The sequence below is a fragment of the Saccharicrinis aurantiacus genome (assembly GCF_001660705.2).
In the GTDB taxonomy this organism is placed as follows: Bacteria; Bacteroidota; Bacteroidia; order Bacteroidales; family Marinilabiliaceae; genus Saccharicrinis; species Saccharicrinis aurantiacus.
Map to the genome: position 1 here is coordinate 115,343 of NZ_LYBV02000020.1, position 115,343 is coordinate 230,685.

Sequence of the window (115,343 nt, forward strand, 5' to 3'; positions counted from 1 at the left end):
AGTTTAAGCTCTCATCATAAATAATACATAAGCCACATTAGTGTGTTGAATACCTAAATATCAGAATTATAGTTTGTATGAGGGGATAGGTTAATTATACTTTGTAGTTATTAATTAACCAATATTTTGTATGTAATCAATTAGGTTACATCCTTTGTTAATATTCATTTTTTTTCGAATTCGGTAACGGCTAGTATTAATTCCATCAACACCTAAACCCATAATTTGCGCCATTTCTTTACTTGAAAATCCGAGTTTTATAAAGGCGCAAATTTTTAATTCTGTTTTCGTTAGTGATGGATACATCTCTTTTAATAAGAGGAAAAATGAATGGTTCACGGCTGTAAAGTGTACGTCAAATTCGTTCCATTTTTGAGACCGATTTATTTTAAAAGATTGGATTACTTTGCTGATTGTGGCTTTGTTCTCGTCTTTAAAATCTAGCGTGTTAAGTGTATTCTTTATTTCGTCTAATTGATTGTCACGTTCCAGAAGTTGCATGGCAGAAGAAAGTAGTTCTTTGTTTCTTACTTCAAGAATTTCTTCTTTCTTATCCATTTCTATTTGTTGTTTTTCTTGTATAACCTGTCTCTTTAGCTTTTCAATTTTAACTTTACGTTTTAAATATAATAATATGAGTACTATAATTACAAAAAGTGAACCTGTGTAAACAATGGACCTAAGCTGCAGAATTCTTTGTTCCTTTTCTAATATCGATAACTTTTGCATTTTTAATTCAGAAGCATATTTATTTTTCATCTCAAATATTTCTCGGTTCTGCATGCTTTTGCTACCAAAAATAGATTCATTAATTTGCTTCGCTTCCTTTAGGTAGTTATACGCTTTAAGATAGTTTTCTTTTATAAAATACTGTTGCGATAAGCTAGTTAGAATGTTAACCTTTGTGTTTTTATGTTTCTGCGTTGCATTTAGTATAGTTAAACTTTTTTCGAAATAAATAATAGATGAATCTAATTCTTCTTTTTTGTTATAGTATTTGCCCATTACATTGAATAGTTGAGCATGAAAGGGTTTTTGGATTGAAACGGAATCTTCCATTAAGCTTGATAAAAGTTTCCCAGCGTCATTAATTCTATACATATTAACATACAGATCGGCTAACCTTAGTTTAACAAATTTAATTGTTCTTTTATCTGCCAATTGCATTGATAAATGGAAACTTTTTAGAAAGGCATCTTCAGCTTTTAAGTAATCCTTGTTTGCTTTAAACTCAACATAAGCTAATAAGCTGTATAGTTTATATTGTAAACGAATGCTATCATTACTTTGCAAAGATATTTGATGAAGATTATCAAAGTTTTCTACAACTAGCTCATTTGCTTTCTCATTTTGTTCGAATATAAGATAAAGAACAGTTAACTTTCTTAGTAATTCTATCTGAAAGGCTGTATTATTAATTTGTTCAAATCGGTTGTACATTTCTATTGCAATATTATATGCATGATGGTATTGTCCTATTGACACATAATATGTGACTAATTTAATCTTTGTTTCATCAATACCTTTGTTATCTTCTAATTCTTCATAAATTATAAGGCAATTTTGAAGCAAAGTGATGGTTGAGTCAATGTTAATATTTTGCATGAACATTGCTTCTTCAAACATTTTAGTAACCTGTGCTTGCTTAGATGTGTCGTTAATTTGAGCTGTAAGATTTGAAGAAAAGATAAAAACAAACAGAATGATAAATAATCGACTGGGTAATGTAGTGTAAAATGTATGATACATATTTTAATGTTTCCTTTCTAACGATGTGTTTGTAGTTTTTAAATACCTTAAACTATTTTCAAGTATAAGAAACTTAAGTGATAAATCATCATATGCACTGTTGTTTTGAATTTGTTAGTTGTATGTTTTCATTAAATGCACATTTATAACTATTTATGAATTTGTTTGTCATGATTTGCTTAGTTTAAAATATCTATAAAATTTCTGTTGCTTATATTTTTGTCATTGAGTTTGGTTTTTAGCTTAGTTTCTGCTGATGATATATGTATCGTATTATATTACTAATTCATTCATTTTTGCTAGCGAAATTTAAAATCGCTTTAAATAATTATCGAATGAAGAAGAATCTAATTAAAAGACTCGTTACAGCTATTATGTTAATTTATGGTGGTAGTATAACTGCTCAAATATCAACAGTATCTTTATTAGATCATGCAGGTATTAATATTGAAAATACAATTATTGATGCATCTACCTCACCTGATTTTAAATATGAGATAGATTATACTACACCAAGTACAGGAGGTCCTTATAAAATAACTATTGCACAATATGGACGAATAGAATCAGAAGGTACAGCGGTTTGGTTAAAAACAATTGTGTCGGTAAAAGATATCGAAGAAGGGTTTACTGGATCGATAAATGGAGATGGTATATTTGTTACAGAAAATGATGCTAAGGGTACCAGTCTTTATTCAGGGAACGGATATGTATATATTCAGATGCAAGATGCCGATAAAAATTATATTGGGGAGGCCGTAAAAGTGCCTGTAACCTGGGATTTTGCAACTTCTATATCATTAGGAGAAACATTGGAGACAGAGGTATATCCAAATCCAGCTAATCAATTACTTCATATTAATGTACCAGAAGGAAGTACTGTTTCAATTTATAGCCTAACCGGTACTAAGGTTAGCGATGTTGAAGAATCAACGATTTCAGTAGCTAGTTGGGATGCTGGTATTTATATTGTAAAGGTGGCGTATCAAGGCGAATCAATAATTAAGAAAATCCAGGTATTATAAATCGTCTATATTATTTCTCAAGTAGCAGAACTGATATATGATAGAAGCGCTCAGGTCAACGATAAAGCATCGCGAATATCTCAGTGTGATCGTTTCTTTAGCTAAAGTAAATCTACTTTAGAATATCATAAAGCCTTTGAGATCAAAGTATAGCACATAGATTATGCAGAACGTGAAGAAATGTAAAGCAACCATATTTATTGCATTATTAATATTAGGAATAAGTGTAGATGCACAGGAATTAAGGAAACCTAATATTTTATGGATAATAACGGACGACCATAGAGCAGATGCTATAGGAGCATATAATAAGGCTATTTCGGGTAAAAAAGATAGCCCTTTAGGACATGTAGAATCTCCTAATATTGATGAGTTTGCTAAGGAAGGTGTATTATTTACCAAGGCATATTGTAACTCACCTGGGTGTGCACCTTCTAGAGCTTCAATGCACACAGGTATGTATCCATGGCATTCAGGCGTATATGGGTTTGAGAAAACACATGTTGCTGCGTCGCATTATAAAGGAGATATTCCGAGTGTAATGAAAGAGCAGGGGTATAATACAACTTATTTTGGTAAGGGACATATTCATTTGTATCGGTGGGAAAATGGGAAAATATGTACGGATGATGTGAATCATCTTTATAATTATTATGCTGAAATGCAAGATATGCGGGCATATGGTTATACTGATTGGAAACAACGACCAGTTTGGAAAAAAGGACCAAAGGGCAAAAAGGAGTTTTGGTTTCATCCAGATGGTACAGTTACTAGTTTTTATATAGAAGCTAAGGGCAGTGTTCCATTGGCTGATTCTCTTACACGCGCAACTTACGAGAAAGAAAAAGGAATTATTCGTCACTATACAAATGGTTCTAGAGCTGTGCTGGCTGGGGAAAGTCCAATGCCTGGGCCATTGACTAGTGACGGACGAATAACTGGTGAGTTTCAGAAATATTTAAATAACCCTAATGCTACTTATACCGCTTATGATGGGAAAATAGTTGAAGGTGTTAAAACGTCAGAACCTCAGTTTATTAATTTAGGATTTCACTTTCCGCACACCCCTGTAGTTCCTCCTAAATCGTTTCGAGATAAATTTAGAAATATAGAATATAAGATTCCTAATTTTAGTAAGAAAGAGGCAAATGATCTCCAAGAAATTGGGCAATTAAAGTCATGGTTTAAACATGCATCTATTGATAAAATGACTTATGAGGAGAAGCAAAATATCATTCGTGATTATTATGCATTTTGTGCCTTTGGAGATTCTTTGGTTGGAGAAGCCATTCATACATTCAGAAACTATTGTGAAAAACAGAATCAAGAATACCTCATTATACTTGCATTAGGTGATCATGGTTGGCATTTAGGAGAACAGGGTGGAGCCAGTAAATTCGGACCTTTCGATACATCTAATCATACTACAGTAGTAGTGGTATCTTCTGATAATAAACGATTCCCGAAGCAAACTATTGTCGATGATTTTATAGAGTACGTTGACTTTGCCCCAACATTTTATACAACTGCAGGTGTTGATGTTGCGACTTCCAAATTTAAACACTTGGATGGATATGACTTGGGAGAAGTTGTAAATGGTAAAAGAGAACCACGGCCTTATGTGTTAGGTGGGATGAATCAAATATTTGGTGAGCGGTCTTATTTGAGAAGTGGGAATTTTTCTTTTTCAATGAGGACAAGACCAGGTCGGGGTAAACCCCAGGAATCTGACCTATTAAAACATATAAAGTGGCCACTAACAACTAGTAAAAATAATGTAGAGATGGCTTTATATGATCTACGAATAGACCCTAAGGAACAAAGGAATGTAGCTTATGATCCTAAATACGAAGCTTTGTCTGATTGGTTTAGGATGAAGTTGGGCAAGATTGTTTTGGGGGATAATAGGATAGAGTGCGATTGGAGTAAGAAAGAAGTTTGGGATATCAGCACATTTGCAGAAGGGGCTGACGATAAAGTATTAAATATTCCAGCAGAAATAATTCCTAAAATTAAAAAACAAAGTAGAAAAAAATGAAATATTTATCAATTATTATTATAGTCCTTCTAGGAGCATTAATTTGTAATGGTCAAAATAAAAGGCCTAATGTTATTGTTTTCATGGCAGATGATATGGGCTATGGAGATGCTGGTTTTACAGGATCAAAGGATATATTAACACCCAATCTCGATAAATTAGCATCGGCAGGTGTAGTCTTTGAGCAGGGGTATGTTAATCACTCTTTTTGCGGACCAAGTAGAGCTGCATTACTATCTGGTCGTTATCCATATCGTTTTGGTTTTGAAACCAATCCGGCATATGATACAAGTAACCCTTTTATGGGTATTAGTAAGGAAGAAAAGTTATTTCCTGAACGGCTTCAGGAGGTTGGGTATGTAACAGGTATTATTGGTAAATGGCATTTAGGAGCAGCTGAGCCATTTCACCCCAATAATAGAGGATTTGATTATTTCTATGGATTTCTAGGAGGGGGACATCATTATTTTAAAATTGATTTGACAAAGAGTGTTTGGGAAGGCCAACTTCAGGGGCTATTACGTAATAAACATACAGCCAACTTCGAAGGTTACCTTACTACAGCACTAAGTCGTGATGCGGTATCGTTCGTACAAAAAAATAAAGAAAACCCCTTTTTTCTATATGTTGCCTATAATGCACCGCACCAACCCTTACAAGCCCCTGAAGAAGATATTGCACGTTATATACATATTAAAGATAAAAAGCGTAGAGTATATGCCGCCATGGTAGATGTTATGGATAGGGGTATAGGTGAGGTTGTTAGTGCATTAAAACAAAATGATATATACGAAAACACTTTGATATTCTTTTTAAGTGATAATGGAGGACCTATGCCAACAAAAAAATATCCACAAAAAGGAAATGCCTCAAGTAATGGTCCATTCAGAGGGGGTAAAGGAAACTTCTATGACGGAGGAGTTCATGTTCCTTTTATTGCAAGTTGGCCTGTTAAGATTCCTTCTAATAGTAGGTATACTTACCCTGTACAGGCCATAGATATTGCTCGCACTGCAGTAGAGGTAGCAGGGGCTAATGCACATACAACTCCTGCAATGGAAGGGGTAAACTTAATTCCGTATACAATAGGAAAAGAGAAGGGCGCTCCACATGAAGCCATTTTTTGGCGTGGTGGAAAGAATTGGTCAGTATTGGCATCAGATGGAACAAAGCACCTTAAGGACATGGATAGCAAAATACCTCAAATGTTTTTTCTTCCTAAAGATAAATCTGAGTCTAACGATATTATAGATGAGCAACCCGAAAAGGCCAAACGCCTTAAGGAGCAATGGGAACATTGGAATAAGTTAAATGTGCCTTGTAATATGTTGGGATACAAAGATTATCATAATAGAAGGAATGATTTCTATAAAGAAGCAATCCCTGATGAAGCCAAGCGCTAAGTTATTCTGCATTATAGGTAGTATATCTATATCATAAAATCTACAAAGAAATATGAAAAAAGAAGCTTCTATTTTATTAAGTGTAATGCTGTTGTGTGTTTTAAACAGTACAGGGCAAACATCTGTTGATTTTCAAAAAATTGACAATACCCGTATAGAATCAGACCCTGCTGTTACGTGGCGTCAGTTTGGCCCTGGTGGTTCGGGCAATAATTATTATCTATTCTGGCATCCAACGGATCCAGATATTATTTTCCAAGGGCCCAATATGTATAATGCTTATCGATCGGTAAATCAGGGGGAAACCTATCATGGTATATTAGATGAAGATGGACCTGGTTATAAAACAGGAGAAAGAGGGCCAATTGAAATAAATACCCCAGATTTTTCGAGACAGGAACCTAATTTTGGATTCTGCACCATGGAATTGTATAGCCGCATCTACGAAACTAATGATACAGGTGCAACATGGACTATGAGAACCGATATTAATGATCAGTTTGAGGGACAAATGATAAATACCATTGTTGTTGACCCAACAGATGATAACATATGGTATGCTGGTTCAGGAACAGTTAGTGATGCAAATAGGTTTGTTTTTACTTACAACATGCCACATGGTTTCAATAGTTCGGTTACTAATCATCAGGCCAGAGTATGGAAGACCATTGACAGAGGTGATACTTGGGTTGATGTAAGTCCTTCAAACCTAAATGATGATGCCCAGATTGTTCGTATTATGGTACACCCAAGTAACCCTAATATTGTTTTTATGGCAACAACTTATGGGTTTTACAAGAGTGGTGATGGAGGTAGTACCTGGGAGGCAAAAAACTCAGGTTTCGATAATAGCATCATCAGGTCGTTAGATATGCATTATGATGTAGGTACAGGTAAGGTATTACTTTATGCTATCGATTTAGTCAAATATATTCCCGAAGGAACTTCCATTAGTTACAATGGTGGTGTATTTAAAAGTAGTGACGAAGGAGATAATTGGTTAAAGATAAATAGTAATATGCCTTTGCCTAATTCAATTTTAAATGACTATACAGTTAAAACCTCAATATATAAGATAGCGTTATCTGATTGGTTTGGTAAAACGCAAGATGAAGTAGAAGCCTTGTATCCAAATTTACCAACAACGCTTTTGCATTCAGTAAGCAAGGTTCGAGTAGACCCTACTAATGCCAATAAGGTTCTTGTACTAAACAACTATAAATCGCAATATACTTTTAAGGGAGGAATGATGTGGCGAACAGAAGATGGAGGTAATAGTTGGTTTGTTACATTCCGAAATGGCACCAATTGGGAGGGTGCCGATCAGTCAATTTGGGAATCAAGAGGAAATCCCACCTCTCATAATGTAGACTATAGAGCCCAAGATGAATGGGAATTAAGAGATACTTATGATCAAAAAGCTGGAGCTACAGTTGAGTTTAATAGTGATGGCTCGGTTATTATGTTTCAGGTAGCTAAGGTTGTATGTGTTTCAAGAGATGGAGGAGATACTTGGGTTGAGAATGATGAAATTGATGCATTGCCCGATCAGCAACATTGGGTTGGTGCAGGAAATAGTAATCTACCAGGAGCTGATATTATTCAAGATTCAAGGATTGAACATATTTATTTATGCTCAGGCGAAAATTCTATTTGGAGAACAACCGACGATGGTGAGAATGTAAGAGAGAATGCACAAGCCGTTTATAAAATGAATATACCAAATAAAGCTGATCCAAAAGAATGTTCTGTATCTTCAATGGTTATTCATCCTAACGATGTTAACACTCTCTTTTCAGTGCACTATAGGCAGGCTTTTAGTGGTATGTTAATGAAGTCTTCTGACGGAGGAGCTCATTGGGAAGAGCATGGTAAAGTACTTGACTTCCCAACCGATATAACATTATCAAATGCTACAATCCATCAATTAAGTTTAATAATAGATCCAGATAATGTTAATAAATTTTATGTTACAGTACCGCAAAAAACGGTTAATGATCTTACTTATATAAAATCCGGAAATCTGGATGAACCTTTTGGAGTCTATCGGTCAGTCGATGGAGGTATTACTTTTCAAAAAATAAACAACGGTTTTCCTTCTGTTAATCAAAACAAACTGCGAGTACAAAAGTTGATGCTCGATCCTGTTAATAAGGGTGTAGTCTATGCGGCTGCAACAGGCCAGGCAGGTGGACTTTATAAGCTTGCTAACAATAGCGATACTTGGCAAGAAGTAAATATCCCTGCTGGTATTGAAGATGTAAATGATGTGTTTTTAACAGATGACAAATTGTATATATCATGCGGTTCTTCATCAAATACAGATACCAGTATTGGAGGCGTTTGGGTTTCAAATAATCGAGGTGAAACATGGGAACAAGTTTTTAAAAGTTGGTTTGTTAATCTGGTTCGTGTAGCTACTTATGATCCTGATGTCATTATGGTTTCCATTCCTTCCACAGATATGGTTAACCCCGGCATATATCGTTCATTGGATGGAGGTGATTCATGGAGCAAAATAAACACAGGAAACCTTCAGTCAGATCGGCTAAACGATTTAGAAATTGATTTACATCAAGAAGGAGTTTATTGGTGCTCTACCTACGGTGCTGGTTTTTATAAGGGAACTGATCCTTCCTTACTTCAAAAGGCGACTGTTAATAATAAGAATTACAACTCTAAAAACAGTTTTATAATCTATCCTAATCCAGTTACTGATGGAATAGTTTATTTCACTAATTACGTTGGAGATGCCCAAGTAAGGTTCTTTGATATAAGTGGTGCATTGGTGCACGTTTCAGATGTAAACTATGGGAGTACAAGTATCTCAATTGATCATCTAAAAGGAGGGCTTTATAGTGTTCAGTTAATTTCAAGTAACAACATATCAGTATGTAAACTAATTGTAAATAAGTAACAACATAAGATTTATTTCTAAAGTAATTAACCAGCAAATTGTAGAACTAACGTGATCTACAAATCATTCACTGAATAGTGAAAATTGATCGACCCTAAATAATATTTCAAAATTAATCTACGTAAAATGAAAAACAAAATGAAACCAGTAAATGCTTTAATAAGGTGGCATATAGTAATATTAATACTATTATTTTCCACATTTGAAGTATTTGCTCAGAAATTAAATGTAAGCGGAACTATAACAGATGCTGAGGATGGAATGCCAATTCCTGGAGTTAGTGTTGTAATAAAAGGTACTAGCATGGGAACCATTACAGATATGGACGGCAAGTACTCTATTAAAGCAGAAAAAGGTAATATACTTATTCTACGTTTTATAGGTATGCATTCTACCGAATTTGAGGTAACAAGTATAGAGCATAATGTAATATTAGAGAAGGATCTTGTTAATCTAGAAGAAGTGGTAGCTATAGGTTATGGCATACAAAAGAAAAAGGAAACCACCGGAGCTGTAGTTCAAATTAAAAATGAAGAGTTAGCTAAAACTACTACCTCTGATATTGGTACGGCACTGCAAGGACAAATAGCGGGAGTTAGTGTTACTTCTAGTACTGGGCAGCCTGGAGCAGAAGCTAATATATTAATACGTGGTTTTTCATCTATTACGGATGGAAATAATCAACCCCTGTATGTTGTTGATGGAATTCCGTTTGACGGAGATCCAAAACTATCTATTAGTGAAATTGAAACTATGGATATACTTAAGGATGCAGCTTCAGCTTCTATTTATGGTACAAGAGGGGCAAATGGGGTTATTCTTATTACAACTAAACAGGGTAAAAAAGGTTTAATGACCATTTCTGTTAATAGTGAATACGGAGTACAACATATAACGTCACAAGATGCTATTAATGTAATGACTCCAGAGGAGGAAGTTTATGTGCAGTTAATTCAATCTGAACAAAATACACCTGATAAAGAATTGGTTCAGCTTACTAGTTTAATTTCAAATAATAAGTCGCAATTTACTAATAATTTTGATATTAGTGATGTTATCCAAAACGATTGGGCTGCCATTCAAAACCATAGTATTAATATATCTGGCGGTAAAGAAGATTTGACTTATAGCTATTCAGCCAATTATTTTGGGCAGGATGGAGTGTTAACAGGGTCAAAATATAATAGATTTAATACTCGTATAAATACAGTTTTCACAAAAGGAAATTGGAAAATAAATACAAATATTGGTTTTAGACGCGATGAGCAAGATTACTCGCCAAGTAATTTACTAACTTATATATACCGATATCATTCATACCAACCTGAAATCAATTTAAATTCAACTTCATTGGAAGATGCAGGAGGTGACGATGGAGATGTTGAACGTTTAGGAAGTATTGCTAAAAATATTATGAAAACTGATGAGCGTATTGGTAATAATCATTTCGGTAATATAAGCGCACAATTAAAAATATCAAAAGCATTAAGCCTTACCATACGTGGTGGTGCCAACTTTACTGACAATACAAGGGTTCAAATCACTCCCGACTTTACAACCTATAACACCAACGGGGATATAGTTCCTTCTACTCCCGTTTCTTCTAATAAAACTATTAGTGATACCTATCATAAGTATACAGGGGAAACTATCCTTAGTTATAGAAAGAAATTTAATAACAAGCATAATATAAACGTTGTACTAGCTGCATCGGCTGAAGAAACAGGTTTTTCTTACTTCTCTGCAAAAAAAGAAGAACAGTCTAGTGATAATATCTATGTGCTAGATAATTATACAGGGAATGCTATTGCCGAGTCTGGACAGAGAGACTATACACAAACCTTAATTGGTAGTTTAGGAAGAGCACAATATAACTATATGGGAAAATACATGCTAAGCGCAAGTATCCGTCGCGATGGCTCGTCTCAGTTTAGTAGTAATAATCGTTGGGGGTGGTTCCCTTCAGCTTCTTTAGGTTGGAATATCTCAGATGAGGCATTTTGGAAGCCCGTAAAAAAAGTAATTAACATGTTTAAAGTTAGAGCAAGTTATGGCGAAACTGGGAATGACCGTTTTACAAAATATACGAATACTGCCGTTGTTGAATCTATGCAGGACTATGTTTTTGGTTCAGGTGATAATCAAAACCTAGCATTAGGTAACGCACAATTACAGTATGCTAATGAGGATGTGAAATGGGAAACCTCAATAGAAAGGAATATAGGTATAGATCTAAATTTCTTTAGAAATAAGCTGCAACTAACAACGGATATTTATCAGAGCGATAAGAGAGATCTGTTATTCCCAGTAGTAATGCCTCCTACTACTGGCGTTAGTGGTAACTATCGTGATGTTACCATGAATGTAGGAAATATGCGAAATAAAGGTATTGAGGCTATGTTGAGCTATAGACACAAGAGCAAACGTAACTTTGGCTGGAACACTAGCGTCACCTACACCAAGAACATAAACGAAGTTACCCAAACAAGTGAAAATAATTCCTTTATTTATATGGATAATAGCTGGTATTCCAACAGGGTTAATACAAACCATTTGGTATCAGTAATTACTGAAGGTTATGAAGCCGGTGCTTTCTTTGTTTATGAAACAGATGGAGTTATACAGAATGAAGCTCAGTTAGAAGAGTATAAATCCCAGTTGGACCCATTAGAGAATCCTCAGCTAGGGGAAATGAGGTATATCGACCAAAACAAAGATGGTTTTATAGATGAACAGGATAAAACATATGTAGGAAGTGGATTACCTGATTTTGAGATAGGTTTTAATTTAGGAATGGATTTTAAAGGATTCGATTTCTCTATGCAGTGGTTTGGTTCATGGGGTGCAAAAATTATGAATGGGGGTAAAGCATATGCTTATCAATCATTAACCCATAAAGATTTGGTATATGCATGGAGTCCGCAAAATCAGAATACAACAGTACCAAGAAACTTAGGTGCTCAAACAGAAAGTTATATGCCAAATTCTGATTACTACATGGAAGATGGGGATTATATCAGATTAAGGAATGTTACTTTAGGTTACACCTTACCCAGAAGTGTTGTAGGTAATTTAAAGATTTCGAACCTTAGGGTTTATGTTGCTCTTCAGAATCCATTGACCATTACTGATTATACAGGATTTGATCCTGAAATTGGAGGAAATGGATTAAGTCAGCGAGGCTTAGATAGGGGTAATTACCCTGTCACATCTCAGATTAGAGGAGGAGTTCAATTGAAGTTTTAAGTATTAATTACACATTGACACAAAGTTAAGAAAATGAAAAAAATATTGAATATAAAAATATGGACATTGTTGGTGTTAGTTCTTTCGTTAAGTGCTTGTATTGATGACTTTTTAGAACAAGAAAATCCCAATGCGCCAACGGCAGAATCATACTGGGAAACAGTTGCCGATTTAGATAATGGGTTAAATGCAGTTTATAATTCATTCAAAAATATAGAGTGTTATATGTTGCTCGAAGAGCACAGTAGGAGTGATATGTCATATCCACAAAATGTACGTCCGTTAACAAAGGATTATCCTGAGTACTTTCAAACATTTAATAACTCTACCACATTTGTTACAAAAAAATGGGCTGCATTATATAATGGGGTATTTAGAGCAAATCAGGTTATTGATGCTTACGAAAAAATGGAGGCTGATTTAAGTGAACAAAATGCAGAAAGAGCTTTACAGATCATTGCTCAGGTGCGTGCTTTAAGGGGGTGGTTTTATTTCTCCTTGCACAATACCTACAATAATGGTTCTATTGTGCTGCACACTACAACTCCAAAAACAGAGGCAGATTATCAAAAATCGTTATCCACATCGGAAGAGGTTATTGATTTTTATCGTGCGGACTTATTATATGGCTTAGAGAACCTGCCTGAAGAACCTTGGGATGATACGAATAAAGGTCGTATTACCCAAGGAGCATGTGAAGCAATATTAGGGAAAAGTTATTTATATGCTGGCGATTTTACAAAAGCAGCAGAGTACTTCAAAAATGTATTTAGCAATTACACTTATGCACTTACCGAAGATATAGGTAGTAATTTTACTACTCGTAATGAGTTTAATGAGGAGTCTATATTAGAAGTTTCTTACACTGTTGATTATAAATATGAGTATACAGGTAGTGAGGGAATGTGGAATAACTACAATATGAGATATGGTGTTGGAGGTTACGGTTCTGGTTGGCCAGCTTCTTGGTTAAATATTCTTTACCGAAATGACCCTGTTGACCTAGCAGCACCTAAAAATACGGTAGATGATAATGGAGAGATTAGATATAGGAAGTTTAGTTTACGCACATCTTATTCTGTAGCATTACCAGAGGATAATGTGCCAGATATTGGCACTTATTATGGTGTTGAGAGAACTGCAGAAATAACTACAGGTGGTTTTGGAGAGGCTAGACCCTTATATCTTCGTAAACATACGAATTGGGAAATCACTAATGAAAGTGAAAGATTCTTAACCTCTGATGGTACAGTTTATGGCAGGTCTGGCACCAACTTTCGTTTAATCCGATTGGCCGATGTATACTTAATGTATGCAGAATGTATGATTGAAGAAGGTGACTTAGAGGAGGCTTTAAACTATATTAATAAAGTGAGGGAGCGATCTTATGTACAATTGTTAGGCTTATCAAGTAATGGTGAATTTAACGATAGTGAGCATACTTACGATGAAGTGGCAGAATGGCATACAGATGCTCATAAATTGAGAGAGCACCTAAGGCATGTAGAACGTCCACTTGAGCTTAGTTTCGAAGGAAATGCAATTAGAGTAATTGACCTTCGTAGATGGGGTGTAACCAAAGAGCGCTTCGTTGATCTAGCAGCAAGAAGGTATAATACTGCTAATTTGGAGGCAAATACTAATGGCACACACGGTAAAAAATATCAATGCATAATAACAGAGTATGTTGAAGGTTGTGAAGATCCAGATCATCCGAATTATCAAGAGAATATAAAAACATACAAGTCAGGGGCAATGAATGATTGTCAGGAAGCAGCTATAAATTATAATGAAACGTTACATGCTTATCTACCAATTCCGTTAACTGAACTTCAATCAAATTTACAATTATCTGATGTACAGTCTGAGTAATAGATCAAATGGTTAATTGATAGAATAAAAAAATAAAGGAACATGAAGAGTATATATTATATATTAGGATTATTATTTTCTATCGCGATTTTTGTGGGCTGCGATGATTATGAGTACGAGCCAATTAGTGAATTCTCAGATGCTGTATTTTATACTTCCTACGGGTCTACGCTCTCAAAGGCTGCTGGAGTAGGCGAATGGGAAAGTTTTATGGATGTATCGCAAGGAGCTATTTATCATACATGGTCTATCGATTCTGGGAATTATTTCTTGGAGGGTACTATTTCAAACAAAGAAACCGATTTAGAGCAATATATTGTTAATCCTGGAGGTACACAGTCAGACGAAAAAACGATAAATATTTATTTTCAGAAAGGCGATACTTTAACCAAAATTAGATTATTTAATGTTTATGAGGATTCGGTTGGGTTTAGAGATGTGCTTCGCGATGAAAATGGATTAGCTATTTGGGATGGTGATTATGTACCAGCAGTACATGCAGCAGAATACCAAGAAACAGGTCAATGGGCAGGAAAATGGGTTTTTGATTATAATATTGTGATAGATGTATATGATACCATTGTTACAGATATGGTTGTGCGACAAGATGGTGTTGTAATTGACCATACTGTTGCTGATACAATTGATATTATGGTAGGTGATGTATTGCAATTTCAGGATCTAAGCGCTGAAATTGAAAATACATCAAGACCCGACAGCCGTACTTGGCAAATTAGAACCATTCCTGAGAACCCGGAAGATGATTATGATGTTTCCACATCAAGTACGCAAGAAATAGCCGATATTACTTTTAAGATGTTGGGAGACTTTAATATGGCACTAATCTCAAAAAGAGCTTCATCAGACAAAATTCCGGGAGATTCTGAAGAGTATATTATGCCTTTAATAATAAGAGTTAATCAATCTGATCAACCATTTGTTCAACAAGGCACAATTCGTGAACAAGAGGATGGAACATTAATGGTACCATTTAATGCTGTATTTGCCGCTGACTTTAATTCCTCGGATAAAGATCATTTTACGATTTATGTAGAGGGCTATGATCCTATTTCTATAACGAGTATAAGTATCCCAGAAGATAAATTGGATTACCTACAATTGACTTTAGCTTCTAAGCTTTATCCAGAAGATGTGGCTACTTTGGAGTATACAGGAACTGAGGAAACATCGAGTTTAATCTCTCAAGATTTAAGACCGCTTCAACCATTTTTGACCAATATTAAATTATATGATCCTAATTTGTTGGATTACGATGCTGCTGGATTTGAGGATGCTTTAGGTGATGTTTGGATTGAAAAAGTTCAGGGAACAGGCACTTCTGTTGAGTATTCAACAAATCATCCTGCTTCAGGAAACTCTTGTTTAAAGATGCAATGTACCGATAGTGAAACAGATAAAGGACCACGTGTCAGAAGTAATGCAAATGTTTTATTTAACTTGGATAAAGATGTTACTTATACTGTGCGGTTAAAAAGATATGTAACTAATATAACAGAAGGTGGAACAATTGCTGCTAAGGAAAAAATCTGGTTCGGAAGTACACAGCTATCTTTTAGTAATTCATTTGCTGATTTTGCATATAATGAATGGGTTGAATTCGAATTTGAATTTGTTCCGGAAGAAGATATGGTGGGTGCCTACTGGGATATACAAATAAACCCAGGTCTATCTGAAGTGTATTACGATGATTTATATGTTGCAGTAAAAACCGAAAGATAGTTAGTTTTATAATCATCATATAGATTAAAAAAGGAGATATTAGGTGAACTTTAACTTGGGTGCTTGCAACTTACTTTAATGTGTTTTTCATAGAGACGCGTTAATTTTCTTTCAACATTATGTATTATTTAGTAAACAGCAAGTTGTTATTGTTTGCAACCGGAAAGTAGTTTTTACTTTCCGGCTAATATTTTCTTTTTCATGAGTTATAGTCTCTTTCTAATAAAAAAAGTGGCCTGAATTGTAGTCAAGAAATAACTAATGTTTATTTCTATCAACCTCAATTTTTTAGTAACTTAAATTGATTATAGAACATACGCCAATGAAGTATTTTATTGATGATATTGTTTAAGGTCTGTTATTTATATAACAGCAATACCTACTTTACAAACTAAAAAAAGGAGATATTAGGTGAACTTTAACTTGGGTGCTTGCCAATTTACTTTAATGTGTTTTTCATAGAGACGCGTTAATTTTCTTTCAACATTATGTATTATTTTAGTAAATAGCAAGTTGTTATTGTTTGCAACCGGAAAGTAGTTTTTTACTTTCCGGCTAATATTTTCTTTTTACACGAGTTATGAATTATAATCTTTTTCTAATAAAAAGAGTGGCCTGATTTGTAGTCAAGAAATAACTAATGTTTATTTCTATAAACCTTGATTTCTGCAACCTAAATTGATTATAGAACAAACGCCAATGAAGTATCTTATTGACGATATTGTTTTAAGGTCTATTATCTATATAATCAGCTTCAATTTGATTAATTTAGGAGTGATTCTTTCGCCATTAGTTAAAACTATTGATGCAATATACCACCATAGTTAAATTGGTTAAATCAATTTGATGGTGTTGTCTATTATTAGAGGTACTGGTCTCCTTAAAAATCAGTTTAGCGGCAATATAAGATATTTGTACCTACTCAATTTTATTAGTGAATGCTTTTATATTTTAACGGATTTTTACCTGGGTTAAGATAAATATTGATATCCTTACTTGTTGTCAAATAGCCATTCTTCTCCTTTGGAATTGTCGTGCACATAAAAAAAGAAGTATAGTTTATTGTAATAACTAGTATTTGAAAAAACATAGGTAAAAATATCAATGGTTGTTTCATCAAAGAGATCAGCCTTTTGGTTGTGCAAAGTAGGTGTGGATATCTTGTAAATTCTGTATCCAAATTAAATTATCAAGCCCAAGGGTATTCTGCATGTAATATTAAGTTAATTGCCATAATGTATTTATATTTTTTGCTCCGACTGAGTTCCTTCAAAACAGGTGTATTGGTTTTATTCATTTAATGTAATTGATAAAAGGACAAACTATTAACTAACGGTTTTCTTATTTAATAAGGTGTAATTTGTATTCTGTTTTTTGATACTACAACAATTATTAGAACACTTTGAGCACTTTCGGTTATAAAAATGTAAGCCAGCCAGTAAGCTAGCTGCTATATACAAAGGAAATTTAGCTACATCAAAAAATATTAGGTGTTCATTAATTATTAGTAAGCTTATCAAGCCCAATAACATATAAAGAGAGATGCTAATCCAATTTTTAGAAGAGCTCTTTGCTGAAAAATAGACCGCCATAAAAGATATAGCCAAAAAGATAAAATCAACCACCTTCCACCATGTTGGAGCAGTGGCACAGCAGCTCGAAGTGCATGCTTGGGCAATAAATATAAATGGTGTTGTTATGCAATGTATTAAACATAGAGTTGAACTTGCTATGCCAATAGAATCAGCCGATATGATTGTTTTAATGGATCTATTAATCATAGCTCAGCACTGCTTAATAATGAGTATAGGTTTTCTTTTATTTCCGTTTCATTTAAATTGGTTCCTATAAAAACAAGGATACTTTCTTTTACTTCATCGCTATTCCATAAACTGCCTTGTGTTATCTGATAATCATTGCCAACAGATTGAATAATTAGTTTATGTTTCATGTCATCAATACACAAAATGCCTTTTACTCTGAGGATTGATAGAGGATTGAGAAACATAAAATTATCAAACCACATGGATATCCTTTCCATGTTAAAATATCCAGGAATTTTATAGGATAGGGTTTGTACTGTGTGAGAATGGTTCTGTGTTTCTTTTATCAAGCTAAGTTTACTAAAATCAGAAATTGAATCTTCAAGCTTATTCACCTTAAACATTTCACAATTAAGAATTTTAGTTGCATCAACTTTGCCATGTGTTGTTTTTTCAATTTTTGCAAAAGGGTTTATTTCAGATACTTTTTGTACTATCTCACCTACTCCCTCTTCAGGTATTAAATCACACTTGTTTATGATGAGAAGATCAGATTGGGCAACTTGCTGATTTACTTCATGAAACTCGCCAACTCGGTTTAAAAACGATTTTGCATCAATCATGCAAAGTACACTATCAAGACTAAAATATTTTTGAGCACGCACTCCTGTAAACATGTTTACAATTTGTGCAGGATCTGCTACACCAGTAGCCTCAATTAAAATATAATCGTAGTTTGTTTTAGATATTATGATGCTATTAAGCAAAGTACCCAATTCCGTGTTTAAAGAGCAACAAATACATCCACTTGTTAGCTCATAAACCGAACTTTGGTCTTTGTTTTTTATTAAACTACTGTCAATGTTAATGTTACCAACTTCGTTTTCAATAATAAGAAAGTTTGTGTTTTCTGAAGTTTTCAGAATTTGGTTTAGTAGCGTTGTTTTTCCTGCCCCTAAAAAGCCTGTAATTATAGTAACAGGTATTGGTTTTTTATTCATGATAGTGACTTGTTAGTTCTTTTGAGCACAATGGTTGCACTTTCCTTTTACTATTAGTTCAATTTCGTTGGCTGTACAGCCCTTGGGTAATGTAGGTTGCGGTATTTCAATTGTATCAAGGCAAAGAACTATCTCGCAGGTATTACAAAAAAAATGGGCATGCTCTTTTTTTCTGGTAACAGAATTATCGAGCTCGTATTTTGCTAATTGATTATCAACTACAATTTTATGTAGTATTTTATGTTCCTCCAGTGTTTTAAAAGATCTGTAAAATGTGGTTCTATCGTAATTCTCTGTTAATCGTTCACGTATTTCTGTATCAGATAATGCCTCATTCGCATTAATAATTACATCAATAATCCCTTCTCGACAACTGGTTCTTTTTAGCTTATGTTTGTTTAAAATGACATTAGACTCCATAAAATACAATGTTGATTAAAGTGCAACAATGTTGCAAGTATAGTGTAAATGCAACATTGTTGCAAATTATATAGCAGCTATTTATCAATAAGAGTCGTTTTTGATTTTTTAACATTATGTCAATAACAGATCTGAAAGCGATGTAGATTCAGCGATTGATGTATGTGTTAAAATCATATTTTAGTACTTCACCATAAGTCACTTACTAATAATAGTTGAAATTATTATTATGTTGATGTAACTTGTTCGTAAAACTCAACATAATATCCATAGGTTTAATATTCTATTGATATTGTGATAAATAAGGGAGCGATACTCCTGTTGTATTTTTGCACCACATTGTAATTTAAACTACTAATTGATATACTAATGATGAAAAACTTAATTAGACATGGATTATCCTTTGTACTCTTGTTTTGCATGGGATCTTTATTTGCGCAAATTACAACCTCAGGACTTTCGGGTAGAGTGTACTCAGGGGCTGAACCTTTAACCGGAGCTACAGTTCTGGCTATTCATGAGCCATCGGGTACTCGTTATGCTACAATTTCAAACTCAGCCGGGCTTTTTGATATTCAGGGGATGCGTTCCGGTGGGCCTTACCGAGTTGAATTTTCTTTTATCGGATATAATAAAGAGGTGCATACTGAGGTAAATTTATCGCTTGGTGAAACCTATCAAATTAATGCCGATTTAAATGAAGGTGTTGATATGGAAGAGGTGGTTGTAACAGCTAGTGCATCGGCTTTTAATGCTGAAAAAACAGGTGCATCAACAAGCATTTCAGGTAGCCAAATGAAGAGTATGCCAACCATAAACCGAAGCGTTTCGGATATGGCTCGTATGTCTCCATATGCAACCGGAATGAGTATCGCTGGTGGCGATGGTAGATCAACGAACTTTACTTTAGATGGGGCAAACTTCAACAACAACTTTGGTCTCTCATCTTCTCTTCCTGGAGGAGGTAACCCAATTTCGCTTGATGCTATTGAAGAAATTCAGGTGGTTGTAACACCTTATGATGTGCGTCAAACTAATTTTATTGGAGGAGGTATAAACGCCATTACAAAATCAGGTACAAATACCTTTAAGGGAACAGCTTATGCCTATTATACAGATGAGAGCATGCGTGGGAATAAGTTTGGTGATTACGATTTTGGCGAGCGCCCAGATTATTCGCGTACAATCATTGGAGCAACCTTAGGCGGACCAATAGTTAAGGATAAACTTTTCTTTTTTGCGAGTGCAGAAACTGTGAAAGAACCGGGACAAGTGGTAAACTGGAGAGCCTCTGAGAATGGGATTAGTGATGGAGCTACAACTTCACGTGCTAGTGTGGGTGATATGCAAAAAGTAAGCGATCATCTTAAGACAAAGTATGGATATAACACAGGATCATTTACTGATTTTCCTGGAGATGAATCCAATATTAAATTATTGGCCCGAATAGATTGGAATATTAACGATAACCATAAGTTCAACTTCCGTTACAATTATACAAAAAATCAAGGATGGAACCCTACCAATGGTAATTCTAATAACGCAGGTACGCGTAACAGAGATATGGATCGTATTTCTCAGTACAGTATGGCTTTCTCAAATTCAATCTATTCCATAGATAATATTATCAATTCATTATCAACGGAGTTAAATAGTAAGTTTAGCGATAAATTGCACAATAAATTAATTGTTACTTATACTGATGTTGAGGATATGCGAGGGTCTAACTCTAGCCCATTTCCATTTATTGATATCATGCACGAAGACGCTTATAATGCAGGTAATGATGAACCATACATTTCAGCAGGATACGAACTCTTTACATGGAATAATGGTGTAAATAATGAAGTGTTCAATATTACCGATAACGTAACTTATTATGCCGATAAGCATAAATTTACAGCAGGTGCTAGTTACGAGTATCAGATGGCCAACAATGCCTATATGCGAAATGGTACTGGTTATTACCGCTACAAGAGTTTAGATGATTTCTTAAATGATGCTACTCCTGTTGATTTTGCCTTGACCTATGGTTATGGTGGCGAGAAAAATCCTGCTGCTGAGGTGGCATTTAATCAGATTGGCGCATATGTACAGGATGAATTTAATGTTAATGACAATTTAAAATTAACTGTTGGTGTTAGAGCTGATTACTTATGGTATAAAGATGACTTAATTCGAAATAATGCCATTTACGATTTAGACTTTGGTGGTCGTAAAATAGATACCGGTATGTGGCCCGATGGTAATGTACTTTGGTCGCCACGTGTTGGTTTTACTTGGGATGTTAGAGGTGATAAAACTTTTAAAGTACGTGGCGGAACTGGTATCTTTACAGGTCGTTTACCTTTGGTGTTTTTCACAAATATGCCTACAAGTAGTGGAATGGTTCAGGGTAGTTTTCAGGCAAATACCACTTATGATAATGGTGATACACGCTATCCTAATCAAGAGGGTAGTAACTGGGCTGCACTTTCTGAAGTGTTTGGCAATGGTATGATTACTAATGTTGATGATATGATCGATAAACTTGCCAACGCAGGATATATTAAAAAAGATATTACTCCTGAGGATGGTGCTTTACCAGGCGATATATCAGCTATAGACCCTAACTTTAAAATGCCTCAGGTTTGGAAATCATCACTTGCAGTGGATTACACTTTGCCAACTTCATTTCCTTTTACCGCTACAGTTGAAGGTATCTATACCAAAACTATCAATGGTGTAATGCTAAAGAATTGGGATTTAGAAGAAATCGATGATTCTTGGGAAAGATTTCAAGGCCCAGATAATAGATATATTTATCCGTCTGATATAAGCCATACCGGTACAGATGCTTTTGTACTTTCAAATACAAGTGAGGGGTGGGGTGCTATCGGTAATATTACTTTAAATGCAATGCCTGTAAAGAACCTAAACCTAATGGCGGCCTATACGCATACTATGAATAAAGAAGTTTCAGGTATGCCAGGCAGTAGTGCATTCTCTGCTTATAACGGAATTGTTAGTGTAAACGGTCCTCATGCTTCCGAACTTCAGCGCTCACAATATATGGTTCCTGATAAATTGATTGCCTCGGCTTCATACAGGTTGCAATATGCGGGTAATAAATTAGCGACTACCTTTAGTTTATTTTATTCTGGTTTTTCTCCAGAGGGCTTTAGTTATACCTATGCTAATGATATGAATGGTAATGGATTTAGCAACGACTTAATTTATATTCCAAGTCAAAAAGGCGAAATTAAATTTGTTTCGTCGGCAGATGAAGACGCATTCTTTAAATTTGTAGAGCAAGATAAGTATTTAAGCAAGCACAAAGGAGAATATGCCGAGGCTTATGCTGCACAAGCACCTTGGGTACATAATTTCGATTTACGAATTCTTCAGGATTTTAACCTTAATGTAGCTAACAGAACGCACACTTTACAATTATCAGTTGATGTATTGAATATTGGGAACTTATTAAACAGTGAGTGGGGAACCTATAAAAACCATACTTCGGCTAATAATGGTAATGTTTTAAGATACGAAGGTTTAGATCAGCAAAATAATCCAACCTTTTCAATGCCAATGATTGAAGATACTGATGGTAACGATGTTTATCCAACAGAATCGTTTGCCAATAACTACGATTTCACTCAGCTTTGGAGTTTACAAATAGGATTGAGATATATCTTTTAATTCCAGATTATGATATTAGAGCTATTGTCTATTTGGAGTAGCTAACAATTTTGGTAAAACAGAATAATTAAATGGGATGCAATAGGACTTTGAGTCACTATTGCATCCTTTTTTTTATTTAGTCTAACGAAGATTATTGTATGAATAATTAACTATTGCTTAACTACTTTCTGAGTTATTTTTTCGCCATTAGTTAAAGATATTGTTGCAATATATATCCCCACAGGTAAATTGGTTAAATCAATTTGATAGAATTCATTATTAGAGGTGCTGATCTCCTTAATAATAAGTTTTCCGCCAATATCAGATATTTGTACCGACTCAATTTTATGTGTGGACGCTATAATGTTTAACTGGTTTTTAAATGGGTTAGGATAAATATTGATACCCTCAATTGTTGTAAAAGAGGTATTTGTTGGGGTTGTGTTAACTTCAATTTCAGCATAAGCATTTCCTGTAGCATCAGGTAGAGATTGTATCTTTGCGATATAGTCTGTGCCAGATTCAATATTAATATCACCATAAGTTCCTTGATAAGTATATGAGCCTATCCCAGCATCAATGGTTTCAATAAACTGATCGTTAACCTCGGAATCTTTGGTATTGATAAATATGTTTGTGCCTCCTGTTGCATTGGTATCTTCATCCCATGTAATGGTAAAACTATTGCTATTTTGTGCTACTACTTTTACATTACTTGGAGCAATTACATTTGTTGATTTCTTAAACATAGTGATGTTGTCAAATAGCCATTCTTCGCCCCCTGAATTGTCGTGCACATTAAAAAATAAGGCTAGCTTATTATAATGAGCATTCGTAGCTTCTGGTTCTGTTAATTCAGAAAAGTGGAGTTCAATAATTTGCCAGTCGCTACTCATAGAAGGAGTTACCTGTGTTTGTATTGAGCTGTAATTACCTGAAGTATCCTCTAATTTGCATAGTATCTCAGTTGCAGATGGTGCTAAAACCATCATTTGAATATGATCGAGATCAGTATAATTAATAGATTCGTTAAAAGTTAGAGAGGCGCAATTGCTCCACGCTAAATTTGATGGAGTGATGTATTTTCCAACATTTTGTGAGGTGTTAATACCCTGTTGTCTTGGATTTGTAATTACGGATGCAGTTCCATTCCAAGCATCTAGTTGATAAGGAATATCTTCAAAGTTTACCAATACGAGTTCTTCGTTAGGCGATTGGTAAGAATCCCAACCGGGCATATCTTCAAGAGTAATTACCTCATCGTAGTTGTAAACGGTTTCTATATCGTTAATTGAGTTAGTTGGATTGCCATTTACATCGATATATAAACCGTAAGCCCAGGTCATAAAAAAGGACATTTTGGCTTGAGTACTGATCACGTTCTTTTTTGGTAAGTAAAAGCATTCTCCAAAGGCAACTGGTTTGTCATTTGCTTCCTGAACCAATGCGTTGTAATAACTGGTATTAGAAAAACCATCGGCATAAATATCAATGGTAGCCACATCAAAGAAATCAGCCCCTGGGTTGTGTTGTGCAAAGTTGGTATGGATATCTTGTACATTCCATATCCAAATTAAATTATCAAGCCCAAGGGTATTTTGCATGTAGTTGTAAGTTAATTGCCATAATGCATTTGTATTGGCTGCTCCGCCTGAGTTCCACCAAAATAAACTTTGGTTTTGTTCATGAAAGGGTCGCCAAAAAACTTCAACGCCCTTCTCTTTTAAATACTCAAGATGAGGAAGTGCAATGCTATTGATTCGTTGTTTCCAAATGGTATTTAATGTTCCTCCATCTGTTAACAGATCGGTCCATTCAGAAGTGGTAAGTGAACTCATTATGCCGCCATCCCATTGGCATGGTTCTGACTGGTTTGGAGGACATGCATGCCACATCATATTAATAATAGCCCCATTGTTCCACTGTTTTTCAGCTTCGTAGGTGACATCCCAACGCAAATTTGAATTGCCATGGAATAATAAGTCGCATCCGTATAATGCGGGATATTTACCCGTTATTGAATGTACTTCTTCAGTCCAGTAGCTGGCATCAGTACTACTACCCTGATAGTTTTTTTGATCGTTGTGCTGACCTGATACGATCTTCCCATCAGGCACGCTATATAGGTAGTTTAAGGATTTGAAATTGGTTTGGGCCTCTACAATAATAGGTGTAAAAAGGCATAAGGCCATTAAAATGGCACGGTGTAAATTTGTTTTCATAAGCTAAAAGGAAGTGAATAAAGGGTAATACCAAAAACATCATTCAATAATGCATTCGGTATAAGAGAAATTATGGTGCCTGATTGGAAAGAAGCAATAGCTATTCAGGCACCATAAAATATAATCAACTGTTACTTTGCAATAATCATTCTGCGCGAAGCACTTGTATTGCCACTTTTTAGAGTGTAAAAATATACACCTGCGGGTAAAGAGCTTGTGTTAAAATTAACAGAGTGCTTTCCTGCTTCTAATGTTTGATTTACTAGAGTAGCCATTTCAATGCCATGTACATTAAAAACTTTTAAAGTTGTGTTGGCTAGCTCACTTAAACTAAATGTAATATTTGTATGATTAGTTGCTGGGTTAGGGTAGTTCTGATTTAAAGTAAAACCGGCTTCAACTTGCTCTATTTTAGTAGGAGCATTGTTTAAAATATCAATCATAGTATCTGCATATCTTTTGCCCAATTCTCGTGCACCTGCCGAATCAAAATGGATATTGTCGTCTTGTATAGAGCAACCTTTTGAAGAAATCACATGAGCTGTTGAGATTGTTGAAGGTAATTGGTCAATAGTGGCATTCATATCTCCTAAATCACCACCGTCATCATTATGTCCTACCTGACCAGCTAGGAGCGGCACCATATCCGCATCTAAAGATAAGTCACTTAATATATTTTCATATACAGTTTTTACGTATCCTGGCCAATTTACTTCATCACCAGCCCAATAATTCGATTCTCCTTGATGTAATAAAATTCCTTTTATAACACCACTCTTTTTTGCTTCAGTAGCTAGGGCAATCAGCTTTTGATAAGGATTGCCGCCATAGTACATATCAACTTTATCCTGAAAATCGGCACTAATATGATCTTGATATAAATCTTTATCGAATAAACGAATATCAGAACCTCCAACTGCCACATGTACTAATCCCACGGAGATACTTTCATCAAGGCTTGCAATCATTGTTTTACCAAAGTTATCTGCTACGGATAATTGAGTGTAGCATTGGCAGAGTGGAGGAAGTGCATCGTACCACTTATTATTGGTTCGGTTTAGATTATTACAGTCCATTGCCTGGTAAATTTTAAACCTACTATCAGCCACTTTATCCGAACTTTCTATTGGTGCTGAGCCCTCCATGTTTGATTGGCCTATGCATAGGTAAATATGAAAATTAGGATCAAATGCAATATCCTGTCCTGATTGATCATCCATATTTATTGTTGCATTGGCATAGGCTGAGTTATCAGCATCGGGCAACGATTGAATAGTTACGCTGTAAACGCCACTTCCATCTACAGTAACTCCATTTTGGTCACCTTCATAAATATAACTTGTTTCGTCAACAGCTAATGTAGTAACATAAGTAAAGCCATTTCCATCACCAATCTTCTCAATAAATACATTGGTTCCTCCCGTTGCATTGGCATCATTTTCCCATTCTAAAGTAAATCCGTTGGCAGTAATATTTGAGAAGTTTAAATTAGCAGGTGCATTGGGTTCTGGATCTGGAATAACTTGGTTTTTAGATAAGTTATACCACATTTTTTTTGACATATGTGCCAACTCTTCATAGCTGTAATCCGTCTCATCCCAATTAAAATTCTCAGATAAATATTCTAGCGCTGTACTTAGTGCTATAAAATCAGCACTTTCTCCAGCTTCAATATCTAACGCAAAGTCAGTGTTGCCTGCAGTAATGGTAACTACATTTCCTACTTGTATCCATGTACCAGTTCCAGTGGGCACTCTTCTGTAACGGTAATTAAAGTCCCACGATTTGGTAGCATCTGCAAAATCAGCATAAGCCCCATCTATACCAGCATTATTCTCATAGGTTCCGTAAAGGTTACCATCGCCATTGGTACCCGTTGTGGTAAATGTTATAGTATTATCTAGTTCAGCGTTAGCATTGGCTAAGTAGTTTGTTAATAGTTCAGTTTTTTCCCAACCCCACGTTTCCCATGAAAAGAGGTCGCTGTAAATGCCCATATCTTTAATGTGCCAAGTTCCTTCAATGCTAATGTTTTCGGCCTTAATGAAGCAGCTCGAAATAGAGAGTATACCTAATAATGTTAAAAGAGTAAATTTTTTCATATAAATGTAATTTAGATTATACAGAGTTTATCTTTTTAGGTCTTTATTCCTGATGAAATAGAGAACTGAAAATAATGCTACAAACCTAATGATGAAAAAATGTATTTATTTGTTAATTACCATTGAAGTGTGATACTTTAATGAATTTTAGGTTTAATTATTAATCTATCTGTGCATAAATATCTCGTAATTATGCGTTTTGAGGATTTTAAATAATTGGTGTTATAATGAATTTTAATGTACTTATATCGGATTTGAGTAGAATATTACCAACTGTTTTAATTTCCTAATTATTACAATAACACCAATTTTATTAATAGAAGTTAATTACTAAGAGAGTGATATTTTTTGGCACAGGCTTTGCAATATTCCTATACGAAGAGCAAGAGAGTTTTTCATAGATTAGGTTAGGGTTTAGGTTATAAATTGGAATGTCTCTAAGGCATTCCAATTTTATAGAAATCCGCACAAAACAGACATAAGAAGTTTTTTTTCATAGATTAGGGTTTAGGTTAAAAGAAAGGGATTCAACAACGGTTGAAATCCCTTTTTTTATGTGCAAAAATTTAATTGTCTATTCTTTATGCTGTGAAGTTATTTTAAAGGATATCAACTGTATTTCCTTTGCAGTTTGTTCGATTAAGATTGAACGAACATCGAAGAAAATGTCTAGAAACTTTAATTGAACCTTAATGTTTTTGAGGAAGAAAATTCTCTAGAATTAGTTCCGTAAGGCTTAGTTGTAGGTATATAAATAAAAAACGCCCACGGTGGAAGCCCGCAGACGCTTAGTTTTCAACGTGGAGAATACCGGAGTCGAACCGGTGACCTTTTGACTGCCAGTCAAATCATATTGCTTTGTGGTATTTTGTGCTATTCTGCAATAGTACTTATTACTAATACTTTACGTATTTGGTTGTTTGCGCAGATTTGCGATATTTATCTATTTTTTGTAATCTTGTATGCAAATAGTATGCAAATTTTGATATGGCAAATGTAAATAGAGATTACCAAATATCCATTTATCTTGACACTCGTAGAGCAAAGAAAAATGGGAAATACCCTGTAAAGTTAAGGGTGTTTACTGCACATCCTCGTAAACAAAAACTGTATCCAACTAAATTTGAATTTACTGAAGATGAATTTGACCTTATTTGGAATGTGGATAAACCGAGAGGTGAAAAAAAAGATACAAAGTTGCTTTTAAAAGGATTAGAAACTACCACTTATAAATTGGCAGATTCAATGGATGAATTTACTTTTGAGGACTTCGAGTTATTAATATCCCCCAATAAGGTTCAGGAGAAACGCACTGTTAATGAATACTACAAGGCTGCAATTGATAATTATAAGCACAACAATAAACTAACCACTGCCACTGGCTATGAATATAGTTTAAAATCACTTATTCAATTCTCCAGTACAGACATTCTGCACTTCAAAACAATAACTGTGCAATGGTTAAAAGACTATCAATTCCATATGGAATCGTTAGGACGAAGCCGAACATCTATTGGCATGTATCTGCGCAACCTTAAGGCCATCTTTAATAGTGCCATTTCAGGTGGAGTTGTAAAACAGGAGATTTATCCGTTTGGAAAAGGGAAATATCAAATACCAACTTCAAAAAAGGTAAAGACAGCTCTTTCGGAAGGAGAACTGAAAGTATTAATGCAGGGAAAGTCAAAAACAGGAGAGCAAGAAAAAGCTAAAGCGTTTTGGTTTTTCTCCTATGCATGTAATGGCATGAATGTTAAGGATATTGCTAATATTAAATACAAAGATTTTATTGACGAAGAAACTTTCTATTATTACCGAAATAAAATTAAAGACACTGATGTAGAACACAAACCAATTATAATTTACCTTAATCCTTTCACTAAGGAGGTCATTAAAAAATATGGCAATAAGAAAATTAACAACGAAACATACTTATTCCCAATATTATCCCAAGGCTTCAGTCAAGCGGAGACGGACAGGGCGGTTAATAATTTCAACCGTTTTATTAGTCAACACATGAAAAAATATGCGCAAAGTCTTGAATTAGAAATTAAAATTAATAGTAAAATTGCCAGATACTCTTTTGCAACAAACCTCATTAGGAAAGGTGCTGGAATGGAGCTTGCGCAAGAATCACTTGGACATACCGATATTAAAACGACAAAGGCATATTTTGCTGGTTTTGCCGATGACCAGAAAAGAGATATAGCTAATAAAATGATGGATTTTAATGACTGATACAGAGACTAAAATAAAAAAGCTTGATGAAATAATTAATGAATTGAATGAAATATATCAGGGGTGGGTAGAAATCTTTCCTTTCGAACTAGATATGTTTAAACACTTAAAGGAAAAGTATAAAAACGACCTTCCTATCATAAAAAACAATGAAGTATTGTATTACAAAGATTTGAACGAGTTTCATATCAACTTTTATTCTCCCAAAACCTTTTTTAGGTATTTGTCACAGCTAACTATGTCAATTCTAGGAAGCATTAATACTTTATCATTATATGAGGATGGTAAAATCGATAACATTGAGAAATACAAGTTGGAGATTATACTTAACAATCGAAAAACTGAGATTAGAGCGCAGGTGAGCAGAACCAGATACCAAAAACATGAATACATCGATTATTTGTTAGAGTGGTTTGAGAAAGAAGAAATCTTTATTGATAAGATTGCTCCGTTTTTTAAACAAACCAAAGAAGCTCATGAAATAAAAAAAATACCTACAAAATGGTACGCCTTATTACACATATTTAAAATCAATGCAGGTTTTGAAATAGCTTTCCCTTTAAATGAGAATGACCAGTTTGATTATAAATTCATAAAGCAATTCGCAGAAGACAAATACCCAGTTAAAAATGGACAGGGTTTCTATAGAGCATTTAAGGAGTTTTATGGTGTAAGTGAAAAAGTTATTAATAATTCATTTGGTTCTGATTATAAAGAAAAACTAATTGAATTGACAGAAGACAAGGATCTAATAAGATACATTAAATCATAAAAGCTTAACTAGCTCATTATCTGCATGTAAAAAATCATGTATTTACACAGCACAATACACAGTGCAAACCAACCATAAGTTTGTTTCGAATTTTAAAAACAGACTTATGGATAATTCCACTTTACAACAAAAAGAAACAAACGAAACCGTTAATCAAGCTACCAATGTTTTTATCAATAACATTGCTCAAGCTATTGCCAATCAAGTAGCGAACCAGCTTGCCAACCAAGTAACTCCATTATTAAACACTGAAAAGTGCGAACCTCAAGACAAGCTTTTAAATATTGACGAAGCTTGCGAAGTACTCCATTTAGAAAAGCCAACTGTCTACTCAAAAGTCAGTCGGGGCGAATTGCCGCATACGAAGAAAGGTAAACGTCTTTATTTTTCACGAGAAGCACTTCTTGAATATATCCACTCAGGCAGGGTTAAGACAAATGATGAGTTGGCAGAAAGCGCACTGGACTATTTGAGTATCAGGAAGGGAGGTGCTTCGGATGGAAGATAACAACTCAATATCCTTTGATGCTATAAAGAAAGATGCATTAAAACAATCACAGCTAGTTGAGGATGCAGAAGCAGTTCAGGGGTTATTTATTGTAAAATCTGCCAATAAGTGGATTGATGAAGCCAAGAACAGGCCAATACCTAAAATGCTTTTTTCTGAATTTTGGCACGAAAGTGAATTGTGCATACTGTTTGCCGACACTAACTTAGGGAAAAGCATTTTAGCAGTTCAGATTGCCAATAGTATTTCAAAAGGCATACCTATTAGAGGTTTTAAACTGGAAGCTTTACAACAAAAAGTCTTATACTTTGATTTTGAGCTATCAGACAAGCAGTTTGAAGTAAGGTATTCGGATAATTATACAAACCATTATCGATTTAACGAACGCTTTCAGAGAGTGGAGATAAATACAGATGCGGAATTACCGGATAATATATCGTTTGAGAACTTTTTAAACGAATCACTGGAGAAAGCCATATTAAAAATAGAGGCACGTATTTTAATCATTGACAATATTACTTTTTTGGGCAATGACAATGAAAAAGCAAAGGATGCCTTACCGCTTATGAAGCACTTAAAAGCTCTTAAGAAAAAATACGACCTATCCATTTTAGTTTTAGCGCATACACCCAAAAGAGATTCTTCGAAACCAATTACCGTTAATGACATCCAAGGAAGTAAAATGCTATCAAATTTTACCGATAGTAGCTTTGCCATTGGCTTAAGCCATAAGGACAAAAGCTTGCGCTACATAAAACAGATAAAACAGCGCAATTCTGAGCAAGTTTACGATGCAGAAAATATAATTGTCTGCGAAATAGATAAGCAAACGAATTTCCTTGAGTTTCACTTTGTTGATTTTGGTTCTGAAATAGAACACCTTAAACAGGTTGATAAGTCAGAGAGAGCAGAGCTAGAACAAAACATATTTCAACTTAAAAAGGGAAACACAGGCTTAAGTAATCGGAAAATTGCGGAGCAACTTGGCACTAATGCTATGCAAGTTGGAAGAGTATTAAAAAGGCATAACCTGTAACAAGTGTAACAGATGTAACAATGTTAAACCCGTTACACTTGTTACACCACATCTTTCTATTATGAACTTCGAAATAGAGAAATATAACCAATATAACCTTCCTGAAGGTAGAAGATACAGCACTTGTCCTTTATGTTCTGAACATCGTAAGAAAAGTAAGGAAAAATGCATGATGCTAGACTGGAAAACAGGACTAGGAACATGCCAGCACTGCGACGAAGTAATTCAGCTTCATACATATAAAAATAAAAGAACAGACTCTGAAAGTAACCGTTTAAAGCACAAGCGCTCTACCAAGAAAATTGAGAAAGCAATCTCATTCATAAGTCCTAAAACAGTCAAAGATTCAATGCAGTGTTATGACATAAATAATTTCGTAACATTTCTCAATAGGCTTTTCAGTCATGAAACGACCTTAACATTAATTGAAAGGTATTGCATAGGTACTTCAAAGAAATGGCCGGGAGCAACAGTGTTTTGGCTAAAAGACCTCGAAAACCGAGCAAGAACTGGCAAGGTCATGCTATATAATCCAACAACTGGTAAACGAGTCAAAGAAGAAAGAAAAAGCTATTTCACTTGGGTACATTCTGCGCTTAACCTTACAAACTTCAACTACAAACAGTGTCTTTTCGGAGAACATTTGTTAAAATCTCATAAGAATAAACCAATTGCACTTGTTGAGAGTGAAAAGACTGCTATCATAGCAAGTGCCTACCTCCCTAAATTCACATGGTTAGCTACCAGTGGAATGCAAAACTTTAGCGCAGAAAAGTGTAAAGTACTCAAAGGTAAAACCATTGTTCTTTACCCAGATTTAAATGCAGTTGAAGATTGGACTATCAAAGCTGCCGAAATAGAGAAATCCATTAACGTAAAGTTTTTAGTATCTGACTTACTGCAAAAACATGCCAGTGAAGAAGAAATTACAAAAGGGTTAGACCTTGCTGATTTTCTCGTTCGCCACAAGTGGCAAGAAGAAACAGAGCCAATATCAGAAGAGCAAAAACGATTAAGTGCTTTAACTGCTAAAAATCCTAACCTTTCTCTTCTCATCAAAAAATTAGATTTAGTAATAATCGATTAAATATTTAAACATGAATAATAAAACATGCCTTAATTGCGGAGAATCATTCACTCCTAAACGTTCCGATGCAGTATGCTGTTCCGACAAGTGCCGTGCTGCATATAATTACAAGAAGAAACAGCGCAAAAACAACAAAATGGATTTGCACCAAATGGATAATATTGCGCAACAACTGGAAAATGATGTTGTTATTGAAGGAGTATTAGACACACAGTATCTTATTGCAAAATGCAATGAATGTGAAACTAAGCTGGAAGCTATTAATGCCCAAATAGAACAGTTGGAAGCCGATAAAAGTAAGCTTTCTGCGCAAATATTAGTTATTGAAGGAGAACTTTTATCAATTGAAAGTGGTGACAAAGCCAAATTGATGAAACTTATGAGCTTATCGGACTTAGTTCTTTATAACAATTATATTAATAGTGCATATTTGACAGAAAAGAAAAAAGGAAACGAATTTGCTTATAACCGTTTAAAATCAGAGCTTGACATAGCGAATAAGTTTAATCCAACGCTACGAGTAGAGATTGATGATTACCGGAATCGAATTAAGGATGTCATTCAAAAACACGACTTAGAAATTGCTAATAAACAACTTCTTATAACAACCTTTCAGAACCAAATTGAGGATATCTGCGCAAAAATTAAAGAGTTACAAAATCAATTGCGCTTTTACGAAGCACGAGTATTAAAATATGAAGCCTTGTTATTATCCGTTTATTTATAAACGGATAATTTCAACACTTATTTGTCGTTTACTCAATAGTCGAAAATGTGTATTATACTACTTAAATTATCCACAATGACACTATTGACATTCAGACTACCCTTTCAAAACATTAATGAAAAGCGCATTTTGTGTACTCAAAGGGAAATAAATGCGCAAGAACAGCATCTTCGAAAATCAAAATCATTTATCTGCAGGACTTTCTAATTTTACATCCCAAGCCACTCTTGCTAGTCATTGTTTAGTGCGGTTTAAAGTCGATAATACAAATTCATCCTTTGGCAATTCATCATATACCAAGGTCTTAAAATCTCCTTTATATAAAGGCTTTAGTTGTTTCCATGTTTCATCAAGTTTCTCAAATATCATAGAATCTTTTGGGTGATGCGTTAGCCATGCATTATTGTTTTTTTAAGGCTTGCTGCATCATCATTAGTAACTTTCAGAAGCATTTCATTAAACTCAGGAGTATCTAGAAACATAAAATATTTATTTTACTCTATTGCAATAAGAATCAATGTTATTATCAGTTAACTGATAGCGGATAATTTCAAGGTCAGTGTACATTTATAATATAAACAAAAAGCGCATTTTTATTAGAAATGTTAGTGGATTTATTAGTCTACTTGGACAGTATCTTTAAAATAAATTTGTAAATCTGTTCCTTTTTCTAACCCTAGTTTATTTCTAATTCTTCTTTTAGTTTTTCGTATACTATCAATATTTATATTTCGAATTTGTGCTATTACATCATCAGAAATCCCCATTGTAAACATAACGGAATAGCGTATGTCATTGTCTGTTAGTTGGGTAAAATTCATTTTAAATAGCTTTATAGTATCACAGTATGCTTCATCAAAATGTCTATTAGCATCTATCATTTTAATATCATTAATATTCTTATAAAGCAATTTTTTTTCTCCAAGTCCAATTAATAAATTTTGTAGAGCAGTTTTACTCTCTACTTCCTTTATTAGTTTCAATTTATTTTTTGTTTTTAACCAAAAAGAGACAGTGATTATTATAATTAACAAAAGTGATGAAATGATCAATGTTATGCAATTATTTCGTTTAAGTTCATTGTTTTCAGTAATAAATAGCGATATATCTGAGGATATTTCTAATAGTCTAGATTGATATTCTTGTTCTTTTTTGTGAAATTTTTTGTAGTAATGGTGAGTTAAGGATAGATTTTTAAATGCATTTTTATAATTATGGGTTAAAGAATCAATTTTATATAAAAAGTTATATGAATAGTATTTGCTGTTTATTTGGTTTACACTATCACTTATAACAATAGATTTATTGAGGTATTTTTTTGCATTATTATAATCTCTTTGTAAATAAAATATAGAGCCTTTAATTTGATATAAAGAAGGTATTAAAGATGTTCCTGAAAGTTGATTTGTGGATAGTAATATAGCTTTGTCTATATAGTATTGTGCAGTATCAAGTTTAGAACTGTTTTTATATTTAATGACTAAACTTTTATACACACTTGCAGCATTAGTATTTAAATTAACTGATTCGTATTTTTTAGCAATATCTACTAAACCAATATATTGATCATATTTCTCGGCACTAAAAATATGATCAATGTAATCTGCATAAAGTGAATATTCAATTAGATTCATTGACTTAAGTAAAGTAGTGCCTTTTATTAATTGATCTCCTATGGTTTGTTTTAAATACATTCTACAGCGTACAATTCCCAAATACGCAAGTCCTAATTCTCTTTTATTTCCAGGTAAATGTAGGTTTATAACTGTAATATAATTTGACTTGGCCTGTTCCCAATAACCAGTTTTTTCAGCTATCCAACCTAATATTAATTGCGTTTTAGCCTGATACAAAATATTATTCTCCTTTGTGAAGAATATTGATGCTTTTTCTAGATAGAGCAAGGCTCTATCTATATCAGATTTCTTATAATACAGAATGCTCTTAAGAAAATTAACTTTGGCAGTATTTGTTGGATCTTCAGTTTCCCTTTTTTGGTTAACGTATTCATTAAGCTTTATTTCTCCCTTTTCAGGATAGAAATAGAGGAGGTGCTCAATATGAGTTATTTCAGTGTCAAATTTCCCATTGCTATAGCCAGGGAAAGATATAAACGTTTGAATTATAAACAACATAAGTATTCTTAGGTCGAACCATCTCGTTTTGCCTGTAGTTTTTTGTCTAATTTGAGTAAATAAGAGTTTAAAAAGTAATATCAACATCCTGTTATGATCATAATAGTTTCAAAATAGTCTATTAGGTTATAAATAATACTTCAAAGATATAATTAAATTATCAACAAACTAAGTATTTGTAACTAATTGTTATTTAATCAAATAGATAGCAAAGTCTTATGATTGTCCCTTTTTGTTGTAATTAATTATATGTCAATCAAATAGCATTTTTCCCGTAATTGTCCTTCGAAAATATTTTTAAATCTTCTCTTATGTTTATTATTTCGCTGTAGACAAAAAATGAAACAATGAATAATTTCAAGACAGCTGCCATATTAGTTTCTATTAGTATAGGATTACTAAATATAAAATCAGCAAAAGGACTTTCACATACAAAAAATGAGTCCCAAGAAAATATAATAGTTGTGCCTATTATTATAGCAGATACAACAATATTGCCAACAGATATCGATGAAGATGATCCAATAATATTACCAACAGATATTGATGAAGATGATCCAATAATATTACCAACAGATATTGATGATTATTAATTATAACAGTTCAATATATTTTATAACGTATAAAATATCAGTCAATATTTATCAGATATAATTAGTATTAATTTTTTTAAAGTACTCGAAAGGAGGTGTGAAGATTATGGTACAGGTTTTAGAACTTCAAGCATTAGATGCTCAAGACGCAGATGCTCCAAAATTATCATCATTGATTAGTCTTGCATGTTGTTAATTATAACAACATAGATTAAGGATTAATGGAAGTTATTCTTTTTAGAAATAGCTTTCATTAATCCAATTAAATATTAGAACATATTCAAATAGATTTTTTTACATCATTGGTATATACTAGATTATGGCTGTCGGCATAGAAAGAAGGTTAAAAAGAGATATCTTTATTTATTGTGTTAGTAATGCTGAATATTTTGACACTCTTCATAATTATAAAGAAAGGTCGAAAGATTACTATACAATTATAAATAAATACTTACATAAGGAATGGAGTATTCAGAGGTCTGATATTTGGTATCATATTGTACCAGAAAATATTAAGATTCCTTTGCAAGGATTTAAAATTCATATCTCGGCTACGTCACCAAATGCGATAGATATATTACAATTGGTAGTTCCTGTATGTATTGAAGAAAATGTACCTTTTAAGGTTATAATAGATTATAATCTATTGAATTTTTCAAATTCAAAGAACTTTAATCGTGCTTCTTCTGGGAAATTCATAACGATTTATCCTCTTACTTTAGGCCAATTTAAGTTATTAGTAGATAAATTTAATGAATTAACTTCAAAATATGAGGGACCTTATATATTGTCAGATAAAAGTTACAAAGAGAGTAGAACTGTATTCTACAGATATGGTGGTTTTATTAATAATTGGCAACTAAATGTTTTTGGAGAGAAGGTCCCTTTAATTAAAAGTGAAGATGGTGAGTTAGTAAAAGATTCTCGAGTTCCCTATTTCCAACTACCCGAAGGTATCAAAGATCCTTTCCCTACAGAAAATAAAGCGAATGGCACTTTTTTAATTGGAGGTAAGTTTTCCATTAAGAGCTGCATCCAGTTTTCCAATTCAGGAGGTGTTTATATTGGTGAAAATATTGATACTGGTGAGAAAGTATTAATAAAGGAGGCTAGACCAAATGTGGGCATTACTGCTGATAAATACTTAGATGCAATTGGCGTATTAAAGAAAGAATATGATATTCTTAAAAAGTTAGAAAAAACTAACTTTTCTCCTAAAGCTATTATGATTAAGCAAGAGTGGGAACATTATTTTCTAATTGAAGAATTCATAGAAGGGCGATTACTATCTTCCTATAGAGCATTAGAAGATATAGGATTATTATTACAAGTCAATTTAACTAACTCTACACTTGAGGAGTTTTACTCAAAATTTACAATAATAGCAAAACAAATTATAGAGGCTGTAGATCTTTTTCATAAAGAAGGTATAATTGTTGGTGATTTAGCTCCTCAAAATATTATAGTAGAATTAGATACCTTAAAAATTAAATTTATAGATTTTGAAGGGGCATATATTGTAGGAGATTCTAAATGTAAATTTGATCCCACTTTTACATTAGGCTTTGGATCTCCTGAAAAAGTACAAAGCAAACGATTTGATTTTCAAGATGATTATTATGCTATAGGTGCAGTACTTTATAGTTTAATACTCCCTATACAAACCTTCTTCTCATTATCACCTACTGCTAAAGACACTTTTATTAATGATTTATATAATAATTGCAAGATCTCTATTGATCTAAAACAATATATAATGAATTTAATGAATGAGTATGCTACATTAGATATAAAAGAGTTTTTAATAAAAGATAAATCTTTTTTTACAACTCCTAAACTGAAAACAATAAAATTGGATTCAAGTCAAGTAGAAACTGAAATAAAAGATGTTCTCCCTAAGATTACTAATTATATTTTAGATACAATAGATTACCATAGAGAAGATCGGTTATCCCCTTCAGATTATCGTGTTTTTAACACAAACCCATTAAGTATTGCTTATGGTGCAACAGGTATAGCATTACATTTAAAAGAGAATATGGGACGTGTTCCTGATAATATAATTAAGTGGATTCTTAGTAAGGATATCGATAATAGATCTTATCCTCCAGGACTATTTATGGGGATGTCAGGTATTGCTATGTCTCTTGGGGAATTTGGGTATGATGAAGAATCAATAGAAATAATGCACCTCGCTCTCTCTTCAAATCTGTTATTTGAAAGTTCTGATATTTTTTATGGTGCTGGCGGATGGGGAATGGTCTGTTTATATTTTTGGAGAAATACACGAGATAATTATTTTATTTCCAAGGCTATTGAAGCTGGTGAATATATAATAAAAGACGCTACAGTTTCAGATCAAGGCTTTTATTGGGAAAATATAGACAATGAGACGTATTATGGTTATGGTAGTGGAGGTAGTGGTATATCATTATTCTTGTTATATCTATATATAGAAACAAAAGACCAAAAGTTTATGGATTATGCAATAGGAGGTATAAACCATGAAATATCTAAAGGTGTAGAAAAAGAAAATTATATTACCTGGGAGCGATCTAAAGATAGTGGGTTGTTTTCTCCTTATTGGAGGTATGGTACTGCAGGTATAGGTAGTACCCTTATTCGTTTTTATTACCATACAGGAATTAAAAAATACAAATATTTAGCAGAAAAAGCATCTATATATGTATCTACTAAATACTCAATATTACCAAGCCAGTTTGTTGGTTTGAGTGGAATAGGCGAATTCTTTTTAGACATGTATTTATTCACTAAAGATGACAAATATAGAGAGAAAGCCTTTGACATTGCAGATGGTATCTTGTCATATAAAATTATAAAACCAAACGGTGTTGCATTTCCTGGGGAAGAATTACTCAGGATAAGTAATGATTTTGGGACAGGATCTGCTGGTATTGGATTATTCTTTTCGAGATTATTAGATCCCAAACCAAGATTATTATATGACTTTAATTTTTTAGATATAAAGTCTTAAACAACTTCATAGAACCTTTTAATATACATGAGGAAAATTAAATATATTATATCGAAGCATTGGATTTTCTTTATATCTGTTTTAATAATAGGTATTATTGTTAATATTGCTTCAGTTATTGTAGATCCATTTATTCTAAAGAATCTAATAGATAAAGGGTTAATGCAAAAGAACTTTGATATCTTTTACACTTATTCTATTTACACAGTACTATTTGGGATAACAATAAGATTAGGTTTTTTAGCATATGATTTATTGACGCAAAAGCTTAAGAATAATATAGTAAAGTACTTATCTATTCGTTTATTTAATAAGTACTTTACTATCCCATATCAAAAAGTTATCCAGTTCGACAAAGGTTATTTTATTTCTAGGATCTATGATGAACCATCTAAAATTGCACATAGTATAATAGATGTTTTAATTAATGTGACCATTTACTTTATTACTTTTAGTACCTCACTTTCAATTGTTTTGTATCTCTCATGGAGGATCACTATTGCTCTTATACTAATTGTACCAATTTTATATTTTTTATCTAAAAAATTTAGTCCTAAAATAATTAATAAATCAAAACACGAGAATAAGGAAGAGGCTGCTATTCGTGAACTTTTAGGAAGAGGTATTGCTGCATATAGGGAATTAAAGATTTTTAAACTACTCGATTTTATTAATGATAAGATCGATTCACAATTAGATATATATCTATCGACCTTTTATTCTAGAGTAAAAATTTCCAAGAAATATCAAGCAGTCAGTCAGATATTTTTATCAATAGCAGAAGCTATTGTGTTAATTGGTGCTGCCTATGAAGTTATTGGAGGGAGACTTACTATTGGGGAACTGTTTGCTTTTTTGAGCATATTTTGGAAGCTCATTAGTGCTTCAACATCATTAATATCCAAGGTTCCAGAACTTTCTAAACTCATAGGGTATATTGACAGGTTATTAGAATTTGAATTAATGGCAAAAGACGTCACCAAAATTCATAGTGACATTATATCTGTTGATAGAGTTGATTTTGATTATAATGGGAAGGTAATATTTAACAACCTAGATCTATTAATACCTAAAGAAGGTAAAGTATTAATAACAGGTGATAACGGTAGTGGAAAATCAACATTGCTTCACCTTATTACAGGATTCCTAGAACCTAAGAAGGGGAATGTATATACTCCAAATTTAGATAAGACTAGTGCATTACTAACCCCATTTAACTTTCCTCCGGGCACACTTAAAGAACTTGTTGGCTTTGAACAATTATCTAATACAAGAAGAAAATTATTTGAAGTTCTAATAGAACGTTTCAATTTAAAAGACAAAATATCTAGTGATACCTATCATGATTTGTCAGAAGGAGAAAAGAGAAAAGTTCAAATTGTACTTACATTATTAAAGGACGCAGACCTTTATATTTTAGATGAACCTTTATCAAATGTAGATAATATCAGTAAAAGGTTAATACTAGAACAAATATTAGAATTAACACAAGGAAAAACTTTGATTGTTATTTTACATGAGTATGATGCTTATACTGATATGTTTGACACAATATTTAATCTTGATAATAGATAGGTTATCAAATTACTAAAACTAAAACATATGGCCCGTTTAAATATATTGCTTATTATATTATTAACATTTAATAATATATGTGTATTTGCACAAAATAACAAAGCTACTATTGAAGGTCTCGTAGTAGATGAGAATGATGTGATCGCTTTTGCGAATATCGCCATTTTAAATACTGATTCAACAATAGAGTCTGGGAACATAAGTAATAAGGATGGTTTCTTTCGTTTGGATAATATTACTTATGGGAGTAAGAGATTAATAATTTCATTTTTAGGTTATAAGAAAAGGGAAATACCAATTAATGTAGACACACTTACAATTAATTTAGGGAAAATTGTCTTACAAGTAGATAAAGTTAATATTAGTGAAGTTAAAGTAAAAGCAACTATGCCTATATTCACAATTAAGAATGATAGATTAATAACAAATGTAGATAATACCTTATTAAGCACAATTGGTAATTCTCAAGATGTCTTAGATAAGATACCGAGTGTATTTGTTAAAGGGAAAGATATATCAGTATTTGGTAAAGGTACTCCTTCAATTTACATCAACAATCGCAAATTGTATGATCATAAAGAACTTAATAATATCTTGTCACAAGATATTAAATCAGTTGAAGTCATTCATAACCCTGGTGCGGAATATAGTTCAGAAGATAATGCAGTAATTATTATACATACAAAACGTAATATAGAAGGTTTTTCTGCATATATAACCGAAGAACTAAAACAGGCGTATTATTTAAGTAATAAAGAAAATATTAGTCTGTGCTTTACTAATGATAGATTAAATATCTCAGCTTCCTATTTTCATGATTATAAGAAAGGAATTGCTGAAGAATATTACGAATCTACTATTAAGTTAGATACATTATGGAAACAATATCTGTCAATGCCATCAGAATATCTTAGCCACTCAAATAAAGTTAAAGGCGACATAGATTATTCTTTCAAAAATAATCATTCTGTTGGATTGCAATATCAGGGTACATCTTTAAATAAGAATAGGAACTTAAATAGCGAAGCTGAAGTTTATGCTAACCAAAGTCTCTATAATTATGGGAAGACTATGTCACAAATAGAGGATGATAATAATCAACATTTATTAAATCTCTATTACGAGGGTGCTATCAATGATAAATTAAACTTTAACCTAACTGCAGATTATTTACATACATCAAAGGCAAATGATCAAATTATTAGTGATGAGTCTATTATTGAAAGTGAGGTTACAGATATATATAATTATTCATTGTATAAAGTTATTGCAGCAAAAGGAATATTAAGGTATACTATACATGATAACAGTTCAATTGACATAGGGGGTGAAATCATAAATACAATTGGAGAAGGTAAAAATATATATACAACAAGTAATTCTTTTCTGAATGCATTTTCAAGTGAAGAAAATAACTACGCAGGGTTTATCTCATATTCATTGTCCCCAAATAATAACTTTCATATTAAAACTGGTCTGAGATATGAATATCGCATGCAATATTATAATGATGAAACAACAAGTCTAATTGATGTTGATAATGTGACAAATAGATTCTATCCAGATATCTCTTTTTCATATAATACTGGAGATATTAGCATGTCATTATCTGCTGGAAAAAAAGCTAGAAGACCAAACTTTAGTGAATTAAATGGCAATACAGTATATGTAAATTCTTTCTTATCACAAGTTGGTAATCCTAATCTAAATCAAGAGGAAATTTATTCTTTGAATTATGTTATTGGTTATAAGTTCATAAACTTAAACTTAGGATATACTTATACAGAACATCCGATAAGCTATACCATATATAATGATTCTTTATCTTCAAGTAAATCTATTATTACTTATAAAAACTATGATAAAAGTAGGAACTTTCAAGCCCTTTTAACACTGAGAAAAGGTTTCGGTTTCTACAAACCTCAACTTACAAGTTCTATATCACAACCAGTGTTTTTTGCTGATTATAATGGAGAGTCATTACCTAGAAATAAAACAGCATTTGCAGTCCATTTTTATAATGATCTTGTTCTATTAAAAGAATATGTTTTATCAATCAATTTTAATTTCCAAAGTGATTTTGACTATTACATTACAGGAGTTGAAGAATACAAAAGTATTGATATACGTCTCAGAAAAAGTTTTTTTGATAACAAATTATCAGTAAATATTTTAGCAAGTGACATCTTTAATTGGCAATATATGATAACTGATACTAAGATTGATAACTATAGGTTAGAACAGAAAGCAAAAAGGGAGACGCGCTATATTACGCTAAATATAAATTATATCTTCAATAAATATAAAAATAAGTATGGTGGTTCACATGTGTCTAGAGGTCATTTAAGACGATTCTAATTAACTTTTTTGAGGTCAGTAGATAAATGATATATTAACTTGAGTTCGATCTAAGTTGCCATATTAATATGGTCATCATTTTATGATGTCTATATTTAAAGAAGGCTTCTCAGGTAAAAAAAGATATGCTATTAAACCGGCTATTAGATTTGATAGAAAGTTCTCAAATGACCTGTGTTTTGTATGCTCAATCTGACAGATGTTTTTTAGTTCATCATTTACAGTTTCAATGAGAGCTCTCCTTTTGAGAAGAACCTTATCGTGTATGTGCATCAATGCATTCTTCATATTCTTCTTTATTTTTGTAATCATATGAATGCCATCAATAAATAAGTCTTCGAATAGGTTTTTGCTTATTTATCCCTTATCAGCAATAATCTTTCCGAATATTTTATCATGAAAATTATTGTTTTTTAAAGGGGCTCTATCGTCAACATTTCCATGAGTAAACAAGAAGTCTAGAATCTCACTTTATCATTTATTACTAAGTGCAGTTTGAATCTGTAAAACCATCCCAATGAGAATTTGTCTTTCTGAGCGAGATCTTTAAATATCTTATTCTGTTTTTCCCTTTTTATATGACATGCTCTTATGAGGGTTGAATCTATGAATGATATTCCAGTACATTTACCTAGGCAAGACACTTGCAAGAAAACGCTCATGGGAATAAGTACTTTTCGCTGTAGCTCAGTAAAGCGATTGTATGATACAGTTTCTGGAAAATCATCAACCATGTGCTTCTGTACATAGTTGATATAAAAATGCTTAAGATTCCTAAATTGCCCTAAGTGAAATAGTATTAAAACAGTAATGACCCCACTGTCAGACATCCTAAGCTTTCTTTTGTGAGTATTTTTACTAGTATCTTTAGTTAAAACATGGCCTTCCTTTGCTAACTCAAGCTCTTTACAAAATTCATCAACTAGATAGAAAATTTCAGTATCTTTACTCATCACAAGAAACAAGGTTTATGAAACTATATATCTATATGTCAGATATTTACATATAGTAAATGCTTTGTTTCTTTTCTCTTAAATTAGAACTTTTCTTACGTCGAATTCACGTTATAATAGTATGCTTTAAAATCAAACATATATGGATATATTTTTGGGTCAAAACCTTCTACTGTTTTCTGAATGCTTTAAATGCGATGAAGATTGTAAAGAATACTTAGCTTATAATAAGTGGTAGAGTAATATTAAGCCCCAACTTTTAGTAATGATTCATGAATTCATTACACGGTTACATTTTTGTTTCGAAGATTTAATATGTAAAGCTTTACAAAGACTAAAAGTTAGAATTATAAACAGAAGCATGAAAGGAAAAAAAAGTGGAATTTTGTATGCAAATAGTATGCAAATAAACAAAAAGCGCCCGAGGTGGAAGCCCCCGAACGCCTTGATCTTCAATGTGGAGAATACCGGAGTCGAACCGGTGACCTTTTGACTGCCAGTCAAACGCTCTAGCCAACTGAGCTAATCCCCCATCATTTTGTGGCTGCAAATATAGTAAAAAAATGCATGCTGCAAATTTTCATGCTGCTTGTTACAAAATAAATTTGCAAAAACATTTCACTTCGCTGTAACTTTACGCAAAGGCTAGCCGTCACACTATAAAATCGGCTAAACCCCGACTTAATTGATTTATGACAGTAACGGAATACAATATAAGTGTAGAACAGTATGCCGACAGTATTTATCGTTTTGTGTTGAAAAATATAAAAGACACCGAAAAAGCGAAAGATATTGTTCAGGATACCTTTGAGAAGGTGTGGAAGTCGCATGCCGATGTGGAGGCATCTAAAGCGAAGAGTTATCTTTTTTCCACTGCTTATCATACACTAATTGATTCTGTACGTAGAAATAAATTTAGTGCCGACTGGGAAAAAAGCGATACAAGCCATATGCAGACTAATAACGATTATTCTGATTTAAACGAAGTATTGCACCGAGCATTAGATCAGTTGCCACCCGATCAGAAAAATGTAATTCTGTTGCGCGATTACGAGGGGTATTCGTACAAAGAAATATCGGATATGACGGGTTTAACTGAGGCACAAGTAAAAGTGTACATTTTTAGAGGACGAAACTTTTTAAAGAAATATATAGGGAAAATTGAAATGTTAGTTTAAATAATAATTAATGATAAGTTAAAAGCGGTAAACGATTTTTCATGATGTATGAAGTTGATAAGTGAGATGAACAAATCTTGATGCTTGATACTTGATACTTGATACTAAAACAAAATGATAACGAAAGAGAATTACGAAATATGGATGATTGATCATATGGATGGCAATTTAAGCCAAGCCGATGAACAAGCATTGTTACAGTTCTTAGAAGAGCATCCAGAGCTCAATGAAGATTGTAGCGATTTTGATTCGTACACTCTTAAACCCGAGGAGCTTAGTTTCGGAGACAAATTAGCCTTTATTAAAACAGAGGCTGATGAGTTAGAAATTCCGCAAGCGGATTATGAGGCTATAAAATTACTTGAGGAAGGAAAAAGTGATGCAAATAATCTATTATTAGATGCGTATAAAAAAACTATAGTTAAGGCCGATACGAATATCACTTATCAAGAAAAATTAAAACTAAAAAGAGCAATTGTAATACCATTTGTATCGCAACTAACATTCAGAAGACTAAGCATTGCTGCTTCAATAGTTGTAATTTTAAGTATTGGTTTCTTATTCAAAAATGAAACAACTGTTGATGGCCCAATAGCCATGCAAACAGAACTTCCAACTCCTGAGGCCAAAAATGAGACCTCTATAATAGATGCCGAAAGCCAAGTTGCAATATCAGAAAACGAAGAGACAGCGCAGATTAACTATAAGATTACTGAAGGCATAGAAAATAGCGAGGAATCCAATTCTAAGTATAAACGTACAGAAAACTTATTGGCAAGGATGAATCCGAAAGGTATAACTCCTTTGCAAACCCAGTCGGTTAATGCATATGAGGTTGGGCTTAATAGTATAATGCCTTTAATGATAAAACAACAGCTTACCGAGCAACAATTTTATGCGCAGTTAAAAAAGCAAGAGCTACAAAGCGAAAGTGACGCTTTATCGCGTAAAGCAAATAAAATGGCGAATAGAGCAAAGGTGATTAACTTTTTATCAGGTAATGAAACTACCATTAAAAAATACATTAATAAAGAAGGGCAACTGATTGCCTATGAAGTCGAGTCAGAAGGGGGTATGTCTTTCATACGTAAAGTGAAGGGCAGTAATTAAACAAATTATTAGTAGCAGACTTAATTTATGCAGGTCAACTTTTGTTTTGGATAGGATATCATGTCTAAAGTAAAATGTGAGTCAGTCGTAGTTTACAGTGAGCTTACTAAAGTTACCAATGGAGGTATAGAATTTTTAAAATGTGAACGTGATGAAAAAAAATATATTATTTGTGATAATGGTGTTACTAAGTATCAACATTATTGCGCAGGAAAAATCAAATAAAACAAACATTGTTATAATTGATGACAATAACGAAACAGTGGTTCTTGGTGTCTCAAAGGCTAAAGTTGAAGTCAATAACGAGAATGATACAATTACCAAAATCACTCTAGGTCACAAGCGTTTTGATATAATTGAAGGAGATGATAAAACCAAGGTAAATATGGTGCACCTTCCTCGCGAAAAGTTTAAAGGTCATTATGCCGGTGTTCAGTTAGGATTCTGTAGTTATTTTGGACCTGATTTTAGTAATACAATGCCCGAGGGAGGTGCTTTTATGGAACCCAATAAAGGAAAATCGATGGCCTTTAGTATTAACTTTTTACAATACAATATTGGCCTACAAAAACATAAAAAGAATATTGGTTTAGTTACTGGTATGGGCTGGACGGTTTATAATTATCGTACCGATAACCAATATAAGATTATGCGTAATGAAAGTGGTATTACTGTTGGCGAGCCAATTGCTGAAAAGGTGACCAAAAATAAAATTGTTAGCAATTATATCAATATCCCGCTTTTATTAGAAGCACAAATTCCTTCTTCCACCAATCGATCAACAGCCTTTATATCGGCCGGTGTTTATGGTGGTTTTAAAATCGGATCGCACACAAAAACGGTAACCGAGGGTAATAATAAAAGCAAGTCGAAGGAGAATATAAACCTTAATCCTATTCAATACGGAGCTATGGTACAGTTGGGCTATAAGTTTATAAAATTATATGCCACTTATAATTTCTCTAGTCTGTACGAAAAGAATAAAGGTCCTGAATTATATCCATACAGTATTGGTTTAACGCTAGTTAATTTCTAATAACCATGAAAGTACTTATTTCAATTATAATATTTGCTTGGTGTTCATTAGTAATCGCACAAAACAAGCAAAGCTATTTATCTAGTTACGATAAATACTGGGAACTTTCTGATGGCTTTTATCGAGTGATGGAAAGCGGAAAAGTTGGACTTATTGATTCTGTAGGAGCAATAATCATCCCTACAGAATACAATCAAGTGTGGAATCTGCAAAGCAATGGTAATGTTAAAGTGCTTAAAGATGGTAAGCTGGGTATTTATAACGTAAGCGGATCTATTGTTGTGCCTACAGAGTACGAAATGATATGGGGTTTTAAAGATGGCAAAGCACGCGTACTTCGTAATGGAAAAATAGGATATGTAAATGAGAGTGGCAACGAATTTATTCCATGTGCCTACGATCAAATTTGGGAGTTTGAAGAGGGCAGAGCCAAGGTGCTTAAAAATGGAAAAGTTGGTTTTGTAAACTCTCAGGGTACTGAGATTATTCCTGCAGAGTACCACACTATTTGGGATTTTAACGATGGTAGAGCCAAAGTACTCAAAGATGGTAAAATTGGAATGATTGATATGGATGGCTTCGAAGTGATCCCATGTAACTTTCAGCAGATATACGATTTTAATGAAGGGCAAGCCAAAGCCGTACTAAACAACGAAATTGTATATATCGATACTAACGGCAACCTTATTGATAAAGGCGATGTTAAAACCACGAGCATAACCGTTGTAAATACTGACGCAGGAGCTGGTAAAGACGTTAAAAGTGTTGAGATACATCTGTCAGAAGGAGATACCACCATTGTTACCTTGTTTGGCAATCAAATGGTAGTTGTTGAAGATGGTGATAAAACAGAAATTAGTATAGGCAAAAATAAGTACAACGAACACAAAAAAGACAAAAGCAATCGTAAGTTTAAAGGGCATTATTGGGGCTTAGATTTAGGGCTGAATAGTTACCTAAACGAGAATGGAGAGATGAGTTTGCCTGATGGTTATGAGTTTCTTGATTTAAACAGTGCCAAGTCCACTGAGGTATCTATCAATTTCTTGCAAGGAAACATTCCGCTTTCGCGAAGAGGCAACATCGGTTTTGTAACCGGATTGGGTTTAACTTATAACAATTACAGATACGCCAATGCAACTATTCCTATATATGAGGATGGGATGTTAACATCAGAACCCATTGAAGGAAATTTAAATAAGAATAAATTAACCACGCTCTATCTCACAGCACCTTTCTTGTTAGAGTATCAGTTTAGCCGTAAAAGCAGAAATGATTTTTATTTATCCGCAGGTCCAATAGGAGGTTACCGTTTACGCTCGCACACTAAAGTTGTAACCATGGAAGGTGGCAGCAAACAAAAAGACAAAAATAGAAGCAGCTTTGGCTTAGAAGATTTTAGATACGGCGCTCAAGTTCGTTTCGGATACCGTTTTCTTAATCTATATGCTACCTATTGGATGAGCCCAATGTTTGATATCAATAAAGGTCCAGAATTATATCCTATCTCTGTAGGTTTTGCTTTCTATCCCGGTAGGTGGTAATATTTTGATTCTGTTAAATATATACGGTGTGTTTTAGTGAATAGAAGGACAGGTCATCGGGATAATACTATCCCGATGACCTGTCCTTACCTATCCCGATTGTTTGTCCTTATGTAGTCCGATAATCTGTCCTTACTTAGTCCGATTTTATTGCTTTGGTATTACTTCAACCAAATTTTTAAAATACCACCATTTACAATATCAGCATGCTGAATAAAATAGCTGTTTAATACTTTCCCATTCAGCTCCATTTTATCAATGGTAGTGGCATTGTCGTTTGCCTTTATGGTTTCAATTTTAAAGGTGTTGCCCGAATATAAGGTATCATCTAAAGTAATTTCAATGTTATCAAAATACGGACTACAAATGGTATAATGTGGCACGGCAGGTGCATCAGGGTATAGTCCCATCATGGCAAATGTTAACCAAGCCGACATGGTTCCTGTATCATCGTTACCCGGAATTCCGCCTTGCGTATTATGCCACTGCTATCTCTAAGCCATGTTGACTAGTAGGCAATATTGCTCCTAGTTACTTTGTACTGTTAAAAACTATCCTCCTGAAATTGTAAATGCTTCATCGAGCATAAAAAACTACTTTCTTGCAAATGCAGATGCTACTCCAAACCTTAAGGAAGTACCATCACGTAATTATAAAGGATGCTAAGACCTCACATAGAATAGTATTGCGTATGCATAGGGGGAGTTTTTAACTAACAATAATACACGTATTATTACAATATCAACAAGTCTGCATTAGAGATATACGAACTGCCATAACCTGAGTTCAGTATATTTTACTTAGTTATCTATATTTTATTTAATATTTGTAACAAATAAGTTATAGTAACGTACTTTATGTTAAATATACTAATTTATAAAACACTTATAATGCCTAAATCAGTTTTAACTGCGCTTGTTTTACTTGTACTATCTGTATGTGTATGTGGGGTTTCCTTTTCACAGGGGCGTACAGTAAATCGAGACAAATCTGATAAATTTAAAAGAATTTACGATAAAAGTTCTTACGTCGCATCTCAATCAGAATCCGAATTTGAATTCGTAATATCCAAAGGTTTATTAACTGTTCATCAAAGAGATAAAATAGATTATATAACCTTAAAGAGTAATGTTGATCTCTACTTCAATAAATTTTATAACGATAATATTGATCTAATTGATGGTTCTTTTAAATATACCTGTGGGAAGAAGAAATTTTACAGAAAGGTATTTGGGAATTACGAAATCAGCAATGTTTTTTATAGTGATGCTAAGCTTGCTCAATACTCAACAAATTTACTTTTGGAAGGAACTGAGGTTACATTTAGATCGCACTCAGAGTACACCGATCCAAAGTACTTAACCAAAGTATTTTTTCAGGATGATTCACCAATAGAAGCCCGTACAATTTCGTTTGTAATACCCAATAACGTAGACGTCGAATTATTAGAAATGAATTTTGATAATTACAAAATTTCTAAAAAGACGGAAGCTGTATCCAACGGAAAAAAATATACTTATACCTGCCATAAACTTAAAAAACTAAAAACGGATCCTAATTCTTTAGGCTTTCTATACTATGCACCTCACTTTGTGGTAGTGACAAAAAGCTATCAACTTTCTGATAGCAAGAAAATTGTCATTCGTAATGTTGATGATTTGTATAAATGGTATCATTCTCTTACCGAGCAAGTTATTGTTGAAGAGCGCGATCTTGAACTTAAAGTAAGAGAACTCATATCCTCTGTAGAGAGTGATGAGGAACAAATCAAAGCTATTTATTATTGGGTTCAAGAAAATATAAAATATATAGCATTTGAGGATGGTTTGGCTGGTTTTATACCCGATGAACCTCAGAACGTATTTGCTAAAAGATATGGAGACTGTAAGGGGATGGCTATTTTAACAAAGCATATGTTAAAAGTTGCCGGTTTTGATGCACGTTTAACATGGGTTGGAACAAATAAGATTCCCTACAACTATAATACGCCTTCTTTAGCGGTAGATAATCATATGATATGTACGCTAAATCATAATGGTAAGTTTTATGTACTTGATGCTACAGAAAAGTATATGGCATTAGGTAATAATGCAGAGCGCATTCAAGGCAAGGAAATGTTAATAGAAGATGGAGATAAGTACATAAGAAGAATAGTTGATGTTAATAATGCTATATCTAATCTTATAGAACGAACGGAGACTATAAAGATTATTGATGATAAGTTAATTGGAGAAGGTAAAGTAAGTTATGAAGGGGAGGCTAAGAAAGATATTCTTTATATATCAACTAATAGTAAAGTAGATGATCAAACTGCTTTATTCAACTATCTTTCAGTAAGCAATTATGCTAACAATGATGACGTTATAGTAAATAACTTACCTGAAGTTAACCGTGATGTTACTCTAGAGGTTGACTATACCTATTCTTTAAATAATAAGGTTACTAATTTTGATGGTCAGCTATTTATTTCGTGTGACTGGAGGAATTATATTGGAGATGCTATTATTGAAACAGATAGAGAAAGTGACTTCTACTTTGGCAGAAAAGTATATAATGTTGTAAATAAAACTATCGAGCTACCAAATAATTATAAGGTTGAATATTTGCCAGAAGCAATTAGTGCTACCATTGATGATATAACTATTCAAATAAATTTTAAAGTAGAGAATAATCATATTATTTACAGCAATCACATTTTGGTTCCTCATGGTATCGTAAAAAAGGAATACTTCCAACCTTGGAATCAAACCATTAAAAAGATCAATGAATTTTATAACGATCAAATAATCTTATCTAAAAACTAAATCAATGTTGAATAAACTTAAACTCGTTATCATACTTTGTTTTATAAGTATCATAAATATATACGCTAATAAAAGAGCTAACGAAATAATGCAGTCAATGTGGTATTCCAATAATTTAGCTTTTTCCGTTACAGAAACCCCAGAAAAATGGGAAAATGAATCGGCAATTATTATTGCCAAATACCATCGTCTAGAGTATAAAAAGATTGCTTTATCTAATGAACTGCTCCATAACGATTATTTTCATCAAAGAATTAAACTTAATGATAAAAATGCGATTAATAAATACGCTGAGTTATCATTTCCCACGGGAAGAATTGGACACGATGTTTATGTTGGATTTAAGGTTATAAAACCCAATGGTAAAGAGTTTATTGTAGATAATAATGATGCAGTTGAGATTAAAGCCGAGAGCGGTAATAACAAAAAGGGGTATATGAAATTAGCTATCCCAAAGCTTGAAGTTGGAGATATCTTAGATTATTATATATGCGACGAATTAACCCTTGTACTAGGAGAGGATACACGTTATTGCATTTCACATTCTTTTTCCCCAGTTCAATATTGTCTTCATCAAGAGTATCCAATTATTGAACAGCAAATTGAACTTAAGGCACAACGTAGGTGTTCAATAGCACTTCGTTCAACCAATGGTGCCCCAGAGTTTAAATTAAAAGTAAATGAGGAAACAGGGGATAACTATTATAGTTTAGTTGATAAAAATAGAGATAAGTTAGACGGTATCAGGTGGTTTTACCCATATAGAGCCTTGCCTACAATTAAATTTAAAGTAGACTATGTATCTAAAAAATATAGTAAAAAAAAATGGAATGTTTTGTTGGGTAAACCAGGGATTGCTAAAAGCAGTATTCTAGAAGATGAATTGATAACCTTTATAAAATCGCCAGTTTACAGCGTACTCAATGTATCAATACCCAGGAAGTATGTTAAAGAGAATATAGGTAAAAAAGGTTCTGATATAGATAAAGCGAAGTGGGGTTATTATTCTTGGAGACATTATAGGCACGAAAAGGAAGAGGTAAAACTCATCTCAAATTATAAAATGGGCAGTTTTTATTTGGATAATGATGTGTCAGAACGATATTATCTTGATTTTATGCATTGCTTTCTTAAGGTAATAAAGGTGCCACATGAGATTGTTGTTGCAGCAGATAGAGATATAGCTGATGTTGATGAGATAATTCTGGATGATGAAATGCGTTATTTTATTCGGCTTAAAGATGGAGATAAGTATTTCTATTTAACTGCAGGTAATAAATATAGTTTTCCGGGGCAATTACCACCAGAGGTTGTTAATACCAAAGCATACATTATTAATCCAGCAGATTGGTCTATTAAGAAAGAATTTCTTAATACAGATAGAGATTTCTTAAACACTGAGAATACCAATTTAAGTTTAGCTATAAGCGATGATTTAAAGACCTGTAAAATTCACAATACCTCTAGTATTGATGGTAATCAAAGACATGCATATCAAAAAGAGTTAATTGATTATTATGATCGAATGGCTGACGAAGAGGCATATTTTCATATATATAGAAATTTTAAAGGGGCACTTTATTCTGATTTAAAGAAACTTAATAGTTTAAAGGCTTCTTACCTAGATAATAAAGAGACATATGTAAATAATAATTTAAAAGATTTGGTTGTTAATATGTATGATTTCTCAATTGATACCGTTAACAGTTTTATCTGTCATCAAACTGGGATTTATGACGATAAGCCTGAGTTTAAATTTTCTTACAATATGCAAACAGAGGATCTAATACATAAAGTAGGTAGAAACTACATATTAGATGTTGGGAAACTAATTCAGGGGCAAGTGAAAATTGAGAAAGAAGAATTGAATCGAAAGCAGGATATTTATATGTATTCATCACGAAAATACAATTACACCATTAAAGTTGATTTGCCAGATGGTTATACTGTCCAGGGGCTCGATAAGCTCAATATTAATGTAGAAAATGACCAAGGTGGTTTTATGAGTACTGCAAGTATTGAATCAGGACAAATAGTAATAAATACCTCAAAATTTTACAATCAATACTTCTCGAAGGCAGAAACCTGGGATAATTATATTGATTTCCTAAATGCGGCTTATAAATTCACTGAGCAAAAACTACTGATCAAGAAGCTATAATTCTTGGATTCTGGAAAAAATAAAGAGTAAAATATTACAAAAGAAACGCTTTCTAATCAAATTAGAGAAAGCGTTTTTTTATAAACCTTAATTGATACTATTACTTCAACCAAATTTTTAAAATACCTCCACTTACAATATCAGCATGCTGAATAAAATAGCTGTTTAATACTTTCCCATTCAGCTCAATTTTATCAATGGAAGTGGCATTATCGTTTGCTTTTATGGTTTCAATTTTAAAGGTGTTGCCCGAATATAAGGTATCATCTAAAGTAATTTCAATGTTATCAAAATACGGACTACAAATGGTATAATGCGGCACGGCAGGTGCATCAGGGTATAGTCCCATCATGGCAAATGTTAACCAAGCCGACATGGTTCCTGTATCATCGTTACCCGGAATTCCGCCTGGCGTATTATGGTAATGTTCATCAATAATCTTACGTACCTCTTTTTGCGTTCTCCACTCTTCACCTTTTATGTAGTTAAATAAGAAAGCATAACCCATGTCAGGCTCATTATCTGGTTCATATAAACCATTATCGAACACGCTTTGCAACTTATTTACAAACGCCTTATTGCCGCCATTGGTTTTAATTAATCCCTTGGCATCGTGTGCCACCATAAACGAATAATGCCACGATGTACCTTCAATAAAACCAGTTACAGGCTTAAAGTTGGCTCCATCCATTGGCGAGAAAGGTGCGTACCAAGTACCATCATCCATGCGAGGGCGCATTACGCCTTCTTGCTTATCGTACATGTTTTTATAATACTTTGAGCGTGCTATAAATTCTTTATAGATATTATTTTGTCCCATATCCTTTGCCATTTGAGCAATAGCGAAATCGGCAACACAATATTCAAGGGTTGTAGATACCGAACCGTCGAACTCTTCCTGAACAGGAATATATTGGTGCTTTAAATAATCAGCCAACTCAGGGCGTATTGGATTATCACCTTCTTGTTTGGCGCTTTTTAGCATGGCTTCTAGGGCTAAGTTAGTATCAAACGCATCTAAGCCGCGCATGTAAGTATCGCCAATAACAATGGCTGCAGGGTCGCCAACCATGGTAAATGTTTCCGTTGAATTGAGCTCCCATTTAGGCAACCAACCATTCTCTTTGTACATATCAAGCATTGAGTTCACCATACCTAGCTGTTGCTGTGGGTAAACCAAACTCATAAGTTGATGCATATTTCTGTAAGTATCCCAAAGCGAAAAAACCGTATATCTAGTATCACTAGTATTACCAACTTTGCTCGATCCCACCATTGGATAATCGCCATTTACATCGTTCAATGTATTTGGATGAATTTGCGTGTGGTATAAAGCCGTATAAAAAATAGTTTTTTGGTCCTCTGTGCCACCATCAACCTTTATTTTATTTAGAGCTGTATTCCATGCCTCGCGAGCATCAGCTTTAACAGCATCAAAACTTTTACCAGCAATTTCTTTTTGTAGGTTCTCGCGTGCATTTTCTATGCTCACATAACTGATACCTATTTGTACCTCAACTGCTGTTTCTTGTTCAAAGTTGTACGAAAAGTAAGCGCCAATGCTATCGCCAACCAAAGGTTTCATATACTCCTTTAGGATGCGGGTTTTGCCATTGTAAGCCATCCAATTGCCTTCAACACCATTGTATTGAGCGGGCTTTTTCCATGCCCCAAAGTCAGAAGATTCCGTATCTATTTTCACCACGAAGTAAACCGGATAAATCTCCTCAGGGTTGTTATAACAGAACGAACCTACTGTTCTAAATCCTTCTAACTCGTTGTTATCGGTAATGCGTAAATAACCATCTTGCTCGTTGGTTAAACCCAAACCTAGGTTTAGTAAAATATTAGCCTGCCCTGCAGGGAAAGTATAGCGGTTAATAGCGCTGCGTACACTTGCTGTAACCTCGGTTTTAACCTTGTATTTATCCAAGTAATTGGAATAATAACCAGGGTAAGCTTCCTCGGCAGAATAAGGTGTTGCATATTCGTTTGTACTTGTTTTTAAGTCGTCAGTGGTGGGCATTAAAATGATGGTACCTAAATCGGGACAACCCACACCTGATAGGTTTACATGACTAAAACCCGTAAATGTTTCATTGGCATTAGAGTAGGGTGTACTCCACCAATCGCTATCCTTTTCGTGTTTGTTTGGTCGGCCAGCCACATTAAAAGGCACTGCCGAAATCATACCACGCGGAACAATGGCACCCGGATTTGTTGTTCCATAGTTATCGCTCCCAATAAATGGATTCACAAAATCAACCGGTTCCTGTGCCCATAAGCTTTGCGCGATAAAAAGGCCAATTATAAATAAAAAAATATTACGCATAAAAGTCGTATTTAAAACAAAGGCTCTATAGTAATCAAGTAAATCTTAATTCTGTAGAGCCTCTGAAAGTTGTGTGTGTGAAAGTCAGACTTAAAGTCTACTGTCTTATAAAAAGTAATTTAACTTCTGTCTTCTGACTAGAAACTAGCTTACTATTTCTTTATTGCTCCACAGTTATTTCATCAATAAACATATACGATGGTAAACCAGAACCACCATGCCATGTAGGTAAATCACCAGAACCTTTGATGATTACTTTTAAATAGCGTCCAGTGGCTTTTACGTCAATTGATTTAGTTAGAACAATAATATCTAAATGCTCAGTTGTTTCAGGGTACGATGCTGTAGCTACCTCAGTAAAGTTTTCGCCATCCTCAGAACTTAATATCTGAATGCCACGAGGAGGGAATATCCACGATCCTGTGTTTTGCGAAAAGTTAATGGTAACTCTGCTAACATCGGTTGCTTTACCAAAGTCAATTACACCTCTAAAATCATCACCTTGAATACCGGTCCATTTACCATCAGTGTAATTGTTTGAACCTGTAATACCATCAATTAAAGTATGGATGCCAGGGTTATAACTCTTACCTAATTTAGTATCCGTAGTTAATTTCGGATAGCCTGTATTATCGCTATTGTAAATTGATTTGCGGAAGTTAATGGTTTTTACATCGCTAGTAATATATCCATCCTTAACAGAAATAGCCTTTAATTGCGTTGACTTTTTAAGTGTGAATGGCTTTTTATATTTCTTCGATTTTGTTGTTGGCTCTGAACCATCAAGCGTGTAATAAATAGTTACGCCTTCAGTTTCTGAAGTTAACTCAACCGGAAGTGTTTCAGGGAAAGTGTATTTTGAATTTTTAGCGTAAGGCATAAATGCTCTTGCTTGCGGAAATTCAATTTCTTCACCTTCGTTAAGTGATAATTCAACCGGACAATCTTCAGGGTTTGAACCCCATGCTTGTGGCGTAGCACTCATTTCAAAAACCAAGTGACCGCCATTCATTATATCAGCGTGCTTTAAGAAAGTTTTTGTGTATTCTTTCCCATTTAAAGTAGCCGATTTAATGTATACGTTTTCTGGTGAGTTATTTTTAGCCTCAACTATAAAACTCTTTCCGTTCTCAAGATTGATGGTAGTTTTATCAAACACAGGGCTACCAATAATATACTGGTCGCTAGCTGGGTTCATTGGGTAAAAACCCATTGATGAGAAAACATACCAAGCCGACATTTGGCCCGTATCTTCGTTACCGCTATAACCATCGCGCTCACTTGTGTACATCATATCCATTACCTTGCGAATCATTTCCTGTGTTTTATCAGGGCGTTGTGCAAAGTTATAAGTATACACTACGTGATGCGAAGGCTCGTTACCTTGTGCATATTGGCCAATAAGACCTGTTACATCGTGTGCATGTTCATTATCGTTTACCGCTTCTTGCTCAAACATTTCGTTAAGCTTAGCCACAAAAGCTTCTTTTCCACCAAACATATCCACCATAGCAGTCATATCGTGCGGTGCAAAAAATGAGTAGTGCCAAGAGTTACCTTCTGTAAAGTCGCCCGATCCGAATAAAGAAATGGCCATTGGATCAAATTCGGGATCCCAAACACCATTCTCATCGCGACCACGCATAAACTTAGTTTCTGGGTCGAATAAGTTTTTGTAGTTATAAGAGCGTAAAGTAAACTTCTTATAGTCATCCTCTTTGCCTAAAAATTTAGCTACTTGAGCAATGGCATAATCATCAAAAGCATATTCAACAGTTTTTGATACTGAGTTAGCTTCGTGCTCACGAGGGATATAATTTTGGTGCTTGTAAAACTTTAAACCTTGGTTATCAGCATTCGCTGAAACTAACATGGCTTCGTAGGCTTTTTCAACATCGCCAGTGTAATATCCTTTTAAAATAGCATCGGCAATAACCGGGATTGAGTGGTAACCAATCATTGTATTGGTTTCGTTATTCCAAAGCTCCCAAACTGGTAATTTACCCGACTCTTCAAACTTCGAGATCATCGATTTTATGAAGTTGTCGTTATACTTTGTATCAATAATTGAATACAATGGGTGTAGTGCTCTAAAGGTATCCCAAAGCGAATATAAAGTATAGTTTGTTCTGTCGTCGGCCGTATGAACTTTCATATCCATACCTCTGTACTCGCCGTTTACATCTTCAAAAATGTTTGGGTGAATTTTGGTATGATACATTGCAGAATAAAACACAACCTTGTCGTCTTCGCTTCCTTCAACCTCAATTTTAGCAAACTCTTTATTCCATTGCTCACGTGCTTGGGCATGCGTTTTCTCAAAGTCGAAGGCATTGTTTTCAGCTTCCATGTTTTCCCAGGCATTCGCCGATGAAACAGAAGAAATAGCCACCTTAGCCATTATGGCTTCGCCTTCAGTAGTGCTAAATTTTAAAGCTGCTTTTACATTTTTACCGTTGGCAGTTTCTTTTGAATCTATCACAACATCATCTTTGGCAATATCGATGCCCTTAAATGGTTTTGATAATTCAATGGCAAAATAAACGCGTTGGTCGCCTGCCCATCCTTGCGAGAAACGGTATCCCTCAAGCTTGGTATCAGATACTACTGTTAATTTTGTATCTGTTGCATTATCAGAAATACCATGTTTTAAGTCGATGATGATATTACTTTGATCTGACTCGCGGAAAGTATACTTGTGCATACCTGTGCGTAAAGTAGTAGTTAACTCTACGTTGATATGATAATCTTGTAAGCGTACTGCATAATAACCTGGCGAGGCTTTTTCGTTTTTATGGCTAAAGCGACTGCGGTATCCTGCATCAGGATCGGCCTTTGTGCCCGGATTAAAATTAACAGCACCAACAGTTGGCATTAAAAGGATATCGCCATAATCGGCACCACCTGTTCCGCTTAAATGCGTGTGCGAAAATCCGATGATTGAGCTATCAGAAACATGATATCCTGAACACCAATCCCAACCTTCAACACCTGTATCCGGACTTAATTGCACTAATCCGAAAGGAGAGGTTGCACCTGGAAAGGTATGACCATGACCACCCGTTCCGATAAAAGGATCGGCATATTTACTGTAATCTTGTGCGCTTACGTTGGTAGCAGATGAGCCTAGCATTGCTATAAGGCCCATGCTCATAAACACTGATTTTATCTTTTTGTGTAAGATGTGCATATATGTGTAATTTTTTGGTTCTTTTTATTCTTCGTAATGGTAAATGGCATCCTGTAAAGTGGCTCCATTGGCATCGTGTACCGCAAAGTTGAATCCTTTACGTAAGCTGTAACCGCCGTATTCGCCTTTGTTATTGATGGCAATAAAACCCACTTGCAGGTAATCAAACTCAGGACGACCTTTATGGCGTTTGTATATTCTGTGAGTAGCCTCTTTACAAGCATCAAAAGGAGACATGCCGTTTCGCATTAACTCTACCACAATGGCACTTCCGGCAGTGCGTATAACCGCCTCGCCTAAACCTGTGGCTGTAGCAGCACCTACTTCTCCATCAACAAATAAGCCCGCACCTACAATTGGTGAGTCGCCCACGCGGCCATGCATTTTCCAGGCTGCGCCCGATGTGGTGCACGAAGCTGCTACTTTGCCTTCCTTATCAATGGCCAGCATACCAATGGTATCGTGGTTCTCAATATTGATGATTGGCTTATAGTCCGATTTCTGTTTCCACTCTTCCCAATCTTGTTTCGATTTTTCAGTCAGTAAGTTTTCTTCCTTAAAGCCTTGCTCGCGAGCAAATTGCTGAGCGCCCTCGCCAGTAAGCATTACGTGTGGTGTTTTATCCATCACCAAACGAGCTACATTGATTGGGTGCTTAATGCCCTGTAAGAAACTAACCGCTCCTGTACTGGCATCATGGTCCATAATGGCAGCATCGAGGGTTACGTTTCCATCTCTATCAGGATAACCGCCATAACCAACGCTACGTACCTCAGGGTCAGCCTCAGGAATCATTACGCCTTTTTCTACCGCATCGATGGCATGGCCACCCGTTTCGAGTACTTCCCAAGCTTTGGCATTAGCTGCTAAACCATGGTTCCACGTGGAAATAACAAGGGGTTTGCCTCCGTTAGTTGCCGTAAAACCAGTTCCCTTAGGCATATTTGCTTTTATTGAATTGGATACAAAAGCCAATCCGCCCAAAGCGCTTATTTTTAAAAAATCTCTTCTCTTAGTCATGCCACTATTTTAAATCATCAGATGGAGGAAATGCGCTAGCATCAGTCCATAAGTTTTTATTAGGTGTTGCACCCATTGTGTATACTAATTTGCCACCATTCATAATGTCTTTATGATGGATGTAAGATGTTTGAAGATCTTGCCCGTTTAAAGTGGCTTTTTGGATGTAAATATTTTCATCAGAAAGGTTGATACTTTCAATAGCAAATTCCTTACCACTTTCTAATTTAATAGTGGCATTATCTACTAAAGGTGTACCTATAACATAAATACCATCAGCAGGATTAACCGGGTAAAAGCCCATAGCTGTATAAATATACCAAGCCGACATTTGACCGCAGTCTTCGTTACCGCAGTGTCCATCGGGTGTAGCCGAATATTGCGTATCAGCAATTTGCTTTACAATCTCTTGGGTTTTCCAAGGTTTGCCTATGTAGTTGTATAAATACCCAACATGGTGGCTTGGTTCGTTTCCGTGTGCATATTGACCAATCATACCTGTGCTGAAAATTGGTAATACATCATCCGCAGTAGGATAGTAGGTAAACATAGAATCTAGTTTCTCTTCGAAACGATCTGCCGAACCTAGTTTATTAATTAAGCCTTGTGTGTTATGCGGTACAAACCAAAAATATTGCCATGCATTCGACTCGCAATAATCATCGGTATATTCCTTGGCTATAAAATGTTTAACAAAGCTTCCGTCTGCTTCAAGTGTTCTTAAAAAGGTACTTTCGCTATCGTAATGATTGGCCCAATTGTTTGAGCGTTTCATGAAGTAAGCATAGTCATCAGTTTTGTTTAAATCCTTTGCCAATTGAGCAATACACCAATCATCGTAGGCATATTCCATGGTTTTAGATACCGACCAGTTTTCGTGCTCTTTGTTTGTTGATACAAAACCTTTGGCTTTATACTCATCAAGGCGTTGTGCATCTTGCATTGCAGAAGCTTTACAGGCTTTGTATAGTTCCTCAGCATCAAAATCAGCAAGCATGCCTTTAAAGTATGCATCTACAATTACAGGTACTGAGTGGTAACCCATCATCATATCCGTTTCGTTTCCTTCGAAAGACCAAACAGGTAATAAACCTTTCTCGTGGTAATGTGCCATTAAGGATTTAATCATATCCTTAACTCGGGCTTCGTGCATGATTGTGTATAAAGGATGCGCAGCTCTGAAGGTATCCCAAAGCGAAAATAAATCGTAGCGCGTATAATCGCTGGCATTTTCAACTTCTCCGTTCGGAGCTTTATAATCGCCTTTTACATCAGAGAAAACACGTGGGTTCAACATGGTTTGATACAAAGTGGTATAGAAAGTCCTTTTTAAAGAATCGTTAGTTGTGCTGATATCTATTTTCGATAATTCAGCAGTCCATTCTTTACTAGCTTCAGCTTTGATGGTAGCAAAATCTTTGTTGTTTAGCTCCGCTGCAAAGTTGGCCTCAGCGCCTGCAATGCTCGATGAGGCAATGGCTACCTTCACTTCAATTACCTCAGCATTTGCTGAGTTGAAGTTTACCTTTACTTTGGTGTGCTTAGCTTTTGCTTCGTTCTTTACCTCTTTATCTTCGGCAAATAGATTGTATGAATCAAAGGCAGAAGAGAATTCAGCTTTAAAATAAACACGTTGGTCGGCAGCCCATCCAGAAGACATTCTGTATCCAACCAAAGTTTTATTATCAATTACTTTGATGTACGTATCCGTTGGGCCATCCCAGTTTAGCGAGTAGCCTAAATCTAAAAGAATAGCTTTGCCTTCATCTTTTGGGAAATGATAACGTTGCACACCGCCACGGCTCGAAGCAGTCATTTCTGCTTTAATGCCAAAATCTTTAAGGTTTACCCAATAGTAACCCGGTTGTGCGCCTTCTTCATCGTGTGAAAACACAGAAAAAGGACGGTTGCCATTTTCTGCAATGGTTCTGTTGCTGCGCTTATTAACTGGCATAAATAATAAATCGTACAAATCGCCAGCGCCAGTTCCGCTAAGGTGTAAATGACTAAATCCGCTTATTATCGTATCCTCGTAAGAGTAACCAGATATTCTATCCCATCCGCTTAAGCCATGATCGGGGCTTAACTGCACTGCGCCAAAAGGAAACTGTGCGCCAGGATAAGTATTACCCGGGCCATCGGTTCCCATAAATGGATTTACTAGGCTTAGTAAGTCTTCTTTAACTTGAGTTTGTTTGGGCGTGCATGCCGCAAGCAGACTAATGAGTATTGTGAATGAAATTAATTTAGTCATATCTAGTTGATTTTTGATTCGTGAATAGTTTCGAAAGAAGCCGCATCAAATAAAGACCAGCCTTTGGCTCCTGATTGTAGTGCTGTATCAAATGCTTTTTTAAGAGAATCGCCTTCGAGGTTTGGCACAAATAAGCCCGTGTAAATTGGGAATTTGTTGTTAACAGTAGCTACGCCTTCAGCTGTTGTTTCGCCAATCCAAGCAATGTCTTCCTTATAAAAGTTGTGGTAAATCATAGGAAGAGCACCATCTAAGTTCCACTGATCCCAAGCTTGGTACACCATAGTTCTTGACATCTCCGGCGATGGAAATACCGCTGCTGTTAGTGCTTTGTTTTTGCTGTGCACCATAGTTGCAATTTGATTCACCAATTGCGTTACCGTATTTAATCGGAAGTTTACCCAGTTGGCATCGGTGTTTGGATCGTCTAAAGAAAGTGGGCTGTAACCATATTCAGCTTCAAAAGCTTTTAGGTTTGATGGGTTGTATCCGTAATCCCATTCTGCATATACTTTATCTTGAACAATGTCATATTTACTCCAAAGGTCGGTTGGCAAAATGGCATCGCAATAGCGCACATAATCCAAATGAATACCATCTAAACCTTCAATTTTAAGTAAATTATTTACTTGTGTAAAGATGAGGTTTTGCACTTCAGGAATTGAAGGACAAAGCCATTGGTAGTAATCTACGTAAGGTCGTTTCTCAAAACACGATTCGCCAAGGCGATTGACTGAATACCACTCTGGATTTTGCAAAGCAGTTGTGTCACCCGGGCGGTTTAAGGTCCACATCCACGCGTGTACCTCAATATCTAATTGATGCGCCAAAGGAATAACTGTATTCAGTACTTTTTCGTTGGCACCAATGAGGATGGCGTTTATGCCCGCAGTTTTGTATTTTGCGAAATCAGCATTCCATTCTTGTTCCGTTTTTGTTTCATTGGCATGAATCCAAATCCAATTCTTTTGGGATGCAGATTGCTCTTTTTGCGAGGAACATCCGCATAGCAATGCCACAATGGCAATAAGTGCGTTGATATGTAAAAACTTCTTTCTCATTACTTATAGTAGTGCTAGTTTATTTTTCGTAATCGTCCTTCAGTATTCGTTAGAAAAGAGGTTTTTGAGTCTGGTGTTGTTCCTGTTACCTCAAAAGAGTGGCTTAAGGTGTTTAGGGTAATCTGGTATTTTTGGCTCAGTTCAATATCGATATTTAAAGCTTCTAAGCTTTTAGCATAGTGCTTGTTTAAATTGAAATATTGCTTTTGTGCTTTGTAAATATGAGTGATGAACTGACGTAAAAATTCAGTTTCGTAATCGTAGAAATTGTCACCCTCCGTTATTTCATTTTCTAAGAATGTTACCATTCCCCAAAGTTCGGGACGGTGCATATCAATGGCGCCAATGGGCGACCATACCCAATTATTTTCGGGTAAGAAACGTCCGGTATTGGGATGTTTCTTTTTGTGGTATGCACCATTAATAACTTCAGACTCCCATTGAACTCTCGAAAAGTTTATCCGCATATTTTCGCCATGAACAGGCAATCTTTTGGGTGTGTTTGTTGAAATTATGCTTTCCCACGGAATGGCTACTTCCACGGTCCAACTATCATCCTTATCATTTGGATTGTTTAAGGTGCCGTTAATTTTTATGGCAGATTGCAGGCCCTTAATGTCGTATTCGTTAATAACTGGGCCTGCCTCGCGATATGGTTTGGCCAGATATAAATCCCAAGCAGTATTTAATGCATTCAATTCTAATTCGATGTAATTGTGCGTATCTCCATTGGCATCAATAAAAATTTCAATATCGTTGTCGTGAAAAATGACTTCATCTCTATCTTTAATGGTAGCCCAAATGTGTTCTTCCTCTATGTAAAATGCGAAGTACAAAAAGTCATCGTTCCAAAGTATTTTAGCCATTGTTTCAAAGTAGGGCTTGTGTACATCACGTCCTTCAATATCAACAAATAGGTTTGTCCATTGCGCATCTTGCCACTCGGGTTTATTGATGTCGCCATTGATAACAATATCACCAGTTATTTTTTTGCATAAGTATCTCTCGGGCTCAATAAACCTAAAGTCTTGAGCTGATAAAGCTATGCTGCACAAAATTGTGATTAACGATATGTAGACTCTTCTGTTCATTAGTAATTGCGTGGTTCTTTGTTTTCAGATTCTTTTTCCCAAACAGGTAAAACGCGTTCTTCATCATCGGCAATAGCCTTACGATAGAAGTCATTGCTATAACCTTTTTGTTTTGGTCTGTTATCGGCATCACGCACCAAACCATCATTATATTTTACGATTAGATGATGCGATAATTGCGTCCATTCTTTTAGTAAGGCTTCAGCTTCTTGACTTCCAAACTCTGTAAAGTTGTTGGAACGGGTTACATTGTTGTTAGAAGTTTGTTCTTCTTCTAATGCCCTGTAATCATTAATAATATTTGTTTGTACTTCTGTTTGTTTGGCTTTTACATCTTCAATCATATCGCTATAGCGAAGATTTACATAGTTGCCCACAAAGTTGAAAACCCACCACATAGATTCCCATGAGAATTCGTTGAAGTTGGCATTGCTATACGATTCAGGAATCTCCTGAACGGCCGCATTAAATGGCATATAAATGTTGGTGTAGGTATTGTCTAAACCCAGCCACATTGTTGATTCTGTTTTAGTATCATCACCTTTTAGCTCAGCAATAAATGCATAAGCAGTAAGTGGTGTTGAAATGGGGCGTTCCCATGAAGCCTCGGTTTCGTCGACCGTAAATGTTAGCGGACGTGAGCGGTTGGGGTTGCCATGGGGCCCGGCTTTAAAGCCTTTTTCCATATCCCATGCAGTACCATCGTAATGGCTCCTGCTTAAATCCATTATATCTTGCAGCGATAATTTTTCATCGGGTTTAACCCATAAAGGATAACGCTCGGCAGATTTATCGCCACGTGCATAATCAGCTGTAAAGTTTTGTGATGGCGCTACTCTGCGGAAGAAATCCCATACGCGCATTTCGGTATATCGTAATTTGGCAGGATTTGCAGGATCGTATGTGTCGCAAAAGCTAAATGGGCCATCGGTTTTAGGATTGTAGTAGCCCTTCTTTTTGGCAAAGCTTACCACATCTTTGGCGTACATAACATTTTCCTTATCCTTAAAATTGATTTCGCCAATGCGAGCATGGTTGGCATGGGCACTCACGAATCCATCGGGCACTTTTACGGCTACCCATATGGCACCTTTTTCATTGGCACCTTTGCCTATCATTTCTAAAATCCAAGCCTCGTTGGGGTCGGCAATGGAGAAGCTTTCGCCCTCTGAGCCATAACCATATTCTTCGACAAGTGAAGTGATTACTTTAATCATTTCACGAGCCGTTTTAGAACGTTGTAAACCCAATTTCATTAGGTGCCAATATTCTAGAAATTCGTTGGTGTTGTGCAGTTCTTCTCTTCCGCCAAAGGTAGTTTCGCCAATGGTAACATTAAACTCATTAATGTGGTAACCTATGGTGTGGTATTCTTCTTTAGCTCTTGGTATAAAACCTTCTTTTTTGTTGGGCCACGAAACTACTTTAACGCTGTCCATTTTTGTGTATAAGCCACCTTTATGAACTGGAAATACCGGAGAATAGGCTCCATCGTTGGCATAAAAAATATAGTTGGCTCCGCTTTTTGATGCACCATTTGTGATTAAAAAGTTGGTGCAGGCAAAACTTTCTGCCACAAAGCAAAATACTACGAATAAAAGAAGGCTGCGCATGTTTATATTTTTTGGTTGTGGAACAAAATGATTTGTTGGTTCTCAGAAATAGCTGTCACCTTTTTTGAAACGAGCTGCCCATTGGCATTGATGAAGCTTAGACTAAAATCAGTTCCTTTCTCAACTTTAAAAGTTAAGTATCGGTTCATATCATCAATGGAGCCGCTTGTTTCTCCGCTATTAATGGTTTCGCCATTGGCAATAAGGCTTACTTCTGCTTTAACGCGATTGTTACCCGCCAAGCTGCAATCTTCATTTTTGAGCATTACCACCTGCAATTCAACGCTATTTTGTGAATTATTTCTAGCCAGTTCCTTTTGGTATAAATCAATGTATCTATCGGTAACATCAACGGCATGCACGTATTTAATATTATCATCCCATACCAATGGAAAATGTAGTTTGGTTGGCTTAAATGAGGATGCATACATCCATTGTTCAGGTTTTGATTTATCGGCCTTGCCGGCACGCTCTAAAAACCAAGCCTCGTCAAAAGTACCTGATGGATAATATTCGGTAAAGTGCCATTGGCCGTTTACATAAACCTCAACCCAATTGTGGTTGCCCGAGTTGTTAAACCAATTGGGAGTTCCGGCAACACGAGCCGGAATACCAACAGCTCTGAAGGCATCAACCAATAGTATTGATAAACCAGAACACGAAGCCATGCCAAGTTCTATAGATTCGTATGGACTCTGGTCGGGCTTTTCTCTATCGGTATTATATTCTACATTGAGCTCACTTAGAATATTGTTGTTAACAGCCCAAATGGCTTCTTCAATACTTGAAGCATCGCTCACATATTTGCTAAACCGTTTATAAAAATCAGGGCGCCAATAATCTCTGCGTTCATTTAATGAAGCATAAGGAAGGACTTCGTTAAAGAAAATATCCTTATCTAAATTTTTTGCCCATGCATAATCATTGCGAGCGATATAGGCATATTTAATATTCTCAATTAGATATTCTGCACTTAATTCTTCTAAATCATGTTTGGGCATGTATTGAATTAAAAATTCAAGGGCTTCTTTTTGCTCGCCTTTAAAATTCGCTAAAGCCATTTCTAATTCGTGTGCGTTATTGCCACTTTGGGCAAGCGCATTTTGAATTGGTTCGCTGTACTTGTTTGAACATGAAGTTGCGATAAGCAATATTGCTAGTGCAATTATATTTAGTGTTTTATGCATATTAGTATGTGTCAGTTATTGATTTAAGTGTGATGGATTCGGTGGATAAAGTTTTGCCATTGGTTGATTTAAAATCGATGACATACTCTTGTTTAGGCACTAAATCGAAATAATTGTCGCTCCAGCGTCCTTCAATAGAAGCGCTTATCTCAAGGTTTTTAATGAATGTATTGCTCTTAAGAATTACTTGTTGTATTCCGTTTTTAGAAACTACCTTATAATCGATTTTACCTTTGCTTAGCTTTAAATCTTTTACCTTAGAAAATAAGAAAGTTGATTGTGTATTGTGTTTGTCATACCTAGTATTAAGTACCAATACTAAATCGTTCAGATTTTCTGATTTGCTTAAAGAGGTTAGTGCTTCGTTAAGTATTATTTTATTCTCATTAGCTTTTAATTGGAAGTCTTTATTTTGCTCCCAAACCATTGTACCATCCAACTTAATAATTTGAAGGTGACTGCTTACTTTGCAATCCTCAATTTTATCAGATATAATGTGAACGCTTAAATTACCCTCGTTAATTATTGCTGACGAAATTACTGGCTCAAACGCCTTTTTGATAAAATATTGCATGGCTTTCCAATTGCCTAAATAGTCGATTCCCGACCAAGATACGGCTGGCCAAACATCGTTTAACTGCCAATATAAAGTGCCCATGTTAAAAGGTTTGTTACGACGGTGTGCCTCAAACCCAATGCGCATTCCTTCAGCTTGCATTACCTGATTTAGATAGACAAAATCTTGAAAGTTGCTTGGCATAATGTAGTCGCGCTTCAGGTATTCTTTAATGGTAACATTACCAATAGAACTTTTCTGGTGGGCCCGCATTACATCAGAATCTATATCCCAATCTTTCTCTTCAGAAAATGTTTTTATGGTTTCCATGCTTGGGAATGACTGAAAGCCAAATTCACTCATGAAACGAGGTACGTACTCATTCATTTTCTCAAACTCATGTTTTCCCCACCAAACACCCCAATAATGGTTATCGGCAATGTTCATGTCGGCTTTATTGCCCCAATTACTGATGGGAGAGGAGTCGTAGTAGAATCGTTCAGCATCAAGCTCTTTAATTTTTCGCGGAAGCAGTTGATTGAATAATTTATCGTAACCCTCAAGTAATTCTTTTTGGTCGGCTTCGGTATAGCCATATTTTTCTTGCCATCCCCAGTTATCCCAGCCAACTTTAATTTCGTTGTTACCACACCACATAGCTAATGAAGGGTGATTTCTTAGACGCTTAATATTGTATTCAGCTTCTTTTTCAACATTGTTTAAAAATGCATCATCAGAAGGATACATGGTGCATCCGAAGATAAAATCTTGCCAAACCAATATGCCTTTTTCATTTGCTAACTTATAGAAATAATCATCTTCGTAAATGCCACCACCCCAAATACGAACCATGTTCATGTTCGATTCAATCACATTATCGAAATACGTATCGTAAATAGAATCTCTTACTCCACCTAAAAAAGAGTGGTTTGGAATTGCATTAACCCCTTTAATGAAGGTTGGAATGCCATTTACCTTTAAATAGAAACTTTCGCCAATAGAATCAGGCTCATTGATGACTTCAATGGTTCTTAGTCCGATGCTTTGTTTTTGTTTATCCGCAATATTATCATCAATAACCAATCGTGTCTCAAAATGGTATAAATGTGCTTCTCCCATTCCATTGGGCCACCATAATTCAGGATCATCAATGGTATATTTTAGTTTAATGTTGTTTGTGCCTTTCTGTAAGTTTACTGATTTGCTGGCAACAATATCTCCATCGGCTATAAGCTTTAGTTTTGCATCTATTTGAGACGAAGATTCTACCTCAGTATCAAAAGCAATTTGAGCTTGTTTGCGACTTAGCATTTTTTGAGTAAAGTGTACATCGGTAATTTGTGCATCATTCCAGGCTTTAATCGAAATTGGTCGCCAAATACCCGATGTTACAAATCGTGGTCCCCAATCCCAACCATAGTGGTAAGGTGCTTTGCGGGTAAAAACACTCAGGTGTTCATCAGACCTATCATTATCTGCCGGATAGATAAAGTTGGATTTATCAAAGGCAGGCATGGCCATTTTTATGGGAGAGTGAAAATATATTTGAATGGTATTTTCACCTTCAACCAAGTACTCTTTCACAGCTTTATCGTAGGCAACAAACATATTTTCAGTAGAAAGAATTTGATAGCCGTTTATGCTCACGTCAGCATAAGTATCTAAACCTTTAAACTTAAAATTAATGTGTTGGTTGCTAAGCAGCTTTTGATCGACATAAAAGGTGCCCTTGTATTGCCAATCCTTATGTTCAACCCATTGTAAGTTCTCTTCATTATTACCATAAAATGGATCTTCGATAATTTTATTTTTAAATAAATCGAGGTGTACATTTCCGGGCACAACTGCAGGATACCAATCGTTACTCTCAGCTTGTGAGAATTCCCATTGGGCTTCTAAATCGTTAATGGAAAAATTTTCTTCCATTGATTGGCACGATTGAAAAAGCGGCGCCAAACAAACTGTTACTAGAACTGATAATTGAAGTATCCTGAGCATAATAGATTATTTTAGTTGTTTGATTACCGAAAGTGCTGCTGTAATTTTTTCGGTATCAACAGTTAATTTAGAGTATTCTTCAGACTCTACATTTCCCATGTTTAATCTGTGATTAAAGAATTCCATCTCAGATTTTATTTCTTTCACTGCCGACATATGAAACTCGGTGGCGCCAGTTTCTTTTTGTAGTTGAGCAATATTTGAAGCATTTACGCCGCTGCCTACTAACACTGTAATGCGATTATTGGCTTGTTGAATCATTTGTTGTAAGGTTTTACGTCCTTCAACAGCTGTATCTTCCATACCAGAACTAAGCACAATATCTACCCCAATTTCTATCAAATCATCCAAGGCTTTTTTTGGGTCATTTGACATGTCAAATGCTCTATGAAAGGTGAATTTCATTGGACGAGCTAGTTCAACCAATTCTTTTGTGCGTTTAATATCAATACTACCATCGGCATTTAAAACGCCTGAAACTACGCCATGTACACCAAGTAGTTTGGCTAATTCAATATCACTTTTAATTACTTCAAACTCTGAATCAGAGTATAAAAAATCGCCACCGCGTGGCCTAACAATTATAAATATATCAGGATGACCTGTTTCTATGGCAGCTTTAACAAAACCTGCACTTGGAGTTGTTCCGCCCTCTTTTATGTTGTTACATAATTCAAGACGATCTACTCCAAGTTTTAAAGCTGCTTTTACACCTTCTATATTGTATGTACTTACTTCTAATTTAAACATTGATGCTTTTTAATAAACTTTTTAACTGTATAAATTAGAGCAGAGTTAATCCCGCTAAGGATTTGTAGTTGATTAATGATTGGTCCTCTGGGTTGAGTTCGGTAATTAGGTAATTTAATTTTTCGGTAGGTATAATATTAAAGCTTTGAACAGAGCCAAGTTTTTCACTTAAGGCAACAGAAACTACCAAGGCACTTCTTTCTGCCATTTTTCTTTTTACCAAAACTTCTGTTCGGTCAATATCGGTTAATCCTTTTTCAATGCTAAAGCTTCTTGTACCAATGAAAAAGATATCGGCATTTACCTCATTTAATATATTAATGGTATCTGCGCCAACTGTAATAGGAACGCCTGATAATATGCGGCCTCCTAAAAAGTGCGTTTGAATATTTGGTTTATTGAGCAATTCAATGGCAACAGGTAAACAGTTCGTCATTACTGATATATTTATATCGTTGGGTAATTGACTGGCTATTTCTTGATTGGTAGTACCTCCATCTATAAAAATAAGCATATCGTCTTTTAATAACGAGATGGCTTTTTGTGCGATGATCTTCTTCTCTTCAAAGGCAAAAGTTTTTCTATCATCATAGTTCATAGGGATGTATGCCGAAGAATCGTTCAGCACCGCTCCGCCATGAACTTTTCTGATAAGTCCTTTTTGCGAAAGTTCTTTTAGATCTCTTCTAATGGTATCTTCAGAAACATTCAGTTCTATACTTAATTCTGATGATAAAACTTTAGATGATTGTTTTATCATATCCAGAATTTCCTGATGCCTTTCTTCCTTTAACATTGTAGTGTGCATATTATATATAATTAGGTGAATTTATTGTAGTGTTATGTATGCGGATACGTTCCAATGGTTCAATTCATTTTCCTTTTCTTGTTGTGCCTGAGGAATTGAAATTGAGATTGTATTTTCTCCTTTTTTCAGGTTGTTGAGTTCAATAACAAAGGGCTCCACTTGTGAGCCTGGGCACCAGTTTGATCGAGAATAATCAGATGATGCAATAAACTCATCAATTTCTAATTCTTTGGTATCTCCTGTTTTTAGGTTGCCCATAACGGCAGTTCTTTTTTCAGTCCAAACACCAGAATGCGGGTTGAAGCGTCTGAACGAAGCACAATCATCTCTCCAAGGAATATCGCTATAAATGATTTCATTGTTTACTGTGATAATGTTCTCCTTTTTTACAAATTCGTCGCCACCTGAGTGACCACCATGACCCGTTGTGATGTACTGTAATTGAGCGCTTTTATAATTAGCGGGTAATTCAAACGTGTATTCTAAATTACCTCTGCTAAAACCATCATATAGTTTTTCAGGTTCAATATACCTTACAGTGTTTACTAATGGGATTACCTGAGTTTTTGTAATAGGATCTACTTCAGCTTTCGATTCTGTATAATTTAGTTTGGCAGAGAATTCATATCCTCCTTGAGTCCATACATCAATAAAGGCCCCAATCCATACTTCTCCTTCTAATTCGCTAATTAGTTGAGTTACATCTTGCTCCCAAACTACTTTTTCTTCCCAATGTGGGATGTATACAGGCTTACGTTTCATTAAGTTCGGATCGTTAGAATAATACCCGATTCCAAAAGGAGTCATAAATCTTAAAATCTCAATCGAAGGCTTGTAATTTTCAGTTGGTACAACACCCGGAAATTCAATGTTTTGATTCTCGAATTGGGCTTTAAAATCACTGTCTAATAAAAAGTTAATATCACTGCTTTGCGGAATTAAAAATAGTGAGCCTGTTTTATCCCAGGGATCGCCAGCTGATTTAATTTCGGCCTGAACACTTACTGTAGCTTGTTTGCTGTATTTTGGTAACTGTACTTTTTTTAAGAGAATTCTTCCGTTATCAACTTTAATAATCTTCTCATCTAGATTTGTGCAGTTTTCTGCCGGATTAAAGTTGACTGCTTCCTCATTGAAAATAACAATGGAATTATCTCCAATAGATTGATCTTTAACTGAACAAGCTGATATGATTACTGCTAAAGCAAATATTATAATTCTATTCATAGTAAATTAGTTGTTTAAGTTGCTTACTGATGGCGGGCGAGAGTTTACTTCTGATGCCCATTCTTTGTTGGGTTTGTTGCCCATTACAAAGTGTAATTCTCCGCCATTCATGATTTCTTCGTAAGAAATATACGAGCGGTTTAACTCTTTGCCATTTAAGCTTGCTGATTGTATATAAAAGTTTTTGTCTGAATGATTTTCAGTTGATATAACAAATTGTTTATTTCCTTGCAAGTTAATGCAGCTTTTTGCAAATAATGGTGTTCCAATAATAAAATTACCGTCGGTTGGATTAACCGGGTAGAAGCCCAATCCGCTTAAAACATACCAAGCAGACATTTGACCCATATCTTCGTTACCGCTAATTCCATCAGGAGAATTTGGATATTGCTCTCTCATAATTTGATGTACTAACTCCTGTGTTTTCCATGCTTGGCCAATATAGTTATACATATAAGCAATGTGATGACTTGGTTCGTTTCCATGCGCATATTGCCCAATCATACCAGTGATATCTGGAGATGCATCTTCTCCTGTAATCTCTGAGCTTTCGTTAAATAATAAAGTTAACTGTTTTTCAAAAGCATCTTCATTTTCAAACTGATTAACGAGTCCTTGAATATCGTGCAAAACAAACCACGAGTGTTGCCACGCATTTCCTTCTGTATAATCTGTTCCAACTCTGTGTGCGGAGTGTTTAGGATCAAAGTTTTCTCTCCAATTGCCATTGGAGTCTTTACCGCGCATAAAACCAACTCTTCCGTCGAATAAATGTTGGTATGCCATTGAGCGATTTAAGAAATAATTGTAATCATCCGTGTATCCCAATTTATTGGCCACCATTGCTACGCCGTAATCATTGTAAGCTAATTCTAAACTGATGGTTACTGATTCATCCATTAAATTATAAGGGATGTAGTTGTGTTCTCTCAATTCTTTAAGTCCGCGTTGGTCTTGCATCATGGTTGCTTTCATTGCTTGAAAAGCCCTTTCAGTATCAATGCCCGGAAGATTTTTCATAATAACTTCGGCAAGCATTGAAACGGAGTGATAACCTGTCATGGTATTGGTTTCGTTTCCTGCTAAAACCCATACCGGTAAAATGCCAGTTTCATCGTAATGAGCCAACATGGTGTTGGCTATATCTATAGCAACATCGGGGTTTGTAATGGTTAATAATGGGTTTTGTGCTCTAAAAACATCCCAAAGTGATAATCCCGAATAATGATTTCTACCATCAGCTTTATGTACTTTTATATCGCCACCTCTGTATTGCGAGTCAACATCCGACGATAAAGTTGGGGCTAACTTAGAACGATACAAGGCTGTATAAAAAACTGTTTTTTTGTCAATATCTTCTCCCTCAACAGTAATGTTGCTTAAGCTTTCTGTCCATATATTAGCAGCCTGTGTGCGTGCTGCATTAAAATCCCAAGCTTGGTTCTCTGTTTGCAGGTTTGCAATAGCGCCTTCTTTACTAACGCTAGAAATACTAACCTTAACTAGTATCTCATTAATATCTTGGTTGAACTTAAATAATGTATTAATGGCTTTTCCGGTTGCTTTTTTGTTTTTGGCTATATTAATATTACCTGTAGATATTACATCTTGAATTGGTTCTGAGAATTTAGCGCAGAAATACACCCTTTGATCTTTGGCCCAGCCTGTGCTATATCGTTTTCCGATAATAGTATGTGCATCTATATACTCAATCTCAGTTTCGGTACTTGCATCCCAATTTACAGCATATCCAAGGTCAAGTACTATATTCCTATTACTACCTTTCGAAAAAGAATATTTATGGAAACCTGTACGAGGAGTAGCTGTTAACTCTGCTTTTATACCTGTTTCTTTAAAGTTTACACTGTAATAACCAGGTTCTGCTAATTCATCATTGTGGGTGTAATATGCAGCATAAGGCTTATCATCTCGTTGTTTATATAGTGTATTTATATCAAAATCGGCAATTGTCGGCATTAGTGAAATGTCTTGTAAATCTCCAATTCCCGCACCGCTAAGGTGTGTGTGACTAAATCCAACAATTATACTGTCGCTATAGTGATATCCTGATACCCAGTTCCAACCTGATTGACCATTGTCTGGACTTAACTGTACCATCCCGAAAGGTAATTGAGCACCTGGGTATGTGTGTCCATGTTCATCCGTGCCGATAAATGCATTTACGTATTTATTCGGCAAATCCGCATTGGTTGCAGTATTTGTTGTATTGCAACTACTTATAGTGATAATAAGCATGATTGCAATATAGTAATGTCTTATTTGCATGGTATAGTTTTTCGAATCAATATCAAATATAATACCAAAAATGCACAAACATGCATACTGTTCTTCGTGTTATTAATATTTTATATAACACATTTTATATTTTAGTTAAACTTTATTTAACAAACGAACATCTCGTATGTCATGTAAATACAGGCTTGTGTTGTTTGTGAGTGTTGTTTTATAGGCTGTTTGTGTGATGTTAAAATAAAAGATAAAAATCTATTTCTTTACTTTTCTTATTTCTTGGCATGTGATTTGTTAGTGTATTGAAACGAAAATTAACACTTGCAAACGTGCATAAACACGAAACTAACTCACAGGAGAACATTAAGGGGATGAATTACTATGATTCAAACCTACTAACACACTTAATTAATTTATAAAAATCATTACATGAAAAATCTATGGTTATGTATTTTTTTACTGTTTACGGGGGCAGCATTTGCGCAGCAAACAGTAACAGGTAGGATCACTACTCCGGAAGATCCTGAGGGATTACCTGGCGTTAATGTTACCATTAAGGGTACTACTAACGGAACGATTACAAATATTGATGGAATGTATTCTATCGATGTTCCTAGTGCTGAATCAGTACTTGTTTATTCTTTTATTGGGTATAAGAATATTGAAATGCAAGTTGGTGATGAAACGAATATTGATGTTACATTAATAGGAGACTTTGAACAGCTTGATGATGTTGTTGTAACAGCATTAGGTATTAAAAGAGAGAAAAAGGCACTTGGTTATTCTGTAGCTGAGGTAGGTGATGAAGCTTTTGAGACATCTAAAGCAGCCAATCCAATGTCGTCATTATCTGGTCGTCTTTCAGGTGTACAAATTAACTCAACCGGACAGGGGCCTGCAGGTTCTACATCGGTAATTATCCGTGGTAATGCATTAGCTGATGGATCTAATGAACCATTATACGTAGTTGATGGTGTCCCTATTTCTAACAATCAGTATTCAGATGCCAATAATAAAGATGGTGGTGGTATTGATTCAGGTAATGGTATGTCAGGTATTCCGGCAGATGATATTGAGAATATCTCTGTATTAAAAGGAGCTTCTGCAACTGCATTATATGGTTCTAGAGCAATTAACGGAGTTGTAATGATTACAACTAAATCAGGAAAAGGAACAAAAGGAACAACTGTTGATTTTTCATCTACAACCACAATTGACCAAGCTCGTGTTTATTCAAACTGGCAAGATCAGTATGGACAGGGTAATTTCGGTAGCGCGCCAGCTTCAATGCAAGAGGCTAAAGACAATACAAGTATGTGGGGTGCTAAATATTCAGATGTTGATACTTATACTGATTATAGAGGTAACACTTCAGAATATCGTTTTTACGATAATGAAAATAATTTCTACGAAACTGGTGTAACATTAAGTAATAGTGTTGCAGTAAATCACAATACAGAATCTTCATCAATCAGAATGTCATATAGTAACCTTACAAATCAAGGTATCGTTCCAGGAACGGAGTATGATAGAAATGTAATTACGGTGAATGGTTCTACAAAAGCACTTAATGATAAGTTAGAGTTAACAACTAAACTATCATATATTAATGAGAATTCTACCAACCAAATGATTGGTAACTCACCGTATGGTGCAAGTTTAATGGGTACGCCAAACAACGTTCCATTATCAGACCTTAAGAATTATAAAGATCCTGTAACAGGTATGCCAATTGGTTTTGGTGAAAGAAACTCAAATGTATATTGGAATTTACACGAAATCAATCACCAATATACAAAGGACAGAATTATGTCTATGGCACAAGCCAAATATACCATTACTGATGATTTAAGCGTAATGGCTAGATATGGTAATGATAAAACATTCTTCAACAACGAATCACTGTGGCCTATGGGAACTCCTTTTTATGAGTCAGGTAGAGCTTCTACTATTAGAGCAACAGATTCAGAAACTAACGTTGATGGTATGTTGAGCTACAACAAAGATTTTGATGGTTGGGGTATGACAGTGAATGCTGGGGGTGCCATGATGCATAATGTATATGATGAGTTAGAAATGTTTGATGAGAACTTTGTAGATCAATCTTTACAAAAACCAGGTTTTGGTCAAACAAGACAGCACTTTCCTTTATACCGCGAAAGAAGAATTAACTCTCTTTTCGCAACAGCACAATTCAGATATCAAAGTATGTTCTATGTTGACTTGTCTGCACGTAATGACTGGTCATCAACATTACCTTTAGATAACAACTCTTATTTTTATCCTTCTATTAGTTCATCGTTTATCTTTACTGAATTATTCGATCAGCCATCTTGGTTTAGTTTCGGAAAAGTGAGAGCTTCATGGGCACAAGTAGGGTCAGATACAGATCCTTATATGTTGCGTCCGTTTTATAAAGTGGATGGTAACTTACATCCAGGTCATGGAGGCGACTCTCCTTCAGCTGAAATTGATGGTGGAACAATTCCTAACGACAACTTAAAGCCATCGATGAACGAGTCTTACGAAGTTGGTTTAGATTTACGTTTCTTCAATAATAGAGTTGGACTTGATCTTACTTATTACAACTCTACTGCGAAAGATCAAATTGTACAAGTAGCTACTTCAGCAACATCAGGTTGGGAAAGAGCAATTATTAACGCTGGTTCTATTCAAAACTCAGGAGTTGAGATTAGTTTAAATGCAGAAGTAATTAGAACAAAAGATTTTAGCTGGAATACAACATTAAACTATGCTTACAATGAGAACATGGTTCTTAGCTTAGCGGATGGAGTAACTCAGTTAACATTATTTGAAAGTAATGGTGTAAACATTGTTGCACAGCCAGGTGAAGAGTATGGACAAATTTTAGGTACAACTTACCAAAGAGATGACAACGGTGATATTGCTTTAGATGCTAATGGCCGACCAATGGTATCTGATGAATTACAAACTATTGGAAATGCTTATCACAAAACAATGGTAGGTTGGGTAAACCAATTTTCTTATAAAAACTGGTCAGCTACGGTAGTGTTTGATGGTAAGTTTGGTGGAGATATTTATTCTACAACAGAAGCAACTGCATATAGCACAGGTAGACATCAGTCAACTTTACAAAGAGAAGGATATGATGGCGGTATGTGGTACCCAAGCGAACTAGGTGGTGTAGGAACAACATCAACACCGCAAGAGTTTTACCAGTCGGTATCTAATGTAGATGAGCAGTTTGTTTATGACGCGTCTTATATTGCCATTCAAGAGATTAACCTTTCTTACACATTACCATCTCGTTTCTTCGAAACTAACAAATATTTAAGAGGTGCTTCAGTAGGCTTATTTGCCAGAAACCTTGGATATGTTTGGAAAGCTACAGATAATATCGATCCGCAAGCATCATTCTCAATCGCAAATGGTGGAGCAGGTGTTGAGATGGGTAATATGGCATTACCAGCAAGTTATGGTTTCAACTTAAATGTAAAATTCTAGAACAATGAATACTAAAAAAATTATATACATAATGCTTGCAGCAGTTTTAACACTGACTACTGCTTGTACAGATAACTTTGATAAGACCAATTCGGATCCAAACAAAGTTGAGAAAATTGACCCAGCATATTTGTTTACTCGTACTTGGATGCGTTATAACGGATCTCCGCACGAGGAGTTAAGAAGTAACCTTATCATGGCAGGTCCATTATCAGGTATTCTTCAATCGGCTTACAGAACAGGTCAAGGTTTCGAAGGAAATAACGATGGTTACAACGAAGCCAAAATGATGGAGATGTATAAAGATGCAGTTAAGCACGGTGTCGATATGCTACAAATCTTAAAAACTGATACTGAAAATGATAATACAGCAAAAATTGCAATGGGTACTATTACTATGCAATTTGTATATCAAAGAATAACTGATCTTTATGGTGATATCCCTTACCATGAAGCAGGTTTAGGTTTTCACGAAGGAATTTTTTATCCGGCTTATGATTCTCAAGAAGATATTTATAAATCTTCAGTAGATTCATTAAAGAAGTATCGCGATATTCTTTTAACGACTGATGCTGAGCCTTTCACAGGAACTGAGGATATCTTTTTTGGAGGTTTATCTCAAGATGCAGCTAAACAAGCTTGGGCAAAAACAGCAAACTCTTTAATTTTAAGATTAGGGATGCGTGCATCAGCAGCTGACGAGAGCTGGGCTCAGGAAACAGTTGAAGAGGCAGCAGCTAATCAAGCAGGATTAATTACATCAATCGAAATTGCTGATGGTTTTATTATGCAAACCAAAGCTGTTGGTGGCGACTGGGGTAACCATATTAATGGTGCAAACTCTGGTGGTGCTTTACACGGATGGGGTCATGGATATATTGGTGAAGAGTGGTTACGCGAAGCACAAAAGAATAGAGATCCAAGAATCTTTTATACTGTAGCACAGGTAATCAATAATAGCGGATGGAAAGCTTGGACAGGAATGCCAGATTACGATGCGTTTGCTCAAGCTTCAAGACCCGGTGAGCCATGGAAGCCTGTAACTTATATGCCAGTTAGAGCTGGAGGTACAGAGTCGTATTCTATTCGTGGTATGATGAGTGTTGATGGAGATAGATTATTTGCAGATTGGACTGTTGAGTTGGATACATCTGCAACAGGTTCTCCTGAGTATGTACAATATCACACAGTTGCATCAGTTAATCCAGAAACTATTGGACATCAAGAAGCTCCGATTGTTGTGTTTGGTGGCGACGAAACTTACTATATTTTAGCTGAAGCAGCACAAAGAGGATGGAGCGTTCCGGGAGATGTGAACTCAAATCTTGAAATGGCTTTGAATATGACATTTGATAAATATCCAACTTTATTCGGAACAGAGTCAAACTCACCTCGCGAATATATGGCTAAGCAAGCTGCTCACGAGGGTGTAAACATCGATTATAACGATATGGCTTCTGTTTATATCAATAATATCATGTCTGAAACTATTGATTTAGAAGTTATCTGGACAGAGCGTTGGAAATCAATGATGTCAACATTTACATATGATGCTTTTGCACTTTGGAATAGAACTAACTTAGAAATTGTTCCTCAAGGTATTTCTTACCCAGGAACTGAGTTTATGGAAATTCCATCGTATACTGCTGAAGAGGTAGCTAATCCTCAATTAGGTGTTGCAATCCCAGCTAGCGATTATACAAGTGAGCCATTCCATAATGGTGGAGATACAGGCGGTACTCGTCCTCGTAGAATCAACTACCCAAATAATGAGCGTACTAACAATACTGAGCATGTTGAAGCTGCTATGGCACGTCAGCAAGCAGAGTATGGTAGAGCGGGTAGCGGAACTCATTTTATTACAACTAATATGTGGATTTCAAAAAAGAACTAGAAATACATCTTATATAGCCCATCTTAATGGTGGGCAATATCAAATTTAAATTTATTAAGGAATCTACAAACCAAAAAACAAAGGGCTCTTATTCTTATTAGATAAGAGCCCTATTTATAATTAGTTATACCTTAGTTGTATAACAAACATTTTTTTTACCATGAAAGTAGATACGTTCTCAGAAGTCGAAAAAAAATTTATTGAATTATCTGGTGTCACCACATCTTCTACTAAAACCCCGTATGTTGTGGTCGATAATTTTCCGAAACTTGGGTTTATGACGGCCCTAAGGTTTTTGGAGTGGGTTAGCGAAAACCCTAACGGAGTTATTAGTTTACCAACCGGAAAAACACCTGAATATTTTATTCGTTGGACCCAGTTTATGCTTGATAACTGGAATAACGAAAAAGGAAAAAAGATAAGAAAAGAGAACGGACTTAAAATAGAGAAGAAGCCCGACCTTAGTAAACTACATTTTGTACAGATTGATGAGTTTTATCCAATCAGTTCAAATCAAAAAAACAGTTTTTATCACTACGTTAATGAGTATTATATCAAAGGGTTCGGATTAAATCCGGATAATGCTTTATTAATAAACTGCGACGAAATTACCTTGGCCGATGGTAAATCTTTTGCACAGGTTTTTCCTGATAGTACAGTAGATTTATCATTGCGTTATCGCGAGGCAAAAGGCGCAACCGAAAAAGAGCAGCAGCAATCTATCTTTATGATTGATGATTGGTGTGTGCAATACGAAAATAAAATTCGCGAAAAAGGTGGTATTGGTTTCTTCTTAGGAGGAATTGGTCCTGATGGGCACATTGCTTTTAATACCCGAGGAGCCGATCATTTCTCTACTACGCGTTTAACTAAAACAAATTTTGAGACTCAAGCCCAAGCCGCCGGAGATTTAGGTGGTATCGAGGTGTCAAAAAATCGTTTGGTAATAACCATCGGTTTAGAGTCTATTACATATAATAAAGATGCCGTAGCATTAATTTTTGCTGCAGGTGAAGCTAAAGCACCCGTAGTTAAAAATGCTTTGGAGTGCGATCCTTCGGTACTATATCCAGCTACTGTATTACAAAAGCTTAAAAATAGCAGATTCTATATCACTAAAAGTGCTGGGGTTAAGCTTAACGATAGTGTTGATGCTTACTATAGAACTGGTGAGTGGACCGCTGAAAAAACAGAGCGTGCCATTATCGACTTATGTCGAAGAATTGATAAGTTCGGACCTAAATTAGAGTTAAGCGATTTACAGGCCGATACTTATTGTAGTCTTATTCCTAATTTATCTTTAGATACAGTTCAGGAAGTAATTAACTCAGTAACTGCTAAAATAGAAAAAGGTCTTCGCAAAGAGAAAGACCAGACTTTCTATCATACAGGCCCGCATCACGATGATATTCAATTGGGTATTCAGCCTCATGTAAATCGTATTCTTCGCGATCCATCTAATGAGTCGGTATTCTCAGTTTTAACTTCAGGTTTTACTGCGGTAACTAACGATTTTGTTACAGAAACATTAAATAGCATCAAAAGACTTTTGGATGAAGGACGCATTCAAATGGTTGATTTTCCTGATTTCTTTGAGTCGGGTTATAAATTTAAATGGGATAAGGATGTATATCACTTCCTATTAAATGTAGCATCTGAAGAAAGTTTAGAGCGCGTTAGAGGTTTGTGCCATAGAGTGGTAAGAGCCATAGTTCAAATTTGGGATGTTTATAATAAAGAAGAACTTAGAAATACCATTAATGCTATTTTAGCAAATATCAGAGATAGTTACGATGGACAAAAGAATCCTCCTAAAATTCAGAAACTGAAAGGGATGATTCGCGAGTTTGAAGAAGAATTAGTTTGGGCGCATTCGGGTGTTCAGGTTAAAAACGTTCGTCACTTACGTTTAGGTTTCTATACAGGAGATATCTTCACAGAGCAGCCTAATAGAGACAGAGATGTGGCACCTATTTTAGCTGAGTTTAAAAAGGAGAAACCAACCGTAATTAGTTTGGCACTTGATCCAGAGGGAAGTGGACCAGATACGCATTACAAAGTACTACAAGCTATTGCTGATGCGGTTCGTGTATGGAGCGAAGAAGAGGATTTAAGCAACTTGCGCATATGGGGATACCGTAACGTTTGGTTTAAATTTGCTCCTTCAGAGGCTAATGTAATGGTGCCGGTAAGTTTAAATGCTTTGGATGTATTAGATCGTTCGTTTAGCGATTGTTACTTAAGTCAAGTAAATGCATCATTCCCAAGTCCTGAGTTAGATGGTAAATTTAGTACATTAGCCAAAAATATTTGGGTCGATCAGCTCGAAGCAGTTCAATATCTATTAGGAAAAGATTACTTTTACACCAATAGTAATCAGGCAATACGTGCAAGTCATGGTCTTATTTTCTTTAAAGAGATGAATGTGAAAGAATTTTTAGAGCAAGCACGCGAGCTCGAGAAATCTATGGAAGGCGTAAATTAATACAAAACACATTATCAATATATAAGCCTGCTTTTTAGCAGGCTTTTTTTACTCATATAATTATGGATACAGTTTTAGGAATAGATATAGGAGGAACCTCTATTACTTGTGGATTGGTAAAAGGCAAAGAGTTAATATCGGTTCTTAGTAAACCTACCTTGGCTGATAAAAGTGCAGAAGAGGTGTTCGAAAATTTAGCTTCGTGCATCGATGCCTTAATCAATAATCAGGTAAAAGCAATAGGCTTAGGCGTTCCCGGTTTATTGAATCAAGAAGAAGGATGTATTTTAAATATTTCCAATATTCCTGCTTGGAAAGATTTCCCACTAAGGAATAAGCTACAAGAAAAATATAATATCCCTGTTTTTTTAGATAACGATGCCAACTGTTTTGCATTAGGAACCAAGCATTTTGGAAAGGGTTATAATTATAAAAACTTTGCTGGAATTGTGTTGGGTACCGGAGTTGGTGGTGGTTTAATTATTGATGATAAAATACATAGTGGTTTATTCTGTAGTGCCGGAGAAATAGGATGTATGCCATATAAAGATGGAACATTCGAGACCTATTGTGCTAGTACATTTTTCCCGAATAACTATAAATTATCAGGTAAGGAAATGGCCGATAAAGCCAATGCTGGTGATGTAGATGCAATAGCGGCTTTTCATGCTTTTGGTTACCATTTGGGTAAATTGGCTACAAATATCATTTTTACCTTGTCGCCAGAGGCAATTATTCTAGGTGGTTCAATCAGTCAATCTTTCCACTTGTTTAAAAGCGGATTAGATGCAGCCATGGAAGAATTTCCATTTAAGAGTATTTCATCTAATATTGATATTATTCCCGATCACTTCGATAATATTGCCGTATTAGGGGCTGCCGGATTATACTATAACTCACTTTAAAATTAAGATATGACATACTTCCGTTTTTCTGTTTGGATGCCATTAATTGTGGCTCTTATTTTTATGAGTTCATGCTCGCAATCACAGAAAGTTCAAGCAGATGAATTAGCCTTAGTACCTCTTCCTAATCATATTAAAATTACAAATGGTTCGTTTCAGCATCAAAGTATAAAACTCATAATTGAGGATAATACACTTTCTGAAGCATCTCAAAAACATTACATTGCCGGTATTGAGCGTTATTTTACGCTTAATGATAAAGCAAATGCACAGTTGGTACTTCAATTAAAATCTAAGCTTCAGCCCGAAGCGTATGAATTAGATATCAACAAAAACAATATTGTAATTGCAGCTTCTACTAATGAGGGTTTTATATATGGCCTTGTTAGTTTATTTCAGTTGGCAGACCAATATTCTTCTCAAAACGCAGGTTTACCATGTTTATTAATTAAGGATGCACCACAATATTCGTGGCGTGGGATGCACTTAGATGTGTGTCGCCATTTTTTCGATGTTGACTTCATTAAGAAGATGCTTAACGGAATGGCCTTAAATAAACTAAATACTTTTCACTGGCATTTAACCGATGATCAAGGTTGGCGTATTGAGATTAAAAAATATCCTGAGTTAACAGAAAAAGGCGCTTGGCGCGAGGAAACAGTAATAGGCCACATGGCTGAACATCCACTACGGTTTGATGGAGAAAAGCACGGTGGGTTTTATACTCAGGAACAAATTAAGGAAGTAATAGCATATGCAAGTGCCCTTGGTATTACTGTGGTTCCAGAAATTGAAATGCCAGGACATGCGGTTGCAGCTGCACGTGCTTTTCCTGAGTTGACTTGTACAGGCAAGCCTCTACCGTTTAATGAGTGGGGCGTAAGCGACGATGTTTTTTGCGCAGGTAACGAAAATACTTTTCACTTTTTACAAGATGTATTGGATGAAGTGATAGAATTGTTTCCATCGGAATACATACATGTGGGTGGCGATGAGTGCCCTAAAACAAAATGGGAAGAATGTAAAAAGTGCCAAGCTCGTATGAAGGCCGAAGGATTAAATGATGAAATGGAATTGCAAAGTTATTTCATCAAACGTATGGAGAAATACATCAGCTCAAAAGGCAAAAAACTCATTGGATGGGACGAGATTCTTGAAGGTGGTTTGGCCGAAGGCGCTACGGTTATGTCGTGGCAAGGCGTTTCGGGAGGTATCGAAGCTGCTACACATGGACACGATGTAATTATATCGCCAAACGATGATGTTTACCTTAATTTTTATCAGAGCCCATATAACGAACCAACTGCTATTGCAGGTTTAATTACCATGGAATCTTTATACCATTGGTCGCCAATGCCCGAGGGTTTAGATGCCAAGTATCAGCACCATGTTTTGGGTGCACAGGGTAATGTATGGACTGAGTATATGAAAACTGAGGCTGATGTAGAATATATGGCTTATCCACGCTTAGTGGCCATTGCAGAAATTTTATGGACCGAGGATTCTTTACAGAATTTTCAGGACTTTACGCGTAGAATGAATCATCAGTATAAGCGATTGGATGATTTGGGTATGCGTTATAGAGTGCCATATCCAGAAGGAGCTTTACCCGTTGAAGCATTAAGCACTGAAAATAATACGCTAGAATTAACTGTTCCGATAAATGATGCTTCTATCTACTATACTTTAGATGGCACTTGCCCCAAAGAAAATGGATTGCTTTATCAGGATGCAATTGTTTTTACAGACCAGCTTACTACTTTAAAATGTATAAGCAAAACAAAAAATGGTAGATGGAGTGCTGTTCACACATCTAAGGTTTATGTAAATGATCTTCTTATAAAATCAAGCATTGATGCTAAAGAAGGAGCACGCTATAAAATTAAAGCAGGAGAGTTTACTGCTGCAAATGTTAGCTTCTCGGCTGTTGATAAATCAGGACTTATGCAAGGCATAGGTATTGCATATGGTGCTCCCGATAAGATCTTCGCACAAGAAGTATCGGGTTTTATTCAAGTTCCCGTTTCTGGTATTTATACTTTTAAGCTTACGTCTGCAGATGGAAGTATTTTAAGTATTCATGATAGAGAAATTATCAATAATGATGGTTTTACCTATGCGCGAAGCCGAGAAGGAAGAATTCAACTTGAAAAAGGGTTGCATCCGTTTGTTATAAAGTACTTCCAAGCCAAGTACGATAAAGTTCTTACCTTATCAGCTATTGCTCCTGACGGAACAATTATCAACTTCGATGGTGAGAATGTTTATCATTAAAAAAGGATCGTAAAAAAGATTAGCTTATCATAGAGTTCTATAATTCTATTTTAATCTAATCTTTTTACAAATGCGATGTTATGAAACGATTACTAGCTTTAGATGCTTTAAGAGGATTTACCGTTGCAGGTATGATATTGGTGAATGTTCCGGGTAGTTGGTCGCATATATATGCCCCATTGCTACATGCTAAGTGGAACGGTTTAACGCTTGCTGATTTAGTTTTTCCATTCTTTATTTTTATAATTGGCGTTTCTATTGTGCTTGCCTTTTCAAAAATATTAGAGAAAGGCACCAGTAAGAAATTAATGGTTACTAAGGTTATAAAACGGAGTATTACCATATTTGTCTTAGGCTTAATCCTAAATTTAATATCATATCGCTTTCAAGAGTTTCGTATTCCAGGGGTTTTACAGCGAATAGCCATCGTATATCTTACTGTTTCCTTATTGTATATATGCTGTAAAGTGCAGTTAATTTATATAATCGGAAGCATACTTTTAATTGGCTATTGGTTATTGATGGTTTTTGTGCCAATCCTGGGAGAACCCATAGCTTCTTTAGAACCTGTTACCAATTGGAGCAATTATATTGATAGTTTGGTAATTCCATTTAAAATGTATGGTGGTACATGGGATCCTGAGGGTTTGCTGAGTACATTACCAAGTATTGCATCTGCTATAGCAGGAGTATTTGTAGCTGAAATTATCCGTAAAAATAAGCTAACAATACAAGGTGTAAGATTAATGCTATTAAGTGGTTTGGCTTTTGCAACTATAGGGGGTGTTTGGTCATTTAGTTTTCCGGTTAATAAAAACTTGTGGAGTAGTTCATATGTGATGCTTACGGCAGGTACGGCAACACTTATATTGGCATTATTCATTTATCTGATTGATATGAGACAGAAACAGAAGTGGGTGCAAGTAGGCCTGCATTTTGGATCCAATGCTATTTCGGCCTATGTGTTACATTATTTGCTAATAATTCCACTGTCGTGGATTTCAATAAGCGGCAAATCTATTCAAGAGTGGTTTATGTATGCTATACCCAATATGGGATGTCCGCATAAATTAGCATCGTTTCTATGGGCTATATCTTTTATAGTTATTTGCTATTTGCCAATACGACTGATGTATCAACGTAAGGTTTTTATTAAAATTTAATAGCAATCGCTTTATTAAAAAAGATCCATTCATGTATTATATTTCTTCATTATAATATCTTTGAAACTCATTATTATCTAACACCTGTTCTATGAGTTTTAAAAATATAGCATTAAGTCTATTGGCAAGCTTGTTACTTTTGGCTTGCAGTAATAAAAATAATAGTATATCCGAAAAACATTGGGGAGTTCATAATGGTAAAGCCGTTAAATTATATACGCTTACCAGTAAAACTGGGATGCAAGTAAAGATTACCAATTATGGTGCGATTGTTACCTCTATTATGGTGCCCGATAAAAATGGAAAACGAGGTGATGTAGTGCTAGGGTTCGATAATTTAGAACAATACATAGGTCCCAACCCATGTTTTGGTGCCACTATCGGAAGGGTTGCCAACAGAATAAAGGGTGCTAGTTTTACGATTGATAGTATCCGATATGATTTAACAAAAACAGAAGGCGATAATATATCACACGGAGCTCAAGAATTTAACAAAGCTGTTTGGGATGCTGAGGTAATTAAGGATGATAAGGGTGTAGGTTTAAGCATGCATTATTTCTCTCCAGATGGGAGTCATGGATTTCCGGGGAATGTTGATAGTTATGTAAGCTATATATTAGCAGATAGTGCTTTGGTGATCAAGTTTGAGGCCATTACCGATAAAGCAACCCATATCAATATGACCAATCATTCGTATTTCAATTTGGCGGGTACTGATAAAAAGATCTACGACCATCAAGTACAAATTAATGCGAAAGAGTATACTGCTATTGATGACGAGATTGTGCCCACAGGAGAAATAAAATCGCTAAAGGGAACTGATTGGGATTTAAGCACAATGAAACCACTTGCTGAAAATATTCACAAGCTGAATTATAGAGGCTATCACTATAATTATGTACTGAATAAGGAGCCTCATCTATTGGCTAAGGTTATGGAGGTACAAGAGCCAGTAAGCGGACGAACCATGCAAGTATACACAACACAGCCAGGTATCCAGTTTTATACAGGCAATGCCATATCTGAAAGCATTATTGGTAAATATGGGCACAAATATGGCATGCATTCAGCATTCTGTGTTGAAACGCAACATTTCCCGAATACACCAAATTGCTCTAATTTCCCTTCAACTTTAATTACTCCAGAAATGACTTATGATGAAACGGTGATCTATAAGTTCGGAATAATGGATTGAGATTAATTACCGATGATCATGCTTATTTATGGGGAGCTATGAATTATAGATAAAATAAAACCCGCTACAAAAATAAATTGTAGCGGGTTTGTATTTTGTAAGATAATAATCTTTACATCTGAGCTACTAACTCTTTCATCACCAAAGTCATTTTTGGTTGAGCTGCAGCAGCAACTTCTTGCACTTCTTCGTGTGATATTTCAACTATTTCTCCAGGAACACCTGAGTCAGTAATTATTGAAACTCCAAAACAAGTCATTCCCATGTGTTTGGCAACAATAACCTCCGGAACAGTACTCATTCCAACAGCATCAGCACCTAAAATGCGGAACATTCTATATTCAGCAGGAGTTTCAAAAGTAGGGCCCGAAGTACCTACGTAAACACCTTCTTTAAGGTCTATATTATTTGCTTTACCAATTTCAAAAGCCTTTTGAATTAAAGCTTTGTCATAGGGCTGACTCATATCTGGGAAACGAGGTCCTAGTTCATCAATATTTTTACCAATTAAAGGATTGGTAGGGAACATATTGATATGGTCGTTAATTATCATTACATCGCCCACCACAAAATCAGGATTTAAACCACCACTTGCATTACTTACCATTAGTGTTTCAATGCCCATCAATTTCATTACACGTACGGGAAAGGTAACTTGATCCATTCCATAGCCCTCGTAAAAATGGAAACGCCCTTGCATTGCCATTATTTCTTTTCCTCCAAGCATTCCGAATATTAATCTTCCGTGGTGTCCTTCTACTGTTGATACAGGGAAATTAGGGATATCGGTGTAATCGATAGTGCATTTAATATCAATTTCATCTACCAATCCACCTAAACCAGTTCCTAAAATAATACCAATTGAGGTATTGGTCTTAGAGGTTTCTTTAATGTACTTAACTGATTCTTTTATTTGATCTAACATAATTTAATATTTTATCTTTCAGATCTGATTCTTTATTGTTAATAATTTGTATTTCTATTGGTAAGCTATACATATTTTGAGCCAATTTTGAATTATTTGGTAAAAGTTCACCAAATCGAACAGCGTCTTTCTCGGTTGTTACAATAATGGCATTATCGCCCAAGGTATTTAATTGTTGCTCAATATTGTTAATATCTTTAGCCGAAAAGTTATGATGATCGCCAAACTGCATCAATTTAGTTTCTTTTGCAAGTTGTGATACGTAATCAAACATTAGTTTTGGCTGTGCAATACCCGATACTAACAATACACTTTTATCTGTAATATTTATTGATTGTTTCTTATCCGCAAAAATGGGATAAATATTTTTGTAACCAACGCAAGTGAAAAATATGCTTTGATTTGGGTTTAATGAGAGTTTGCGCTTATAATACTCTTGCTCAGCTATACTGATGTCTTGCGGGCACTTACTAACTATAATAATATTTGCTCGTTTTTTTCCTACGGGTAATTCGCGTAGCTCGCCAACAGGCATTAAATGGTCTTTCCAAAAAGGACGATTGTAGTCCATTACCAAAATGCTAAAACCGGGCTTTACGTAACGATGTTGAAAAGCATCGTCCATTAGCAATACATCGCACTTGGTTTCTAATTTCATTATAGCATCTACTCCTATAACGCGTTGCTCAGCAACCACTACCTGAACTTCAGGAAACTTGTTGTGCATTTGCATGGGCTCGTCGCCAATATCAGACGCGGTTGAAGAAGAATCCGCAATGACCAATCCTTTAGTTTTTCGTTTATATCCGCGGCTCAGAACAGATACGTTATAGGCATCTTTTAATAATTGTATAATCCATTCGGTATGCGGCGTTTTGCCAGTTCCGCCAACGGTAATGTTACCCACAGAAATAATTGGTAAATCGTATTCTTTGCATCGAAAATTACCGATGCTAAAATCAAATAGCAAGTTGCGAATAGATGAAACTAAACCATACAATACGGCAAAGGGTAATAGCAAATAACGCAGATGTTGAATAAACTTCACTATGGTTTTCTAATTAATAAGAAAGTCACAAAAGTACCTATTTGCAGGTGTTTTGTGACTTTTCAAATATTACTTTATAGTTATCTTATTTCGATAGAGTAGGGCAGACGAGCTTGAATTGGCTGAATTTCTTTAATTTGATTCATTAATTTAATCTCTTCGTAATTAACACCCAAAAAGGTTTGTGCTGCAAATGCTTTTGCCTGTGCACCCATACCACTAAATATTTCTTCGAAAGGTGATTTTTGCTCAGGTAATTCCTTAATTCTATACTTCTCTAAACCGGCTTTTTCTTTGGCAATTTCAATAGCAGTATCAATACCCCCAAGTACGTCGACTAGGTTAATATGTGTGGCATTTTCACCACTCCAAACACGTCCTTGACCAATTTCATCAATAGCTTCACTACTTGTGCTTCTTCCTTCAGCACATCGGCCAATAAATACCTTGTAGAATTTTTCAACTGAAGTTTGCATCATGGCTTTCTCATCCTTTCGCATAGCACGGTTAATCATTGGGAAATCGGCATACGTATTAGTTTTTACACCATCAAAAGTCATCCCAAGTTTATTGGTTAACAATTTCTCAGCATTTGGTATCATCCCAAAAACACCAATTGATCCGGTTAAAGTAACCGGACTAGCAACAATTGTATCGGCACAACATGCAATATAATAACCGCCCGAAGCTGCATAATCTCCCATGGAAACGATAACAGGTTTTTCTTGCTGGCATAATTTTACTTCGCGCCAAATTACGTCAGATCCCATTCCTGATCCTCCTGGAGAATTGATGCGAAAAACAACGGCTTTAATACTTGAATCTCTTCGAGCTTTACGAATTGTTTTACTTAGTTTTTCAGAATTAATGCCATCATCAGAACCATCGTCAATACCACCTTCAGCATAAATTACAGCAATTTTATCTTTTGTAAAGCCTTTACTTTTCTTCTTCACTTTTGCCGATTTATAATCAGATAAGGATACTGAAGCTAGATCGTCGTTTAATTCTGTATCAGTTATTTTTTTTAATTCATCAAGTAATTGATCTTTATACCAAAGTCCATCCACCAATTTATTATCCAAAAGAATTTGGTTGTCGTTGAACATAGATGAGTTATCGGCTAAACGATTTAGTGTTTCAATAGAAATACCTCTGGATTCAGAAATCTGCTCTTTCATATAATCCCAAATAGAACCGATGTAAACGCTTGTTTGCTTTTTAGACTCCTTACTCATATGATCTAACATAAAGGGTTCTACAGCAGATTTAAATTTACCATGTTTAAATATTTGCATCTCAACACCTAACTTTTCTAGAGATCCTTTAAAGAAAGTGCGTTGTGAGCTTAATCCTTTATATTCTAACATTCCTTGTGGGGGCATATATACTTTATCGGCAACAGAAGAAAGATAATAGCCTGTTTGTGTATAAATTGGAGCAAAAGCGTATATAAATTTACCCGAATCTTTTACCGTTTTAAGAGCATTTCTGATTTCATCAATAGTTGCAATACCAGCCTGTGGAGTGCCACTTTCTATTACAATTCCTTTAATTCTATCATCGGTTGCAGCCTTCTTTAGGCTTTTTAAAATCTGATTTAATCCCAGTTGCGCTTCTCCGAAAGGAGATTCTCCAATTAATTGAGTAAATGGATCCTCGTTGACACGTTCTTTAATAACGGAGTTTAAATCAACTACCAAAATAGAATTATCCTCAACAGTTACCTCGCTATCACTACTGAGTGACGCAACAGTTAATATACCTAAGAAAAAGAAAAGAACTATAAACAAGGCTGTTACAATAGCTCCAATAGTGGTGAATAATAATCTTCTAAGAAATTTTAGCATAATAAGTTAAGTTATTAATTATCTAACTACTCTTAATAAAAGCATTTAAGAGTGTATTGATTTAAGAAAAACATAAATTTGTACCGAAAGATACTTAATTATTCTGATTATTGATTTAACAAAACTTTATGCATAGAGTCATTCTCCTATTGGGCGGTAATTTAGGCGATATAAAAACTACACTTAAACATGCCAGAGATTTATTATCTAATGAAATTGGTGATGTTATTAAACAATCGAAACTATACGAAAGTGAACCATGGGGATTTGAACACGCGCAAAATTTCTTAAATCAAGTAATTGAAATAGAAACGGCATTTTCAGCTAGAGAATTATTAGATGCTACTCAAAATATTGAGAGAGAGTTAGGCCGAAAGCAAAAAACAAGCACGCATTACGAAGGGAGGTTAATAGATATTGATATTCTTTTTTTTGATGATATAATTGTTGATGAGTCGGATTTAATAATTCCTCATCCTCATTTACACGAACGTTTGTTTACATTACTCCCGTTAAATGAATTGTGGTCAGATTTTAATCATCCGTTATTAAAAAAGAGTATTTCAGAATTAAGCGATGAGTGTGAGGATAAATGTTGGGCAAGAAAACTAAAATAAAAAAGGTTACAAACCCAATGAGCTTGTAACCTTAATATCTTAAAATGGTTTTATTAAAGTTTGCTTCCGTAGGCTAAATCACCTGCATCACCAATACCAGGGATGATGTACTTTTTGTCGTTCAGTTCTTTATCCACTGCACCAACCCAAAGTGTGGTTTTATCACTAGGCATATTGTTTTTAACATATTCAACTCCTTCTTCGCTAGCAATAAGCGTAGCAATATGAATGTGCTTTGGATTTCCTTTTGTTAATAAGGCTTTGTAAGCTAATTCAATAGAGGCACCACTAGCTAACATAGGATCTGTTAGTATTACTACTTTATTTTCAATTGAAGGAGAAGCTATATATTCAATATGAACATCGAAATCACCTTTCTCAGTGTACTTGCGATAAGCTGATACGAATGAATTTTCTGCATCATCGTAATAGTTCAATACACCTTGGTGTAAAGGTAATCCGGCTCTTAATATGGTGGCAATAACTACCTTATCAGAGTATACAAACTCATGAGAAATACCAAGTGGTGTTTCAATATCAACGCTACGGTAATTTAGATCTTTACTAATCTCGTAGGCCAATATTTCGCCCATACGCTCAATGTTCTTTCTGAAACGCATTGGGTCTTTCTGAATGTTTTTATCTCTTATTTCCGCTACAAACTGGTTGAATAACGAATTTTGTTTGTTGAAAATATGGGTATCCATAAAATTTTATTTTGTTGATGTATTAAATTCTAAACTCATTAATGGCTTCGATAATATACGAAACATCCTTGTGGCTTAGGGATGGATAAATGGGTAAGCTTAATACTTGTTTATGAATTTTTTCGCTCAGTGGCAAAGATAAGTAATTATACTCAGACAAAGCCTCTTGCTTATGCGGAGGAATTGGATAATGTATCATACAGCCAATTTCCTTTTCATCTAAATACTTAACTAATTGTTTTCGTTTCGTTGTTTGTATAACAAACAAATGCCACACGTGTTGTTCTTGTTTTTGAACAGCAGGTAAAGTAATAAACGGGTTGGCAATTCCAGAAAGGTATTTGTTTGCAATCCCACGTCTTTGCTGATTTTCTTGATCAATAAATTTAATTTTAGTACTTAATATAGCCGCTTGTATTTCGTCTAAACGTGAGTTAACCCCTTTGTATTTGTTTTCATACTTTTTATCAGAACCATAATTAGCTATTGCTTTTACGGTTGCAATTAATTCTGTATTGTTTGAAACTACAGCCCCACCATCACCAAGTGCACCAAGGTTTTTACCCGGGTAAAAGCTAAATCCTGCTGCATCGCCAAGCGCACCCGTTTTAACTCCCTTATATTTTGCACCAATGGCCTGTGCGTTATCCTCAATAAGTAATAAATTATATTTTTTTGCAATGTTTTGGATTTCACTAAAATCGGTAACTTGACCGTATAAGTGTACCGCCAAAATAGCTTTCGTTTTTGGGGTAATGTCTTTTATAACTTGTTCAGGGTTTAGGTTGTAATAGGTTTCATCAGGTTCAGAAAATAGAGGAATAAGCTTGTTGTTAGTAATGGCAAGTACTGAGGCTATATAGGTATTGGCAGGTACAATTACTTCATCACCATCCTTTAATTTGCCCAATTCTTTATAAGCATTGAAAATTAGTGTAAGGGCATCTAATCCATTGCCAACTCCTATGGCATAATTAGTACCAACAAATTCGGTTAATATTTTTTCGAATTGCTTACATTCTTTGCCTAAAATAAACCAGCCAGAATCGATCACCTTTTCCACGGCTTTCATCAATTCTGCTTTATGTAGGAGGTTTTGTTTCTTTAAATCTAAAAATGGTATCATCAAAAGACACAGTTTTAACGTAACTCTATTAGTTTTGTATCCGAAATTATAATAATATAATTTTGCCAGCGTTCAAAGATATAAAAGAACTCTTTACCTAATATGCAAAGCAACATCAAATACATAGAACTTCCGAAAATAAAGGATCTGAGGGGGAATCTTACCTTCTTAGAAGATCATAATCAAATCCCTTTTAAAATAGAACGTGTATATTGGATTTATGATGTGCCTGGCGGCGAGGCGAGGGGAGAGCATGCTTTTAAAAGCACTACAGAATTAATTATTCCTTTGGCAGGAGGATTTACGGTGGAAACACAAGAGGGAAATATTAAAAGCTCATTTGAGCTAAATGAAACCAACAAAGGAATCTTAATTCCACCTATGACTTGGCGCAAAATAACGAGCTTCATATCCAACAGTGTATGTCTTATTATTACAGATAGCAAGTATAACGAGGATGACTATATTAGAGATTTTGAGGAGTATGTTGAATCTTATAACAAGTTAGTTTAGATGAAATATACCATTGACGATTGCACCATAATCGATATCCCCAAAAAACATTCTGATAGGGGTTCTTTATCCCTTGTGGAATCCAACAATTCTATTCCTTTTGAAATAAAAAGAGTGTATTTCACTTATGATATTCCTTCTGGTGCAGAAAGGGGAGGGCATGCGCATAAGGAATTATTTCAGATAATAATTGCAGCAAGCGGTAGTTTTTCAATCACTATTGATGATGGCCAAAATACTCGTGATATTTTCTTAAACAATCCTTCGAAGGGCTTATTAATTACTCCTGGTATATGGCGAGAAATTAAAAACTTTAGTTCAGGAGGAACTGTATTGGTAATGGCCTCTGAGTTATACAACGAAGATGATTATTATAGAAATTATGATACTTTTAAAGAATTAGTATGATAAAGGTAATAAGGTATACTAGTGATAGAAAAGAAGAATGGGATGATTTTGTGGGGAAGTCTGATATTCCAGTATTTATGTTTTATCGTGATTATATGGAATATCATAAGGATAGGTTTGAAGATTATTCGCTTTTAGTTTATCAAAAACGTAAGATTGCCGCTGTCTTTCCTGCTCATATTATAGGTAATGAATTACGAAGTCATTTTGGGCTTACATTTGGAGGTCTAATTCCAGCTGTTAATAAAAGCTATGAATTTATTAAGGAGGCTTACAACTCAATTAATAAATTCTTATTGTCCTACAAAATCAATACCATTAGAGTAAAATTAACTCCATCCATATATTCAAAAACACAGAATCAGACACAGGAATACCTATATAGAAGATCCTTCAATAACTATTCTGACTTGAAATTGTCAACATGCATATTCACAAAACATCATACATTCCCCAAAAGCAGTATCGAAAAAAGAAAATTGAAACTTAATCAGTTCAAAATAGGATTTTCAGATAGGCTTGAAGAATACTGGAGTATCTTAGAAACTAACTTACAAAAGTTTCACAAAACAAAACCAGTACACTCTCTTGATGAGATTTCATTTCTAAAGAAAAGATTTCCTAAAGGTATTTTTTTATATACTGTCGAAAATAAAACAACTAATAAAATTGACGCTGGTGCCATATTGTATGTATTTAATCATATTGTAAAACTACAATATTTAGCAGCTAGCGAAGACGGTAGAAAAAACAGAGCCTCACATGCCTTATATTATAGTTTTATAAATGAATATAAAGATTCTGTCGATTATGTTGATTTGGGCAATTGTATGGACGACATTAACATTATAAATACTAAATTATTATATCTAAAAGAAAGATTTGGTGCAACATCATATCCAATGATTGACTACAATTATGATACAAGTTATCAATTCCAATAAAAATAGCATATTCGAATATAGTTTTATAATATTTATGTCTTTTCGGTCTTTATTTCTCTATCACGTACGACAACAAATAATTCAATATGCGTGGGAAAACTCAGTGTATATTGATTTTGGTACAAACCTTAACCCTGATGGGACAATAAATAAGAGCCTAATCGAAACTAAGGAAAAGTTTGAAGCTAAAATTTATCCTCTTTATAATTTGCAGACAACAATAAAATAAAACTATAATTGTTAGAACATGCCATTTAATTCAATTGATTTTGCAATATTTCTACCGATAGTTTTTGTTTTATATTGGTCGGTATTAGCAAAAGTAAAACATCAAAATATACTTATTGTTTTAGCAAGTTTCTTTTTCTATGGTTACTGGAATTGGAATTTCTTGGCACTAATAATCTTTAGTATAATTATAGATTATATTATAGGTATTAAACTCTCCTATGAAAACCGTTTGTTTCACAGAAAAGTATTGCTCTCAGTTAGTATACTCGCAAATATTGGAATGCTTGGTTTCTTTAAGTATTATAACTTTTTTATCGGAGCATTTACAGATGCCTTTACATTTTTTGGCTATCAAATAAATGACAATACTTTGGATATTATACTTCCTGTTGGTATTAGTTTTTATACATTTCAAACAATGAGTTATACTATTGATGTGTATAGAAGAAAGGTAAAATGTACAAGGGATTTTATAGCGTTTGCCGCTTTCGTTAGTTTTTTTCCTCAACTAGTTGCTGGTCCTATTGAAAAAGCATCTAATTTACTCCCTCAAATAATAAAGAAACGTGTATTTAATTTACACGAAGCAAACGATGGATTGAGGCAAATATTATGGGGTTTATTTAAAAAGGTTGTAATTGCAGATGGATGTGGTGAGTTAGTTTCAGATGTATATAACAATACACAAAATTTTCATGGAAGTACTTTGTTTTTAGCTGTTATATTATTTAATTTTCAATTATATGGAGATTTTTCAGGTTATTCAGATATAGCTATTGGGACAGCTAGACTATTTGGAATAAAACTACAGCAGAATTTTGCGTTTCCTTACTTCTCGAGGAATATGGCAGAATTTTATCGTCGTTGGCATATATCTTTATCCTCGTGGTTCAAAGAGTATCTATATATACCACTTGGTGGAAGTAGAGGAAGCACGTGGCAGAAAGTCAGAAATATTTTTATAATTTTTATAATCAGCGGTTTTTGGCATGGAGCAAACTGGACCTTCATTATTTGGGGTTTTATAAACGCAGTATACTTTTTACCTCTGATTTTAACAAATAAAAACCGCAGTTACACTAATGTTGTTGCTGAGAATAGATATTTTCCGAACTTAATTGAGTGCTATCAAATGATATTAGTATTTTTCTTAACTGGATTATCTAGGGTGTTTTTTCGCTCGGAGAATATTAATCAGGCATTCTCAATAATTAATAAAATTTTTTCTAAGTCATTATTTACAATCCCTAATATTGACTTTCAAGCCAAAGAGCTCGTTTTTTTCTGTTTAATTATAGCTTTTATATTGGTAGAATGGCTATCTAGAAGACAACAATATGCATTAGAAAATTTCCCTATTATAATGCCTAAAACATTAAGGTGGGCATGTTATTTCTTTATTATTATTATTATTCTACAATTTAATGGAGATGAACAACAATTCATATATTTTCAATTTTAAGTATGAAATACTTCTATAAAAATTGCCTAACTTTTGGTGGAACGATATTTATATTCGGTATTATTTTAGAGATCTATTTGAGAGCATTACCCAATGATTTTAAAATCAAGAAGGAATTTTTAGAGAAACCATATCAGAATACCGAAACTTTAATATTTGGAACTTCGCATGCTTATTACGGTTTAAACCCTACATTGTTTAAACATAGTTGCTTTAATGCCTCGTATATATCACAGACTTTGAATTATGACTGGGAAATTTTAAACAAATATTCAACAAACTTTGAATCTCTCGAACAAATAATCATTACAATCTCATATGCATCTTTGTTTGAGATCCTAGATTGTGGCGTTGAAAAATGGCGCATAAAGAACTACAATATATACTATGGGATTCACACTTCAAAACAGTTAAAATTTAATAGTGAATTAATAGGCAATAAATTATTTACTAACCTCAAGAGGTTTGCTAATCATATATTTTATAATGAATATGCTATAACTTCCTCTGAGTTAGGATGGGGAACAAACTATGGTGCATATAGTAGTGAAAATCTAGAGAAAACAGGATATAGTGCGGCAAAACGGCACACGGTATCTGATTTTCAATACTTAGCTGCTAATAAGCAGACGCTATTGCAATTCGTTGATTTTTGCAATAGAAATAAAATAAGACTTTTACTATTAACCACACCTACCTCTAAATATTACTATGAACATTTAGATAATAGTCAATTAGATAGAATGCAAGAAACAATTCAAGAGCTAAAGAGTATTGGGGATTTAGACTACCTAAACCTTTTAAAAGATAATCGTTTTACTAACGAAGACTTCTATGATGCTGATCATTTAAATAAAGAAGGTTCAATTAAATTAAGCAATATAATTACCGATTATATTAATCCGTAAGGTTATCACTTTCCTTATGAGCACTGTTAGACAGTTGAATTTGCATTTCAAAAACAAAGGCATTCAAAGATTAAAGACTTGGCATGGGAGTAGGAAGCTAAGATTAGGTCAACGATACAAGTAAGTATATTTTTTCTTGATAAAATTAACCTCATTGATATACACTCCTTTAATCATTCTTCGGTTAGTACCAGTTGTATTAAGTTTTATTTTTCATCAAGAAAACCAAGGGCTTTATTGCAAATAAGAAGTTTATCCCAATCTACTACCTATTTTGGGATACACCTTATCTATCAATTAAATTTGCTTCAGAATCATGATCAGGCTTATTTTTTTACAAGGTCGCAGCACATAAAGAAATTCGCTTTATGTTTCCCAAAGCATTCCTGATGCCTTTTGCGTTTATTTCTGTAAGTCAAGATGTACAAACTTGGTTTAAATCCCACAAAACTTTATTGTCGATGGACTCATTACATTTTTGTTATAAATACTCTATGAGTATCATATTTCACTAGTAAAAGTTCTAATGCAGGGCAACTGGTAATACCTATTTATTAAAGAAATTATTCTGACGATATAATAAACATAATATTTAGAGTCCATTTTAATGAAGCGGATAAGCTCCATTGAATATTTCCAGACTTCTATTTCAATAGAACAAATCTTATATATTTTCTTAAAGAAGAATTCATACTTTATAACTTTAACACTAATTTTACTCAGAGGTTTGTACAAACATCCCTGATTTCTTGTACAAGTTGTGTATATAATATTAGGTCCAGAGTTATCAATTCAACTATAGTATTGTATAAATATAATGAGGGTAATAATTGAAATAAACCTTATTTCTACTGGCTTATTTTAGATTCCCAAAAATCAACATACTGCTTTGCAACTTTTATATAGTTGTGATGTTTAATGGAAAATTCTCTAGTCTCCTTAGCTAACGTAAATAAGTCTCTTTTATTCTTAATAAGCTCTTCAAGAACTATAAACATTTCTTCTTCATCAACAGGTAAATTAACAAGTGGCTGATTATCTTCTTCTCCTATTAACTGATACATATATGAATCTGCTCCACCAGCAACTATTAAACCTTTTGACATTCCTAGAACGCCATTTATGCCACACCCATAGGAGTATAGCTGATCCACAAGAACGTGTGAGGAGTCCATCAAATTCTTATATTCATCAAATGGAATGGAATCAACAATTCTAAGTTCAACTTCATCAGGATATGAATCTTTTAATCGCAATAGTACCTTTTCAATTATATCAGTACCTTTAAGCACTCTTCTATATTTATAGTGCCCTAAAAAAAATATTATTTTTTCCGTTTCTTCCGAAATACTGTTACAAAAATTAAATTCCGAAGTATCTATTGGCAAAGGAATAAAGGTTAATTTATCAGAGTATTTTTCTTTGTACGCGATTTCATATTCGGCACAACAAGCTGTTATTCCATCACACTCATTTGCTATCTTTAAATTGAGTTGTTTAAAATCATCGTCCAAACACCTTAAAGTAAATTCTGTAATAAAGTCATCAGCCAACAAGTCTTTGTGCGAAAAAATAGATTTAGAATATTTACCAGTCAAACCATAAGAAACGATAAAATAATCATCCCCATTTGCACCCAAGAATACACTCTTATTAAATCTTTTAATGAATTTATAGAATAACATATTTTTTTTAGGCAAAGCATGTAATGCACATGGGTTAATAAGTTGCACAACATCAAAACCAATAAGCCTATGGATATTAAAAGCAATTTTTAGTACGGATTTAAGTAGACGAAATCTTCCAAAGTTTAAGTCTATATCACGAGGATAATTCTTCCAGCCACATCCTTCAGAGATAACTGTTACTTGATGCCCTTCCTGCCTCAAACCTTCAGCTAAAATAGCATGTAAACCGCTGAACTCTCCAACCAATAATATCTTCATAATCTTTTTATCAAATTCATTGTAATTAAATAAACAGGATGATTAGGCCATATTTAATGAATATTACTTCCAAATTGGTATCTTCGTATAACCATAATTATTGAAACATTGCATAAGTACAAAATATTCACAATACTCAAAAGAAATCAGTTAATAAAATCGGGGCTTCAAAACTCTACACAAGTAATTGTTAGGCTAGTAATAGGAGTATTAAATATTAAAGTCCTTGCATTGTTTGTTGGGCCTTCCGGTATGGCAATTATTAGCCAACTACAAAATTTTCTTCAACTAGGTTCTAACATTTCTGGCCTAGGATTCAATAATGGGATTATAAAATATATTTCATCCAATCAATCCGCTCCCCAAAGACAAAAAATATACTTTTCTAGTGCATTAATAATAATTATTATATCATCTATGTGTACTAGTGCCATAGCACTTATATTCTCAAATAAAATTTCAATTATTCTATTTAATTCATCCGAATATAACAATGTTATAAAATTATCCGGAATATACTTTCTAAGTTCCTCCATTCTAAATGGCTACATTTCATATATAAATGGCCTTCAGCAGATTAAACAATATGTTAATATCAACATATTAATTTCCACTTCCGGTTTTATAATAGGGCTATTAGCTGCATATACATTAAACCTCGATGGATTATTATGGGCACAGATATTCTTAGTTATATTCCCTTTGACACTTAATATCCCAAGATTAGTAAAGCTATTAAATACACAAAAAATAGCATTCTCAAAAAAAGCCCTAAAAAATTTAAGTAAATATAGTTTTATGGCATTAGTTGCAGGTATCTTAACTCCGGTATCTCAAACTGTGATCCGTACAATTATTACGTCCGACTCATCGTGGGAATCTGCCGGAATATGGGATGGAATGAACAAAATAAGTTTCAGTTATATTTCATTCGTTACAATGTCTTTTACTTATTATTTTCTACCTACCTTTTCTAGTTTAAAAACAAATAGGGATATTATTAAAGAGGTTCATAAGTCATTAATAACATTAATTCCTTTTTTAATAATAGGAGGAATATCGTCATTTTTACTTAAAAGGCACATTGTTAATATATTATTTACAGAGTCATTTAGTCTTATGTATACATTATATATTTGGCAAGTAATAGGTGATTTCTTTAAAATATTAGCATGGGTAATAGGTTTTTTATTTATTGCTCGAGAAAATATTAAAATCTTCATAATTACAGAAATCATATCAGGTATTCTGATGATAAGTTTAGCCAAGATATTAATATCACTAAAAATGCCCTTAAATTTATACTATGCTATTGAAAATGGAATATATTTTATTCTAATGTACACTTGCTTCTTCTTCATATATATTAAGAATAATAAATCAGATATCATCAAATAGTTATGAATATCCCAATAGTTTTTAGTTTTGATAATAAATTTACAATTCCTGCAGGGGTTTGCATTACATCTCTTTTGAAAAACACCAAAGAGGGTGTTTATTATACTATATATATATTATACTCTTCTAGTCGATTAAATAAGACAAACATTAATAAAATAACATCTATACAGAATAAATACACTAATTGTTCTTTTAATTTTATCGATGTTAAAAATAGCTTTCATAACAGTTACGAAGTTAGAGATGTAACAATTGAAAGTTATTATAGATTACTTATCCCTACAATTCTAGGCGATATCCCAAAGGTTATATACTGTGATGTTGATGTTATTATTAATAAAGATATTTCTGACTTATTTGCACTTGACATTTCTGGAAAATCAATTGCAGGAGTACAGGAACACCCTAACTTTCAGAATAAAACACAAATTAAATACATACACAAATTAAACCTTAAGCCTAGCTGTTATATAAATGCAGGCGTCCTTCTATTTAACAATACAAACATTAACAGCAAATATGATTATAAAAAAACCATAAAAGAAATGAGTGTCAAAAAGTTTAAATTTCAAGATCAAGATATATTAAATATTATATTCCAAAATGACATATACTTTCTTCCTAATAAGTATAATTACACTTTAACTAGTATAGAGCAAGGCGTTTTAATTAAAGAACCCTCTATATTCCACTATATCTTAGCTAAACCTTGGAATGAACCTAAACTTTTTGGAGACCTTTGGTGGGAATATTACAAAAAATCAATCTTTTTTGATGAGGATTTTTATTGCAACTACCTGTATAATAATCTTGAACTAAGCAGGCATATAAGATTTGGGAAGATTCTGCAAAGAGTCGGAGTTTATAAAATGATTGATTTCCTTAGACGTTAACTTTCTCAAACCTCCCCCTCATCACTAAAACTATAATACCCATTATCCGTAACAATAATATGATCCAACACTGGAATATCCATAACTTTACCTGCCTCCTTTAATTTATTGGTGATCGTTTTATCTTGAGGGCTAGGGTTGATATTACCAGAAGGATGATTGTGGCACAATATAATTGAGCTTGCCAACTGATCTAATGCGGTTTTCATAATTAGGCGGGTATCAATTACGGTTCCGGATATTCCACCTTGGCTAATTTTGTTTGTTGATATAACTCTATTAGCTCTGTTTAAAGTAATAATCCAAAATTCCTCATGGGGGAGATCCGCTAAAATAGGGTGCATTAATTCATACACATCATTGCTAGAATTAACTTGGGGTTTTACGCGAATCTCACTTTGTTTACGGCGCTTTCCAAGCTCAAGAGCTGCTACTATCGAAATTGCTTTCGCTTCTCCAATTCCTTTAAAATTACTCTGAAGGTATTCAATCGACTGTTTTCCAAGCTCGTTTAAATTATTATCAACAGACTGTAAGATACGTTTTGATAATTCGACCGCTGATTCATTTCGATTACCTGACCCAATTAGTATGGCAATTAATTCAGCATTTGAAAGGCTTGTAATTCCTTTTGCAATTAGTTTTTCGCGTGGGCGATCTTCTACAGCCCAACTTTTTATGCTTAGCTTTTGATAATCCATTTGAGGTTAAAGATTAGTGAATCATCAAGATATAAAACTAATACGATTCCCTCAAAAACTATGGCATAAAAAAAGCTTCCATGAATGTATCATGAAAGCTTTATGTAGTCCGTAGGGGAATCGAACCCCTGTTACCAGGATGAAAACCTGGCGTCCTAACCCCTAGACGAACGGACCGAACAACTGTATTTCAGTTTTTATTTACATCTATTAATTAGATTAATAGATATTACAATTCCAATATAAAAAATCCTATAACTTATATAGAATTCATTATGTATGTAGTCCGTAGGGGAATCGAACCCCTGTTACCAGGATGAAAACCTGGCGTCCTAACCCCTAGACGAACGGACCGAGCTAAACTGTAATTACAGTTTATTGATATGCTTAGCTAACTTAGATTTTAAGTTAGACGCCTTATTCTTATGAATAATGTTTCTTTTGGCTAACTTATCAAGCATAGATGCAACTTTTGGGAACATCTCTGCAGCAGCTTCTTTTTCACCTGCATTACGCAAGTTTTTTACTGCATTACGAGTAGTTTTTGCATAGTACTTATTGTGTACTCTTTTTTTCTCTGCTTGACGAATTCTTTTTAACGCCGATTTATGATTTGCCATCTGTCGTTTGTATTTATGACCTAACTTTTTTACTTGTAGTCCGTAGGGGAATCGAACCCCTGTTACCAGGATGAAAACCTGGCGTCCTAACCCCTAGACGAACGGACCTTGTTTGCATGGAAGAGATACTCTCTGTCTCAAATGCGGATGCAAAGATATAGCAAATTCCTTTACCTCCAAATAATTCTTGTAAAAAAACTCAAGGTTTTTATTTCGCACTCTAGCTATCAATAATTTAGGATAGTAAAAAAAATATTCTCAGTTGTTATATCTCTATAAATTACGATAAAAATCGACTTTATTGTTGAGGATAAAACGAAACTTTTGTAGTTTTGCGTCAGAAATTTTCGGATAGTGGATGGATTTGACTGATTGCAACCACTTAAAAAAAGTGCTAAAATGGCTTCTTACCTTTTTGCTATCCTATTATTCACATTATCTATATTATTCTACATATAAACAATATACAGTATATAGGAGTTTGATGTTAGGAATATAATGAGATTAAAATTAAAATATTATGGCATATTTATTTACGTCTGAGTCAGTATCTGAAGGGCACCCTGATAAAGTAGCTGATCAAATTTCAGATGCATTACTCGACAACTTTATTGCATTTGATGCAGATTCAAAAGTGGCTTGTGAAACTTTAGTAACCACAGGACAGGTTGTTTTGGCAGGGGAAGTACGTTCAAAAACTTATGTTGATGTACAGGAAGTTGCACGAAGAGTGATTAACAAAATTGGTTATACCAAAAGTGAATATCGTTTTGATGGCGACTCTTGTGGTGTGCTTTCTGCTATTCATGAGCAATCAGCAGATATTAACCAAGGGGTTGATAGAGCTGAAAGAATGGAGCAAGGTGCCGGTGACCAAGGTATGATGTTTGGCTACGCATCGCGCGATACAGATAACTATATGCCTTTGGCTTTAGAGATTTCGCACCAATTGTTAATTGAGTTAGCAGCTATTCGTAGAGAAGGGAAAGAGATGACTTACCTTCGTCCGGATTCTAAAAGTCAGGTTACTATTGAGTATAGCGATGATAACCAACCGCAACGTATTCATACTATTGTAGTATCTACACAGCACGACGACTTTGATGAAGAGGCAACAATGTTGGCAAAAATTAAAGACGATGTTCAGAATATATTAATACCACGTACCAAAGCTTTATTGCCAGAACGCGTTCAAGCTTTGTTTAATGATACTATTATATTACATGTTAACCCAACAGGTAAATTTGTAATTGGTGGTCCGCATGGCGATACAGGTTTAACCGGTCGTAAAATTATTGTGGATACTTATGGAGGAAAAGGTGCACACGGTGGTGGTGCTTTCTCTGGAAAAGATCCATCGAAGGTAGATCGTTCTGCTGCTTATGCTTCGCGCCATATTGCGAAAAATGTTGTGGCTGCTGGTTTAGCTGATGAAGTTTTAGTTCAGCTAGCCTACGCTATTGGTGTTGCTGAACCGGTTGGTGTTTTTGTTGACACTTATGGTACTGCTAAAGTAGTATTAAGCGATGGCGAAATTGCAGAAAAACTTAAATCAATATTTGATTTACGTCCGGCTGCTATTGAAGACCGCTTAAAGCTTCGTAACCCTATTTACGAGGAATCGGCAGCATATGGCCATATGGGTAGAAAACCAGAAGTGGTAGTTAAAGAAATTGAATCGCCTTATTTTGGTAAAAAGAAATTTGAGGTTGAGCTATTTACCTGGGAGAAGTTGGATTATGTGGATGCTATAAAGGAAGCTTTCAAGTTGTAATATAATTACTTCTATATAATATTATATAAAGACTGCCCTAGGGTGGTCTTTTTTATTTCCCTCGCTTGTGTTTTTTTTTGCAGCGCCCAGATAGTAGCGGCAGCCCAATGTAATGGGGCTTTAGTTTGACTTGTTTGGCGGATGCGACTTTAGGAGCACACGTACAAGCTAGACAAACTTATGGCACATTGCAGTGGCTATAGCGAATAGCTGGATAAAGCGCCATTATTATTGTGTACTCCTTAATTGCTTCTTTTTAAATACCAATGGCGAAACGCCTGTTAGTTTTTTAAACACCTGATTAAAATAAGCGATGGATACAAAGCCGCACTCAAAGGCGATTTCTTTAATGGGCATTTCGGTGTTTAGTATATATTTTTGTGCCAGATTAATTCGTAAATAATTTACGTAAACCGAGAAGGTTACATTGGTGTGCTTTTTGAAAAACCGGCAAAAGGAAGTCACTGTCATGTCAACATCACTTGCACACGATTCAATGGTAATTTCTTCTTTAAAACTGCGCATAATATAGTTATGCACCTTGGTCATTTTATCATTCTTGAATATCTGGCGCTGGTGGTAGTGTCCTGAAGCCAAAACTTCATATTCGGTATTATATATTACGTCGAGCATTTTTATGAGTAGCAAAAGTTGCTCAATGGGTTTCTGATAAATCATATTGGTCATTACCGAAACTATATATTCCTTATCCTTTCCTGTAACTTTTACGCCTCGCTCTGATTTGTGCAAAATGGTACGAATACTTTTTAGCTCGGGTATTTCAATAAAATTGGTTCCGAATACACTTTTCTTAAACTGGATGTAGATAGATTCGCAGGTTTCATCGTTATTGGGCTGCAGATAGGATTGATCCGAAATCCAGGCATGGGGTAAATTAGCGCCCAGTAATACCAAATCGCCTTCTTCAAATTTCTCAAAGTGATCGCCAACCATGCGCATGCCGTGGCCTTTGGTAATTAAAAGTAACTCAAACTCGGGATGGTAATGCCATGGGCGTTCGAAAAAGGCCGATTCATATTTCCCTACTTTAAAGGAAACACTTTGTGACACTTCTACCTTCTCAAACTCGGCATAACTAACATTATTTTCTCTATGTATGTACGACATGATAATATAACTAAAGTGTTGGCAATATAACTTAAATATTTTTAACATCAATGCCCTAAAATTGTAGGACAGATAAAAATCTAGAATCCATGACAAAAAGAGAAGTAGTAAAAATGGTTTTGGATGGTAAAAAGCCTCCTTATGTACCATGGTCTTTTAAATTTACAGAAGAACCAAAACAAATGCTTCAAGAGCATTATGGCGTTGATGATCTTGATCCTGTTTTAGGAAACCACATATTAAACTTAGGTAGTGATATTGGTTTTTTTGAAGAAGTTGAACCCGATATGTTTCAGGATGTATTTGGTGTAATTTGGGACAGGTCTATTGATAAAGATATTGGCGATGCCAGTGCTCCCTTTGTAATTAGCGAACCTTCGATGGAAGGCGTGAAATTCCCAGATCCGCACGATCCACGTTTTTTTGCCAACATAGAACCTGAAATAGCAAAGAAGCCCGATTTATTTCGTGTGTTTCAAATTGGGTTTAGCTTATATGAGCGTGCTTGGAGTATGCGCGGTATGGAGAATCTGCTGATGGATTTTATGATGTACCCCGATTTTGTACATGAGTTATTTACAAAAATTGCCGACTACAATATTGAGCAAATTAAAAAGGCAATGGAGTATGATATTGATGCAGTTTACTTTGGCGATGACTGGGGGCAACAACATGGTTTAATTTTCGGATACGATACGTGGAAAGAATTTGTGTATCCACAGCTTAAGCGTATGTACGGTTTTGCGCGTGATAACGGAAAATATGTGATGATTCACTCTTGTGGAGATGTGGACGAGTTATTCCCTGATTTAATTGAGTGTGGTTTAAATTGCTTTAACCCATTTCAGCCAGAGGTAATGGACATTAACGAAATATTACCAATGTACCAAGGTAAATTGGCTTTCCATGGTGGTTTATCAATGCAAAAAACTTTACCATTCGGTTCTGTTGAAGATGTTGAAAGAGAATCTAAAGCACTAATCGACTTGGGTAAAAATGGCGGATATATTTTCTCTCCATCTCACTCGGTAGAAAGTGATACCACTAAGGAGAATATCCTGAAATTTATTGAGATAGCGCAAGAACAACTAAAATAACACCTATATAGTATCGAGAATACAGCCGTATTCTTGATACTTAATTTATAGATTGAGCATACAAAATATTGGCACACATCTATTTATTTTTTGATTATGAAAAGCACCCTTTGCACGGCACTTATATTACTATGTCTTTCTGCAGTAACCTTGGCACAAGGCCCAAGATCGACTGAAGATTTTAACTTCGACTGGAAGTTTTTACTAGGCGATGCGCCTGAGGCAGTGAAGCAAAACTTCGACGATTCGGCTTGGCGCACCTTAAACTTGCCACACGATTGGAGCATAGAGCAATCGTACACTACAGAAAAAACATCAGGTTCTACCGGATTTTTACCAACAGGCATTGGTTGGTATCGTAAAACATTTGAAGTGCCAGCCAATTGGGAAAATACCGTTACCAATATTGAGTTTGACGGCATATATAACAATTCGGAGGTGTGGATTAACGGGCATTACCTGGGCAAAAGACCTTATGGTTATAGTGTGTTTGGCTACGAATTGAGCGCGTACCTTAATTATGGTGGATCAAATACCATAACTGTAAAAGTAGACCATGAGCAGTTTGCCGATTCGCGTTGGTATACCGGCTCAGGCATTTACCGTAATGTGCGCTTAATTAATACAGCCACAACTTATATTCCTCAATTCGGTGCATGGATAGAGACTCCTCTAGTTAGCGAAAAAAAAGCCACAGTTGATATTCATACTGTAGTTAAAACCACCAACAAAAAACTAAGCAATGCTTCGGTAAAAGCAATCATTAAAGATGGTACCGGAAAAGTAATTGCACAAAAGAAACTAAAATGTGCCTTAGCTCAGTTAGATACTTTTAAGGTATCCATAGCACTGAAGAACCCAAAGCTTTGGAGCATAGAAACACCAAACTTATATACTGCCGAAATTGAGATTATTGATGGAAAAACAGTAGTTGATAACTATAGCACAGACTTCGGAATACGTTCAATTCGCTTTGATGCCAACACTGGGTTTTACTTAAATGAGAAGCCTGTTAAAATGAAAGGTGTTTGCTTGCATCACGATGCGGGTGCTGTAGGTGCCGTTTTTATTAAGGATGTATGGGCACGCCGATTAAATACGCTCAAAGAAATTGGTGTAAACGCCATTCGTTGTTCGCATAATCCTGCCGATCCAGGCCTATTAAAGCTTTGCGATGAAATGGGCTTTTTGGTAATTAACGAGGCTTTTGATGAGTGGAAGCGCAATAAGCAAAAATGGAATACCTCTCGTTTTGCAAAGGATGTATTGCCTGAGAACCATGTAGGATATGGCGATATATTTGAAGAATGGGCCGAGCGCGATGCCAAAGATATGATACGTGCCACGCGCAATCATCCTTCTATTATTATGTGGAGTATGGGTAACGAAATTGAGTGGACTTATCCTTACTACTGGAAAATGGAGAAGAGTACACAAGGCCTAGACAATCAAGTGCTGATAGAAGAAACAGGAAGTGATGTAGACGAACTAAAGGAAACGGCCGAATTAATTCAAAAATGGTTTAAAGAAGTGGATACCACACGTTTTGTAACCACAGGTGGCGTATTGCCAAAGGCCGGAAATATGACAGGCTACTTTGATGTACCTGATGTAATAGGATACAACTACCGTGCTATTAACTACGACGAGGATCATAAAAATTACCCAAATAGAATAATGTATGGTTCTGAAAATTGGGGAACCTATCAAGAGTGGAAAGATATTAGAGATCGTGATTTTATGTCGGGTATCTTTTTATGGACAGGTATTGCCTATCTCGGTGAGTCAGGCCCTTTTCCTTGGAAAGGGTTAGAGATTTCGCTGCTCGACTTTTGCGGATTTTATACTCCACGCGGTCATTTCTTCCGCACGCTTTGGAGCGATAAACCGTATACATATTTAGCCACCAAACATGCAAAAAAGGCACAATGGATTTATAGCGATGGCAAATGGGTGGACAATCGCGTACATAATTGGCTAGATAAATGGTTGTTCGACGATGTGGAACAAACCTGGAATTACAAGGATGGCGACTCTGTATTTGTTGAGGTGTTTAGTAATAGTCCGCAAGTAGAGCTATTTGTTAATAATAAAAGCTATGGCATAAAAAGCCCTGCCGACTTTGAAGACAATATTGTAAAATATTTGGTTCCCTATGCAGCTGGCGAAATTAAAGCAGTGGGTATAAATCAAGAAAAAGCAGAAAGCGATTATGCCATTAAAACCGCAAAGTGGGTGGGCAAAATTGTACTAAAAGCCGATAAAACACAAATGAAAGCCAATGGCTACGATGTGGTTCACATAGAGGCCTTTGTTCAAACCAAGAATGGCGATTTAATTCCTGATTTAGATTATCAATTTGTTTTTAATGTAGAAGGCAATGGCGTTAACATAGGCGTTGATAATGGTTGGGATAGAAATGTGCAAAAACACAAATCGAATTACATTACCACTCACAATGGTAGAGCCATGATGTTGGTACAAAGCACCCGCGAAGCTGGCGAAATAAAAGTATCAGCTAAATCAGGAAATTTTGAATCTAACGAGATCATTATAAAAACTGTTGAATAGAATATAAGCAAAAGCTAAGCGCCATTTTTAGTTGGCCTCTTTTAAAATCGCTTTTGTTTTAATGAGTGCTTTAGTAAGACCAAGAAGTTGAGAGCTTCGCTCGAAAATCACTTGGCCGCACTTAAGCAGGAATTAAATAAGAAAGTGATGTTAAAAGCAGCCTTGATTTTCTTTGCTTACTTTCTTTTATCAAGAAAAGAAGAGTAAGTCGGGCTTGGGCGAAGCGCCAAAAACATATTGTAATAAATAATAGTCAGCAAACTGAAAGGTAATATGGCAGTTACCATCAACTTCTGACTCAATACTTAAAATAAAAAACATTGTTAACAATGCATTGCTTGTTCGTTGTTGTTGAGCACTGCATTACCCTCAGAATAAATACTAAAATATTATGGAAGAACTATTAGAAAAAATTGCAGCGTGTGTCGATACAGGTAAAATTGATGCAAAATCACCTTATCCTCCAACAATGAAGGGGCAAGATGGTGCTGATGAACTAACAAAACAAGCCTTAGATGCTGGAGTTTCTCCGGCCGATATTCTCGAAAAAGGATTAATGGTAGGTATGGAAATAGTAGGTAATAAATTCCGCGAAAATAAGGTTTTTGTACCTCAAGTATTAATGAGTGCAAAGGCAATGGGAGCAGGCATGGAGCATCTGAAACCATTTTTTGCATCGGGTGCTGCAGAGCGTAAAGGCACATTTATTTTAGGAACCGTAGAAGGCGATCTTCATGATATTGGTAAAAACCTAGTTTCTATGATGGTTGAAGGAAACGGCTACGAGGTAATTGATTTAGGTACCGATGTAAAAGCCGAAGACTTTATTGCCACAGCCGAGAAAAATCCGGGTAGCGTAATAGGTCTTTCAGCACTACTTACCACAACCATGGGCAACATGGAAAAAATTGTAAAAACCATAAAAGAAAAAGATAGCAATATTAAAGTATGTATTGGCGGTGCTCCGGTAAACCAAGAGTTTTGCGAAAAAATTGGTGCCGATAGCTTCAATGCCGATCCACAAGGAGTGGTTGAATATTTAAATGCTTTAGCATCGTAATTTAGGATTTAGAATAAAGACTGAAGGCAGAATATAAAAACTTAAAAGTCATAAGTACAGGTCCAAGTAGAGTAACCGACATCGGCAACGTTGCTTGTGCCTAATATTTAAATGAGGTATTGCTTTTGAGCGCCTCGCTTAGGTGGCCTCTTTTAAAATGGCTTTTGTTTTAAAATTGAACTTTAGTAAGACCGAGAAGTTGAGAGCTGTGCTCGAAAATCACTCGGCCGCACTTAAGTTCAGTTTTAAATAAGAAAGATATTTTAAAAGCAGCCTTGATGTTTTTTCCTTAGTTTTTGTCATCAAGAACAAAAAGTAAGTCGGGTTTGGGCAGACAGCCCAACACAATATTGCAATACTATTATCAACACAATTACCACTTAAAAGAATTTAAAACTAAATAAATCAAACTAAAAGAATGAAAGGATTAGAACTAATACAGAAGGCAATGCGCCTCGAAGAAGTAGAGCGTATTCCATGGGTTCCATTTGTAGGATCACACGCCGGAGCACTATTAAATCAAACAGCTACTGAGTTTTTATCGTCCAAAGAAAACATTGTTAAAGGCGTTAACGAAGCCATCAAGCTATATAATCCTGATGGTATTCCCGTAGCCTTCGATTTACAAATTGAAGCAGAAGCATTGGGTTGTAAATTAGCTTGGGCCGATGATAACCCACCAGCAGTAGTTTCGCATCCACTTATGGAAGGCAAAACACTCGACGATTTAAAAGTACCATGTGCCTGCAAGGCCCGTATACCAATGGTAATGGATGCCACGCGCGAGCTTCGCGATCAGCACCCTGATATTGCCCTGTATGGTTTAATCACTGGTCCTTTTACCTTGGCCCTTCACCTTTTGGGTACCGATATCTTCATGCAAATGATGATGGACCCCGAAGCTACGCACAAGTTAATGCGCTTTACCACCGATGTGGCTAAAATGATGGCGCAAAACTACATTGAGGCAGGAGCCGATGTAATTGCCATTGTTGATCCTATGACCAGTCAGATCGATCCAATGAGTTTTGAAACATTCGTAACACCATACATCACCGAAATTAATGAAATGGTGCGCGAAGCCGATGCCCTAAGCTCGTTCTTTGTTTGTGGTAACGCACAGCAAAACATTGAGGAAATGTGCAAAACAAAACCCGATAATATCTCAATCGACGAGAATATTCCTTTGGATTTTGTACGCGACATGGCCCTTAAGCATAATGTTAGCTTTGGCGGAAACATAAAACTTACCGTAGTATTATTAATGGGCGACGAGGAAGCTTCACGTCGCGATGCCTTAGAGTGTATGGATATTGGCGGTAAAAAAGGTTTTATACTTGCGCCGGGTTGCGATTTAGCCATGGAAACGCCAAAAGAAAACCTCATTGCCGTGGGCGAGTTGGTTCACAACGAAGTATTGCAAGGTGAGTTAAGAGCTTCTGAAGCACAAACCGCCGGTATCGAATTGCTCGATTTATCATCACACTGGTCGAAAGAGCAAGTAGTGATCGACATCATCACACTCGATTCTTCATCATGTGCACCATGCCAATACATGGTTGATGCCGTTAATCGCGCAGCCGAAAGCTATGGTGGCAAAGTAGTGTATAAAGAGCACCGCATAAAAGAAATGGAAGGCGTACAAATGATGGCATCCCTAGGCGTTAAAAACCTACCAACCATTGTTATGGACGGCAACATTGAGTTCATATCGCAAATACCACCAATACAAGATATCACCGCTAAAATAGACCACTATTTAGCCGAGAAAAACTAGTATCGGAAAAAATCTCCAAGTGATTCCTTGGCTGCGGAAACAAAGCCTTGGAAATCACTTTTTGTTTTAATAATAAGGGCGCTCCCCTGCGGGTCGGGCTTTGCGCTATATCTTTGCTTCGCCAAAAAGGGCTCACAAAGGATGCCGCTTCAATCCCTAGCGCGAGAAAATGATAAATGGTGAATGATAAGTTATAAATGAGATTTACAGCAGGCCTTAAGATCGCCGCGTTCCTCACGATGCCGCAATACTGCGTAGAGCAGTAGCGTAAAAAGAGCTGTCAATCCCACGTTATTGCGTTATTCTGAGGCACGAAGGAATCTCAAGGCGAGAACGAAGTAAATAATTAAAGCAATCATAAACCATACATAGGTAGCTTATAAAAGGTCTACTTTAAGGCAATACAAGGGCAAAATTAGAGCTGTCTACCCTGAACAGAAGGCCATAACAAGCTCTAATTTAGGGGTAATTACCTGTACATTTCACAATAATACCCTGTAAGTTACAGGTATTTACTCTGTACGGGAGGCATTAATAAGCTCTAACTTACACCTAATTGGCTCTACTTTAGAGCTAATAACCGTGTAACGAACACCTAATTACTCTGTGTTAAAGGGCTTTTATACTTAATAATTAAACTAAGCAGCATGATTCAATTCAATTTAATTAGCGGATTTTTAGGCAGTGGCAAAACCACCCTCCTTCAGAATTTGCTTACCGAGTTGGCTCCCAAGCATAAAATTGCGGTAATTCAAAACGAATTTGCCCCAACTGGTTTTGATGGCAAAGAATTGAAACGTACCAACGACGATTTCCACTTGGTAGAAATTAACAATGGCTCTGTCTTTTGTGTATGTCAATTGGGAAGCTTTGAAAAAACCATGCTCGAGCTCATTGAAGTGCACCAACCCGAAATGATTTTTCTG

75 protein-coding genes, 5 tRNA genes and 2 pseudogenes (1 of these 82 cut by a window edge) are annotated in these 115,343 nt (G+C 35.0%); 46 read left to right on the plus strand and 36 right to left on the minus strand.

Going from position 1 to position 115,343, the window contains the following annotated elements; genetic code table 11:
• Window positions 1-114: 114 nt before the first annotated feature.
• Complete coding sequence (locus A8B35_RS07815) at window positions 115-1,749, minus strand: LuxR C-terminal-related transcriptional regulator (RefSeq protein ID WP_068472136.1); 1,635 nt, start codon at window positions 1,747-1,749, stop codon at window positions 115-117.
• Window positions 1,750-2,084: 335 nt separating this feature from the next.
• Between A8B35_RS07815 and A8B35_RS07820 the strand changes: the two genes are divergently transcribed.
• From A8B35_RS07820 to A8B35_RS07850, 7 genes are all read left to right on the plus strand, one after another.
• Entirely contained in the window at window positions 2,085-2,774 is a 690-nt protein-coding gene (locus tag A8B35_RS07820) for a T9SS type A sorting domain-containing protein (protein ID WP_068472138.1), read from the plus strand.
• A gap of 172 nt (window positions 2,775-2,946) precedes the next feature.
• A complete protein-coding gene (locus tag A8B35_RS07825) occupies window positions 2,947-4,812 on the plus strand; it encodes a sulfatase-like hydrolase/transferase (RefSeq protein WP_222844116.1) in 1,866 nt (621 codons plus the stop codon).
• Window positions 4,809-6,215 carry a sulfatase family protein gene (locus tag A8B35_RS07830; RefSeq protein WP_068472142.1) on the plus strand — a complete coding sequence of 469 codons (1,407 nt, stop codon included), beginning with the start codon at window positions 4,809-4,811 and terminating at the stop codon, window positions 6,213-6,215. The genes A8B35_RS07825 and A8B35_RS07830 overlap by 4 nt, the downstream gene beginning before the upstream one ends.
• Before the next feature lie 52 nt (window positions 6,216-6,267).
• Entirely contained in the window at window positions 6,268-9,132 is a 2,865-nt protein-coding gene (locus tag A8B35_RS07835) for a T9SS type A sorting domain-containing protein (RefSeq protein WP_068472144.1), read from the plus strand.
• Window positions 9,133-9,258: 126 nt separating this feature from the next.
• The gene (locus A8B35_RS07840; protein WP_068472146.1) at window positions 9,259-12,378 is read left to right on the plus strand and encodes a SusC/RagA family TonB-linked outer membrane protein; all 3,120 of its coding nucleotides are present in this window, start codon (window positions 9,259-9,261) and stop codon (window positions 12,376-12,378) included.
• Window positions 12,379-12,411: 33 nt separating this feature from the next.
• Window positions 12,412-14,250, plus strand: coding sequence for a RagB/SusD family nutrient uptake outer membrane protein (locus A8B35_RS07845; RefSeq protein ID WP_068472148.1), 1,839 nt, complete (start codon window positions 12,412-12,414; stop codon window positions 14,248-14,250).
• A gap of 42 nt (window positions 14,251-14,292) precedes the next feature.
• On the plus strand, window positions 14,293-15,990 hold the full coding sequence (locus tag A8B35_RS07850; RefSeq protein WP_068472150.1) for a hypothetical protein: 1,698 nt from the start codon (window positions 14,293-14,295) through the stop codon (window positions 15,988-15,990).
• Window positions 15,991-17,315: 1,325 nt separating this feature from the next.
• Here the strand turns inward: A8B35_RS07850 and A8B35_RS23865 are convergent.
• From A8B35_RS23865 to A8B35_RS07865, 3 genes are read right to left on the minus strand one after another with little or no spacing between them, the layout of a single operon-like run.
• Entirely contained in the window at window positions 17,316-17,771 is a 456-nt protein-coding gene (locus A8B35_RS23865; RefSeq protein WP_068472154.1) for a MerC domain-containing protein, read from the minus strand.
• Window positions 17,768-18,754, minus strand: a complete 987-nt coding sequence (locus A8B35_RS07860) for a CobW family GTP-binding protein (protein WP_068472156.1) — start codon at window positions 18,752-18,754, stop codon at window positions 17,768-17,770. Before A8B35_RS07860 ends, A8B35_RS23865 begins: the two co-directional genes overlap by 4 nt.
• 12 nt (window positions 18,755-18,766) lie before the next feature.
• Window positions 18,767-19,174, minus strand: a complete 408-nt coding sequence (locus tag A8B35_RS07865) for a Fur family transcriptional regulator (protein WP_068472158.1) — start codon at window positions 19,172-19,174, stop codon at window positions 18,767-18,769.
• 369 nt (window positions 19,175-19,543) lie between these two features.
• Here A8B35_RS07865 and A8B35_RS07870 point away from each other — a divergent pair, with 369 nt between their 5' ends.
• The gene (locus tag A8B35_RS07870) at window positions 19,544-22,855 is read left to right on the plus strand and encodes a TonB-dependent receptor (RefSeq protein WP_222844117.1); all 3,312 of its coding nucleotides are present in this window, start codon (window positions 19,544-19,546) and stop codon (window positions 22,853-22,855) included.
• A gap of 152 nt (window positions 22,856-23,007) precedes the next feature.
• Here A8B35_RS07870 and A8B35_RS07875 read toward each other — a convergent pair whose 3' ends face one another.
• The 3 genes from A8B35_RS07875 to A8B35_RS23275 all read right to left on the minus strand — a co-directional run bounded on the left by A8B35_RS07875 (window position 23,008) and on the right by A8B35_RS23275 (window position 28,046).
• The gene (locus A8B35_RS07875) at window positions 23,008-25,059 is read right to left on the minus strand and encodes a glycosyl hydrolase (RefSeq protein WP_068472162.1); all 2,052 of its coding nucleotides are present in this window, start codon (window positions 25,057-25,059) and stop codon (window positions 23,008-23,010) included.
• Between the two features lie 131 nt (window positions 25,060-25,190).
• Complete coding sequence (locus A8B35_RS07880) at window positions 25,191-27,161, minus strand: sialate O-acetylesterase (protein ID WP_068472164.1); 1,971 nt, start codon at window positions 27,159-27,161, stop codon at window positions 25,191-25,193.
• A gap of 801 nt (window positions 27,162-27,962) precedes the next feature.
• A tRNA-Ala gene (locus A8B35_RS23275) sits at window positions 27,963-28,046 on the minus strand.
• Window positions 28,047-28,148: 102 nt separating this feature from the next.
• On the opposite strand from A8B35_RS23275, the gene A8B35_RS07885 reads away from it, so the two are divergent.
• The 6 genes from A8B35_RS07885 (at window position 28,149) to A8B35_RS07910 (ending at window position 33,529) form a co-directional block, all read left to right on the plus strand.
• The gene (locus A8B35_RS07885) at window positions 28,149-29,399 is read left to right on the plus strand and encodes a tyrosine-type recombinase/integrase (protein WP_068472166.1); all 1,251 of its coding nucleotides are present in this window, start codon (window positions 28,149-28,151) and stop codon (window positions 29,397-29,399) included.
• On the plus strand, window positions 29,392-30,171 hold the full coding sequence (locus A8B35_RS07890; RefSeq protein ID WP_068472169.1) for a hypothetical protein: 780 nt from the start codon (window positions 29,392-29,394) through the stop codon (window positions 30,169-30,171). The genes A8B35_RS07885 and A8B35_RS07890 overlap by 8 nt, the downstream gene beginning before the upstream one ends.
• A 106-nt stretch (window positions 30,172-30,277) precedes the next feature.
• A complete protein-coding gene (locus A8B35_RS07895; RefSeq protein WP_083634365.1) occupies window positions 30,278-30,679 on the plus strand; it encodes a helix-turn-helix domain-containing protein in 402 nt (133 codons plus the stop codon).
• Window positions 30,669-31,715 carry an AAA family ATPase gene (locus A8B35_RS07900; protein ID WP_068472171.1) on the plus strand — a complete coding sequence of 349 codons (1,047 nt, stop codon included), beginning with the start codon at window positions 30,669-30,671 and terminating at the stop codon, window positions 31,713-31,715. Before A8B35_RS07895 ends, A8B35_RS07900 begins: the two co-directional genes overlap by 11 nt.
• Window positions 31,716-31,776: 61 nt before the next feature.
• Complete coding sequence (locus A8B35_RS07905) at window positions 31,777-32,802, plus strand: DUF6371 domain-containing protein (protein ID WP_068472173.1); 1,026 nt, start codon at window positions 31,777-31,779, stop codon at window positions 32,800-32,802.
• A 10-nt stretch (window positions 32,803-32,812) separates the two neighbouring features.
• Entirely contained in the window at window positions 32,813-33,529 is a 717-nt protein-coding gene (locus A8B35_RS07910; RefSeq protein ID WP_068472176.1) for a hypothetical protein, read from the plus strand.
• 617 nt (window positions 33,530-34,146) lie between these two features.
• Here A8B35_RS07910 and A8B35_RS07915 read toward each other — a convergent pair.
• Window positions 34,147-35,664 (minus strand): helix-turn-helix transcriptional regulator, encoded by a 1,518-nt coding sequence (locus A8B35_RS07915; protein ID WP_075602648.1) that lies wholly within the window; start codon window positions 35,662-35,664, stop codon window positions 34,147-34,149.
• Window positions 35,665-36,011: 347 nt separating this feature from the next.
• On the opposite strand from A8B35_RS07915, the gene A8B35_RS07920 reads away from it, so the two are divergent.
• The 5 genes from A8B35_RS07920 (at window position 36,012) to A8B35_RS07935 (ending at window position 43,185) form a co-directional block, all read left to right on the plus strand.
• A complete protein-coding gene (locus tag A8B35_RS07920; RefSeq protein ID WP_068472180.1) occupies window positions 36,012-36,257 on the plus strand; it encodes a hypothetical protein in 246 nt (81 codons plus the stop codon).
• Between the two features lie 106 nt (window positions 36,258-36,363).
• Window positions 36,364-36,453 carry a class III lanthipeptide gene (locus tag A8B35_RS23870; RefSeq protein WP_187344820.1) on the plus strand — a complete coding sequence of 30 codons (90 nt, stop codon included), beginning with the start codon at window positions 36,364-36,366 and terminating at the stop codon, window positions 36,451-36,453.
• A gap of 123 nt (window positions 36,454-36,576) precedes the next feature.
• The gene (gene lanKC, locus A8B35_RS07925) at window positions 36,577-39,252 is read left to right on the plus strand and encodes a class III lanthionine synthetase LanKC (RefSeq protein ID WP_068472182.1); all 2,676 of its coding nucleotides are present in this window, start codon (window positions 36,577-36,579) and stop codon (window positions 39,250-39,252) included.
• 27 nt (window positions 39,253-39,279) lie between these two features.
• Window positions 39,280-40,827: an ABC transporter transmembrane domain-containing protein gene (locus A8B35_RS07930; RefSeq protein ID WP_068472184.1), complete on the plus strand. Its 1,548-nt coding sequence runs from the start codon at window positions 39,280-39,282 to the stop codon at window positions 40,825-40,827.
• Between the two features lie 27 nt (window positions 40,828-40,854).
• On the plus strand, window positions 40,855-43,185 hold the full coding sequence (locus tag A8B35_RS07935) for a TonB-dependent receptor domain-containing protein (RefSeq protein WP_068472186.1): 2,331 nt from the start codon (window positions 40,855-40,857) through the stop codon (window positions 43,183-43,185).
• A gap of 75 nt (window positions 43,186-43,260) precedes the next feature.
• Here A8B35_RS07935 and A8B35_RS23945 read toward each other — a convergent pair.
• Together A8B35_RS23945 and A8B35_RS07955 are read right to left on the minus strand one after the other, a co-directional pair.
• A pseudogene (locus A8B35_RS23945) lies at window positions 43,261-44,141 on the minus strand (IS982 family transposase).
• Window positions 44,142-44,596: 455 nt separating this feature from the next.
• Window positions 44,597-44,670: transfer RNA gene (locus A8B35_RS07955), tRNA-Ala, on the minus strand.
• Between the two features lie 160 nt (window positions 44,671-44,830).
• Between A8B35_RS07955 and A8B35_RS07960 the strand changes: the two genes are divergently transcribed.
• The 4 genes from A8B35_RS07960 to A8B35_RS07975 all read left to right on the plus strand — a co-directional run bounded on the left by A8B35_RS07960 (window position 44,831) and on the right by A8B35_RS07975 (window position 49,006).
• A complete protein-coding gene (locus A8B35_RS07960) occupies window positions 44,831-45,316 on the plus strand; it encodes an RNA polymerase sigma factor (RefSeq protein ID WP_068472188.1) in 486 nt (161 codons plus the stop codon).
• A 114-nt stretch (window positions 45,317-45,430) separates the two neighbouring features.
• Complete coding sequence (locus A8B35_RS07965) at window positions 45,431-46,426, plus strand: hypothetical protein (protein WP_068472190.1); 996 nt, start codon at window positions 45,431-45,433, stop codon at window positions 46,424-46,426.
• 151 nt (window positions 46,427-46,577) lie between these two features.
• Window positions 46,578-47,462 (plus strand): outer membrane beta-barrel protein, encoded by an 885-nt coding sequence (locus A8B35_RS07970; RefSeq protein WP_068472191.1) that lies wholly within the window; start codon window positions 46,578-46,580, stop codon window positions 47,460-47,462.
• Window positions 47,463-47,467: 5 nt separating this feature from the next.
• On the plus strand, window positions 47,468-49,006 hold the full coding sequence (locus A8B35_RS07975) for a WG repeat-containing protein (protein WP_068472192.1): 1,539 nt from the start codon (window positions 47,468-47,470) through the stop codon (window positions 49,004-49,006).
• Between the two features lie 161 nt (window positions 49,007-49,167).
• Here the strand turns inward: A8B35_RS07975 and A8B35_RS07980 are convergent.
• Window positions 49,168-49,479: pseudogene (locus A8B35_RS07980) on the minus strand (glycoside hydrolase domain-containing protein); the annotation flags it as partial.
• Between the two features lie 417 nt (window positions 49,480-49,896).
• Here A8B35_RS07980 and A8B35_RS07985 point away from each other — a divergent pair.
• Together A8B35_RS07985 and A8B35_RS07990 are read left to right on the plus strand one after the other, a co-directional pair.
• Window positions 49,897-51,810: a transglutaminase-like domain-containing protein gene (locus tag A8B35_RS07985; RefSeq protein ID WP_075602652.1), complete on the plus strand. Its 1,914-nt coding sequence runs from the start codon at window positions 49,897-49,899 to the stop codon at window positions 51,808-51,810.
• A 4-nt stretch (window positions 51,811-51,814) separates the two neighbouring features.
• A complete protein-coding gene (locus tag A8B35_RS07990; RefSeq protein WP_068472197.1) occupies window positions 51,815-53,971 on the plus strand; it encodes a DUF3857 domain-containing protein in 2,157 nt (718 codons plus the stop codon).
• Between the two features lie 100 nt (window positions 53,972-54,071).
• On the opposite strand, the gene A8B35_RS07995 is transcribed toward A8B35_RS07990, so the two are convergent.
• The 13 genes from A8B35_RS07995 to A8B35_RS08055 all read right to left on the minus strand — a co-directional run bounded on the left by A8B35_RS07995 (window position 54,072) and on the right by A8B35_RS08055 (window position 75,344).
• Window positions 54,072-56,303 (minus strand): GH92 family glycosyl hydrolase, encoded by a 2,232-nt coding sequence (locus A8B35_RS07995; RefSeq protein ID WP_068472199.1) that lies wholly within the window; start codon window positions 56,301-56,303, stop codon window positions 54,072-54,074.
• Window positions 56,304-56,463: 160 nt separating this feature from the next.
• A complete protein-coding gene (locus A8B35_RS08000) occupies window positions 56,464-59,457 on the minus strand; it encodes a GH92 family glycosyl hydrolase (protein WP_222844119.1) in 2,994 nt (997 codons plus the stop codon).
• A 60-nt stretch (window positions 59,458-59,517) separates the two neighbouring features.
• Window positions 59,518-60,513: an isoaspartyl peptidase/L-asparaginase family protein gene (locus A8B35_RS08005; RefSeq protein WP_068472203.1), complete on the minus strand. Its 996-nt coding sequence runs from the start codon at window positions 60,511-60,513 to the stop codon at window positions 59,518-59,520.
• A 4-nt stretch (window positions 60,514-60,517) separates the two neighbouring features.
• The gene (locus tag A8B35_RS08010) at window positions 60,518-62,767 is read right to left on the minus strand and encodes a GH92 family glycosyl hydrolase (protein WP_068472205.1); all 2,250 of its coding nucleotides are present in this window, start codon (window positions 62,765-62,767) and stop codon (window positions 60,518-60,520) included.
• A 2-nt stretch (window positions 62,768-62,769) separates the two neighbouring features.
• Window positions 62,770-63,828 (minus strand): family 10 glycosylhydrolase, encoded by a 1,059-nt coding sequence (locus A8B35_RS08015; RefSeq protein WP_068472207.1) that lies wholly within the window; start codon window positions 63,826-63,828, stop codon window positions 62,770-62,772.
• 14 nt (window positions 63,829-63,842) lie between these two features.
• Window positions 63,843-64,919 (minus strand): carbohydrate-binding family 9-like protein, encoded by a 1,077-nt coding sequence (locus A8B35_RS08020; protein WP_083634367.1) that lies wholly within the window; start codon window positions 64,917-64,919, stop codon window positions 63,843-63,845.
• A complete protein-coding gene (locus tag A8B35_RS08025) occupies window positions 64,919-66,532 on the minus strand; it encodes a C69 family dipeptidase (protein WP_068472209.1) in 1,614 nt (537 codons plus the stop codon). Before A8B35_RS08025 ends, A8B35_RS08020 begins: the two co-directional genes overlap by 1 nt.
• 2 nt (window positions 66,533-66,534) lie before the next feature.
• A complete protein-coding gene (locus tag A8B35_RS08030) occupies window positions 66,535-67,719 on the minus strand; it encodes a transglutaminase-like domain-containing protein (protein ID WP_068472211.1) in 1,185 nt (394 codons plus the stop codon).
• Between the two features lies 1 nt (window position 67,720).
• Window positions 67,721-70,273 carry a beta-mannosidase gene (locus tag A8B35_RS08035; protein ID WP_068472212.1) on the minus strand — a complete coding sequence of 851 codons (2,553 nt, stop codon included), beginning with the start codon at window positions 70,271-70,273 and terminating at the stop codon, window positions 67,721-67,723.
• Between the two features lie 6 nt (window positions 70,274-70,279).
• Window positions 70,280-71,023 (minus strand): copper homeostasis protein CutC, encoded by a 744-nt coding sequence (locus tag A8B35_RS08040; RefSeq protein ID WP_068472214.1) that lies wholly within the window; start codon window positions 71,021-71,023, stop codon window positions 70,280-70,282.
• A 34-nt stretch (window positions 71,024-71,057) separates the two neighbouring features.
• Window positions 71,058-71,831 carry a DeoR/GlpR family DNA-binding transcription regulator gene (locus tag A8B35_RS08045; RefSeq protein ID WP_222844120.1) on the minus strand — a complete coding sequence of 258 codons (774 nt, stop codon included), beginning with the start codon at window positions 71,829-71,831 and terminating at the stop codon, window positions 71,058-71,060.
• Between the two features lie 21 nt (window positions 71,832-71,852).
• Window positions 71,853-73,058 carry a peptide-N-glycosidase F-related protein gene (locus tag A8B35_RS08050; RefSeq protein WP_068472218.1) on the minus strand — a complete coding sequence of 402 codons (1,206 nt, stop codon included), beginning with the start codon at window positions 73,056-73,058 and terminating at the stop codon, window positions 71,853-71,855.
• Window positions 73,059-73,064: 6 nt separating this feature from the next.
• The gene (locus tag A8B35_RS08055) at window positions 73,065-75,344 is read right to left on the minus strand and encodes a GH92 family glycosyl hydrolase (protein WP_068472220.1); all 2,280 of its coding nucleotides are present in this window, start codon (window positions 75,342-75,344) and stop codon (window positions 73,065-73,067) included.
• A gap of 393 nt (window positions 75,345-75,737) precedes the next feature.
• On the opposite strand from A8B35_RS08055, the gene A8B35_RS08060 reads away from it, so the two are divergent.
• From A8B35_RS08060 to A8B35_RS08090, 7 genes are all read left to right on the plus strand, one after another.
• Entirely contained in the window at window positions 75,738-78,794 is a 3,057-nt protein-coding gene (locus A8B35_RS08060; RefSeq protein ID WP_068472222.1) for a SusC/RagA family TonB-linked outer membrane protein, read from the plus strand.
• 4 nt (window positions 78,795-78,798) lie between these two features.
• Window positions 78,799-80,688: a SusD/RagB family nutrient-binding outer membrane lipoprotein gene (locus tag A8B35_RS08065; protein WP_068472224.1), complete on the plus strand. Its 1,890-nt coding sequence runs from the start codon at window positions 78,799-78,801 to the stop codon at window positions 80,686-80,688.
• A gap of 160 nt (window positions 80,689-80,848) precedes the next feature.
• Complete coding sequence (locus A8B35_RS08070) at window positions 80,849-83,173, plus strand: glucosamine-6-phosphate isomerase (RefSeq protein WP_068472226.1); 2,325 nt, start codon at window positions 80,849-80,851, stop codon at window positions 83,171-83,173.
• 62 nt (window positions 83,174-83,235) lie between these two features.
• A complete protein-coding gene (locus A8B35_RS08075; protein WP_068472228.1) occupies window positions 83,236-84,078 on the plus strand; it encodes an ROK family protein in 843 nt (280 codons plus the stop codon).
• A 9-nt stretch (window positions 84,079-84,087) separates the two neighbouring features.
• A complete protein-coding gene (locus A8B35_RS08080; protein WP_083634368.1) occupies window positions 84,088-86,352 on the plus strand; it encodes a family 20 glycosylhydrolase in 2,265 nt (754 codons plus the stop codon).
• 80 nt (window positions 86,353-86,432) lie between these two features.
• Window positions 86,433-87,515, plus strand: coding sequence for an acyltransferase family protein (locus A8B35_RS08085; protein WP_068472230.1), 1,083 nt, complete (start codon window positions 86,433-86,435; stop codon window positions 87,513-87,515).
• A gap of 91 nt (window positions 87,516-87,606) precedes the next feature.
• Window positions 87,607-88,710: an aldose epimerase family protein gene (locus A8B35_RS08090; RefSeq protein ID WP_068472232.1), complete on the plus strand. Its 1,104-nt coding sequence runs from the start codon at window positions 87,607-87,609 to the stop codon at window positions 88,708-88,710.
• A 112-nt stretch (window positions 88,711-88,822) separates the two neighbouring features.
• Here A8B35_RS08090 and A8B35_RS08095 read toward each other — a convergent pair whose 3' ends face one another.
• The 3 genes from A8B35_RS08095 to sppA all read right to left on the minus strand — a co-directional run bounded on the left by A8B35_RS08095 (window position 88,823) and on the right by sppA (window position 92,533).
• The gene (locus tag A8B35_RS08095) at window positions 88,823-89,635 is read right to left on the minus strand and encodes a purine-nucleoside phosphorylase (protein WP_068472233.1); all 813 of its coding nucleotides are present in this window, start codon (window positions 89,633-89,635) and stop codon (window positions 88,823-88,825) included.
• Complete coding sequence (gene lpxK / locus A8B35_RS08100) at window positions 89,607-90,683, minus strand: tetraacyldisaccharide 4'-kinase (protein WP_171973173.1); 1,077 nt, start codon at window positions 90,681-90,683, stop codon at window positions 89,607-89,609. The genes A8B35_RS08095 and lpxK overlap by 29 nt, the downstream gene beginning before the upstream one ends.
• 80 nt (window positions 90,684-90,763) lie before the next feature.
• A complete protein-coding gene (gene sppA / locus A8B35_RS08105) occupies window positions 90,764-92,533 on the minus strand; it encodes a signal peptide peptidase SppA (protein WP_068472236.1) in 1,770 nt (589 codons plus the stop codon).
• 128 nt (window positions 92,534-92,661) lie between these two features.
• On the opposite strand from sppA, the gene folK reads away from it, so the two are divergent.
• Complete coding sequence (gene folK, locus A8B35_RS08110) at window positions 92,662-93,150, plus strand: 2-amino-4-hydroxy-6-hydroxymethyldihydropteridine diphosphokinase (protein WP_068472238.1); 489 nt, start codon at window positions 92,662-92,664, stop codon at window positions 93,148-93,150.
• A 53-nt stretch (window positions 93,151-93,203) separates the two neighbouring features.
• Here folK and upp read toward each other — a convergent pair whose 3' ends face one another.
• Together upp and A8B35_RS08120 are read right to left on the minus strand one after the other, a co-directional pair.
• Window positions 93,204-93,857 (minus strand): uracil phosphoribosyltransferase, encoded by a 654-nt coding sequence (gene upp / locus A8B35_RS08115; protein WP_068472239.1) that lies wholly within the window; start codon window positions 93,855-93,857, stop codon window positions 93,204-93,206.
• 22 nt (window positions 93,858-93,879) lie between these two features.
• On the minus strand, window positions 93,880-94,983 hold the full coding sequence (locus A8B35_RS08120; RefSeq protein WP_068472241.1) for a DegT/DnrJ/EryC1/StrS family aminotransferase: 1,104 nt from the start codon (window positions 94,981-94,983) through the stop codon (window positions 93,880-93,882).
• Between the two features lie 102 nt (window positions 94,984-95,085).
• Here A8B35_RS08120 and A8B35_RS08125 point away from each other — a divergent pair, with 102 nt between their 5' ends.
• From A8B35_RS08125 to A8B35_RS08150, 5 genes are all read left to right on the plus strand, one after another.
• Window positions 95,086-95,496 (plus strand): sugar 3,4-ketoisomerase, encoded by a 411-nt coding sequence (locus A8B35_RS08125; protein ID WP_068472243.1) that lies wholly within the window; start codon window positions 95,086-95,088, stop codon window positions 95,494-95,496.
• Window positions 95,497-95,904, plus strand: coding sequence for a sugar 3,4-ketoisomerase (locus tag A8B35_RS08130; protein WP_068472245.1), 408 nt, complete (start codon window positions 95,497-95,499; stop codon window positions 95,902-95,904).
• Complete coding sequence (locus tag A8B35_RS08135; RefSeq protein WP_068472247.1) at window positions 95,901-96,848, plus strand: hypothetical protein; 948 nt, start codon at window positions 95,901-95,903, stop codon at window positions 96,846-96,848. Before A8B35_RS08130 ends, A8B35_RS08135 begins: the two co-directional genes overlap by 4 nt.
• A gap of 247 nt (window positions 96,849-97,095) precedes the next feature.
• Window positions 97,096-98,541, plus strand: a complete 1,446-nt coding sequence (locus A8B35_RS08145; protein WP_068472251.1) for an MBOAT family O-acyltransferase — start codon at window positions 97,096-97,098, stop codon at window positions 98,539-98,541.
• Window positions 98,542-98,543: 2 nt separating this feature from the next.
• Complete coding sequence (locus A8B35_RS08150; protein WP_068472252.1) at window positions 98,544-99,449, plus strand: hypothetical protein; 906 nt, start codon at window positions 98,544-98,546, stop codon at window positions 99,447-99,449.
• An 848-nt stretch (window positions 99,450-100,297) separates the two neighbouring features.
• Here the strand turns inward: A8B35_RS08150 and A8B35_RS08155 are convergent.
• Window positions 100,298-101,395 carry a glycosyltransferase family protein gene (locus tag A8B35_RS08155; RefSeq protein ID WP_068472255.1) on the minus strand — a complete coding sequence of 366 codons (1,098 nt, stop codon included), beginning with the start codon at window positions 101,393-101,395 and terminating at the stop codon, window positions 100,298-100,300.
• A gap of 108 nt (window positions 101,396-101,503) precedes the next feature.
• Here A8B35_RS08155 and A8B35_RS08160 point away from each other — a divergent pair, with 108 nt between their 5' ends.
• Together A8B35_RS08160 and A8B35_RS08165 are read left to right on the plus strand one after the other, a co-directional pair.
• On the plus strand, window positions 101,504-102,793 hold the full coding sequence (locus tag A8B35_RS08160) for an O-antigen translocase (RefSeq protein WP_068472258.1): 1,290 nt from the start codon (window positions 101,504-101,506) through the stop codon (window positions 102,791-102,793).
• Window positions 102,794-102,795: 2 nt separating this feature from the next.
• Entirely contained in the window at window positions 102,796-103,689 is an 894-nt protein-coding gene (locus A8B35_RS08165; protein ID WP_068472259.1) for a glycosyltransferase family 8 protein, read from the plus strand.
• 5 nt (window positions 103,690-103,694) lie between these two features.
• Here the strand turns inward: A8B35_RS08165 and radC are convergent, their stop codons facing one another.
• The 5 genes from radC to A8B35_RS08190 form a co-directional block, all read right to left on the minus strand.
• A complete protein-coding gene (radC, locus tag A8B35_RS08170; RefSeq protein ID WP_068472261.1) occupies window positions 103,695-104,390 on the minus strand; it encodes a RadC family protein in 696 nt (231 codons plus the stop codon).
• Window positions 104,391-104,495: 105 nt separating this feature from the next.
• Window positions 104,496-104,567 (minus strand) — tRNA-Glu (locus tag A8B35_RS08175).
• A gap of 105 nt (window positions 104,568-104,672) precedes the next feature.
• Window positions 104,673-104,744 (minus strand) — tRNA-Glu (locus tag A8B35_RS08180).
• A 14-nt stretch (window positions 104,745-104,758) separates the two neighbouring features.
• Window positions 104,759-105,010: a 30S ribosomal protein S20 gene (rpsT, locus tag A8B35_RS08185; RefSeq protein WP_068472263.1), complete on the minus strand. Its 252-nt coding sequence runs from the start codon at window positions 105,008-105,010 to the stop codon at window positions 104,759-104,761.
• 36 nt (window positions 105,011-105,046) lie between these two features.
• Window positions 105,047-105,118, minus strand: a tRNA-Glu gene (locus A8B35_RS08190).
• Between the two features lie 412 nt (window positions 105,119-105,530).
• Here A8B35_RS08190 and metK point away from each other — a divergent pair.
• Window positions 105,531-106,784 carry a methionine adenosyltransferase gene (metK, locus tag A8B35_RS08195; RefSeq protein WP_068472265.1) on the plus strand — a complete coding sequence of 418 codons (1,254 nt, stop codon included), beginning with the start codon at window positions 105,531-105,533 and terminating at the stop codon, window positions 106,782-106,784.
• 228 nt (window positions 106,785-107,012) lie between these two features.
• Here metK and A8B35_RS08200 read toward each other — a convergent pair whose 3' ends face one another.
• Window positions 107,013-107,912 carry an AraC family transcriptional regulator gene (locus A8B35_RS08200; RefSeq protein ID WP_075602653.1) on the minus strand — a complete coding sequence of 300 codons (900 nt, stop codon included), beginning with the start codon at window positions 107,910-107,912 and terminating at the stop codon, window positions 107,013-107,015.
• An 89-nt stretch (window positions 107,913-108,001) separates the two neighbouring features.
• Here A8B35_RS08200 and A8B35_RS08205 point away from each other — a divergent pair, with 89 nt between their 5' ends.
• The 5 genes from A8B35_RS08205 to A8B35_RS08225 form a co-directional block, all read left to right on the plus strand.
• Window positions 108,002-109,009 (plus strand): uroporphyrinogen decarboxylase family protein, encoded by a 1,008-nt coding sequence (locus A8B35_RS08205; RefSeq protein ID WP_068472268.1) that lies wholly within the window; start codon window positions 108,002-108,004, stop codon window positions 109,007-109,009.
• A 96-nt stretch (window positions 109,010-109,105) separates the two neighbouring features.
• Window positions 109,106-111,580 (plus strand): sugar-binding domain-containing protein, encoded by a 2,475-nt coding sequence (locus A8B35_RS08210; protein WP_068472270.1) that lies wholly within the window; start codon window positions 109,106-109,108, stop codon window positions 111,578-111,580.
• A 391-nt stretch (window positions 111,581-111,971) separates the two neighbouring features.
• Complete coding sequence (locus A8B35_RS08215) at window positions 111,972-112,640, plus strand: cobalamin B12-binding domain-containing protein (protein WP_068472272.1); 669 nt, start codon at window positions 111,972-111,974, stop codon at window positions 112,638-112,640.
• Between the two features lie 418 nt (window positions 112,641-113,058).
• The gene (locus A8B35_RS08220) at window positions 113,059-114,417 is read left to right on the plus strand and encodes a uroporphyrinogen decarboxylase family protein (protein WP_068472274.1); all 1,359 of its coding nucleotides are present in this window, start codon (window positions 113,059-113,061) and stop codon (window positions 114,415-114,417) included.
• Between the two features lie 647 nt (window positions 114,418-115,064).
• On the plus strand, window positions 115,065-115,343 hold the 5' end (the start) of the coding sequence (locus A8B35_RS08225) for a GTP-binding protein (protein ID WP_068472276.1). Its footprint extends 630 nt past the window's final position; the window shows 279 of its 909 coding nt (coding positions 1-279); its start codon is at window positions 115,065-115,067; the stop codon falls past the right edge of the window.

Coding starts and splice junctions, on each gene's coding strand:
- A8B35_RS07815 (WP_068472136.1), bottom strand. CDS start 1,749: ATGTATCATACATTTTACACTACATTACCCAGTCGATTATTTATCATT.
- A8B35_RS07820 (WP_068472138.1), top strand. CDS start 2,085: ATGAAGAAGAATCTAATTAAAAGACTCGTTACAGCTATTATGTTAATT.
- A8B35_RS07830 (WP_068472142.1), top strand. CDS start 4,809: ATGAAATATTTATCAATTATTATTATAGTCCTTCTAGGAGCATTAATT.
- A8B35_RS07835 (WP_068472144.1), top strand. CDS start 6,268: ATGAAAAAAGAAGCTTCTATTTTATTAAGTGTAATGCTGTTGTGTGTT.
- A8B35_RS07840 (WP_068472146.1), top strand. CDS start 9,259: ATGAAAAACAAAATGAAACCAGTAAATGCTTTAATAAGGTGGCATATA.
- A8B35_RS07845 (WP_068472148.1), top strand. CDS start 12,412: ATGAAAAAAATATTGAATATAAAAATATGGACATTGTTGGTGTTAGTT.
- A8B35_RS07850 (WP_068472150.1), top strand. CDS start 14,293: ATGAAGAGTATATATTATATATTAGGATTATTATTTTCTATCGCGATT.
- A8B35_RS23865 (WP_068472154.1), bottom strand. CDS start 17,771: ATGATTAATAGATCCATTAAAACAATCATATCGGCTGATTCTATTGGC.
- A8B35_RS07860 (WP_068472156.1), bottom strand. CDS start 18,754: ATGAATAAAAAACCAATACCTGTTACTATAATTACAGGCTTTTTAGGG.
- A8B35_RS07865 (WP_068472158.1), bottom strand. CDS start 19,174: ATGGAGTCTAATGTCATTTTAAACAAACATAAGCTAAAAAGAACCAGT.
- A8B35_RS07870 (WP_222844117.1), top strand. CDS start 19,544: ATGATGAAAAACTTAATTAGACATGGATTATCCTTTGTACTCTTGTTT.
- A8B35_RS07875 (WP_068472162.1), bottom strand. CDS start 25,059: ATGAAAACAAATTTACACCGTGCCATTTTAATGGCCTTATGCCTTTTT.
- A8B35_RS07880 (WP_068472164.1), bottom strand. CDS start 27,161: ATGAAAAAATTTACTCTTTTAACATTATTAGGTATACTCTCTATTTCG.
- A8B35_RS07885 (WP_068472166.1), top strand. CDS start 28,149: ATGGCAAATGTAAATAGAGATTACCAAATATCCATTTATCTTGACACT.
- A8B35_RS07890 (WP_068472169.1), top strand. CDS start 29,392: ATGACTGATACAGAGACTAAAATAAAAAAGCTTGATGAAATAATTAAT.
- A8B35_RS07895 (WP_083634365.1), top strand. CDS start 30,278: ATGGATAATTCCACTTTACAACAAAAAGAAACAAACGAAACCGTTAAT.
- A8B35_RS07900 (WP_068472171.1), top strand. CDS start 30,669: ATGGAAGATAACAACTCAATATCCTTTGATGCTATAAAGAAAGATGCA.
- A8B35_RS07905 (WP_068472173.1), top strand. CDS start 31,777: ATGAACTTCGAAATAGAGAAATATAACCAATATAACCTTCCTGAAGGT.
- A8B35_RS07910 (WP_068472176.1), top strand. CDS start 32,813: ATGAATAATAAAACATGCCTTAATTGCGGAGAATCATTCACTCCTAAA.
- A8B35_RS07915 (WP_075602648.1), bottom strand. CDS start 35,664: ATGTTGTTTATAATTCAAACGTTTATATCTTTCCCTGGCTATAGCAAT.
- A8B35_RS07920 (WP_068472180.1), top strand. CDS start 36,012: ATGAATAATTTCAAGACAGCTGCCATATTAGTTTCTATTAGTATAGGA.
- A8B35_RS23870 (WP_187344820.1), top strand. CDS start 36,364: ATGGTACAGGTTTTAGAACTTCAAGCATTAGATGCTCAAGACGCAGAT.
- lanKC (WP_068472182.1), top strand. CDS start 36,577: ATGGCTGTCGGCATAGAAAGAAGGTTAAAAAGAGATATCTTTATTTAT.
- A8B35_RS07930 (WP_068472184.1), top strand. CDS start 39,280: ATGAGGAAAATTAAATATATTATATCGAAGCATTGGATTTTCTTTATA.
- A8B35_RS07935 (WP_068472186.1), top strand. CDS start 40,855: ATGGCCCGTTTAAATATATTGCTTATTATATTATTAACATTTAATAAT.
- A8B35_RS07960 (WP_068472188.1), top strand. CDS start 44,831: ATGACAGTAACGGAATACAATATAAGTGTAGAACAGTATGCCGACAGT.
- A8B35_RS07965 (WP_068472190.1), top strand. CDS start 45,431: ATGATAACGAAAGAGAATTACGAAATATGGATGATTGATCATATGGAT.
- A8B35_RS07970 (WP_068472191.1), top strand. CDS start 46,578: ATGAAAAAAAATATATTATTTGTGATAATGGTGTTACTAAGTATCAAC.
- A8B35_RS07975 (WP_068472192.1), top strand. CDS start 47,468: ATGAAAGTACTTATTTCAATTATAATATTTGCTTGGTGTTCATTAGTA.
- A8B35_RS07985 (WP_075602652.1), top strand. CDS start 49,897: ATGCCTAAATCAGTTTTAACTGCGCTTGTTTTACTTGTACTATCTGTA.
- A8B35_RS07990 (WP_068472197.1), top strand. CDS start 51,815: ATGTTGAATAAACTTAAACTCGTTATCATACTTTGTTTTATAAGTATC.
- A8B35_RS07995 (WP_068472199.1), bottom strand. CDS start 56,303: ATGCGTAATATTTTTTTATTTATAATTGGCCTTTTTATCGCGCAAAGC.
- A8B35_RS08000 (WP_222844119.1), bottom strand. CDS start 59,457: ATGAGCATGGGCCTTATAGCAATGCTAGGCTCATCTGCTACCAACGTA.
- A8B35_RS08005 (WP_068472203.1), bottom strand. CDS start 60,513: ATGACTAAGAGAAGAGATTTTTTAAAAATAAGCGCTTTGGGCGGATTG.
- A8B35_RS08010 (WP_068472205.1), bottom strand. CDS start 62,767: ATGACTAAATTAATTTCATTCACAATACTCATTAGTCTGCTTGCGGCA.
- A8B35_RS08015 (WP_068472207.1), bottom strand. CDS start 63,828: ATGAGAAAGAAGTTTTTACATATCAACGCACTTATTGCCATTGTGGCA.
- A8B35_RS08020 (WP_083634367.1), bottom strand. CDS start 64,919: ATGAACAGAAGAGTCTACATATCGTTAATCACAATTTTGTGCAGCATA.
- A8B35_RS08025 (WP_068472209.1), bottom strand. CDS start 66,532: ATGCGCAGCCTTCTTTTATTCGTAGTATTTTGCTTTGTGGCAGAAAGT.
- A8B35_RS08030 (WP_068472211.1), bottom strand. CDS start 67,719: ATGCATAAAACACTAAATATAATTGCACTAGCAATATTGCTTATCGCA.
- A8B35_RS08035 (WP_068472212.1), bottom strand. CDS start 70,273: ATGCTCAGGATACTTCAATTATCAGTTCTAGTAACAGTTTGTTTGGCG.
- A8B35_RS08040 (WP_068472214.1), bottom strand. CDS start 71,023: ATGTTTAAATTAGAAGTAAGTACATACAATATAGAAGGTGTAAAAGCA.
- A8B35_RS08045 (WP_222844120.1), bottom strand. CDS start 71,831: ATGCACACTACAATGTTAAAGGAAGAAAGGCATCAGGAAATTCTGGAT.
- A8B35_RS08050 (WP_068472218.1), bottom strand. CDS start 73,058: ATGAATAGAATTATAATATTTGCTTTAGCAGTAATCATATCAGCTTGT.
- A8B35_RS08055 (WP_068472220.1), bottom strand. CDS start 75,344: ATGCAAATAAGACATTACTATATTGCAATCATGCTTATTATCACTATA.
- A8B35_RS08060 (WP_068472222.1), top strand. CDS start 75,738: ATGAAAAATCTATGGTTATGTATTTTTTTACTGTTTACGGGGGCAGCA.
- A8B35_RS08065 (WP_068472224.1), top strand. CDS start 78,799: ATGAATACTAAAAAAATTATATACATAATGCTTGCAGCAGTTTTAACA.
- A8B35_RS08070 (WP_068472226.1), top strand. CDS start 80,849: ATGAAAGTAGATACGTTCTCAGAAGTCGAAAAAAAATTTATTGAATTA.
- A8B35_RS08075 (WP_068472228.1), top strand. CDS start 83,236: ATGGATACAGTTTTAGGAATAGATATAGGAGGAACCTCTATTACTTGT.
- A8B35_RS08080 (WP_083634368.1), top strand. CDS start 84,088: ATGACATACTTCCGTTTTTCTGTTTGGATGCCATTAATTGTGGCTCTT.
- A8B35_RS08085 (WP_068472230.1), top strand. CDS start 86,433: ATGAAACGATTACTAGCTTTAGATGCTTTAAGAGGATTTACCGTTGCA.
- A8B35_RS08090 (WP_068472232.1), top strand. CDS start 87,607: ATGAGTTTTAAAAATATAGCATTAAGTCTATTGGCAAGCTTGTTACTT.
- A8B35_RS08095 (WP_068472233.1), bottom strand. CDS start 89,635: ATGTTAGATCAAATAAAAGAATCAGTTAAGTACATTAAAGAAACCTCT.
- sppA (WP_068472236.1), bottom strand. CDS start 92,533: ATGCTAAAATTTCTTAGAAGATTATTATTCACCACTATTGGAGCTATT.
- folK (WP_068472238.1), top strand. CDS start 92,662: ATGCATAGAGTCATTCTCCTATTGGGCGGTAATTTAGGCGATATAAAA.
- upp (WP_068472239.1), bottom strand. CDS start 93,857: ATGGATACCCATATTTTCAACAAACAAAATTCGTTATTCAACCAGTTT.
- A8B35_RS08120 (WP_068472241.1), bottom strand. CDS start 94,983: ATGATACCATTTTTAGATTTAAAGAAACAAAACCTCCTACATAAAGCA.
- A8B35_RS08125 (WP_068472243.1), top strand. CDS start 95,086: ATGCAAAGCAACATCAAATACATAGAACTTCCGAAAATAAAGGATCTG.
- A8B35_RS08130 (WP_068472245.1), top strand. CDS start 95,497: ATGAAATATACCATTGACGATTGCACCATAATCGATATCCCCAAAAAA.
- A8B35_RS08135 (WP_068472247.1), top strand. CDS start 95,901: ATGATAAAGGTAATAAGGTATACTAGTGATAGAAAAGAAGAATGGGAT.
- A8B35_RS08145 (WP_068472251.1), top strand. CDS start 97,096: ATGCCATTTAATTCAATTGATTTTGCAATATTTCTACCGATAGTTTTT.
- A8B35_RS08150 (WP_068472252.1), top strand. CDS start 98,544: ATGAAATACTTCTATAAAAATTGCCTAACTTTTGGTGGAACGATATTT.
- A8B35_RS08155 (WP_068472255.1), bottom strand. CDS start 101,395: ATGAAGATATTATTGGTTGGAGAGTTCAGCGGTTTACATGCTATTTTA.
- A8B35_RS08165 (WP_068472259.1), top strand. CDS start 102,796: ATGAATATCCCAATAGTTTTTAGTTTTGATAATAAATTTACAATTCCT.
- radC (WP_068472261.1), bottom strand. CDS start 104,390: ATGGATTATCAAAAGCTAAGCATAAAAAGTTGGGCTGTAGAAGATCGC.
- rpsT (WP_068472263.1), bottom strand. CDS start 105,010: ATGGCAAATCATAAATCGGCGTTAAAAAGAATTCGTCAAGCAGAGAAA.
- metK (WP_068472265.1), top strand. CDS start 105,531: ATGGCATATTTATTTACGTCTGAGTCAGTATCTGAAGGGCACCCTGAT.
- A8B35_RS08200 (WP_075602653.1), bottom strand. CDS start 107,912: ATGTCGTACATACATAGAGAAAATAATGTTAGTTATGCCGAGTTTGAG.
- A8B35_RS08205 (WP_068472268.1), top strand. CDS start 108,002: ATGACAAAAAGAGAAGTAGTAAAAATGGTTTTGGATGGTAAAAAGCCT.
- A8B35_RS08210 (WP_068472270.1), top strand. CDS start 109,106: ATGAAAAGCACCCTTTGCACGGCACTTATATTACTATGTCTTTCTGCA.
- A8B35_RS08215 (WP_068472272.1), top strand. CDS start 111,972: ATGGAAGAACTATTAGAAAAAATTGCAGCGTGTGTCGATACAGGTAAA.
- A8B35_RS08220 (WP_068472274.1), top strand. CDS start 113,059: ATGAAAGGATTAGAACTAATACAGAAGGCAATGCGCCTCGAAGAAGTA.